Consider the following 80,933-nt stretch of genomic DNA (forward strand, 5'->3'; position numbering starts at 1 on the left):
CGGGCGCCGGCGCAGCAGCCTGCGACGGCCGCTCTCGAGGGGAGCAGCGGATTCGGGGTTCGTGGTGGACACCGGTTCCCTAGCGGATCAGGTAGATCGTGGCGAAGAGCCCGACCCACACGACGTCGACGAAGTGCCAGTAGTAGGAGACCACGATCGCCGAGGTCGCCTGTGCTGGCGTGAACCGGCCCATGGTGGACCGGATGAGCACGAACACGAAGGCCACCAGGCCGCCGATGACGTGCAGCGCGTGGAAGCCGGTCGTGAGGTAGAACACCGAGCCGTAGGCCGACGAGGCGATCGTCGTCCCGTGCTCGGTGACCAGGACCCGGTACTCGTTGAACTGGGCCACGGTGAAGATCAGGCCCATCGCGAACGTGATCGTGAACCAGCGCCGCAGCCCGTACACGTTGCCCGTCTCGGCGGCGAAGACGCCGATCTGGCAGGTGACCGATGACGCGACCAGGATCAGCGTGAAGAAGGTCGCGTACGGCAGGTTCAGCTCGGTTGGCTCCGGCGGCCAGCCATCGGTGGCCCGGGCGCGCGCGGTGAAGTACATGGCGAAGAGTCCGGCGAAGAACATCAGCTCGCTGGCGAGCCAGACGATCGTGCCGACGCTGACCATGTTCGGTCGGGTCAGGGAGTGCACCCGCGAGGTGTCGAAGGTGCTGCTCGCCACGGGGGCCGTTGTCACCTGGTCATCATGGCATCGGGACGGCCCTGCCACGACGTGGGGTGGGTGGGCGTGGCGCGGCCCGGTGTGGGCGGCGCGGCGCGGCGACGTGGGCGTCGCGTCGTGCCACTAGGCTCGCCCGGGTGAGCGACGCCGCCGTACCGGCCACCGTGCTGGTCTTCAGCCATCGGGCCGAGGTCCGCGCCGCCGTCCGCACCGCCCTGGGGCGCTCGCCGGCGGCCGACGTCGGTCCGTTGACCTACGTCGAGTGCGCCACCGGCGACGAGGTCGTGGCTGCGGTCGACGCCGGCGGCATCGACCTGTGCGTCCTGGACGGCGAGGCGCAGCCGACCGGTGGGATGGGGATCAGCCGGCAGCTCACGGACGAGATCGCCGATCGTCCCGCCCTGGTGCTGCTCATCGCGCGCCAGGCCGATCGCTGGCTCGCCCACTGGTCGCTCGCCGACGCCTCGCTCGGTTACCCGATCGATCCGCTGACCGCAGCCGACGTGGTGGCCGGGCTGTTGCGCGACCGCGCCTCCCGCCGCCCCGCCCGGCGCTGACCGGTGGCCACCGCCACCCCGACGTGGTCCGGGCTGATCTCCCGCCTGATCCGTCGCGAGGACCTCAGCGCCGACGACACCCGGTGGGCGATGCGCCAGGTGATGACCGGGGAGGCGTCCCCGGCCCAGGTGGCGGGCTTCCTCGTGGCGTTGCGGGCGAAGGGCGAGTCACCGGAGGAGGTGGCCGGGCTGGCGGCCACCATGGTCGACCTCGCCACGCCGGTGAGCCTGCCGGTCGACTGCGTGGACATCGTCGGCACCGGTGGTGACGGCGCCCAGACGGTCAACATCTCCACGATGGCCGCAATCGTCACGGCCGCTGCCGGCGTGCCCATCGCCAAGCACGGCAACCGGGCGGCGTCGTCGGCGTCCGGCACCGCGGACGTCCTGGAGGCCCTCGGCGTCGTGATCGACCTGCCGGCCCCGGCCGTCGCCCGGTGCGTCCGGGAGGCGGGCATCGGTTTCTTCTTCGCCCCGGTCTTCCACCCCGGGTTCCGGCACGCCGCGGTTCCGCGCCGGGAGCTCGGGATCGGCACGGTCTTCAACTTCCTGGGGCCGCTGACCAACCCGGCCCGCCCGGTCGCCGGAGCCATCGGGTGCGCCGACAGCCGGATGGCACCGGTCATGGCGGCGGTGCTCGCCGCGCGCGGCACGCGGGCGCTGGTCTTCCGGGGCGACGACGGACTGGACGAGCTGACCACCGCCACGACCTCGTCGGTGTGGATCGTGCGTGCCGGCGAGGTCGTCGCAGATCACCTGGACCCCACCGCGCTGGGCATCCCGGTGTCCGCACCGGGTGCGCTGCGCGGGGGCGGTCCGCAGGTCAACGCCGAGGTGGTCCGCCGGCTGCTCGCCGGCGAGCGGGGCCCGGTGCGCGATGCCGTGCTGCTCAACGCCGCCGGGGCGCTGATGGCGTTCGACGAGCACGGTGCCCGGCTGCACGACGGGCTGGCCGCCGGGCTGGAACGAGCGGCCGCGGCCGTCGACGACGGTCGGGCCGCCGCGAAGCTCGAGCAGTGGGTGCGGGTCAGCCAGGCGGCGCGCGACCGGTGAAGGACCCACTGCCCCCCAACGCTCGCAAGCTCGCGTCGGACCCCTGCAGGGGGCCGAAAGGCCGCTAGGCGCCGGACTCGAAGCCGATCGAGAAGGCCGCCTCCAGGTCGTGCCGGGAGTACGCGCGGAAGGCGACGTGGGTGGCCGTGTCGAGTACGCCGGGGACCTTGTTGATGCGCCCGGCGACGACGGCGGCGATGTCGTCGAACTCGTGCACCCGCACGAGCGCGACCAGGTCGACGTCGCCGGCGACGGAATAGACCTCGCTGACCCCGGGGAGGTCGGCCACGGCCTCGGCGACCTCACCGATCGAGTCGGTGGCGGCGTCGATCATCACGATGGCGGTGATCACGCGGGCGATGCTAGTCGGGTCGGCGGCCGGCCGCGCCGGTCCGCCGCGCGCTCCGGCCGGCCCGGCGCCACCCGCTCGGGCTGGCTGCGGGTGCTCAGCGCCCGGTTGTCGGCGAACGGGTCGCGGCCGGCCCGGCCGGCCTCCACCCGGGCGAGGAAGTCGCTGTACCCGCCGGTGCCAGGGGTGCGGCTGGCCAGCGTGCCGGTGAGCTCGACGAGCCGCGTACCCGGCTTCTCCATCCAGCGCAGCACCAGCTCGGTCTCGTCCACCGACGCCGCGAGCTCGCCGTCCGGGCCGCTGGTCGTCTCAGCCGTCGTCCTGAGGTCGGCGAGGTGGGCCCGGACCGAACGGCCGCGCTCGGCGACCCCGGCAGCCACCAGCCGGCCCCGTCGCACCACGGACAGCTGCCAGCCGCCCGCACCGTCGGGCCGGGCGAGCACCAGTTCGGGCACGGCGGCCAGCGATTCCAGCCGCTGTCGTCGCCGGATCGCGCGCACCAGTACCGCGGTGCGGTCGCGCAGGACCGCAGCGTCCTCGTAGCGCCCCTCGGTGGCCAGTCTCTCGACCCGCCCGAGCAGGGGTGCGACCACGGCGCGAGGGTCGCGTTCGACCAGGGCGCGGAACACCGCGGCCACGGCGGCGTACTCCTCTCGGCTCTGCGCGCCGGTGCAGGGTGCTCCGCAGCGGCCCATGTCGGCCAGCGCGCAGGCGCTGCCGGAGGCGCTGAGCGTCAACCGGGTCGTGCACTGGCGCAGCGGCAGCGACTCGTGCACCGCGGCCATCGCGGCATCCGCGGCCCGGCGGTCGGGGAACGGGCCGAGGAACACCCCGGCGCCGGGCCGGACGCGGCGCACCACCGACAGGCGGGGGAAGGGCTCGTCGGTGAGGCGCACCCACAGGGCGCGCTCGGGGAAGCGGGAACGCCGGTTGTAGCGCGGCTTGTGCTCGGCGATCAGCCGCAGCTCGCGCACCGCCGCCTCCAGGTCGTGTGCGCACGGCAGGGCATCGACCCGCTCGGCGAGCCGGACCATCTCGGTCATCCGGCTGCGCTGCTCGCCGGCGGTGAAGTAGCTCCGCACCCGGCTGCGGAGGTCGGTGGAGGTGCCCACGTAGAGAGGCTCGTCCCGAGCGCCGCGGAAGACGTAGACGCCCGGTCCGCGCGGGACGGAGGCCGCCAGGTGCCGTTTGCGCCGACGCTGCGGGTCGACCTGGCTGGTGAGACCGCTGAGCTCCTCCAGCGAGGTCACTCCGAGCGGGCCGAGGCGCTCGAACAGGCCGTGGAGGACGTCGACGGTGGCGCGGGCGTCGTCCAGTGCGCGGTGGCAGGGCTGGGTGGTGGTGGAGAAGAAGGGGGCGAGGGTGCCGAGCTTGCAGTTGGGCACCTCGTCCCGGGTGAGCAGCCGGCGGGCCAGGACGGCGGTGTCGACCGCGGCGAACGCCGGCCAGGCGACCCCCGAGGCCTCGCACGCCGCCCTGAGGAAGCCGAGGTCGAACGGCGCGTTGTGGGCCACCAGCACCGCGCCGCGGGCGAACTCGAGGAAGGCCGGCAGCACCGAGTCGATCCGGGGGGCGGCCGCGACCATCATCGAGGTGATGCCGGTCAGCACGCTGATGTAGGGCGGGATCTCCTGGCCGGGGTCGACGAGGGTCTGGAACTCGCCGAGCACCTCACCGGCCCGGACCTTGACCGCACCGATCTCGGTGATCGCGCTGTCCTTGGGGGAGCCGCCGGTGGTCTCCAGGTCGACCACCACGAACGTGATGTCGGCCAGCGGGGTGCCCAGGTCGTCGATCGTGGCCTGCTCGAACCGCACCAGCGCGCCGGGGGAGGCGGTGCCGGGCGGCAGCGCGGGGAACCCCGCGGAAGGCATCGGCGCGGACGGCGGGAGGGGAGGGGGTGGCACGGGTCGGACGCTAGGTCGGACCTCCGACAGTCCCGGGGAGGCCACGCCGCCCCGGGTCGGGCCCGACCGCCGCCGACCCGGGGGCCCTGCCGGGATCCTCCGCGGCCACGGGGGACGGAACTGTCGGTGGCCCCTCCTACGGTCCGCAGGCGTTGGACCACAGGAGAGAGGAGAGCCGGCGTGCTCATCGATTGCGACACCTGCACCGTCCGCGGGGACGGCTGCGCCGATTGCGTCGTCACGGTCCTGCTCGGCGCCCCACCGGGCTGGCAGGAGACCGGACCGACGGTCGTGCCCCTCACCCGGCGCGTCCGCTCAGCCACCGGCGAGGTGCAGCCGGCAACCGTCCGTGCCGACGCGCCGGACGCGCCCGGGCAGGAGGTTGCGTTCTGTGATGTGCCGCACCTTGACAGTGACGGGGTGGCCGCCCGGCCGGTAGTCGAGCTCGACGATGTCGAGCGGAGGGCCGTCCGGGCCTTGGCAGACTTCGGACTGGTTCCGCCGTTGCGTCATCAGGATGCGTCGCTGCCGGCTCCCCCGCGTCAGGCGGACGGCGACCGCCACGTGAGTTGACGAATTCCAGCACTGTGATTCGTCAGCTGCTGTCGCGCTCTGGGCGTCCGACAGGGCTTTGTCTCGGTCTGATCACGGCCCTACTGTTTCCCTCGTTCGGGAGAGTGGTCGTCACCGCACAGAGGGTGACCTCGTTCCGAACACCGCCGAATCAGCCGGCCACTTCCCTGGCCGGGTGAACCGGGGACCCACCGCAGCACTGGGGTGAGTTCTCACGCGGCCGGGCAACCGGACCGCACGCGCCGGCGACGGCGCGCAGAGATAGGGCGATCTTCTTCCTCGCCCGAACCCGTCAGCTAACTCGGTAGGCGGTCGATGTGGAGGAAATGGAGCCGCGCCGACCGTGGCGAGCCCTCACCTGTCCGTCCGTCCTGCCCGCACCGGGTCCGCGACCCGGCCCGAAACCCCGTCGGCCCCGGCGACGGCTGTCCGCCGACCCCGGCTGGTCGGCCGGCTCGGTACCGCCGTCCTGCTGGCCGCGGCCGCCGGCCTCGCCGTGACCGTGCTGCCCGGTGCCGCGAGCGCCGCACCGGCGCCCCAGGCCGCCTCGCCGCAGGAGGCCACGGAGCTGGTCGCCCAGGCCGATCACGAGCTCGAGGCGGTCACCGAAGAGGTGAACGACGCGCGTGTGCAGTTGACGGAGCAGCAGGCTGCCGCCGCCACCGCCGGTGAAGCCGTCGCCGCGGCCCAGGCCCAGTTGGCCGCGCTGGACGGGCAGATGCGCCAGGTGGCGCGCAGCGCCTTCACCGGGGAGAACCTCTCCCACTTCAACGCCCTGATGACCAGCGGCTCGGCCGACGAGTTCCTCGCCCAGGTGAACATGCTCGACGCCATCGCCGGCCACACCAACGACGTCCTCGCCCAGGTGGCCGCCGCGTCCGCGGCAGCGCAGGAGGCCAAGGCGACCGCGGACGCGGCCGCCGCCACCGCCCAGCAGACCCTCGACGCGGTCACCGCCCGGCAGGCCGTCCTCACGGGGCAGATCTCCGATTACCAGGCCCAGTACGCGGCGCTGACCGCCGCCCAGCAGGAGCAGGTCAACCGGACCCACGCCGGCCCCGCGCTCCCCGCGCCCGGCGCCGGCGCGTCGCGGAACGTCGCCCCGTCGGCCGGCGCGGTGCTGGCGCCCAGCGCGGCCGCGCAGGTGGCCGTCGACACGGCGCTGGCCCAGCTCGGCGATCCCTACGTCTGGGCTGCCGGCGGCCCCGACGCGTTCGACTGCTCGGGTCTGACCCAGTACGCCTACGCCGCCGCCGGGGTGCGCCTGCCGCACTCCAGCAAGGCGCAGTCCACGATGGGCACCGCGGTGTCCCGCGGCGACCTGCAGCCCGGTGACCTGGTCTTCTTCCGCAGCCCGGTGAGCCATGTGGGCATGTACATCGGTGGTGGCCGGATGGTGCACGCCGCCACCTTCGGTGTCCCGGTGCAGATCACCAGCGTGGACATGGCCGGCTACGCCGGTGCCCGCCGCTACGCCGGCTGACCGCACGGGCCCAGGGACCTGCCAGCCGGTCGGCCTAAGCTCCTGCGCGTGAGTGCCCGACGCCTCGCCCTGCTCGTGGCGCTGGTCCTGGGGGTCGCCGTCCTCGCCGTGATCGTCGTGGTCACGCCGGGCGAGCTGATCCCCACCCCGCCGGGCGGCCGCACCCCGGTCGACCCGTCGGCCACCTTCTCCCCGGCCGAGATGGAGCGCGCGAACTCCTTCGCCGCCGCACGGCGACCGGCATCCCTGGCCGCGCTGCTGCTCAGCCTGCTGGTCTCGGCCGTGTTCGGTCTCACCCGGGCCGGCGCAGCCGTCATCCGGGCGGTGGCGCGGCCGCTCGGCGGCGGCTGGGCCTGGCAGGCGCTGCTGGGCACGGTGGCCCTGGTGGTGATCGGCCGGCTGGCCACGCTGCCGCTGTCGGCCTACGGCGAGGTGGTCCGGCACCGCTACGGCCTGTCCACCCGCAGCTGGGGCCTGTGGGTGCGGGACGTCGCCACGTCCACGGCCATCTCCGCCGGTGTCACCGCGCTGGTCGTGCTGGCCGTCGTCGCCCTGGCCCGGTGGGCTCCGCGGACCTGGTGGGCCTGGGCGGCGGCCGGCACCGCCGGCCTCGTGGTGGCCGGGTCGTTCCTCTACCCGCTGGTGATCGAGCCGGCGTTCAACCGCTTCGAGCCGATGCCGCCCAGTGCGCTGCGCAGTGAGCTGTTCGCCCTCGCCGAGCGCAGCGGCACCCCGGTGGACGACGTCCTGGTGGCCGACGCCAGCCGGCGCACCACCGCGCTGAACGCCTACGTCTCCGGCTTCGGCTCCTCGCGGCGCATCGTCGTCTACGACACGCTGCTGGACCGGCTGCCCGACGCGCAGATCGAGTCGATCGTCGCCCACGAGCTCGGTCACGTCGCCAACCGCGACGTGCTCACCGGCACGCTCATCGGCGCGCTCGGGTCGGCGGCCGCGGTCGCGCTGCTGGGCTGGCTGCTCGGCTGGACGCCGCTGCTCCGCCGGGCCGGCGCCGACGGGCCCGGCGACCCCCGGATCATCGGACTGCTGCTGTTCCTGGTCGCCGCGGGGACGTTGCTGTCCACCCCGGTGCAGGACGGCGTCTCCCGGCGGGTCGAGGCCCGGGCCGACCTCCACGCGCTGGACCTGACCGGGGACCCCGCGGGGTTCGCGGGGGTGCAGCGCGAGCTGGGCGTGGCCAACCTCTCCGATCCCGACCCGCCGGCGGCATGGCAGTGGTTCTTCGGGACCCATCCCACGACCGCGCAGCGGGTCGCCTTCGCCACCGACTGGACCCGGGTCCACGGCCGGTGAACCGCACGCTCGTCGTCACCAACGACTTCCCGCCCCGGCAGGGCGGCATCCAGACCTTCGTCGCCGCGCTGCTCGCCCGCCGGCCGCCGGAGTCCCTCGTCGTCCTCGCCTCCGACCACCCCGGCTCGGCCGAGCACGACGCGGGGCTGCCCTACCCGGTGGTCCGGGCGCCCACCGGGATGCTGCTGCCGACGCCGGCCGTGGCGCGCACCGCGGCGCGGCTGGCCGGTGACCACGGCTGCCGGACGGCGTTCTTCGGCGCCGCCGCCCCGCTGGGCCTGCTCGCCCCGGCTCTGCGGCGGGCCGGCGTGGAGCACCTGGTGGGCGCCACCCACGGGCACGAGACCGGCTGGGTGGCGCTGCCGGGAGCTCGGTCGATGATGCGCCGCATCGCCGCTGGCCTGGACGTGCTGACCTACATCAGCGAGTACACGCACGGGCGGCTGGCGCCGGCGCTGGCCGACCGGGTGGCGATGGCCCAGCTGTCCCCGGGCGTCGACGTCGAGGCCTTCACGCCGCGCGCCGACGGCGCCGCCGTCCGGGCCCGCTACGGGCTGGGCGACGCCCCGGTCGTCGTCTGCGTCTCCCGGCTGGTGCCGCGCAAGGGGCAGGACGTCCTGGTCGAGGCGTGGCCGCGGGTGGTGGACCGGCACCCGTCGGCGCGGCTGCTGCTGGTCGGCGGTGGCCCGTCGGAGGCCGCGCTGCGCCGGGCGGTGGCCGCCCGGGGGCTGGGGGAGTCCGTCGTCCTGACCGGCGGGGTGGCCGCGCCGGACCTGCCGGCGCACTACGCGGCCGGCGACGTCTTCGCGATGCCCTGCCGGACCCGCCGGGGCGGCCTGGACGTCGAGGGGCTGGGCATGGTGTTCCTGGAGGCCGCCGCCTGCGGGAAACCGGTGGTGGCCGGCACCTCCGGGGGCGCGCCGGAAACCGTGCAGGAGGGCGTGACCGGGCACGTGGTGGACCCGCGCTCGCCGGCCGCGGTGGCCCGGGTGCTCACCGGCCTGCTCGACGACCCGCAACGGGCCCGCGCCATGGGTGCGGCCGGCCGCCGGTGGGTCGAGGAGCGCTGGTCGTGGGCCACCGTCGCGGCGACCTTCGACCGGCTCCTCGACCCCTAGGGCCCTTCTCCTACGGTTGGTAGAGGGCTTCCACCTCGTCGCCGAACTCCTTCATCACCACGGCCCGCTTGAGCTTCAGGCTCGGGGTGAGGGTGCCGTTCTCCTCGGTGAAGTCGTCGGCCAGCACCCGGAACTTCTTGATCGCCTCGGCGTGCGAGACGGCCTTGTTCGCGTCGGCCACCGCGGCGTCGAGCTCGGCGATCAGGTCGGGGTCGTCGCGGAGCCCGGCGGCGGTGAGCGACTCGCTCTTGCCGGTGGCCTTCAGCCAGGCGGGGAGGGCCTCGGCGTCCAGGGTGACCAGCGCCGCGATGAACGGCCGCTGGTCGCCGACGACGATGCACTGGCTGACCAGCTTGTGCGCGCGCAGCCGATCCTCGAGCACCGCGGGGGCGACGTTCTTGCCGGCGGCGGTCACCAGGATCTCCTTCTTCCGCCCGGTGATCGACAGGAAGCCCTGGGTGTCGAGCTCGCCGAGGTCGCCGGTGTGGAACCAGCCGTGCTCGTCGATCGCCTCGCGGGTGGCCTGCTCGTTGCGCCAGTAGCCGCGCATCACGATCCCGCCGCGCAGCAGGACCTCGCCGTCGTCGGCGATGGCGGCGTCCACCCCGGGCAGTGGACGGCCGACGGTGCCGATGCGCAGCGCGGCGTCGTGGTTGACCGCGGCCGCGGCGGTGGTCTCGGTGAGGCCGTAGCCCTCGAAGATCGTCACGCCCAGGCCGCGGAAGAAGTGGCCCAGCCGCTCGCCCAGCGGGGCGCCACCGGAGATGGCGCCACCGCAGCGCCCGCCGAGGGCGGCCCGTAGCTTGCCGTAGACCAGCTTGTCGAACAGGGCGTGCTGCAGGCGCAGCGCGATCCCCGGGCCGCCGGTGTCCTGCGCGCGGGACCAGTCGATGGCCACCTGGGCGGCCCGGTCGAAGATCTTGCCCTTGCCGTCGGCCTCCGCCTTGGCCTTGGCGCCGTTGTAGACCTTCTCGAACACCCGCGGGACGGCCAGTACGAACGTGGGCTGGAACCGGCCGAGGTCGGCGACCAGGTCCTTCACGTCGGCGGTGTGGCCGATGACGGTGCGGGTGTAGATCGCCCCCACCTGCAGCACCCGGGCCAGCACGTGCGCCAGCGGGATGAACAGCAGCAGCGAGCCGTCGGGGTTCATGAACCGGGTGAGCAGGCTCATCCCGTTGCGGATCTCGAGCAGGAAGTTGGCGTGGGTCAGCTCGCAGCCCTTGGGCCGACCGGTGGTGCCGCTGGTGTAGATCAGCGTGGCCAGGCTGTCGGCGTTCAGGGTGGCGCGGCGGGCGGTCAGCTCGCTGTCGGGGACGTCGGCCCCGGCGGTGGTGAGCTGCTCCAGGGCCCCGTCCTCGATCGTCCAGACCGACGCCAGGTCAGGGGCTTGGTCACGGACGGAGTCGACGGACGCCGCGTGCTCGGGGCGCTCCACCACGATGGCGCGCGCGCCGGAGTCGGCGAGGATCCAGGCGATCTGATCGGCGCTGGACGTCTCGTAGATGGGCACGACGACGGCGCCGGCGGTCCAGATCGCGTAGTCCAGGACGGTCCACTCGTAGCGGGTATTGGCCAGCAGGGCGACGCGGTCGCCGGCCTGGACGCCACCGGCGATCAGGCCCTTGGCCGCCCCGGCGACCTGCGCGGCGAACGCGGCGTGGGTGACGTCGGTCCAGCGGCCGCCGCGCTGCACGCGCAGCCCGACGTCGCCGGGGTGCTCCGTCGCGTTGCGGGTGACCATGTCCGTCAGGGCCTCGTCGGGTCCTACGGTGGCGGTGGGGGGAACGCTCAGCTCGCGCACGCCGGTCCTCTCTGTCCTGCCCGGTCCGGAGCGCCGTCGCCCCGCAGACCCGGGCGCGGGGTCCAGCACCGAATCTAGCCCGGCGGGCCCCCGACAGGAGGCGAACTCCCCCCGCGAGGGGCAGCCGGTTCCGCAGGGCACCGGGCGCGCCGGGCCCAGCGACTACCCTCCCGCCCATGGCCGACCAGTCCACCCAGTCGATCGTGATCGACGCTCCTGCGGCCGACGTGATGGCCGTGATCGCCGACTTCCCGGCCTATCCGCAGTGGGTCGCCGCGGCCCGGACCGTCGAGGTCGTCGAGACCGGGCCCGGCGGGCGCGCCCGCCGCGTGCACTTCGTCATCGAGCAGGCCGCGATCAAGGACGACTACGTCCTCGAGTACACCTGGGACGGCGACTCCCGGGTGAGCTGGACCCTCGTGCAGGGCCAGATGCAGAAGTCGCAGGAGGGCTCCTACGTCCTGCGCGACGTCGGCGGCGCCACCGAGGTCACCTACGCCATCACCATCGACCTGGCCATCCCGATGCTGGGGCTGATCAAGCGCCGGGCGGAGAAGGTCATCCTCGACACCGCGCTCAAGGAGCTCAAGAAGCGCGTCGAGGGCTGATCGTGCAGATCCTCCTCGTCACCGGGCCGGGGGGCGCCGGCTCGTCCACGGTGGCCGCGGCGACCGCGCTGCAGGTGGCCGCCTCCGGGGCGCGCTGCGTCCTGCTCACCGCCCGCGGGCCGGCCGTCGCCGGGCTCGACGCCGCGGTCCGGGTGGAGGTCGTCGAGCCGCAGCGTGCGCTCGAGGACGTGTGGGGACGGCACGCCGACGCGCTCGCCGCGGCACTGCCGGTGCTCACCGTCCCGCCGGCCAGCTCGGTGGTCGCCGTCCCCGGGGTGCCGGAACTCGCGCTGCTGGCCGCTCTCGCCGGACACGCCGCGTCGGGCGAGTCCGACGTCGTCGTGCTCGACGCCGGCCCCCTCCCCGTGGCCGTGGCACTGCTGGCCCTCCCCGGCACGCTGCGCTGGTGGCTGGCGCAGGCGGTGCCGCAGCGGCTGCGGGTGCTCGCCACCTTGCGCGCGGCCGTGGTGCCCGGGCGCCCGGGGGGCGTCGCCACCGCCCTGGCCGGCGTTGCCGGCCTGGAGGCCCTGCTGGACCGGGTGCACCTCGCCGACCCCGATCGGACGGCGGTGCACCTGGTGCTGCGGCCCGAGCCGTCCGCCGTCGAGGACCTGCGCGCGGCCGGCACCGGGCTGGCGGTGCTCGGTCAGCGGGTGGCGTCGGTGACGGTCGGCCGGCTGCTGCCGGCGGGAGCGGGGGAGTGGGCCGCCCGGCGGGCCGCCGTGCAGCGTGCCGCCGTGGCCGGCGTCCGCGGTCTGCTGGACGGGACGGGAACGGTCCGTGAGGTCGTCGAGGCCGCGGTGCCACCGGCCGACGTCGCCGGTCTCCGGGCCCTGGACGCCGCGGTTCCGGCGGCGTCCACGGCGGCGTCCGGGCCGGCGGCCGCCGCGCCGGTGCCGCACCGCGACGGCGGTGGCTGGCTGCTGGCCCTGCCACTGCCGTTCGCCCGCCGCGGCGAGGTCGAGCTGACCCGGTGGGGTGACGACCTGGTGGTCACCGCCGCCGGACGACGCCGGTCCCTGCCGCTGGACCCGCTGCTGCGCCGCTGCACCGTGGCCGGTGGCCGGCTCGTCGGGCCCGGCACCGCCGCCGCCACCCTGGACATCCGCTTCACCCCCGACCCGGCCCAGTGGCCGGCCGGGCTGCTCGACACCGAGGAGAGCACCGCATGACCAGCCCGGAACCCGACTGGGTCGAGCAGGCCCGCCGGTTCGTGGTCAGCTCCGGGCTGGCGGAAGCGCTCGGCTCCGGTCGCCCCGACGGCGCGGGGCCGACCGGCGAGCACCCTGCCGACCATGCTGCGGAGTGCCGGTGGTGCCCGGTCTGCGCCGGGCTCGCGGCGGTGCGCGGCCGCCGTCCCGACCTGGTCGAGGGGCTCGCCGACCTGCTGGGCACGGCGGCCACCGTCCTGCGCACGCACGCGGGCGCCCCGGCCGGCGACGCTCCCGACCGCACCGGCCCGCCGCCGGCCGACCGCGCCGAGCCCGCACCCCCGGCCCCGGCCCCGGTCCAGCGGATCGACGTCGCGTGAGGGACGCGCTGATCCCGCCGGTGCCCGACGCCGGTGCCGCCACGCTGCCGGCGCTGGGCATCGACATCGGCGGCACGAAGGTCGCCGGCGGCATCGTCGCCCCCGACGGGACCATCCTCGACACCGCCCGCCGGGCGACGCCGGGCCGCTCGGTGGAGGCCACCGAGGACGCGATCGTCGCCGTGGTCCAGGAGCTGGCCGGTCGCTCCGGGGAGCAGCTGGTCGGCGTCGGCGTGGGTGCGGCCGGCTGGTTCGACCGCACCGGTGACACGGTGCTGTTCAGCCCGCACCTGGCGTGGCGCAACCACTCGCTGCGCAAGGACCTCGAGGGGCGGCTGCAGCGCCCGCTCTGGGTCGGCAACGACGCCGACGCGGCCGCCTGGGCCGAGTACCGCTACGGGGCCGCGCGGGGCAGCGACCTGGCCCTGGTGATCACCCTGGGCACGGGCATCGGCGGGGGCATCGTCCTCGGCGGCCGGCTGCAGCGCGGCGCGCACGGCGTGGCCGGCGAGTGGGGGCACATGCGGGTGGTGCCCGACGGCCGGCTGTGCGCGTGCGGCAACCGCGGCTGCTGGGAGCAGTACGCCAGCGGGAACGCGCTGGGGCAGACCGCCCGGGAGGTCGCCCGCTCGTCCCCGGCCGCGGCGGCGCTCCTGCTGGACCGGGTGGACGGTGAGGCCGACCGGTTGACCGGTGAGCACGTGGCCACCGCCGCGGCGGCCGGCGACCCGCTGGCGGTGGAGCTGCTGTGCGAGGTGGGTGCGTGGCTGGGGCAGGGCATCGCCGATCTGGCCGCCGTCCTGGACCCGGAGGTCGTCGTCATCGGCGGCGGGGTCAGCGTGCTCGGTGAGATGGTGCTCGCCCCGGCGCGCGAGCGGCTGGAGCGGGCGCTGCCGGGGCGGGGGTTCCGGCCCGGCCCGCGGGTGGTGGTCGCGCAGCTGGGTGCGCAGGCGGGGCTCGTCGGTGCGGCGGACCTGGTGCGGTCGGCCGTCGGCGAGGGCTCGGCGTGAAGAAGGACCCTCCTGTCCCCCGGACCTCGCAAGCTCGCTCCGGGCCCCTGCAGGAGGGCCGTTCGAGTGGATCGCCGGGGACGGCAGCTGGTCGCGGTGTCGGCCGGTAGGCCGACGATCAGCAGAGCTCGCGGGCCAGCTGCTCCAGGAACAGCCCGATGTCGGTGATGATCCCCATCGCCTGGGCGCTGCCGCGGTCGGCGAGCTTGGTCACCGTCGCCGGGTTGATGTCCACCGAGACCAGCGGCACCGACGCCGGCAGGATGTTCCCGGTCGCGATCGAGTGCAGCATGGTGGCCACCATGATCGCGAAGCCCACGTCGGGCAGCTGGGCGCGCATCGCCCGCTGACCCTCGATCACGTCGGTGTACACGTCGGGCAGCGGGCCGTCGTCGCGGACCGAGCCGACCAGCACGAACGGCTTGTCCTCCTGCACCATCGCGTGCATCACCCCGCCGGTCAGCACGCCGGACGCCACGGCCTCGGCGATCGACCCGGACGCCCGGATGGTGTTGATCGCCCGGATGTGGTGCTCGTGCCCGTGCGGGACCCCGGAGCCCTTGGCCAGGTCGACGCCCAGCGAGGTGCCGAACAGCGAGGACTCGATGTCGTGGGTGGCCAGCGCGTTCCCGGCGAACAGCACGTCGACGTAGCCGGCACGGACCAGGCGGACCATCGCCGGGGCCGCCCCGGTGTGCACGACCGCCGGACCGCCGACCCACAGGATCCGCTTCCCGGCGGCCTTGACATCCCGCATGCGCTCGGCGATCTGGCGCACCAGCAGCGCCTGTGGCTTCTCGCTGGACACCGACGAGGACATGAAGCCGAAGTCGTCCTCCTCGCCGCGCGGCGCCTGCAGGGGCAGTTCCACCCGAACCCCCGCGGCGCCGCAGACGACCGCCTCGCCGGCCCGCACGTCGCTGACCGGGACGGTGCGGACGACGACTCGCCCGCCCGCCCCAGCGCCGCCCTCCTCGACCACCACGAGCCCGCAGTCCATCTCCGGTCGTTCGACCCGGAGCCAGTCGCCGGCCAGCCGGACCAGCGTCTCCAGATTGGTGGTCGAGTAGAAGTCGTCGGGGAAGACGCCGTCGGCCGGCGCCGGGCGGGTGGTCGCCGTTCCCGGGTCGACGGCGTTGGCGCCGTGCACCTGGACCCGCATGAGGATGCGCTCCAGCTGCTCGGCCTCGTCGGCGCTGACCTCGATGAGCGCCCGCGACGCGTCCTCGTGCTGGCGGCCGAGGTCGAGGCGGTCGATCCGGTAGTCGCCGCCGTACTCCAGGACGTCGTCGAGCACCCGGGCCAGGATGCCGGTGTCCATCAGGTGCCCGGTCACGGTGACCATGGTGCGGTGCGGAAGGGCGCTCACCCCGCAGACGTTAGTAGCAGGGCTCCCCGCCGCCCCGCCCCTCGCCTGCTCGGTGCGGGTCAGTGCAGCTCTCTAGACGACGGCACCGTCGTCGTCGTCGTCCGAGCGCTCCCGCATCCGCGACACCAGCAGCACGACGCCGCCGATCACGGCGGCCGCGCCCAGGACCAGCCCGACGTCGCCCGGCAGGCCCAGCGTGCCCGGCCGGAAGAACAGCACCAGCCCGGCGATGACGAGCACGAGTGAGTAGAGGGTGCTGGGGGCCAGCACCGGCAGCGGCGGGGGCGGTGGGGGCTCGTAGTGGTCGAGGGCGTCCAGGGTGTCGAGCACGGAGCGCTCCGCCGGCGGGGGCGGCGGGTCGTTGCGCGGTTCCTCGGCCGGGGAGACCGCCGTCGCCCCGTGCTCGGCCTCGAAGGCGGCCACGATCCGGGCGAACTCGGCGTCCTCGTCGGTCAGCGGTGGCGCGGCCGGCGGCGGCGCCACCGGCTCGGCGAGTGTGTCGGCGTGCTGCGCGAGCAGCGTCCGGGCGTCGCCGCGCCGGGTGCGGTCGACGTAGAGCCGGTCCGACGGCGGGCTGGGGAGGAAGACGGTGCGCGTGTACGGGCCCACGTCCGCGGCCGGCTCGAGGTAGGCGGCGATGCCCTGGGTGGCGAGCAGGTCCAGCAGGTGCTCCCCGACCCGCGGGTCGACGTCCCGCAACGGTGACCACAGCGTGGCGTCCAGTCCGTTGTCGCGGCGGCCGCGGCCGCCCGGGCGCGTCATGATCCCTCGACCGACGGGGCGGCGGCCGGCACCCGCTCGCGGATCCAGCGCACCGAGCCGGCGAAGATCTGCGGGGCGTCGTTGTCCAGGGTCGCGACGTGGAAACTGTCGGGCAGCAGCATCTCGGTGACGTCGGTGCTCGAGACGCCGGCCAGCAGCGCCCGGCCCGAGACCGGCTCCACCACGTGGTCGACGGTGCTCCGGAACACCAGCAGCGGCGCCCGCACGCGGTGCAGGTCGGCGCGGACCGCGGCCCACAGCCGGCGCAGCGCCAGCGCCGCCCGGGTCGGCAGCCGGTCGTAGGCCAGCTCCGTGGTGCCCGGCTTCTTGATGTCGCTGGCGATCGGCGCCCAGGACGGGGTCAGCCGGGCGATCAGTGGCAGCAGCCTCGCGTCGCGGCGCTCGGTGAGCAGCGAGGTGTTCACCAGCACCAGGGCGGCCACGTCGGCCGGGCGCTGCTCGGCCAGCCGCAGCGCCAGCGTGCCGCCCATCGACAGCCCGGCCACCACCACAGCGGCACACTGCGCGGTCAGCTCGTCGAGGGCGGCCGACAGCTCCCCGTACCAGTCCTCCTCGGTGCTGGCGTTGCACTCCTGCCAGCGCGTGCCGTGGCCGGGCAGCAGCGGGCAGCGCACGGTGAACCCGGCAGCGGCCAGGTGCTCACCCCAGGGGCGCATGCTCTGCGGCGTGCCGGTGAAGCCGTGGCACAGCAGGACGCCGACCGGACCGTCGCCCAGCGCGAAGGGCTCCGCCCCCGCCATCACCGGCGTGGCCTGCGTCATCGGTCCTCCGGGGGTCGGTGCTCGGGGTGGTGCTCGGGGTGGTGCAGCGGCGCGGTCGGGGACCGCGATTGTCCTGCGGGCGCGCCCTTCCCTAGTCTGACAGTCCCTGAGGGAGGCATGTTGTTCTACTGGTTCCTCAAGTTCGTGGCCGTGGGGCCGATCGCCAGGCTCGTGTTCCGGCCGCAGGCCCACGGCCGGGAGCACGTGCCGGCCGGCGGTGCCGCCATCCTGGCGAGCAACCACCTGTCCGCCGCCGACTGGGTGTTCATGCCGTTGTCGCTGCGCCGGCGGGTCACCTTCCTGGCCAAGTCCGAGTACTTCACCGGTGCGGGCGTCAAGGGTTCCCTGCAGCGGCTGTTCTTCGCCGGCAGCGGCCAGGTGCCCATCGACCGCACCAGCGGCACCGCCGCCGAGGACGCCATCCGCACCGGCATGCGCATCCTGCGCGAGGGCAAGCTGCTGGGCATCTACCCGGAGGGCACCCGCTCCCCGGACGGCCGGCTGTTCCGCGGCAAGACCGGGGTGGCCCGGATGACACTGGAGACCGGCGCCCCCGTCGTCCCGGTCGCGATGGTCTACACGCCGCGGTCGCTCCCGCTGGTGGGTGACCTGGGCGGGCGGCTGCTGCGGGTCACGGTGCGCTTCGGCGAGCCGCTGGACTTCTCCCGCTACGACGGACTGTCCGGTGACCGGTTCGTCGAGCGGTCGATCACCGACGAGATCATGTACGAGATCATGACGCTGTCCGGTCAGGAGTACGTCGACCTGTACGGCGCCATGGTGAAGAAGTCGATGGACGCCACCGGCGCCAGCGCGGTCGAGGTGATCGGTCAGCTGCAGCCCCCGCCGCAGGAGTCCGCCGACCGGTTGCCCAGCTCGCTGGCCGGCTGACCCGCTCGGTCGGTCCGCGGCCGGCCTCACGCCGGCGTCCCGACGTAGTTCTCCCGGTCCAGCCGCCGGGTCAGCGCCCGGAAGCGGAAGGTGAAGTCCGGCCACAGCGTGGTGTTGTGCCCGTGCCGGTCGAGGTACCAGCTCCGGCATCCGCCCGACGTCCAGACCGTGCCGCGGGAGCGGCGGGCGATCAGGTCGCGATAGGCGGCCATGGCCGTCGGCGTGGTCTCCAGCACCGCCAGCCCCTCGTCGCCCATGGTCTGCAGCGCATCCAGGACGTAGGCCAGTTGCGACTCGATCATGTAGACCATCGAGGTGTGCCCGACCCCGACGTTGGGACCGACCAGCAGGAACAGGTTGGGGAAGTCGGCCACGGTGCAGCCGCGGTTGGTGACCATGCCCGCGTCCCACACCTCGGCGAGGGTGCGGCCGTCCCGGCCGGCGATGCGGTGCGCGATGGGCAGGTCGGTGACGGCGAACCCGGTGGCCAGCACGATCGTGTCGGTGGGCCGCTCCACGCCGTCGGCGGTGACGATCGAGTGCGGCCGCACCTCGGCGATCCCGGCGGGAACCAGCTCGGCGTTGGGCGCGCCGAGCGCCAGGTACCAGTCGTTGCTGATCAGGATGCGCTTGCAGCCGATCGTGTAGTCGGGGGTCAGTGCGGCGCGCAGCTGCGGGTCGCGGACCTGCCGCTCGAGGTGGGCGCGGGCGAGCTTCGCGACCGGCCGCAGGAACCGCCGCTGCTTGGCCATGCCGAGGACGAGCACCTCGCGGGCGGCGTACACCGCGCCGCGGACCGCGCGCTGGACGGCGGGTAGCCGGCGGTACAGCCGCCGGGCGACCGGGTTCACCGGCCGGTCCCGGCGCGGGACGACCCAGGCGGGTGTGCGCTGGTACACCGTCACGCTCGCCACCTGCGGCTGGATTGCCGGCACGATCTGGACGGCCGAGGCGCCGGTGCCGACGACGGCCACCCGCTCGCCGGTCAGGTCGTGGCCGCCGTTCCAGCGGGCGGAGTGCATCACCGTGCCGGCGAAGTCGGCCAGCCCCGGGAGGTCGGGGTACGCCGGGTCGGCCAGGGCGCCGGCCGCCGACACCAGGACCCGCGCGCGGAACGCGCCGGCGGTGGTCTGCACGTGCCACCGTGCGGCGGCGTCGTCCCAGCGGGCGCCGGTGACGGCGGCGCCGAACACGCAGTGCTCCCGGACGCCGAACCGGTCGGCGGTGTCGCGCAGGTATGCCTGGATCTCCGGCTGGCCGGAGTAGGTGCGCGGCCAGTCGGGGTTGGGCGCGAAGGAGAAGGAGTAGAGGTTGGACTGCACGTCGCAGGCCGCGCCGGGATAGGTGTTGTCCCGCCAGGTCCCCCCGACGTCCGGGCCCCGCTCCAGGACGACGAAGCTCCGCTCGCCCCGTTGCCGCAGCCGGATCGCCAGCCCCAGCCCGGCGAACCCGGCACCGATCACCGCCACACCCACCTCGACCGCCGGGCGGGCGGTGCGGTCGGCGTCCTCGAGCGGGGTGGTCACGGGCTGCTCCTCCGCAGACGGGCCGGTGCCGGATGGCGCCCCATGCTGGCAGCCGCTCGGCCGCCACCGCGGCGCGGACGGCGTCGTCCGGCTGCCCGGCGTGCGTACGGTGATCCACGTGGCTGTGCGGCGGTTCTTCTACGACACCGAGTTCATCGAGGACGGGACCACGATCGACCTGGTCTCCATCGGGGTGGTGGACGAGACCGGCCGGGAGTTCTACGCCGTCAGCACCGAGTTCGACCCCGACCGGGCCATCCCGTGGGTGCGCCGCAACGTGCTCGACCAGCTGCCGCCGCCGGCGGACGCGGCCTGGCGCAGCCGGCAGCGGATCCGCGAGGAGCTGCTGTCCTTCCTCACCGCGCCCGGCCTGGAGATCGAGCTGTGGGCCTGGTTCGCCGCCTACGACCACGTGGCGCTGGCCCAGCTGTGGGGAGCGATGCCCGCGCTGCCGCGACCCATCCCGCGTTTCACCCGCGAGCTGCGCCAGCGCTGGGACGACGTCGGCCGCCCGGAACTGCCCCCCAAGCCCAGCGGCACCCACGACGCCCTGGTCGACGCCCGCTACAACCTGCTCCGCTGGAACGCGATGGGGCCGGCCCGGGGCTGACCCGGCTCAGGCGCGCAGCGCCTCCCAGAGCTCGGGATGCTCGCGCAGCACGGTCGCCAGCGACCGGGCCGGGTGCCCGGTCAGGGCGGGGACGACGTCGCTCACCGCGGCCAGCTCGCCGGCGGCGATCGCGGTGTAGCTGGTCACCCACCCCTCCACCTCCCAGTCGGGGTGCCCGGAGGGACGGCGGGTGGCCCATGCCTGCGCCACCGTCTGCGGCCGGTACCGGACCGGCCGCCCGCACACCTCGCCCAGCACGGCGGCGGCCTCGGCGAGGGTCAGGGCCTGCGGGCCGGTGACGTCCAGGGCGCGGCCGTCGAGCCCCGGGTCGTCCGAACGCAGCACGGCAGCGGCCACGTCGCCGGCATCGTCCCGGCCGACGAACGCTGCGGCGCCGTCTCCCGCCGGGGCGGCGATCACCGCGGCGCCGTCCTCGACCGTGGCGAAGAACGGCACGAAGTCGGCGTACATCGCGTTGCGCAGCGCCGTCCAGCGGACCCCGGCCGCCGTCAGCCGCTCCTCGGTCGCGGCGTGCTGCCGGGCGAGGGTGAACGTGGCGTCGGGCGACGCGCCGAGGAACGAGGTGTAGACGATCCGCGCCACCCCGGCGGCGGCCGCCGCGTCGACGGCGGTGAAGTGCTGGGCCAGCCGGTCCTCGGCCTCGGCGGCCGACACCAGGAACAGGCCGTCCACCCCCGCCAGGGCGGCGGTCAGGCCGGGCCCGTCGGCGTAGCCGGCCGGCACCTCGACCACTTCGGTGGCGGGCAGGGCCGGCGCCCGGTCGGCGTCGCGCACCACCAGCCGGAGGGTGATGTCGTCGTCGGCGGCGGTGCGGGCCAGCCCGGCGGCGACCCGCCCGCCGAGTGCGCCGGTCACGCCGGTGAGCGCGAGCACGCGGGTCATGACTGGATTCGCGTCCGTTGGGCCATCATGTGCTCCGACAACCACCCGACCACGGGCACTGCTTCCCGGAGGCGTCATGCGCATCGGCATCCTGACCGGCGGGGGAGACTGCCCCGGCCTCAACGCGGTCATCCGGGCGGTGGTGCGCAAGGGGATCGCCGAGCACGGTGACGAGGTGATCGGCTTCCGCGACGGCTGGCGGGGGGTGCTGGACGGCGAGACCGTGCCGCTGGACGTCGCCGCGGTCCGCGGGCTGCTGCCCCGGGGCGGCACGGTGCTCGGCACCTCGCGCACCAACCCCTACGCGCTCGACGGCGGCCCCGAGCGGGTGCTGGACACCCTCGACCGGCTGGGCATCGACGCGCTGGTGCCGGTCGGCGGCGAGGACACCCTGGGGGTGGCGAGCCGGCTGGCGGCGGCCGGGCTGCGCTGCGTCGGTGTGCCCAAGACCATCGACAACGACCTGGACGCCACCGACTACACCTTCGGCTTCGACACCGCCGTGGGCGTGGCCACCGAGGCCATCGACCGGCTGCACACCACCGGCGACAGCCACCACCGCACGCTCGTCGTGGAGGTGATGGGCCGGCACGCCGGCTGGATCGCGCTGCACGCCGGGATGGCCGGCGGGGCGACGGTCGTGCTGGTGCCCGAGCGGCCCTTCGACGTCGACGCGGTGGCCGCGCACTGCCAGCACCGCTTCGACTCCGGGTTCTCGCCGATCGTCGTGGTGTCCGAGGGCGCCACCCCGCTCGGCGCCCCGCTGACCACGGCCACCGGCCAGCGGGACGCCTTCGGGCACGTGCGGCTGGGTGGCATCGGCGAGGCGCTGGCCCGGGTGATCGAGGAGCGCACCGGGCGGGAGTCCCGCGCCGTGGTGCTGGGGCACATCCAGCGCGGCGGCACCCCCACGCCGTTCGACCGGGTGCTGGCCACCCGCTTCGGGCTGGCCGCGGTCGACGCGGTGCACGACGGCGCCACCGGGGTGATGGTGGCGCTGCGCGGCACCGACATCGTGCGGGTGCCGCTCACGGTGGCCATCGCCCAGCTGAAGCTGGTCCCGGTCGAGCGGTACGCCGAGGCCGAGGTGTTCTTCGGCTAGGAACGGCCCCGTCCTCCTCGTGACGGACCCGGTCCCCCCGCATGCCTCGCAGGCTCGGCACGAGCCTCCGGGCGGGGCCACCGAGGCCGGGGCGAGCCGCGGGACGGGGCCTGGCAAGCCGTACTCTGGGCCCGTGAGTCTTCCCGAGCCCGCCGAGCTGGTCCCCGACCTGGACCGGTGGCGGTCGCTGCCCGCCGCCCAGCAGCCGGAGTGGCCGGACCGGGCGGCGCTGGACGCCGTGCTGTCCACCCTGACCACGGTGCCGCCGATCGTCGCGCCGCCCGAGGTGGACACCCTGCGCGAGCAGCTCGCCGACGTCGCGCAGGGCAAGGCGTTCCTGCTGCAGGGCGGTGACTGCGCGGAGACCTTCGACCTGAACACCGAGCCGCACCTGCAGGCCACCACCCGCACGCTGCTGCAGATGGCCGTCGTCCTCACCTACGGCGCCAGCGTGCCGGTGGTGAAGGTCGGCCGGGTGGCCGGCCAGTACGCCAAGCCCCGCTCGTCGAACATCGACGCCCTCGGGCTGCCCTCCTACCGCGGCGACATGGTGAACTCGCTCAACCCGGTGCCCGAGGAGCGGATTCCCGACCCGCACCGGCTGGTGCGGGCCTACGCCAACTCCGCGGCGGCGATGAACATGATCCGGGCCTACGCCCGCGGCGGGCTGGCCGACCTGCACGCCGTGCACGACTGGAACAAGGACTTCGTGTCCACCTCGCCGGCCGGCGTGCGCTACGAGGTGATCGCCCGCGAGATCGACCGTGCGCTGGCGTTCATGAAGGCCTGCGGCATCGACGACGCCGCGCTGCGCGGGGTGGAGCTCTACAGCAGCCACGAGGCGCTGATCCTCGACTACGAGCGGGCCCTGCTCCGCATGTACGAGGGCCGCCCGTACGCGCTGAGCGCGCACTTCGTGTGGGTGGGGGAGCGCACCCGCCAGCTGGACGGCGCGCACATCGAGTTCGTCTCCAGGCTGGCCAATCCGATCGGCGTCAAGATCGGCCCGACCACCACCCCGGAGCAGGCCACCGAGCTGGTCGAGCGGCTCGACCCCGAGGGCGTGCCCGGCCGGCTGACCCTGATCAGCCGGATGGGCAACGGCAGGATCCGCGACGTCCTGCCCGGGATCGTGGAGAAGGTGACCGCCAGCGGCCACCAGGTCGTGTGGCAGTGCGACCCGATGCACGGCAACACCCACGAGTCGCCCAGCGGCTACAAGACCCGGCACTTCGACCGGGTCGTCGACGAGGTGCTCGGCTTCTTCGACGTGCACCGCGGGCTGGGCACCTGGCCCGGCGGCATCCACGTGGAGCTGACCGGTGAGGACGTCACCGAGTGCCTCGGTGGCGCGATGGAGATCAGCGACGACGACCTCAACAGCCGGTACGAGACCGCGTGCGACCCGCGGCTCAACACCGGCCAGTCCCTGGAACTGGCGTTCCTCGTCACGGAGATGCTGCGCAACTGATGTACGGGATCAACACCGACGATCCGGCCACCCACAGCGGTGCCGTCGACCTCCGCTCGGACACCCTGACCCGCCCCACGGCGGCCATGCGCCGCGCGATGGCCGAAGCCGAGGTGGGCGACGACGTCTACCGCGAGGACCCCACGGTCAACGCGCTGGAGGAGCGGGTCGCCGACCTGTTCGGCCACGAGGCGGCCCTCTTCGTCCCCTCCGGGACGATGGGCAACCAGATCGGCCTGCGGCTGGTCTGCGAGCCCGGCCAGGAGGTGCTGGGCGACGCCGACTGCCACGTGCTCACCTACGAGATGGGCGCCGCGGCCGCGCTGTTCGGGTTGTCCAGCCGCACCGTCGTGTCCGATGGCGGGCGGTTGTCGGCCGACCAGCTGATCGCCCAGGTGCGCCCGCACGGCGACTGGCACCTCACCGCCACCGCCGCCATCGCCGTGGAGAACACGCACAACCGGGGCGGTGGCCTGGTCCAGCCGCTGGCCGAGCTGGAGAAGCTGTTCGAGTGGTCGCGCGGGGCCGGGGTCAACGTGCACCTGGACGGCGCGCGCATCTTCAACGCGCACGTGGCCTCCGGCGTGGCCCTGTCCACCTACGGGGGGCTGGCCGATACGGCGTCGGTCTGCCTGTCCAAGGGCCTGGGCGCGCCGATCGGCTCGGTCCTGGTGGCCGGGGCCGAGCGGATCGCCGCCGCCCGGCTGTGGCGCAAGCGGCTCGGCGGCGGCATGCGCCAGGTCGGCGTGCTGGCCGCGGCCGCCCAGTACGCCCTCGACCACCACCTCGAGCGGCTGGCCGAGGACCACGAGCACGCCCGGCTGCTCGCCGAGCGGCTCGGGGTCGACCCGGCGACGGTGGAGACGAACATCGTCGTCGTCGAGGGCGTCCAGGCCCCGCTGGTCGCCGAGGTCGCCAAGGCCCAGGGCGTGCTGGTCGGCCAGGTCAGCCCCACCCGGATCCGGCTGGTCACCCACCTCGGCGTCGACCGGGCCGGCGTCGAGCACGCGGCGAAGGTGGTCGGCGAGCTGCTGTGACATCGCGACCCTTCGGGCCGCACCGCGGCCAGGTGCCGTCCCCCGGTCTGGGCTGAGCCGCTGCGCCGGTCCCGGTCGGGGAGCCTCCGCCCCCCGCGACCGGTCCCGGCAGCGCCTGCCGGCGCGGCCGTGGGCGCTTTTCCGGTGCCCGGCCTCCCATGGCCACGGCGCAGCCGACATGCTGTGCGGTACCTGAGCCCGTCGACGGAAAGAGGCTCGCCGTGGAGGAAGTCGTCCCCGCCCTGGGTACCGCCCCGCTGCTGCTGATCGCGGTGGCGGCGGTCGCCGTCCTGCTCGTCTTGATCATGAAGTTCAAGGTCCACGCCTTTGTGGCCCTGGTCCTGGTCAGCCTGCTCACCGCGCTGGCCACCCGGATCCCGGTCGGTGAGGTCATCGACACCATGCTGGCCGGCTTCGGCTCCACCCTGGCCAGCGTCGCGCTGCTCGTCGGCCTGGGCGCGATGATCGGGAAGCTGCTGGAGGTCACCGGCGGCGCCACCGTCCTGGCCGACTCGCTGATCAACCGGTTCGGCGAACGCCGCGCACCGCTCGCCCTCGGGGTGGCCTCGCTGCTGTTCGGCTTCCCGATCTTCTTCGATGCCGGCCTGGTCGTCTTCCTGCCAATCATCTTCAGCGTCGCCCGGCGCTTCGGCGGGTCGGTGCTGCTCTACGCGCTGCCGGCGGCCGGCGCCTTCGCGGTCATGCACGCCTTCGTGCCGCCGCACCCGGGGCCGGTGGGTGCCGGTGACATCCTCGGCGCCGACATCGGCCTGCTGGTCGTCGTCGGGCTCGTCATCGGGGTGCCCACCTGGTTCATCGCCTCCTACCTGTTCAGCCAGTGGATCGGCCGGCGCGTCGACGTGCCGGTGCCCAGCACCCTGGCCGGCCGTCGCTCGGAGGCGGACGATCCCCGGGTCGAGGCCACCGACGTCGAGGACGGCGCCGGGCCCGCCGCCGGCACCGCGGGCGCCACCGCGACCGGGACGGCCACCCGCACCACCCCGCCCCGGTTCAGCACCGTGCTGGCGCTGCTGCTGCTGCCCCTCGTGCTGATCCTGCTCAACACCGGGTTCAGCACCCTGGCCACCGCTGGTGCGGTCGACGGCGAGGCCACCTGGCTGCAGGCCCTGGTCCTCCTCGGCCAGACCCCGATCGCCCTGCTGATCACCCTGCTGGTGGCGGCGGTCGTGCTGAGCCGGGAGCGCTTCAGCCGGGCAGAGACCGAGGACCTGCTCAACTCCTCGATCGGCCCGGTCGCCGCGATCATCCTGATCACCGGCGCGGGCGGGATGTTCGGCGGCGTGCTGCGGGCGAGCGGGATTGGCACGGCGCTGGCGAACAGCCTGGAGTCCATCGGGCTGCCGGTCATCGTCGCCGCCTTCGTGATCGCGACCTGCCTGCGGGTCGCCCAGGGGTCGGCCACCGTCTCCCTGCTGACCACCGCCGCGCTCATCGCCCCGGCGGTGGCGGAGAACGACCTGTCCCGGCTGGACGCCGCGCTGGTGGTGATCGCGATCGCCTGCGGCGCCACCGTGCTCAGCCACGTCAACGACTCGGGGTTCTGGCTGGTCGGCCGGTTCCTGGAGATGGACGTGAAGACGACGCTGAAGACCTGGACGGTGATGGAGACGCTGATCGGCGTGGTCGGGTTCGCGATCGCCTGGCTGCTCAGCCTGGTGGTCTAGAGAGCCGATCAGCCGATCAGCCGGCCAGCGGGATGGCGTCCACCAGGGCGCCGTCCCGCAGGCTGGTCAGCAGCGCGATGTCCTTCGCGTGCCCGTCGTCCGCGCTGGGCGTCTCCACGACCACCGGGACGCCGGCCAACGCCCGGTGGGCGAGCAGTTCGGCGAACGGCGCGGTGCCGTACGGACCGGAGCCGATCGAGCCGGCGCCGATCGTGGTGTGCCGGTCGCGGGTGGAGCCGCAGGCGTCCAGCGAGTCGTTGGCGTGCACCAGCCCCAACCGGCCCGGGCCGACGGTGGCCACCAGCGCGTCCAGGGTGGCGGTCATCCCTCCGGGGACGGAGAAGTCGTGGCCGGCCGCCCAGGCGTGACAGGTGTCGAAGCAGACCCCGACCGCCGGGTGGTGCTCGAGGGCGGCGAAGTAGGGGCCGAGGTCCTCCACCGTCGCGGCCAGCGACTTCCCGCCACCGGCGGTGGGCTCGATCAGCAGCCGCGGCCCGCCGTCGGGCAGGTCCGCCAGCAGCGGCAGCAGCCGCTCGTGCAGCTGCCCCAGCGCCGCCTCGTACCGGTCCGCTCCGACGGCGGACCCGGCGTGCACCACGACCCCCGCACAACCCAGCTGCGCCCCCCGGGCGAGGTTGTGCGCGATGGTGGCGACCGACTGGGCGACGGTGGCCTCGCTGGGGGAGCCGACGTTGACCAGGAACGGCGTGTGGATGAACGACGGCACGCCGCGCTCGGCGCAGCCGGCGGTGAAGGCCGCGTCCTGCCGGGGGTTGCCGGCGCTGGGCTTCCAGCCGCGCGGGTTGCCGACGAAGACCTGGACGGCGCGGGCGCCGACGGCGTCGGTGTAGGCCAGCCCGCCCGTGGCGAGCCCGCCCTTGATCTGGATGTGGGCGCCGATCGGGGGCACGGTGGAACGAAGGGAGGTCACGAGGAAGAGGTCACCCGAAGCTGATGAGGATGCGGACGGTGCTGCCCTGGTCGACGACCTCGCCGGCCCGGGGGCTCTGCTGGAACACGCGATCGCCGGCGATGAACGTCTCCGGGTCGGCCTCGAGACCGACGGCCGCCAGCGCGGCGACCGCCTCGTCCTCGGACATCGAGCGCACGTCGGGCACCGTCACCTGCGGCACGCCGACGGACACCTGGATGGTGACGGTGCTGCCGTAGGGCTGGGGATCGTCGCCGGGCCCCGGGTCCACCGCCATGACCGCGCCGGCCGGCACGTCGGCGCTGCGGCCCTCGGTGCGCTCGACGGTGAAGCCGTCCGCCTCGAGGTTCGCCGTGGCGGCCTCGGGGCTCTGGCCCACCACGTCGGGTACCTGGACCGGCGCCCGGCCGGAGCTGACGACGACGATCACCGACTGGTCGCGGCGCAGGTCGGTGCCGGCGGGCGGGTCGAAGGAGATGACGCCGCCCTCGGGCACGGTGTCGCTGAACCCGGACGCCGGCACCAGCGGGATGGGCTGCTCGACGAGGGCGGCCTGCACCTCCTCCAGCGGCTGGCCCACCAGGTCGACGGGGATGCTGAACCGCTCGGGGCCCTTGGAGACCACGATGTCCACGTCCGAGCCGCGGATGAGCCGGCCCTCGGTGGGGTCGGCGGAGATCACGTTCCCCTCGGGGACGTCCTCGCTGAACTGCTCGTCGGCGAGGACCGGGTCCAGCCCGGCCTCCTGGACCAGGCCGACCGCGGTCTGCTCCGGCTGGCCGACCAGGGACGGCACGTCGGTCCAGCGTCCCTCGCCCAGCCACCAGCCGACCGCCCCGATGGTGATCGCGAGGAGGAGGACCAGGGCGACGCCCAGCCGGGCGCGGCGCCGCCGGATGTGCGGCGGCACCCCGGGCCGGATCGCGGCCGAGCGGGCGGAGATCCCGGGGCGTGCCCCGGAGACCGAGGTGGTCGGCCCGGGGCCCATCCCCGGCAGCATGGAGGTGCCGCGGGCGCGGTCGGGCCCGCCCAGCACCTGGGTGTGCGGCTCGCCGTCCCGACCGGGGCTGCTGGGGTGCCGCGGGCGCGGCGTGGTCGGCCGGTTCGTCGGGCGCAGCGTCCCGGGGCCGCCGGCCGCCTGGCCGGTGGGCACCGGCACCCGGGCGAGGCCCAGGTCGGCGCGGACGTCGGCGATCTCGGCGAGCAGCGCTCCGGCGTCCAGCGGGCGGGCCGAGGGCTCGCGGCGGGTGGCCCGGGTGACCAGCTCGTCGACCTGCCACGGAACCGTCGCCACCTCGGTCGAGGGGGCCGGGACGTCGTGGTGCACGTGCTGGTAGGCCACCGCCAGGGCGCTGTCGCCGCCGTAGGGCGGGTGGCCGGTCAGCAGCTCGAACAGCATCACCCCGGCGGCGTAGACGTCGCTGCGGGCGTCGCCGCGGCCGCGCTCGAGCTGCTCGGGGGAGAGGTAGGCGACCGTGCCGATGAGCACGCCGCCGGTGGCGGTGTGGCTGGTCTGCCCGGTGCCGGTGACCGCCCGGGCCAGGCCGAAGTCGGCCACCTTGACCTGACCGTCGACGGAGATGAGCACGTTCTCGGGCTTGACGTCGCGGTGCACGATCCCGGCCCGGTGGGCCGCGGTCAGCCCGCCCAGCACCGGCTCCAGGACGGCGAAGGCCTCGCCCACGGTGAGCCGGCCGCGGGCCTGCAGCAGGTCGCGCAGCGTGCGGCCGCGGACGAGGTCCATGACCAGGTACACCAGCCCCTGGTCGCTGCCCTGGTCGCTGACGCCGACGACGTTGGGGTGGTTGAGCATGGCCGCGGCGCGGGCCTCACGGGTGAACCGGTCGACGAACGCCGGGTCGTGGGCGAGATGCTCGGCCATCACCTTGACCGCGACCGTGCGGTTCAGCCGGAGATCGGTGGCGGCGTAGACGGTGGACATGCCGCCACGTGCCAGGTGCTCCTCGAGGCGGTATCGCCCCTCGAGCACGAGGCCGACCACGGGGTCGGTCACGACGGTCTCCACGTGGACGAGTCTAGGAGCGTCGGCGCGGAGACGAACCCAACGACGCGGGGTGCGCGGGGCCCTGGTGACGGAGTCGCCACACTGGCACCAGAGGGGCTCACCGGACCCGCACGACGGCGTCGCAGGGCGTCACCGCAGCGGCCGCCGCGTCCCCGGGCCGGTGGGTCCGTCGGGCTGGCCATAGGCTGACAGCCTATGGACACGCTCACTCCCGCGGAGGTCGCCGCGCAGCTCGGGGTCTCCAGCAACCGGGTTCGTCAGCTGATCCGCGACCGTCGGCTCATGGCGGTGCCCGGCAGCGGCAACGGCAAGATTCCCGCCGACTTCCTGCAGAACGGCGAGGTGCTGCGGCATCTGCCGGGTCTGCTCACCGTGCTGGCCGACGGCGGCTTCTCCGAGGAGGAGGCCTTCGACTGGCTCTTCCAGCCCGACGACTCCCTGCCGGGCACCCCCGTGCAGGCGCTGCGCGACGACCGGCACACCGAGGTCACCCGGCGCGCGCAGGCCCTGGCGCTCTGATCCCATGGGCGCACTGACCCGATGAGCCCATGGGGCACCTGACCTACGCGGCGCTGCTGGTGGGCTGCCTGGTGGTCACCGCGCCGCTGGAGCTGCTGCTGGGCGTGCGGGTGTACGCCCGCTGGCGGCGGCTGGTGCTCGCCGTGCTCCCCGAGTTCGTCGTCTTCGTGGTGTGGGTGCTGTACGCCATTTCCGCAGGCCACTGGGCGTACAGCGACGAGCTCACGATCGGCGTCCGGCTGCCCGGGGGGATGCCGGTGGAGGAGGTGCTGTTCTTCGTCGTCGTCCCGGTGTGCGCGGTGCTGGCGCTGGAGGCGGTGCGAAAGGTGACCGGCTGGGACGCGGGTTATCCGAGCGAAGAGGCTGAACGGTGAGCTACTCGGCGCTGGCGGTCGCCGCGGTGATCGCCGTCCTGGTGGTCGACCTGGCAGTGCTGCGCACCCGGCTGGTCACCCGGGCGGTGTTCTGGGTCGCCTACGCCATCGTCATCACGTTCCAGTTGCTGATGAACGGTGTGCTCGCCGGTCTGGACGTGGTCACCTACGACCCGGCCGCGATCTGGGGCCCGCGGATCGCCTACGCGCCGGTGGAGGACCTGCTGTTCGGCTTCGCCATGGTGACCCTGACCCTGGCCAGCTGGGCGGCGGTCAACCGGCGGGCGAACACCGCCAGGCGGCGCGACCCGGGCACCCGCACCCGGCGGTCGAGCACCCGGTAGCCGGCGCGCTCGATCTCGGTGAGGATCCCGCCGTACAGCGCGGTGGCCGCTCGCACGCAGTCGCGCGACTCCGGGGCCAGCATCGGGGTGCCGGGGGCGGCGTCGTCGTAGCGGCGGCGGGTGATGGCCACCATCTCCCGCATCAGCTCGCGGAACCCGGCGTCGAAGCGCTTGGCCGCGAGCTGCTCGCGGGTCACCCCGTGCGCGGCCATCAGGTCCTCGGGCAGGTAGACCCGGCCACGGTCGACGTCCTCGCCGACGTCGCGGAGGAAGTTGGTCAGCTGGAAGGCCTCGCCCAGCGCGATCGCGTGCGGGGCGGCCTCCTCCCGGGTCACCCCGCGCGCGGTGCCCAGCACGGGCAGTACCTGCAGGCCGATGACCGACGCGGAGCCCCACATGTAGCGGTCCAGGGCGGCGAGGTCGGGGTAGCCCGCGACGTCGAGGTCGCTGCTCATCGCGGCCAGGAAGTCGATCAGGTGCTCGACCGGGATCGCGTAGCGGCGGACGGTGTGCACCAGCGCCAGCCGCACCGGGTCGGCGGACCAGCCGGCGTCGAGTTCGGCCAGCGCCGCCCGGGACCAGGCGGCCAGGTCGCCGCGCGGGTCGGCGCCGGGGACGTCGACCAGGTCGTCGGCGGTACGGGCGGCGGCGTAGAGCGCGTGCACGGCCGGACGCCGGTCGGGGGTGAGCAGCCGGGTGGCCAGGTGGTAGCTCTTGCCGTGCTCGGCGTTGATCGCCGCGCAGTGCCGGTAGGCGGCGTCCAGGGCGGCCTGCTGCGCCGCCCGCGAGGCCGGCGGCACGGGCGGCGTCACGCCGGCACCGGCCCGGTGATCCGCTCGGCGGCCAGCCGGCCGCTGATCACCACCATCGGGACGCCGACGCCCGGCTGCACCGACGAGCCGGCCAGCACCACGTTGTCCGGGCCGCTGCGCGGCAGCGTGCCGGGCCGGAACGGGCCGGTCTGGCCGAAGGTGTGCGCGAGGGCGAAGGGCGTGCCAGCCGCCATCCCCTGGGCCGCCCAGTCCAGCGGGGTGCGCAGCTCCTCGACCTCGACCGCGCCGGTCAGCCCGGTCCAGCCGCGCGTCTCCATCGTGGCCAGCACCTCGTCCCGGTAGCGGGGCCCGAGGGTGGGCCAGTCGAGGTCGGGGTTGCCGCCGCTGCGCCGGTCGAGGTTGGGCGTGGGGGCGACGACGCTGAGCACCTGGCCGCCCTCGGGGGCCAGCGACCGGTCGGTGACCGAGGGCATGCTGACCAGCAGGCTCGGGTCGCTCATCGGCCGCCCGTCGCGGGTCAGCTCGCGGAACACCTGCCGCCACGAGTCGCCGAAGCTGATCGTGTGGTGCGCCTGACCGGGCAGTCGGGCCCGCACGCCCAGGTGCAGGGCCACGCAGGACGGCGAGTACACCGGCCGGCGCCGGCTGCGCAGGCCGGGCACCAGGGCGGACGGTTGGTCGACGGTGACGACGACGGCGTCGGCGGGCAGCCGCTCACCGCCGTCCAGGCGGACCCCGGTGACCCGGGAGCCGGTCAGCTGCAGTTCCGCCACGCCCGTGCCGTAGCGGAAGACGACGCCGGCGTCGGCCGCCGCGGCGGCCATCGCGGCCGGGACCGCGGCGATCCCGCCCGCCGGGTGCCAGACGCCCGCGCCGATGTCCAGCTGGGCGATGACCGCGTAGGCGGCGATGGCGCGGAACGGCGACACACCGGCGTAGAGCGCCTGGAAGCTGAACAGCCGGCGCAGCCGGTCGTCGCTGAAGTACCGGTCGACGTGCCGGGACAGCGTCCGGAACCCGCCCATCCGGGCCAGCGCGAGCAGCTCGGGGCCGGCCAGGTCGAGCGGGGAATCGAAGTTGCGGTCGATGAACACCGGCAGCTGGATGCGGTGCAGCTCGACCAGGTGGTCGAGGTAGCGGCGGAGCTCGGTCGCCGACCCGGGGCCGCACACCTGCGCCACCTCGGCCGCGAAGGCCTCGCGGTCGGCGTGCACGTCGAGCGCGGACCCGTCGGCGAACCGGGCCCGGTAGGTGGTGGCCAGCGGGGTGAGAGCGACCCGGTCGGCGAGCCGCTCGCCGACCGCGGCGAGGGCGTCGTCGACCAGCTCGGGGGCGGTGAACACCGACGGGCCGGTGTCCAGGACGTAGCCGCCGCGCTCCACCCGACCCGCGCGGCCGCCGGGCCCGGCCGCGCGCTCGACGACGGTGACCTCGCGGCCGGCGCCCCGCAACCGCAGTGCCGCGGACAGCCCGGCCAGCCCGGCGCCGACGACGACGATCCGGTCGGTGCGGCCCGGAACGGTCCGCAGTGCCCGCCTCGTGCGGCGCGGTCGGCTCATGCGGTGCGGGTGGTGGCGGCGACCGCCAGCGCGTCGAGCGCCGCGCGGGCGTCGGCGGCGATCGGGGCCTCGGCGATGGCGGCGCGGGCGCGCGCGGTGCGCCCGGTGATCCGCTCCTCGACCCGGGCGCGGGCGCCGGAGTCCTCGATCAGCGTCCGCAGCGCCTGCAGCTCGTCGGGGCCGGCGTCCGGGTCGCCGAGGCAGTCGGTGAGCAGCTGCCGGCCGGCCGCGTCGGTCGCCTCCTCGGTGAGCGCGATGAGCAGCGTCTGCTTGCCCTCGCGGAGGTCGTCGTCGGCGGACTTGCCGGTGACGGCGGGGTCGCCGAACACGCCGAGGACGTCGTCCCGCAGCTGGAAGGCCTCGCCCAGCGGCAGACCGATCGCCGTGTAGGCCTCCGCGGCGCGGGGGCCGGCGCCGGCGATGGCGGCGCCGAGCTGCAGCGGCCGCTGCACCGTGTAGCCGGCGCTCTTGTAGCGGGCGACGGTCAGTGCGCCGTCCGGGCCGGGTAGTCCGCCGACGGCGCGCAGCAGGTCGAGGTACTGGCCGGCGGTGACCTCGGTGCGCATGGTGTCCCAGACGCCGCGGGCCCGCTCCAGCGCGGCGGCGGAGATGCCCGACCGGCGCAGCAGCTCGTCGGACCAGACCAGTGCCAGGTCGCCGACCAGGATCGCCGCGCCGACGCCGAAGGTGTCGCCGTTCCCGGTGAGGGCGCCGTCGCCGTGCCGGGCGGCGAAGCCGATGTGGGTGGCCGGGCGGCCGCGGCGGGTGAGCGCGCCGTCCATGACGTCGTCGTGGACCAGGGCGCTGGCGTGCACGAACTCCAGGGCGGAGACGGCCCGCAGCACGGCCGCGTCGTCCTCGGCCGGCCCGTGGGCATCGGCGGCCACGCCGCGCCAGCCCCAGTAGGCGAACAGCGGGCGCAGCCGCTTGCCCCCGTCGGCCAGCGCGCACACCTCGTCGACGACCGGCGCGAGGGTCGGGTCCATCGCGGCCAGGGTCTGCCGCTGGCGCTCGAGGAAGTCGGTGAGTGCGGCGCCCACCGAGCCGCGCACGCGGTCCAGGTCGGCGGCGTCGGGCGAGGGCGTCGTGGAGGGTCCGGTGGACCAGTCGCGGTGCTGCGTCCCGGCGGTCACCGGGCCAGTATCGCCCAACCGGATCGTCGGCGGTCTGCCCACCACGGATGTCATCGGCCTCCGGGGCATGAGAGCTCCTCTCGCGCCGGGGGAGGACCCGGCGTCGCGCGCGGCATGGTCGTGCGGTCAGGTCTGCTTCGCCGGAACGGGGCCGACCGGATGCACCGAGGGTGCGATTCCCGAGGACGGAATCCGTTCCGTACTCTTCGGTCCCGTGACCGGCACCGTGCGCGAGCTCCTGGACCAGCAGCAGCCGACGTGGTCCTTCGAGTTCTTCCCACCCCGCGACGCGGCGGCCGGTGCGCAGCTGTGGACGGCGCTGCGCGAGCTCGAGCGGCTGCACCCCTCGTTCGTCTCCGTGACCTACGGCGCCGGCGGGTCGACCCGGGAGGGCACGGTGGCGGTGACCGAGCGCATCGCGGCGGAGACCACCATGCTGCCGCTGGCCCACCTGACCGCCGTCGACCACAGCGTGGCCGAGCTGCGGCACGTGGTGAGCAGGCTGGCCGCCGCCGGGGTGCGCAACCTGCTGGCGCTGCGCGGCGACCCGCCGGGCGCCGACCCGCAGGCCGACTGGGTGGCCCACCCCGCCGGGTTGCGCTACGCAGCGGAGCTGGTCGGGCTGATCAAGTCGATCGGCGACTTCTCGGTGGGGGTCGCGGCCTTTCCGGAGCAGCACCCGCGCTCGGTGGACGCCGAGACCGACACCGCGATGTTCATCGCCAAGTGCCGGGCGGGGGCGGACTTCGCGATCACGCAGATGTTCTTCCGGGTCGAGGACTACCTGCGGCTGCGCGACCGGGTGGCGGCCCGCGGCTGCGACGTGCCGATCATCGCCGGGGTGATGCCGGTGACCGGCGTCCGGCAGATCAGCCGGATCGTCCAGCTGTCCGGCCAGGCCTTCCCGGCCGACCTGATGGACCGGTTCACCGCCCTGGACGGCGACCGCCCGGAGGACAGGGCCGCGGTGCGGGCACTCGGCGTCGAGGTGGCCACCGACCTCTGCGCGCGCCTGCTGGCGGAGGGTGTCCCGGGCATCCACTTCATCACCATGAACCGCTCCACGGCGACGCGGGAGGTGCACGCCGCGCTGGCGGGGGTGCCGGCGTCCTGACCGCCCGGCGGTTCAGTCGGGTACGGGAGTGTCGGTGAGCACCGCCTCCGCGCGTGCTGCGGCCCGGCGCAGGCCTTCCCGTTCGGCGGCGTAGCCGCCCAGGACGCCGACCACCGGCAGGTTGCTCAGGGCCCGGTGCCGCAGCTTGCCCTTGGGGCGCTCGTCGAGCGCGTCGTCGATCCGGCCGAGCAGCCGGGCCACCCGCCACAGCGCGCGGGCGTTGCCACGCAGGCCCGTCCGCTCGTCCCGGGCGCCGAAGGCCTCCTCGGCGTAGCTGCCCTTCGCGCGCTGCAGCAGCGGTTCGGCCCGGGCGGCCGGGAGGTCGCGGTCGAGCAGCACGCGGGCCAGCAGCGACACCCGCTCGGCCGGCTCGGTCACGCCGTGCTCGCCGGCCACCCCGAGGACGACGACCGCCTGCACCGCGGAACCGACGGTGTTCTGCAGCGGCAGCAGGTCGGCGAGCTTGCCGGCGAACCGCGGGGCCGCCGATACGCCGGCAACCACCCGGCCGACCTGCTCGGACCACCACCGGGCCCGCTCCGCCGCCGGGAGCTGCGGCGGCCGGCCGAGCTTCTGCAGCAGGGGCGTGCACGCGCGGTCGACCCGGCGGAACACGTCCACCACGACGGCGTCGCTGATCGGAGGGGCCACGAGGGAGGACGCTAGGCCGCGCGCCCGGTGCCCGCACGTTCCCGCGGGAGCGTGGTCAGGGTGCGACCTCGTCGGCGGTTCCGCGGACCGTCCGAGCGACTGCCGCGTCCCTGCTGGTGCAAGCCGGGGATGCATCCACTGCACACTCGTCTCAGCGGGGTGGAATGGTGGCGCGACTATTTACCATGGTGGAGGGCGGCGAACCGTCGATGGAGGAAGCCGCGGCCCTGAACATCAAGAATCCGGAGACCCAGCAGCTCGCCCGGCAACTGGTCGAGCTGACCGGAGAGACGGTCACTGCGGCGGTGACCGTGGCCGTCCGGGAGCGCCTGGACCAGCTCCGCGGTGGCAAGCGCGGAAGCACCCACGAGGAGCGGATCGAGCCGTTGGCGATGCTCGCAGGACATCGCCCACGCTTGACCGGTGAGTTCCCGGAGCGAGACCACGGCGACCTGCGGTACGACGAGGCCGGACTGCCGGTGTGATCGTCGACGCGCGCCACGTAGTGGCTCTACGGCACCAGCGATACTGGAAAAAGTTGCCGCGATCGGCAGCGGCGAATAGGCGCCAAGAATCACCTCAAAGCCCACCGCCCAGCGGGGCGTAGCCGCGATCCGGCCAATCGGCCCTCGCCAGTAGTCCCACTGCGGGTCGGCTAGCCGGGTGAAGTGCGAGGTGCAAAAACTGACATGTCCTGATTCGGCCCACGCACTGCCTCCCCATCCCGTTTAGCTTGGGAGGTCTCGTCCGAGCCTCCTGGTGGGGCTCCCGATCGGCTACGCATTTTGACGTATCGACGGCTCCGAGGCGGTTGCCTACGGTCGTCAAGCACACACATCAACGTTGGTGTGCCGAGCGTCAGGAGGCCAACAATGGCTCGACTTCCGGATCTCGTGCAGCAGCGCGAGAGGGCAGCCGCGGCAGCGTCTGTCGTGGAGAACGTCATCTTCGAACGCCAGATCAAACCGCGCGTTAATGCCGCCATCGTGGACGAGCACGCCGCAAAACCCATCGGTCACCACTCTGACGACCTAGAACGGGTCCTGCTCTACCTGCGCAGCCATCACTTGACGATGAAGGGCAAGTACATCCTCGTGTGCACCAAGCCCCACGAGGAGTGGCGGATCGCCGTGCTAACCGGTCGCAGGAACGAGCCTCCGGTGCTTACGGAGGAGGCCTTCAGCGATCGTGACTCCGCAGAACATGGGGTGTTCCTGCGCAGACTGCAGGACGCCGGGCTTTGGGAGGTGGAGAAATGAAGGTCATCGGTTACGCAGACAACTTTTCGGTCTCCCCAGGGGGTTCGCTGGAAATCAAGGTCAGCTGCGACGCGCCCGAGTACCGGGCCGACCTTGTGCAGCTGATCCACGGTGACACCAATCCCGACGGCCCTGGATTCAAGATCCGGGAAGTAGGTCCTGACGCCACCACTCACACCGGGCGCGTCCAAAGGATCCACACCGGCTCGTACGGTGTGGTCGACCACCAAGGTCAGCTAGACGGGCTCGAGACATTCACCATGATGGTGATGGCCAGTCCCACGAGACTGGCCGCTGGCGCCCAGACGCTCATGGGCACGTGGCACGACGAACGTCGTGCTGGTGCCGTCGTCGGCATCGATGACAACGGCTGCGCATCGGTCACCATCGGTGATGGCCGTGGCGGGGAGGTAAGCGTCGCGACCGGCGCGCCGATGCTCGACGGGGTTTGGTATCTCGTCGCCGCGACGCTGTCCGAGGGCCGACTGGAGATCGTCCAGGAACCGTGGGTGACCCGGACCAACAGCCGGTTCGCCATCGCCAGCTCTTTGGAGAGCACCACCGGACGAGCCGGCGTCGACGTCAATGTGGTCCCAGACTTCCGCAATGGGGCGCCGCTGCAGTTCGCGGCGCACGTCGCCGCGGACACGCACGAACTAATCGGGCAGGTTCCGGCAGGACTGTTCAACGGCAAGCTGGACAGCCCGCGCATCTACTCCCGCAGGCTCGGCGGCGAAGAAATCCGCCGCGCGGTGGAGTCACCCAAGAACTTCGACGGCCTGCTGGGGGGGTGGGAATTCGAGGCGGAGATCACCGCGAACGGGCTCTCCGACCCCAGAGGGGTCACGGACGTGTCACCCAACCGCCTGCACGGGCGAACGGTCAACATGCCGACGCGTGCCGTCACCGGATACAACTGGCGTGCCAAGGAGCAGAACTTCATCCACGCACCCGGTGAGTACGGAGCGATCCACTTCCACGATGACGACTTGGACGATGCGCGGTGGCAGACCGATTTCCTGCTGGAGGTTCCCGAGGACCTGCCCTCTTCGCTTTACGCCGTGCGGCTACAGGCCGAAGATGACACCGACTACGTGCCCGTCTACGTCCGGCCCCGGCCAGGGAACCACAAGAAGATTCTCTTCTTGGCGCCCACCGCCAGCTACATGGCGTACGCCAACGACCACGTGGCGCTGGACGTCCCACTCGCCCAACTGATGGTTGCCCGCGTCCCCGTCATGCAGGAGGCCAACATCACGCTCTCTCGGGAACGGGAGTTCGGTCTTTCGACGTACGACACTCACTCGGACGGATCTGGGGTGGCCTACTCCTCGCGACTGCGCCCGATTCTCAATATGCGACCGGGCTTCCGCCACTGGCTCTCGCCTTCGCTGTGGCAGTTCAACGCGGACCTCCATCTCATCGACTGGATGATCGAGATGGGGTACGAGTTCGACGTTCTGACCGACTTCGACCTCCATCAAGTGGGTCCTAAGGTACTCGAGCCTTACAACGTGGTGCTCACGGGAACTCACCCGGAGTACTACAGCGAGGCCATGCTCGACGGACTCCACGAGTACGCCGAGCAGGGCGGACGGATCATGTACCTCGGTGCCAACGGCTTTTATTGGGTCATCAACTACGACGGGGACGAGGGAGAGGTCATCGAGGTACGCAAGGGGCACGGCAATAACGCCTGGAAGGCGAAGCCCGGCGAGTACCACCTGTCCTTCACCGGCGAGTACGGATCCCTGTGGCGGCACCGGGGTAGGGCTCCCCAGCGACTCCTGGGCGTGGGTTTCGGGTCGGAGGGGTTCGACGTGAGCGAGCCCTATCGCCGCACCCCGGACTCCTACGACTCGCGCACCGCCTGGATGTTCGACGGCATCGAGGACGAGTGGTTGGGCGACTTCGGCCTCGTTGGGGACGGCGCCGCCGGCCTGGAACTCGATGTCTACGACGCGGACCTCGGGTCGCCGCCAGAGGCCATGCTCGTGGCGGCGTCCGCCGGGCACACGGAGGCGTACGCCATCGTCGCCGAGGAGCTGTTCTTCAACGTTCCCGGAACCACCGGCACCCACAGTTCTCTGGTTCGCGGGGACATCGTGTACTTCCCGACGCCCGAGGGAGGTGGCGTCTGGTCGGTCAGCTCGATCGCCTACTGCGGGTCGTTGTCGCACAACGGCTACGACAACAACATCTCGAAGTTGACCAAGAACGTGCTGGATCGGTTTGCCGCGGACGGTCCCGCGCCCTTGGGTGCCACCGCCGAGTGACCTACGCCGTCCGGACCGTCGCAGGCCAGCCTGCGACGGTCCGGACGCGTGGGTTGAGTTGCCCTCGGGACCCGGTCTAGCATTCCCGAAATCCCATCTGAGGATCTCACGGGGATGTGGAGGAGGGGCTGCTTATGACCAGCGCCGCTGGCGTGGCTCCGTGGACGGCGAGCAGTCTGCCGCCTGGTCACATGGTGCCCCTGCTCGAAATCAGTCGCATGGCGATGAGCGACGCCGACCGTAAAGAGAAGGCTTGCGAGGCACTCCGGGCAATTCGCTCGATAATCCCCTACGAGGCAGCGGGCATTTCCGTCTGGGACCCACTCACCGGCGTGCACCAGACCTTGGCCAGCGACGGGTATTCCGAGAGGGTCTCTTCTTATCTCAACGGCGACTTCGTCGAAGAGGACGAGATGTACCGGTCGATGCGTACGAAGAACCCGCTACCACTGCGCTGGCAGGACTTCCCTGACAACTACCGTGACCTCCACTCGGCGCGGTCGGTCTTCATCCCGGCCGGATTCGACGAGGGGATGTCGGCCCTACTGCTGAGCGGAGGCCACCGGTACACGGGTGTGCTGCACATCAGCGTGGGCGGCCGAGAAGACATCACGGACGAGGCGGTGGGTTCGGTGACGTGGCTCCAGAGCCTGCTGTCGCCGATCGTCGACGAGCTCGCGACGTGGTCGCGGCTCGTGGAGCGACTTTCCCCATCCTCAAGTGCGATGGTGCTCGACCAGTCCGGGATCGTGCAAGACCTGCCGGATCGCCGGTGGGCGACCTCGTCGGACAACCGCGACGCCTTGCGATCGTCCCTCATGCTGGAGTGGGCGACGCTGTCGTCGGGCACTCACCGGCGGATGTGGCGCTCGCCCTCCGGTGACTGGCTGCAACTGCGGATCTATGGAGTCGGGACGAGAGTGCTGGTAGCGGTGGAGGAGAACTCCGACGGCCCCCCTTGCTCCCTGACGTACCAGGAGATGGTCATCGTCGCCAGGGTCGCCGAGGGCAAGAGCAACAAGCAGCTGGCATCCGATCTGGGGGTGTCAGTCCGAACCGTGGCCAAGCACATGGAACACATCTTGGACAAAGCGGGTGCAGAGTCCCGCACGGAACTGTGCTCGCGGGCGCACCGGGAGGGCTTCATCAGCCTTCCGCCCGCGAGTGGGTGACTAGACCGGAGGATGTGACGGCTCGGCCTGACTTGGTTGCGGGTCGGGGCCTCGCTCTCCGAGTTCCGTGGGTTACCGAGCAGCTGTAGCCGGCCGCTTGTCGGGTGCGGGGGGTTAGCAGGCATCTGGGCCGCACTTCGCGATGACACCTGCCATCCGCCATCTCCACTACGTCATCTTCGGCCCGGAGCGGGCGTCCGTGCGTACGCGCTGATCGCTCACGCCGCGCTGTCCGCGTGCTTGCGGCGGGCCGCCCGGTACGTCTCGGAAGTCACCATCCGTAGGACGGCGTCGGCGAAGCCCTCGTCCTCCAGGAGTGCCTTGAGCAGCTTGTTGGAGCCCTCCTGGCTCTGGAACAGGGCGCCGGCGATGTCGTCCTTCTTGATGGTGAGGGAGAACTGTTCCTCGGTGTTGTCGGCGGCGCGCTGCTGGACGTCGGCGTCATCGGACAGCGTGCTGGGCACGCCGTAGTAGATCTGCAGGGTCTCGGCCTCGGACAGGTCGATGCCGAAGGTCGAGTTGAAGGTGTTGATCAGCTCGGACAGCTTGATCATCAGCGCTTCCTGGATCCCACCGCGCCCCGCGCCGGTGAAGCTCTCGATCTCACCGTCGCGCTCGCCCGGGGTGTTGCTGCCGCTGCCCTCGGCGCCGGACTTGTGCCCGACAAAGGCCAGGTCGGTGTCGCCGAGGTCGATGACGCCGGGCTCGCTCACCGGGCCCTTGAGCTTGGCGAGCACCAGCTTTCCGTAGATGTAGAGGCTCTCCAGCTCCTCGTCGGTGAACCGCAGAACCTGGCCCAGGAACGCGTAGGCGCGGACGAAGGCCTTGAGGGCATCGCGCAGGTCGGTGAGCTCGTGGTCGGGCAGGTTGGCTGCCCGGGCGACCGCGGGATCGACGTTGGCCGTCACCGTCGCGTGGCTGCTGCTGTTCCCGAGCAGGAACGCGGCCACCGCGCGTCGCTGCTCGTCGGGGTCGAGGACGTGGTGGTCCTCGATCCGGGTGGCCAGGTTGTAGAGCAGGTTCGGGTCGGTCTCCTCCGTCCAGCTCGACTCGTAAAACGGCGCGAACTGCTCGCGCATCTCCTCGGCGGTGTTGACGAAGTCGAGGATGAACGTGTCCTCCTTGCCGGGGTGGATGCGGTTGAGCCGGGACAGCGTCTGCACGGCCTTGACGCCCTCGAGCTTCTTGTCCACGTACATGGTGTGCAGCAGGGGTTGGTCGAACCCGGTCTGGTACTTCTCCGCGACGATCAGCAGGTGCCCCTCGTCGGAGAAGCGGGCCTGGGTCTGGACTTCGGGGAACCCGTTGAGCCCGGTCTCGGTGACCGGGTTCCCGGGGACGTCGGGGTCGGTGACGCCGCCGGAGAAGGCCACCATCGCCCGGACGTCGGTCAGCTGCTTCTTCGCCAGGTACCGCTGGACGGCGGCCAGGTACCGCACCGCGTGCAGCCGGCTCTTGGTCACCACCATCGCCTTGCCGGCGCCGCCGATCTTGCCGGCGGTGACGCTGCGGAAGTGCTCGACGATGATCTCGGCGCGGTGGTCGAGGTTGGAGGGGTGCAGGTCGACGAAGCGGGCCAGCGCGGCTGCCGCCTTGCCCTTCTCCACCTCCGGATCCTCGCTCGTGAGGCCGTTGGCGAGCCGGTAGTAGCGCTTGTAGGTGACGTAGTTGACCAGCACGTCGAGGATGAACCCCTCCTCGATGGCCTGGCGCATCGAGTAGAGGTGGAACGGCTCGTAGACGGTGGTGCCCGCGTCGTCCCGGGCGGTGCCGAACAGCTGCAGCGTCTTGCCCTTGGGGGTGGCGGTGAAGGCGAAGAACGACAGGTTGGGGCTGCGCCCCCGCGACATCGCCGAGGCGGTGACGGCGGCGACCAGCGCGTCCTGCGCATCGGCCTGAGCCGCCTCGGCACCGGCGGCGTCGGCCTCGGCGGCGGCCAGTGGGTCGGTGCCGCCGAGCACCTTCTTCACGCTCTGCGCCGAGTCACCGGATTGGGAGGAGTGCGCCTCGTCGACGATCACCGCGACGCGCTTGCCTTCCACGGCGGCGTCGGCGGCGTCGGCGGCGATGACCGGGAACTTCTGCAGCGTGGTGACGATGATCTTCGTCTTGGTATCGGTCAGCGCGGCCCGCAGCTGCTGGCTGTCCTGGTCGATGCGCTGCAGCAGCCCCTGGACGTGCTCGAAGCCGGACAGCGTGGCCTGCAGCTGGGCGTCGAGCACGCGCCGGTCGGTGATGACGACGACCTTGTCGAACACCAGCTCGTCGGTGCCGATGCCGGCGCCGGCGGCCAGCGCGGCCGGGTCGCTGGGGGAGTGCAGGTCGGCGAGCCGGTGGGCCAGCCAGGCGATGGAGTTGGACTTCCCCGAGCCGGCCGAGTGCTGCAGCAGGTAGCTCTGCCCGGCCCCGTGCGTGGCGGCGTGCGCGGTGAGCCGCTCGACGACGTCCCACTGGTGGTAGCGGGGGAAGAGCACCGTGCGCGGGCCGGACTTCGGCACCTCCTCCTGCACGTAGCGGTGCAGCAGGTCCAGCCAGGTGTCGCGGGACCACACCTGCTCCCACAGGTAGGCGGTGCGGTGCCCGGACGGGTTGGGCGGGTTGCCCTCGCCGCCCTTGCGGCCGGCGCCCGCGGAGCCCTGGTTGAACGGCAGAAAGGCGGTCTTCGGGCCGGCGAGCCTGGTGGTCAGGAAGACCAGGTCGGGGTCGACGGCGAAGTGGGCGAGGCAGCGGCGGGCGAAGATCCGGTCGGCCGGGTTGCGCTGGGCGGGGTCGCGGTACTGCGCCTTGGCGTGCCGGACGGTTTGGCCGGTGAACTGGTTCTTCAGCTCCGCAGTGGCCACCGGGATGCCGTTGACCGCCAGCATCAGGTCCAGCGACTGGTGCGGTGAGGACTCGCTGTGGTGCAGCTGCCGGTAGACGAGCAGCCGGTTCGCCGAATACTTCTCGACCAGTTCCAGGGTGAGCCCGGAGGTGGGCCGGAAGTAGGCCAGCTGGAGCCGCTGGCCGGATTCCTTCACCCCCCGCCGCAGGACGTGGACGACGCCGCGCGCGTCGATCTCGTCCGCGATCCGCTTGACGACCTTGGGGACGACGGCCGCCCCGTGCAGCTGCGCCAGCTTCGCCCACGCCTGCGGCTGGGTGTCCATCACGAACCCGACCAGCTGGACCGGGTCGAGCCCGAGCGGGACGTCGTAGTCGGTGGGGGAGCCGTGCTGCCAGCCGTGTGCGAGGAGATGAGCCTCGATCGCGGCCTCGAAGTCGGATTCGGTGTGCCCCGCCATCAGCTGGTCATTCCCGTCAGCCGCTCCGCGATCGTGGCGACGTCGTTGAGAGATCCGTCTGCGACTGCGACGACAAGCTCCACCACTTCGGCCTGGGTGGCGTGCGGCCGATGCCCGTTGAGGCCGAGGAACACCGCGCAGGCGCGCCAGGCCAGCCGCTTGTTTCCGTCCACCAGTGCATGGTTGCCGGCCAGGGAGTGCAGCAACGCCGCCGCCTTGGTGTACAAATCCGGGTAGGCGTCTTCCCCGAACACCGTTGCCTGCGGCCGGGCGACTGCCGAGGCGAGCAGCCCGACGTCGCGGATGGCTGCCTGCCCGGCCAGGGCCAGCACGTCGTCGATGTCGAGGTAGACGGTCACCGGCGGCCGAGCTCGTCGAGCGCCTCGGCATAGGTCTCGTTCACCCACGCGGTTTCCCGGGTGACCGCTGCCCGGTGGGCTCGACGCTCGACGTACTCGCGCACCGCCTCCCGCGCAACATCCTGCATGGACCGCTGCTCGGCCTCGGCCTGGGCGCGAAGCGCGGCGGTCTCCTCGTCGGTCAGTCGCAACGTCATCGCCATAACCGGATGATACCTATCTGATACCTATCTGGATACCGATCTTGGCGACGTCCTGTGCCGCGCGCCACGGCGTCGCGGTCGGCCATCACGCCACCGCCCGAGCCGTCGTGACGTCGAACTGGCCGGTCACGGCGGCGGTGATCAGCGCCTGCTTCCGTTCCTGCGCGACACTAATCCAGCGGTCCATGTGCCGTCGTGCGAGTCCCACATGGTCGGCACGCTCGTCAAGTTCCTCGATCATTCGTTCCTGGTCTGCACGTGACGGATGCGATATCTCCAGGGCGCGGAGCGTCTCGTTGTTGATGATCGGCAGCGTCGTGAACGGAGCGGTCGCCCTCATGGTTGTTTGACGACACCAGAGCGACCAAGTGAGATAGCGAGGGACTACGGCTTCGGAGGGCTCCAGGCAGGTTAGCTGCTGGTTGCCAGTCGCATCCTCGTCAAGGTGAGCAACACGGCCAGCGGTCGCGCCTATCCCGATCACCACGGTCGAATTCGCGCCGAATCGGGGAAACAATGATGCTGCCTGGCGGTCGATGTACTTGGTGGCTGGACCGAGGCTGAGCGTCGAGCCGGAGAAGCTCGCAGGGGAAAGCCACGCGAGACCCGATGAAGCGTCTTCGCCCTCTACCCAGACCCATTGCTGCTCCGGAGTGGGAGTGGCGCCGGTCTTGATGGATCGGACAAGCCTGCGCAGCGGAACTTGACGTTGATCGGTGGCCCCGCCGCCGACGAGAAGACGTTCGGCGGCAGAGGAAAGTGCGTTCGTAAGCAACTCTGACTGCCGGTGGCGAAGGGCGACGGCGCGGTCGATCCGGTCGACCTGGTCGTCGAGGAAGTCAGCGATTCGTTGCTGCTCTTCGCGCGTGAACGAGGTGATCGGCCAGTTTGCGACGAAGTCCGCGGGTACGCGCTGAAGGCCTGCGACGCCCTGATAGGAGGCCACTCCTTGGGCGACGAAGGTCGCTGATCGAGTGACGTAGGCGAGAAACCGCGCGTCGGAGCCAGACCGCGGACGGAGAAGGTGGAGTTCGCTACTCCCGGCGCCGAGGCCGTTGGTGAGGCCTCTGATGACCGTTGCCCGGGCGTGCTGGAACGTCGGCGCTGTCTTAGGGACAAGCACGTCACCGTCCTGGAAACGGACGTATCCGGAGCTGACATCTGCCTTGATGGCGAATCGACTCGTGTCCAGCCGGGCATCTGCCCAGACCGTCTCCAGCGGCATGAAGGTCAGTTCAGCAGAGGGAGCCAGTGCGTCGAAGGCGAGTGTGCCCGGATTCACATGTGCCAGGTGCCGGATGCGCAGCGTCATCGCTTGAGCCCTGCCAACAGCTGCTGAATGTCCGTCGCCACGGCTTCCAGTTCCGCGTCGATCTCGGCCAGCGGCCGCGGCGGCACGTACTTGTAGAAGAACCGCGTGAACGGAACCTCGTAGCCGATCTTCGTCTTCGTGTAATCGACCCACGCATCCGGCACGTGTGGCAGCACCTCCCGCTCGACGTACTCATCGACGTCGTCGACCAAGGGCACGTTCTCGTTGTCGCGCAGGTCCGGATCGGGCAGCGGCTCCCCCTTCCGGTCGGTCACCACCGGCGCGTCCGGATCAGCCACCGCGGCTGCGGCGAGCACCGCCTTCTTCAGCGGTGCCGACAAACCTATCTGTCGACGGGCGGTGCAGGCGTTGAGCAGCAACTTCGTGAACGCGGCCTCGGTGTCCTCCGTCGTCCCGACCAGGTCGGCCAGCGCGCCGAGCAGTGCGTCGTGGGTGCGGCGGGCGTCGTCGTCCCCGACGGAGAGGGCGACCACCGGCTTGGCCGCGCGAACGGCCTCGATCGTCTCCGCGGTGACCGTCCAGCGGCGGCGCAGCGGCCGCTCCACGGTGATCCGCCGGAAGCCGAAGGTGTCGTTGTCGAACACCTTCACCCGCTCGTCGGTGTCCGCCAGGGACGGGGCGTCGGCATAGAGGCGGGTGATCGCGGCGATGTGGTCGTCGTCCAGGTACTTGCGCTTGTCACCCAGCGACTTGCGCATCTTCGACCACTCGCCGCGGGCGTCGATCAGCGCGACCGTGCCCTGCCGCTCGGGGCGCTTGCGGTTGGTGACGATCCAGACGTAGGTGCTGATCCCGGTGTTGTAGAAGAGCTGGTCGGGCAGCGCGACGATGCCCTCGAGCCAATCGTTCTCGATGATCCAGCGGCGGATGTTGCTCTCGCCCGACTCGGCGGCGCCGGCGAACAGCGGGCTGCCGGAGAAGACGATCGCCACCCGGCTGCCGCCGTCCTCGGCCGGCTTCATCCGGGCGATCATCTGCTGCAGGAACAGCAGGCTGCCGTCGGAAACCCGGGGCAGCCCGGCGCTGAACCGGCCGCCGGGCTGCTTGGCCTCGGCGGCGATGACGTCCTTGGACTTGTTCCAGTCGACGCCGAAGGGCGGGTTGGCCAGCAGGTAGTCGAAACGCTTGTCGGCGTGGCCGTCGGCGGTGAGCGTGTTGCCCAGCACGATCCGCTCCGGGTCCTGCCCCTGGATCAGCAGGTCCGACCGGGCGATGGCCCAGGTCTCGGGGTTGAGCTCCTGGCCGAACATCTCCAGCCGGGCCTTCGGGTTCAGCCGGGTCAGGTGCTGGTCGGAGATGTTCAGCATGCCGCCGGTGCCGCAGGCCGGGTCGTAGATCGACCGCACCGGCGCGGTGCCGGTGAGCACGTCGGAGTCCTCGCCGAACAGCAGGTTGACGATGAGCCGGATGACCTCGCGCGGGGTGAAGTGCTCACCCGCCGTCTCGTTGGAGAGCTCGGAGAACCGGCGCAGCAGCTCCTCGAACAGGTAACCCATCGCGTGGTTGGAGACGGCCTGCGGGCGCAGGTCCAGGTCGGCGAACTTGCCGAGCACCAGGTACAGCAGGCCGGCGTCGTCCAGCCGGCTGATCTGCTCGTCGAACCGGTACTTCTCCAGCACCAGGGCCGCACCAGGGGAGAACTGCCCGATGTAGGCGCGCAGCTGCGCGGCCAGGTTGTTGGGGGAGTCGAGCAGCTTGGGAAAGGTCAGCGGGCTGGTGTTGTAGAACGGCACCCCGGCGGCCTGCTTCAGCAGCAGGTCGGGGGTGTCGGTGACGCCCTTCAACTGCTCGGCGCGGGCCAGCACGGCCGGCTTGGTCTCCTCCAGCACCGCGTCCAGCCGGCGCAGCACCAGCAGCGGCAGGATCACGCCGCGGTACTCGGCCGGCTTGTAGTCACCGCGCAACAGGTCGGCGACCTGCCAGACGAACTGGACCTTGCCCTCGAAACCGTCCACGTGCTGCCCCGTTCGATCGACCGCCGGCGCTGCCCGTTCGGTAGCCGACGCCCAAGGGTCTACCTGACGCCCCGCTCCGGTGCGGGCAGCGACCCAGCGGGAGTGGCCACCCGGGCGCATGAGGCGGGCGAGGCGGCCGACGTTCCCGCGGGGACGCCGGTCGCGTCGAGATCGGGCTTCTGAGGCACTGCCACGCCGCTCGAGTGCCCCAGATCCCCGATCTCGGCGGCGGCGGCGGTTCCGCGGAACCGTCCCGGCTGGCTACGGTGCCCCGGTGATCATGACCGCCGCCGTCCTGGCGTGTGTGCTGCTGGCCGGGCTGGCCGTCTTCCAGGGCGCACTCGTCGCCGGTGCGCCGCTGGGGCGATTCGCCTGGGGTGGGCAGCACCGGGTGCTGCCCACCGGCCTGCGGATCGGCAGTGTCGTCTCGATCGCCCTCTACGCGCTGTTCGCGGTGGTACTCGTGGCGGCGGCGCGGCCGTCGACGGGCGTGCCCGACGTGGCGATCTGGGTGCTCGCCGGCTACTTCCTGCTCGGCGTCGGGCTCAACGCGATCAGCCGGAGCCGCCCGGAGCGGCTGGCGATGACGCCGGTCGCCCTGGTGCTCGCCATCTGCTGTCTGGTCGTCGCCCTCGGCTGACCGTGAGCACGATCGTGTCGGGCGCCTGTGAGGCGAACGTCCCCGTTCCCGCCGGACGGGGCGTTCCCCGGCCCCGGCCGGGTACCGCCGCCGGGGAACGCCGGGCGGGTGACCGCGCGGCGCCCGCGCGCGTTGCGGCCGGATGGATCACCATCACTGGGACAGCACACGAGTGCTGACCGACCGGAAGGACTTCCCTTGGCGGGTGGACTCGTAGCCCTGTTCGACGACGTGGCGGTGCTGGCGCGCACTGCCGCCGCATCCGTCGACGACATCGGGCTCGCTGCTGGCCGGGCCAGCGCCAAGGCCGCCGGCGTCGTCGTCGACGATGCCGCCGTCACGCCGCAGTACGTCCGTGGCCTGGCTGCCGAGCGCGAGCTGCCGATCATCCGGCGCATCGCCAAGGGGTCGTTGCGCAACAAGCTGCTCATCATCCTGCCCGCGGTGCTGCTGCTCAGCCAGTTCCTGCCGTTCCTGCTCACCCCGATCCTCATGCTCGGCGGCGCCTACCTGTGCTACGAGGGCGCGGAGAAGGTCTGGCACAAGCTCCGCCCCCATCACGACGCCCACGCTGCGGGCGAGGAGACGCTCCCGGACGAGGACACCGTCGTGTCCGGCGCCGTGCGCACCGACTTCATCCTGTCGGCGGAGATCATGGTGATCTCGCTGAACGAGGTGGTCGACGAGCCGTTCTTCTCCCGGGCGGTGATCCTCGCGGTCGTCGCGCTCGGCATCACCGTCCTGGTGTACGGCGTCGTCGGCCTGATCGTGAAGATGGACGACCTGGGACTGCGCCTGGCCGAACGCCCCAGGAAGGGTGTGGCCCGAATCGGCCGCGGACTGGTGAAGGCGATGCCACGCCTGCTCGCCGCGCTCACCGTGGTCGGGACGGCCGCGATGCTGTGGGTCGGCGGTCACATCCTGCTGGTCGGCACCGACGAGCTGGGCCTCACCGTCCTGTACGACGTCGTGCACCACCTGGAGGAGGCGGCAGCGGCGGCCACCGGAGCCCTCGGGTCGGTCGTGGGCTGGCTGGTCAACACGCTGGCCAGCGCGATTCTCGGGCTCATCGTCGGCGCACTGGTCGTGGTCGTCATGAGCCTCACGTTCCACCGCCGGAAAGCCGAGCCCGCGAGCGGGGCCACGACGCACTAGCTGGACCGACCCGGCGTCACCCTGGACACCGGATCGGCGATCGCGCCCTCCCGGCCCACCCGCTACCGGCTGCTGACGCCGGCCGGGGCCGGCCCGGCAGGATGAGCGGGTGCAGAGCGGGGGCGGACGGTGAGCACCGGCCCGCAGCTGGCCCGCCGGCTGGGGACCACCGACGCCGTGGTGATCGGCCTGGGGTCGATGATCGGCGCGGGCGTCTTCGCCGCATTCGGCCCCGCCGCCCGCGCGGCCGGCGCCGGCCTGCTGATCGGGCTGGCGGTCGCGGCCGTGGTGGCGTACTGCAACGCCACCTCCTCCGCACAGCTGGCCGCGCAGTACCCCACCTCGGGCGGCACGTACGTGTACGGGCGGGAGCGGCTGGGGCCCTGGTGGGGCTTCCTGGCCGGCTGGGGGTTCGTGGTCGGCAAGACCGCGAGCTGTGCGGCGATGGCGCTGACCTTCGCCGCCTACGCCGTCCCGGCCGCGTGGCAGCGACCGGTGGCGGCCGCGGCGGTGATCGCACTGGCGGCGGTGAACTACCGCGGCGTGACCCGCACCGCGCGGCTGACCCGCGGGATCGTCGCCGTGGTCCTGCTGGCCCTGGCCGTCGCCGTGGTCGCCGGTCTCGCCGGTGGCCAGGCAGATCCGTCCCGGCTGGCCGGCTGGAGCTCTCCGACGGGTGGCTGGTACGGCGCGCTGCAGTCCGCCGGGCTGCTGTTCTTCGCCTTCGCCGGGTACGCCCGCATCGCCACCATGGGCGAGGAGGTCCGCGATCCGGAGCGGACCATCCCGCGCGCCATCCCGTTGGCCCTCGGCATCGTCGTGGTCGTGTACGGCGTCGTCGCCGTCACCGTGCTGACCGTCCTGGACCCGGCGCAGGTCGCCGGGTCCAGTGCGCCGCTGGCCGCCGCGGTCGGCGCGGGGAGCTGGGACTGGGCCGTGCCGGTGGTGCGCTTCGGTGCCGCGGCGGCCGCGCTCGGGGCGTTGCTGGCGCTCATCGCCGGCATCGGGCGGACCAGCCTGGCCATGGCCCGGCAGTCCGACCTGCCGCGGTGGCTCGCCGCGGTCCATCCGCGCCACCGGGTGCCGCACCACGCCGAGGTCGCGCTGGCCGCGGTCGTCTGCGTCCTGGTGTTCGCCATCGACCTGCGCGGTGCGATCGGCTTCTCCTCCTTCGGCGTGCTGCTCTACTACTTCGTCGCCAACGTCGCTGCCGTCACCCAGCCGGCCGGGCGACGCCGCCATCCGCGGTGGCTGCCGGTGCTCGGCGCCGCCGGCTGCCTGCTGCTGGTCGCGACCCTGCCCTGGCCGGCGGTGACCATCGGGTTGGCCGTCCTCGCCGCCGGCGCCGGGTACCGGGCGGCGCGGCTGCGCCTCGCCCGGCGCTGACTGGGCCGGCCCGGCGTCAGCCCCGGCGCAGCCGGGCGCAGTCGGCCGGACCGAGCTCCGCCGGCGGGCCGGTGGCCAGCTGGGCCAGCACGATGCCCTGGACGACGGGGTCGGCGGGGAGCTGCCCGTGGCCCACCTGGGAGTCGGCGCAGACCGACTGCACCGGCAGATCCAGCGCGCCCTCGAGCCGGGCGGACTCCGGCGGGGTCACCGTCCGGTCGGCCGTCGTCCACACCGACACCCAGGTGGGGCCCGCCGGCGTCTCGTCGCCGGCATTGAGCCGGTCGAGCAGCGGGCTGTCGGTGGTCAGCTGCCGGCAGCCGGCCGGGCACTGCCCCGGTGCGATCGCGGTGGCCAGGTCGGCGAGGGTGGTGCCGTGGTGCGGCGCGCCCAGGGTCACCACCCGGCGGACCGCGGCGGCTCCGCCGTCGGCGGCCCACAGCCGGGCGATGACCCCGCCGGCCGAGTAGCCGACCACGTCGACGCTGTCCGCGCCGGTGCGGGCCAGGGCGTCGGCCACCGCCGCGGCGAGGGCGTCCGCCGACGCCGCCAGGTCCCCGGTGCCGTCGCCGGGCACCGGCACGACCGTGGCGTCCCGCCCGGCGGCGGTCAGCCGCGCGGCCAGCGGCTCGAGCGAGCGGGTGGAGCCGCCGTAGCCGGGGACCAGCAGCACCGGGCCGGGCACCTCCCGGGCCACCGGTGCCGGCTCGTCGGCGGTCAGCCGGGGGAGGAGCAGCGCGGCGGTGAGCGCCAGCACCGCGACGACGGCGACCGCGAACAGTACGGCCAGGCGGCGGCGGGCGGGAGAGTAACCGGCGAGCACGCGCCCCACTGTCCCTGCCCTGGCTGAGTGGGGCGCTGCCTGGTGGACTGCACCGGTGCAGCGGAACGTGGGGCCCCGGTGCTGAGCCGGGACGAGTACCTCGCTGCCTGGGCCACCTGGCACGGCGGTACCGACCCGGCGGCCAGCCGGCTGGTCCGCGGCTGGCTCACGCTGGCCTACACGCTGGCCCGGCCGTTCGCCGGCCGGTCACCGCTGCTGGCCACCGCGCTGGGCCTGGGCGTGGCTGCCGGTGCCGTACCGCCGGCGCTGGCCGGCGGGGGCTGGCTGGTGCTGGCCGGGGTGCTCGTCGGGCTGTCCGGGTTGCTCGACTCCCTGGACGGCGCGCTGGCCATCGCCGGGGGAACGGCGTCCCGGCGCGGCTTCGTGCTGGACTCCGTGGTCGACCGGTTGACCGAGGTGGCTTACGCCGGAGCGCTGTGGGCGGCGGGGGCGCCGGGTTGGCTGGCCGCGGCCTTCGGCGCGCTGTGCTGGCTCCCCGACTACGTGCGGGCCCGCGCCGGCCAGGCCGGGGTGGCCGAGACCGGGGTCGTCTCGGTGTGGGAGCGCCCGACCCGGGTGGCGATGGCCGGGATGACCCTGGTCGGTGCCGGCGTCGTCGCGGCGCTCGATCCCGGTGCGTGGGTGGTGACCACCGGTGCGGCGGTCGGCTGCCTGCTGGGGGTGGTCGGCACCGCGCAGCTGGGCCGTCAGGTGCGCCGGGCCCTGGCCGACTGAGCGAGGGACGGCGGCTGCTCCTAGGCTGGTGCAGCCCCGGTGCTCGCCACCGGTCCGGGGTCCAGAGGCCCCCCGGTGGCTCCCACCTGCACGCGAGAGGTGTTCCGATGCCCGTCGTCGTGACCGGTTCGATCGCCACCGACCACCTGATGACCTTCCCCGGGAGGTTCACCGACCAGTTCGTCGAGGGCAAGATGGAGAACGTCTCGCTCTCCTTCCTGGTCGACGACCTGGTCCAGCACCGCGGCGGGGCCGGGGCCAACATGGCCTACGGCCTCGGGCTGCTGGGGCTGGGCCCGGTGCTGGTCGGCTCTGTGGGCAGCGACTTCGACGACTACGACGCCTGGCTGACCCGGCACGGCGTGGACACCGGCAGCGTGCGCTGGTCGGAGCTCAAGCACACCGCCCGCTTCGTCTGCACGACCGACACCGCGAACAACCAGATCGCCTCGTTCTACTCCGGCGCCATGTCCGAGGCCTCGTTGATCGAGCTGGCACCGGTGGCCCGGCGGGTCGGCGGCCCCGACCTGGTGATCGTGGGGCCCAACGATCCGCAGGCGATGGTCCAGCACACCCAGGAATGCCGGGACCGCGGCTACCCGTTCATGGCCGACCCGTCCCAGCAGCTGGCCTGGGCCGACGGGGAGATGATCCGCACCCTGGTCGACGGCGCCGACCTGCTGTTCACCAACGAGTACGAGCACGCGCTGCTGCTGCAGAAGACCGGCTGGAGCGAGGGCGAGGTGCTCTCCCGGGTCGGCACCTGGGTGACCACGCGGTCGGCCAAGGGCGTGATCGTCGAGCAGGCGGGGCAGACGCCGATCGAGGTGATCGCCGTCCCGGAGACCAAGCCGGTCGAGCCCACCGGCGGCGGCGACGCGCTGCGCGCCGGTTTCGTGGCCGCCCGGCAGTGGGGGCTCGGGCTGGAGCGGGCCACCCAGGTGGGCTCCGCGGTGGCGACCGCGGCGATCGAGGTCATCGGCACCCAGGAGTACAGCCTGCCCACGGGGCCGTTCCTGGACCGCTTCGCCGCCGCGTTCGGCACCGCCGCCGCCGACGAGGTGGCCCCGCACCTGCCCGGCTGAGCACATCGTCGTCCTCCGGACGACACCGCGGCCAGGAGCCGTACCCGGTCGGCGGTGAGCCGTTGCCAGCGCCCCGGCCGGGAGCCTCCGGCCCCGCAGCCGGTCCGCTGAGCGCGCTGTCGCACGCAGGTCCGATCAGTCGCCGCGGACGCGTTCGCCGATCGTCGGGTCGGCGGACCACGTGCCGTAGGGGATCCGGCGGATCTCCTTGATCTCGCCGAGGGCCGCCCACTCGTTGCCACCCAGCCGGGCCAGCGGCTGCAGGTGCTCGATCCGCGGGCGGCCCTCGCGCACGGCGTGCTCGTGGACGGCGACGTGCACCACCCGGCCGAGGACGACGGTGCTGTCGCCCAGCCGCAGCGTCGAGTGCAGCGTGCACTCCAGCGCGACGGGTGACTGGGCCACCCGCGGCACGCTGATCCGCTCGCTGGGCTCCAGTCGCACGCCGGCGTGCTCGGCCTCGCTCTGGTCGGGCGGGAAATCCGTGCCGGTGGCGTTGACCTGCTCGAAGAGCGACACCGGGGTGAGGTTGATCGTGAACTCTCCGGTCGCCTCGGCGTTGACCAGCGAGTCCTTGCGGCCCACCGAGGTGAACTGCACGATCGGCGGGTCGACGCAGGCGACCGTGTAGAACGAGTGCGGCGCCAGGTTGTGCACGCCGCCGGGCGACCGGGTGACCACCCAGGCGATGGGCCGGGGCACCACCACCGAGTTCAGCACCCGGTAGAACGCCGGGGCCGCCATCTCTGCCGGGTCGAAGGAGACGCGCGGCGGGCTGCTCTGCTCGGTCACCCGCCCATCGTCGGGGACGCCGCGCCACCCGGCGAGACCGGGGGGACGCGCGTGCCGGGCAGCGCGCGGCCCCGCCACTGCAGACCGCCCCGCCGGTGGCCGGCCAGCGAGCGGGCGACCAGCACGTCGAGCAGGGCGATCGAGATCGGATGGGCCAGCGAGTCGGGCCAGACCCGGCCGCCGGTGCGCGCGGCGACCACGGCCCGACCGGCGACGCCGGCGGCATACCCGGCCAGCCCCGCACGCGAGCCGGCCAGCGCGGCCAGCGGCGGCACCAGCCAGACTGCGCTGAGCCCCGCGGTGGCCGCCACGGCTGCCGCCGGCCGTCCGCCGACGGCCGACCACAGCGACTTCGCGTAGCCCTCGCGCAGCTCGGGCCACCCCGAGTACATCCGGCAGGCGGCCAGCGTGGAGCCGTCCACGACGACGCCCCGCCCACCGGCGGCCTTCACCGCGCGCAGCAGGGCGATGTCCTCGATCACCGCGCCGCGCACCGCCGCGTGCCCGCCGGCCCGGTCGTAGGCCGGTCGCCGGACGACCAGGAACTGGCCGTTGGCGGCGGCCAGCGACGGCCGGGGTGACCGTTCGGCCAGCCGCAGCGGCAGGAAGGTGGCCCACAGCCACTGCTGCAGCGGTTGCACCAGCCGCTCAGCGGCGCTGCCGGCCAGTTGCCGGGGCCAGGGCGAGACCAGGTCGAGGCGGTGCGCGTCGAGCAGCGCGACGGCCGAGGCGATCGCGTCGGGCATCAGCCGGACGTCGGCGTCGACGAACACCAGCACCTCGGCGTTCCCGGCCGCGGCGGCGCCCTGGGCGCACGCGTTGGGCTTGCCCAGCCAGCCGGCACCGGGCGGGGTGGCGGGCAGCAGCCGCACCCGGTCGTCGGGCACCGCCGCGACCCGGCCGGCGGTGCCGTCGGTCGAGCCGTCGTCGACCACGACGATCCGCAGCCGGGGCACGCCCCGTTGGTCGAGCACGGCCGCCAGGCAGTCGGCCACCTGCCCGGCCTCGTCGCGGACCGGCAGCACCACGGTCACCGGAACGGTCACCGCCGGCGCCGGAACCGGCGGGCGGCGCAGCAGTCCGGTGTTGACCGCGGCGTGCAGTGCGGCCAGCACCGAGGCGGCGGCCCCGCCGCGGACCACCGCCCGCGCCAGCCGCCGCCACCGGTTCACCGGGTGCCCGCCCGGCGGGCGCGCAGCACGACGGCGACCGCGGCCAGCACCGGCAACGCGAGGACCGCCCCCCAGACGGCGGACCCGGGCAGGCCCAGCCAGCCGGCGTGCGCGACCGCGCCGCCGAGGGTCATCCAGCCCAGGACCAGCAGCGGCGCAGCATCCGCGAACGGGACCCCGGAAGGCCGGGCGGTGCGGGCGACCAGCCGGTCGAGCAGGGTCATGAGCACCAGCCCGGCGAGCAGCCACCCGCCCAGGTTGGTCAGCGGCACGGTGTCGATGCCGGGCAGGCCGGGGGCGGGGTGCGCCCAGCGCCAGTAGCCGGCCTGCACCAGCTGTGGGTCGAGGACGACGTCCCAGGCGGCGAAGAGGTAGGCAGCGGCGAGCACCCGGGCCGCGGTCCTCCGCCCCGGCCGCACCCGGGCGGTGAGGAAGGCGGCCAGCACCCAGCTGGGCCAGGCCATCATCAGCCAGGCCAGCGGGACCAGGAACGGAACGCCGAGCAGCGTGGCCCCCAGCGTGTCGCTGTAGGCGTACTCGCCGTACGGGAACCCCGTCGACAGCCCGAGCGACTCGATCAGCACGGCGGCGACGAGAACCAGGACGAGCACGCCCAGCCCGGTGCGCCACCCGCGGCTCGCCGTGGACGAGAGCACCGAGACGCCGGCGCCCAGCAGCACGATCGTCCAGCTCACCGCGTCGCGGCCGGCGCCGTCGGTGAGCGGGTAGGCGATCGCGGTCAGCACCAGCGCGCCGGCCAGCGCCAGCGGCGCCCAGCGCACCGTCGGGGACGGCGCGGACGTGTGCGATGCGGCGACCGCCCCGGTCACCGTCGTCCGCCGCGAACCTGCCGCACCGCCCGGATCGCGCCAGCGATGGTACCGCCGGCCCGGGCACGCGCCCGGGCGGCCGGCCGGCGGTCGGCGAGGACCAGCCGGGCGGCGGTGCGCCCGGAGTTGCCCGACACCCCGCCACCGGGGTGCGTGGAGGCGCCGCTGAGGTACAGCCCGCCGAGCCCCGGCACCCGGTGCTGGGACAGGGCCGGCGTGGGCCGGAAGGTGAACATGCTGGCCAGGCTCATCTCCACGTGCATGACGTTGCCACGCGGCAGCGACAGTTCCCGTTCCAGCTCCAGCGGCGTCTGCACGTACATCCGCTGTACCGAGTCGGCGAAACCGGGGGCGTACCGGTCGACCGCCGCGATCAACTGCCGGGCGGCCGGCTCGGCGAGGGCGTCCCAGTCGCCGCCGTCGGCCAGCGTGTACGGGTACCACTGCCCCCAGACGGTGACGACGTGCTGACCGGCCGGCGCCAGCGTCGGGTCGCTCGCGCTGAACGACATCGCCAGCGGCACCGGCTCGCGCGGCAGCTCACCGGCCAGCCAGTCACCGTGCGCCCGGGCCAGCTGCGCCCGGTCGGTGCACAGCAGTTGCAGTCCCTGCAAGGCCTCGTCCGCGCTGGTGCCGGGGTAGCTGGGCAGGGCGTCGGTCAGGGCCCGGACCACCAGACCGAAGCCGTTGCCCACCGCCGGCGCTGCCGCGGCCAGCGCCGGGGGCGCGTCGTCCCCGGCGAGCTCCCTGGTGGCCAGCACGTGGCAGGCGGCCACCACGACCGGCGCGGTGACCCGCCGGCCGGATGCGGTCTGCACACCGGTGACCCGCCGGTCCCCGGGTGGGCCGTCGACCAGCAGCCGGGCCGCGCCGTCGCCCAGGGTGATCCGGCCGCCGTCGGCGGCCAGCCGGGCGGCGAGCGCCGAGGTGAGACCGCCGGAGCCGCCCACCGGGTGTCCCGGCGGCACGTCGTGCAGCAGCGCGACCCAGGCCACCATGGCCGCCGTTCCGGGCTCGGACATCGGCGGGCCCGACTGGGCGCCGAACCAGGCGAGGGCGGCCTTGAGCCGCTCGCTGGTGAACCACCGGTCGAGCAGGGCGTCGCCGGAGCCGAGGAAGTCGGTGGCCAGTTCGCCGCCCGGGGTGCGCGGCCGGCCACCGGTCGGGGCGCCCAGCGGCCACAGGTGCCGGGCCAGCCTGCCGGGGCTGGGCCGGTCGCCGAAGGCCCGGACGACGGCGGCGCTGCGCGGCCCCCACACCTCGACGAAGTGCCGGTAGGCGGCGGCGTCGGCCGCGCCGCAGGCGGCCTCGATGGAGGCGCAGGTGGCGGCCAGGTCGACGGAGAAGACCAGCGGCCGGCCGGCCGGGCCGGGATCGCCGGGCGAGGGCGCCGGGGCGAACCCCCACGGGTCGCAGTCGATGTAGCGCAGGCCGTACCGCGCCAGGTCCAGTTCCTCGGCCACTCCGCTGTGCCGGATGATCACGTGCGCGCTGGACCCGCGGTCGACCCGGACGCCGGGCCAGCGCTCGACGGTGGAGACGGCACCACCGAGCACGTCGTCGGCCTCGACGACCTCCACGCTCAGCCCGGCCCGGGCCAGGTGGCAGGCGGCGACCAGCCCGTTGTGCCCGGCGCCGATGACGACCGCGTCCACGCTGACGTCGGGGGTGCTGATCACGTCCGCCGGGCCGCCGGGGGAATCGGCAGCCGGACGCCGAGGATGGCGAACGGCCGGGCGTCACCGGGGAAGTGGTAGTCGCGGGCCAGGTCGACGAAGCCGTCGGCGCGGTAGAGCCGGAACGCCTTGGTGTCGGAGTCGGGGGTGCTCAGCAGCGCCGCCGACTGCGGGAGGTCGGCGAGCAGCGCGTGCAGGAGCCGGCGGCCGAGGCCCCGGCTCTGCTGGTCGGGCAGCACGTGCAGCTCGCAGACCTCGAAGGCGCCCGGCAGCCACTGCTTGGCGGTGCGCCGGTCCAGCGCCTGGCGGACCTGGTCGTGCCACCATTGGCCGGGCGCGACCTGGTAGCCGTAGCCGAAGCCGACCAGCCGCTCGCCGGCTGTGCCGTCCCCCCGGGGGGCCTCGGCGAACGCCCCGACGGCGCGGAAACCCTCGCGCTCGGTGTGCTGGACGGCGTAGCCGTAACGGCCGGCGACCACCGAGTCGCCGTAGCCCATCGCCGCTCCGTAGATGGCCAGCACCTCGTGCAGGTGCTCCCGCACCCACGCGGTGGGCAGCTCGGTGACCCGGGCGGCCGGTGTGGTGCCGGTCATCGGGCGCCCGTCTCGGCAGCGGCCGGTGCCGCGGCCGGGCCGGGGCCGACCTCGGCCGGGGTGCCGCCGGTGAGCGCGAGCAGCTCGTCGTAGGTGGTGGGGAAGACCGTGTGCGGGTGCCCGGCCGCGGCCCACACCTGGGCGTGCCGGGCGAGCTCGACGTCCACGAGGGTGCCGATCGGCTCGGGGTGGCCGATCGGGGCGACCCCGCCGATGGCCTGGCCGGTGTGCCGGCGGACGAACTCGGGCGTGGCCCGGGCGATGCACGGGACGCCGAGCAGGCCGGCAACTCCGGCCTCGTCGACCCGGTGGGCACCGCTGGTGAGCACGAGCAGCGGGTTGCCGTCGACGTCGAAGACCAGGCTGTTGGCGATCGCGCCCACGTCGACGCCGAGCTGCGCGGCGGCCGCGGCGGCGGTCCGGGCGCTGTCGGGAAGGGTGCGCACCTCGCCGACGGCGCCGGCCGCGCGCAGCAGCCGCGCGACCTCGGCCACCCGGGGGCGTTCCGGCGGGGTCATGCCGGCGATCCTCCCATCGGTCTCCTGGTCGGGGGTCACCCGGGACGGCGGCCAGTGCGCGGATGTGGGAGGTCTGGAATGGCGGCCAGGCCCGGGGTGGGCCGCCGAGGTGGTGCGGAACCACTGGCTGCGGCAGATCGCCCTACGCGTTCGGACGTCGGCCGGGGGGCGCGGTGGCGAGCGGGGAGCCGATCCCCGTGCCGGTTCCGATGCCGGAGCCCTCCGTGGTGGCGTGGTCACCGGCAGCCAGAGCCCGGCCCGCAGCCCCGTCGGGTGGTGCTGTCGTGGTGAGGTCGCCGGGAAGGGCGTCGAGCGGGTGGACGATCTCGTCGGTGCGCAACCGGGCGGCGGCGATCGCGAGGACGGCCAGGGCCGTGGGCACCAGGCCGGCCAGCAGGAAGGTGGCCGGCATGCCGATCAGCGCGCTCACCGGCCCGGCGAGCGCCATGGACACCGGCATGAACGCCAGGGAGACGAAGAAGTCCAGGCTGGAGACGCGGCCCAGCATGGCCGGGGGAACGCGGCGCTGCAGCAGGGTGCCCCAGATGACGGTGGCGCCCTGGAAGGTGGCGCCGACCACGGCCGCCGCAGCCACCATCACCCACAGCTGCGTCGCCACCCCGAACACCGCCAGCGGCAGGCAGCCCGCGCCCCACAGCATGATCATCACGGTGAGGTAGCGACGGGGCAGTCGGCGCGAGGCGACGACGAGGGAGCCCACGGCCCCGGCGATGCCGAACGCGGTCAGCACCAGCGCGTGGTCGGCCGGCCCGCCCCCGGTCTGGTCGCGGATGGCGAACGGGGTGAGCACCTCCAGCGGGCCCATCACCAGCAGCACGAGCACCGAGGCGAACAGCAACGTGGCGAGCAGCCAGGGCGTCCTGACCATGTAGGCGAAGCCCGCCCGGACGTCGACGAGCACCGCGATGGCAGGGTGCCGTGCCGTCCCGCCGGCGGCCTCGGCCGCTGCGGCCTCCGCGGCGAGGTCGCGACGCAGTGGGGTCGCCGGCAGGCGGAGCAGCGCGAGGACGGCGCCCAGAGCGGCCACCGCGGTCGCGAGCAGGGCCACGCCCGGGGAGGTGGCCGCGACGATCGCCCCGGCTGCCGCCGGCCCGGCGGCCTGCAGCAGCAGAGGGCGGAGGAACCCCTCCAGCCCGTTGGCCGCCAGCAGCTGCTCGGCGGGCAGCAGCGCCGGGACCAGCGCCGAGTACGCCGGGAAGTACAGCCCCTGGGCCAGCCCGACGAGCAGGGACGCGGCGGTCAGGTGCCACAGCTGCAGGAGGCCGGTCAGCGACAGGGCGGCCACCGTCGACGTCGCGACGAGCTCGGCGACGGCGACGGCGAGCAGGATGCGCCGCTGCGGGATCCGATCGGCCAGCGCGCCGCCGAGCAGCGCGGTGAGCAGCATGCCGACGGCCAGGCCGGTGCTGACCAGCGACAGCGCCGCCGGACCGCCGCCGAGTTCGATCACCTGCCAGACCACGGCCAGCAGGTAGAGCCCCGCGGAGCTGAGCGACAGGACGAGGGCGACGGCCAGCCGCCGGTACCCGGGGTGCTGCAGCGGGAACAGCGCGCGGGGGAGAGCCGGCACGGGACGCTCCTCCGGACGGGTCGGATCCGTGGTGGTCGGGGTGGCCGCTGCCCGCCCGCGGGGGTGGAGGGCGGCAGCGGGGAAGTCAGTTGATCCTTCCCCCGGACGTCCGGGCAAGCCGTTATCGCGCTGCGGCGCGGTCGGTGCAGTGGCTGTACCGGCATGTCCGGAACACGCCGCGTTGCGCTTGACGCCCTCGACGGGGTCGGGTCTACTCATCGGTGTTCGAACATCTGTTCGAACACCGATGGACCGTCCATCGGCCCGGGCCGCCCGCGTGGCGCTTCCCCCTGCCGGGTCGGACGGGACGCCGGTGGGGGGCGAGAGTTGCGGAGTCTGTCATGAGCCGGGTGCTCGTCGGAGCTGGTGGACACGTCGGTGAAGAGGTCCAGGTGGAGCAGGGGGAACAGGGGCCGGCCCGGTTCTGGCGCGGGCAGGGCCGCTACGTCGTCGGGGAGGTGCTCGACTCCTGGGTGGAGACCGCCCCCTGGTGGCAGCCCGACCCGGCTGTCGGGCGGGGTGGGGCATCGGCGGAGCTGGTGGCCACCCGCCAGGTGTGGCGGGTGGAGGCGGTCCGGGCCGGCCGGTCCCGGACGAGCTTCGCCGGGGTGTTCGACCTCTCGTGGGAGCCCACGGCCAACCAGTGGCTGCTCGTGCGGGTGCACGACTGATGGCCGCCCTGCACGCCACCGCCCACCGTCCCGCGGCGATCCGCGCGGCCGGCCCCGAGCAGCTGCCGCTGCTGCCGCCGTTGTCCACGGCGGCCGCCCAGCTGCTCGGTCAGGCCCACCGCGGCCTGGCCGAGGCCGCCTGCTGCCCCGATCCGGGGTGGCGCTACGCCACCGCCCACCTCGCGGCGCTGCGCGGCGCGGCCGCCGTGCTGGCCACCCGCACCCGCCCCGAGCAGGGCCGCCGCCGGCCGCGCAGCGCCTGGGTGCTCATCGCCCAGGTCGCCCCCGAGCTGGGTGAGTGGGCGACGTTCTTCGCCGCGGGGGCGGCCAAGCGGGCCGCGGCCGAGGCCGGGCTCTCCTCCGCGGTCACCGAGCGGGAGGCCGACGACCTGGTGCGCGACGCCGGCACCTTCCTGGCGGTGGTCGAGGCCACGATCAGCCGGCCGGTGGCCGAGCCGCCGGCCGGGGCGCCGGCCGGGCGGCCGCGCGCCAGCGGCCGGTCGGGCAGCGCCGGCCAGCGCCCGGGGCAGCGCGCCGGTCAGCGCCCGCCCGGGACCAGCCGGGCATGACCGATCCCTTCGTCCACCTCCATGTCGCCTCCGGCTACTCGATGCGCTACGGCGCCAACCACCCCGCCGACCTGGTCGCCCGCGCGGCCGAGCACGGCATGGGGGCCCTGGCCCTCACCGACCGCGACGGCCTCTACGGCACGGTCAAGTTCGCGCTGGCCTGCCGGGCAGCGGGCATCCGGCCGCTGTTCGGCGTCGACCTCGCCGTCGACCCGGCCGCCGGCGGCGAGCCCGGGGACCAGGACCGGTCGGGATCGGGGCGGCCGGGCCGGATCTCCTCGGTCGAACTGCGCCGAGCCACCCATCCCTCCGGGCGCCGGTCCCCGGCCCGCGGCGGGGCCGGCGTCGATCCCCGGTTCCCCCGGGCCACCTTCCTGGCCCGCGACGGCGCCGGCTGGGCGTCGCTGTGCCGGCTGACCAGCGCCACCCACCTGGGCGGTACCCGGGGTGAGCCGGTCAGCTCGCTTCCCCGCACCGCGGAACACGCTCCCGGGCTGCTGGCGGTGCTGGGCCCGGAGTCCTCGGTCGGCCGGGCGCTGACCGCCGGGCGGACGGACCTGGCGCACGCCCGGCTGGCTGCCTGGCGCGAGGTGTTCGGCCCGGGTGGGCTGGTGCTCGAGGTCGTCCACCACCGGGGGCGGGGCGACCGGTCCCGGGCCCAGGCGATGCTGCGGCTCGCCGCCGAGTCCGGCGTCCCGGCGGTGCTGACCAACGCGGTGCGCTACGTCGACGCCCTCGACGCGCCCACCGCCGACGTCCTGGACGCCGCCCGCCGGCTGGTTCCGCTGGGGCAGCAGCACGTCGACCGGCGCACCGCGGAGGGGTACCTGAAGTCGGGCAAGGAGATGGCCGCGCTCGCCGAGGAGCTCACCGGCCCCGACCGCGACGCCGCGCTGGAGCTGCTGGCCACCACCGCCCGGGTCGCCGAGCAGTGCGCCGTCGATATCCGGGCCGACCTGGGCATCGGCACGGTCCGCTATCCAGAGCTGGACGTGGTCACCACCGGGGCGGAGCGGGGGATGGGCCCGGCGCAGGTGCTGCGGGCCCGTTGCGAGGCCGGGTTCGGCCGGCGCGGGATGACGCCCTCGGCCGCGGTCCGCGAACGGCTCGAGGACGAGCTGGCGGTCATCGAGCAGCTGGGCTACCCGTCCTACTTCCTCACCGTCGCGGACGTGGTCGGTCTGATCAAGGAACTGCGGGTGCGCGCGGCGGCCCGTGGTTCGGGGGCCGGCAGCCTGGTCACCTACCTGCTGGGCATCTCCGACGTCGACCCGATCCGCTACGGGCTGTTGATGGAGCGGTTCCTCTCCCCGCTGCGTCACCAGCTGCCCGACATCGACATCGACGTGGAGTCCGCCCGCCGGATGGAGGTCTACGACGCGGTGATCGCCCGGTTCGGTGCACACCGGGTCAGCTGCATCTCGATGATGGACACCTACCGGGTGCGGCACGCCATCCGCGACGTCGGTGCCGCGCTCGGCCTGCCCCCCGGGGAGATCGACACGGTGGCCAAGGCCTTTCCGCACATCCGGGCCGACCAGGTGCACGCCGCGCTGCGCGACCTGCCCGAGCTGCGGGCCAGTCGGCTGGGCTCGAAGCGATCCGGCGGCAGCGGTGATCTGGACCTGCTCTTCGACCTGGTCGCCCGGCTCGACGGGCTGCCCCGGCACATCGCCCTGCACCCGTGCGGGGTGCTGCTCTCCGATGCCACGCTGCTCGACCGCACCCCGGTGGAGAACAGCTACCTCGGCTACCCGATGAGCCAGTTCGACAAGGACGACGTCGAGGAACTCGGGTTGCTCAAGCTCGACCTGCTCGGCATCCGGATGCAGTCGGCGATCGCCCACGCGATGGACGAGGTGGCCCGGGTCGACGGCGAGCAGCTCGACATCGATGCCGTGCCGCGCGACGACCCGGCCACCTTCGAGCTGATCCGCAGCACCCGCACGCTGGGGATGTTCCAGATCGAGTCACCCGGTCAGCGCGAGCTGGTCGGCAAGTTCGGGCCGCAGACGTTCGAGGACCTCATCGTCGACATCTCGCTGTTCCGGCCCGGCCCGGTCAAGAGCGACATGGTCACCCCGTTCCTGATGGCCCGGAACGGCTGGCGGGAGCCGGTCTACCCGCACCCGGCGCTGCGGGAGGCGCTGGAGCAGACCGCCGGGGTGGTGGTCTTTCACGAGCAGGTGCTGATGATCGTGGCGGCGATGACCGGCTGTTCCCTGGCCGAGGCCGACGAGGTGCGCCGCGCGCTGGGGGAGAAGGACGCCCATCCCGAGGTCCGGGCCTGGTTCCTGCCCCGGGCGCTGGAGGAGGGCTTCCCGGTCGTGGTGGCCGAGCAGGTGTGGGAGGTGCTGGTCGCCTTCGGCTCGTTCGGCTTCTGCAAGGCCCACGCGGCGGCCTTCGCGCTGCCCACCTACCAGTCGGCATGGCTGAAGACCCACCACACGGCCGCGTTCCTGGCCGGTGTCCTCACCCATGACCCGGGGATGTACCCCAAGCGGCTGATCCTGGACGACGCCCGCAACTTCGGGGTGCGGGTCCTGGGGCTGGACGTCAACGCCTCGGCCGGCACGTACCGGGTGGAACGGGTGGGGGACGACGGGGACGGCGGCCGGCACCGGGACGGCGGTGGCGGTGCCCGCCGGCCGGCGTGGATGCCCGCGGCGATGCCCGACCCGGGCCGGTACGGCATCCGGCTGTCCCTGGCCGACGTCAAGGGCATCTCCGACGACGAGGTGGCCCGCATCCAGGCGGGCCGGCCCTACCGGTCGCTCGCCGACTTCTGGCAGCGGGCGGGAGTGTCCCGGCCGGTGGTGGAGCGGCTGGTCCTCGCCGGCGGCTTCGACTCCGTGTACGGGTTCGAGGTGCGCGACAGCGAGGGCGGCCGGCCCACCCGGCACCGGCAGCAGCTGACCCGGCGTGACCTGCTGCTGCAGATCGGCGAGCTGGACCGCCTGCGCCGCAGCGGCGCGCGGGCGAGCAGCGGTGGCCAGCTCGGGCTCGACCTGTTCGGGGCCGACCTGTTCGGCGCCGAGGGAGCCGGCGGGGACGGCACCGACGGCACCGACGGCAGCGGGCCGGCCGGGTTCGTCCCCAGCGGCCTGCCGGAGTTCACCGACGCCGAGCGGGTGCGCGCCGAGCTGGAGGTGCTGGGCCTGGACGCCAGCCAGCACGTCGTGGAGTTCTACCGGCCGTTTCTCGCCGCACTCGGGGCGGTGCCGGCGGGGGAGCTGCTCCAGTGCCGTAGCGGCGTGGAGGTGCTGGTGGCCGGGGTCAAGGTGGCCACCCAGACCCCGCCGATCCGGTCCGGCCGCCGGGTCGTCTTCGTGACCCTGGACGACGGTACCGGCTGCGCCGACTCGACCTTCTTCGAGGATGTGCAGGGTCCCTACGCCGCCACCGTCTTCCACTCCTGGCTGCTGGTGGTGCGCGGGGTGCTGCGCCGCACCGGGCCCCGCGGGGTCTCGATGCGGGCGACCGGGGCCTGGGAGCTGCCGGCGCTGCACGAGGCGTGGGAGGCCGGTGGGCCGGCCGCGGTGTCCGACCTGATGGCTGCGCCGGGCGCGTACACCGAGCAGGCGATCGCCGGGGCGGCCGCCTCGCACGGTCCCCGCCCGGTGGTGGTCCGGCCGGTGCTGGTGCACCCGACGGGCTTCCGGATGTCGCCCTACGCCGACATCCGGCCGGCGGGGGACGACGCCAAGGTCGCGCCGCGGAAACTGTGGCACTCCAGCCCGGGCAGTCCGGGGCACTGAAGAAGGACCAACCCGCCCCCCGCCACTCGCACGCTCGCGGCGGGCCCCTGCGGCGGGGCCTGGGAGTCCGTCCTCAGGCGGGTGCCCAGGCGAGCAGGAACGTCCACCGGTCGCCGTCCCGGCGGTGCACCTGGAAGTCCCGCCGGTCCCCGAACCGGGGCTCGGGCCGGGGGAGGTGTCGGGCGCGCACGGTGGCGTGGGCCATGGCCTCGTTGTCACAGGTCGCGGTGAAGGTGTCGGTCGGGGACCCCCGCCCGTCCAGCAGTCGGTAGCTCGGCATGGCGGGACGGTAGGAACTGTGACGGCGCGCACGGAAGGAGGCGCGCATGTCCGCAGCCCCACCCGTCCGTCCGGTCACTCGGTGCCCTCGCGCACCGGTCGCCGGGGCCCGCCCCACCCCGGCCGCCACCGCTGCGCGGAGCGGTGCACCCGGCACCGCGCCACTAGGCTCGGCCGGGTGCCGTCGACTGAGCCCGCCACCGGAGCGCAGCCCCCCGCCCGGACCGTCGCGATCTGGGCGGCGCTCTCCCCGGTGATCGAGGCCGGCGCTCCCCTCCGGGTGCTAGACGTGGGGGGCGGCAGCGGCATGTTCGCCGTGCCGCTGGCCCAGCTCGGGCACGACGTCACCGTCATCGACCCCAGCGCCGACGCGCTGGCCACGCTGCACCGGCGGGCCGACGCCGTCGGCGTGGGCATGCGGGTCCGTGGGCTGCAGGGCGACGGCGACCGGATGCACGCCGTCCTCGAGGGCGCGGCGGCAACCGGTGGCGCCGTTCCCGGTCGCCAGTTCGACCTGGTGCTCTGCCACTCGGTGCTCGAGGTGGTCGACGACCCGGTGAGCACGCTGCGCGAGATCGCCGGCGTGCTCCGCCCCGGCGGGCAGCTGTCCATCGCCACCGCCAACCGCGCCGGTGCGGTGCTGGCCCGCGCCGTCAGCGGCCACCCCAGGGAGGCCCGGGCGCTGCTGGCCGACCAGGACCCCGCCCCCGGCCGCGCCCGCCCGGCCCGCCGCCGGTTCGGCCCTCCCGAGCTGCTCGACCTCGTCACCGGGGCGGGGCTGCTGCCCGGCGAGTGGCGCGGGGTCTCCGTCGTCGCCGACCTGCTCGGAGCCTCCTCCGGCGCCGACCCGACCGCCATCCGCGACCTCGAGCTCGCGCTGGCCGGCAGCTCGCCCTACCGGGACGTCGCCACCGGCCTGCACGTGCTCGCCACCCGACCATGACGTTCCCGCCCGTCCTGCTCGCCGACGACCTGGTTCGACCGGCCTACGGCGCCGCCACCCTCGCCGACGTCCTGCCCGGCGTCACCGCCGCCCTGGGCGCCCCCGTGCACCGTGCCGGCCTCCCCGTCGACCCGCTGGGGCTCACCGACGTCCTGGCCGGCGCGCGCCGGGTGGCCGTGCTGCTGGTCGACGGCCTCGGGGCGGACCTGGTCCGGGCACATCCCGGGATCGCCCCGGCGCTCACCGCGCTCGCCAGCCCGGTCGGCGACCTCAGCGCGCCGTGCCCGAGCACCACCCCGGTCAGCCTGGCCACCTTCGGAACCGGCCTGCCCCCGGGCAGCCACGGCGTCCTCGGCTTCGTCACCGACGTGCCGGGCGAGGACCGGACGCTCAACCACGTCCAGTGGACCGACGACCCCGACCCGCTGCAGTGGCAGGCCCGCCCGACCGTCTTCGAGCAGGCCGCGGCCGCCGGAGTGGCCTGCGCGGTGGTCGGGCCGCACACCTTCGCCCGTTCCGGCCTCACCCGGGCCGCCTACCGGGGTGCCCGCTACGCCGCCGCCGTCAGCGCCGGCGATCTCGTCGCGGGCGTGCACGAGTCGCTCGCCGCGGGGTCGCGGTCGCTGGTCTACGGCTACCACGCCGACCTCGACCTCACCGGCCACGTCCGCGGCGTCGACTCGGCGAGCTGGCGGAACCAGCTGGGCGTGGTCGACCGGCTGGTCGAGCAACTGGTCGCCGGGCTCCCCGATGACGCGGCGCTGCTCGTCACCGCCGACCACGGCATGCTCGACGTTCCCGAGCACGCCCGGTTCGACCTCGACCAGGTGCCCGAGCTGGCCGGCGGCGTCCGGGTGGTCGCCGGTGAGCCCCGTGCCCGGTACGTGCACGCCGTCCCCGGGGCGGAGGCCGACGTGCTGGCCACCTGGCAGGCGGTGCTCGCCCACCGCGCCTGGGTGGTCGGCCGGGACGAGGCGATCGCCAGCGGCGTCTTCGGTCCGGTCGACTCCGCGGTGGCGGCCCGGATCGGGGACGTCGTCGCGCTGGCCCGGGGCAGCTGGGCGCTGACCGCCACCGAACGGGAGCCGTTCCCCTCCACCCTCGTCGCGTACCACGGGTCGCTCACCGCGACCGAGCTGGCGATCCCGCTGCTCGCCGCCCGGGGCACCGCGCTGGGCTGACTGCGCGGGCCCGGGCGTCAGGCCGGCGCGACGACGCGCAGGTCCAGCGGATGCCAGGTGCGCCAGTGGCCCGGCTGCAGCGCCCCGCAGGTGAGCCGGTGCGCCTCGGCGGACACCCGGCTCTCCACGGTCACCACGACGTCGCCCGCCGGCCCGGCCAGCGTGACCGACCACCGCTCGGCCCCGGGCGCGGGGGAGGGCAGCGACCGCACCGCGCGGGGCACCAGGTCGCCCACTCCCAGCAGGCCCAGCTCGGTGCGTGCATGCTGCTGGCCGGCCTGCGCCGGAGCGCCCAGCCCGGCGCGGCCCCGCAGCCACGGCAGGGCCACCCGCCCGGCGGTGTGTGCCCGGACCAGGTCCGCGCCGTCCCCGGGCACCTGCCCGTAGACGAACCCGTGCGGCAGCACGAGGACGTTGGCGGCGAACCGGTCGCCGCCCAGGTGGCTGGTCTCCCAGACGTCGGCCGGGTCGACCGGCAGCCCTTGGGCCAGCGGCCGCCCACGCACCGCGCAGCAGGTGTCGTGCGCGCCGTGCGTGCACACCAGGTAGGTGGGGGTGTCCGCCGGCTCGCCCACCGTGTCGTCCCAGGGGACGTGGAGCAGCTCGGCGTCGGTGGCCCGGGTCGCCCAGCGCACGGTCTCCCGGCCCGGGCGGACGTCGGCCAGGGCCCAGCGCAGGGCGGCGTCGGTAGCCCGGCGACCGGGGCGGCGGACCAGCTGGACGCGCACGCCGGCCTCCCGCGCCCGGGCGGCCAGCCGGGAGGCGACCCGGTGGTCGAACCGGGACTCCAGCAGGGCGTCCCGGCCCCACGGACCGGGCTGCTCGACGAGCAGCCACTGCTGGGCCGGTGGCGCGGTCGCGCTGGGGGAGTCGCCGCGCAGCAGGGCCTGCACCGAGCAGCGGTCGTGGTCCAGCCGGCCGGCCGGCCGGGCTCGGCGGGCCCCGCCCGGCCGGGCGGGGCCGGGGGCGGCGCTCACCGTGGCCCGCGGGTCATGTCCCCGCCCCGGGCACGACCGCCACCGACTCGGTCACCAGCCGGCGGGCCAGCGTGAGCTGCCCGTCGGCGTCGAGGCCGGGCAGGTCGGCGACCTTCAGCTCCCCGGCGCCCAGCAGCGCGGCGAGCGCCGGGCGGGTCTCGGCGGGCAGCTCCAGCGACCGCCGCCCGGCCTCCACGGTGACCCGGCCGCCGACGGGCTCGCGCAGCGCCAGCCGCAGCAGCGGGCGCAGTCGCAACACGGTGTCGCCGGTCAGCGCGCTGGCCGCGGCCGACTGGGCCAGCGGGGCCACCGGGGCCGGGCGCACCTGCCCCCAGCTGCGGGCGCGCAGCCGGTCGGACACCTCGGCCGGGTCGACCCGGTCCAGCCACCGGTGCAGGCCGGCCAGCACCGCGGCGACGTCGTCAGCGGTGGCAGCGGGGTCGGCGAGGTCGACACCCAGCGGCAGCGAACCGCGCAGCTCCGGGTCGTCGGCGGCCAGGGTGCGCACCAGGTCCAGCGCCGACTCGACCGCGCCCCACCGGGTCACCGGGTGCACCCCGACCGTCAGGTGCGCGCTGATCTCGCCCAGCGCGACCGCCGAGTGGATGTAGCCGCGGGGCAGGTAGAGCGCGTCGCCGGGACGCAGCACGGTGTCGATCACCGGATCGTGTTCCGCGGCGGCGGCGACCTGGGCGGCCCGGTCGGTCCACGGGTGGGTGCGCAGCGGGTCGTCGAGCACCGGCTCGTGGATGGTCCAGTGCTTCTCCCCGGCGACCTGCAGCACGAAGACGTCGTGCACGTCGTAGTGCGGCGAGAAGCCCCGCGCGGACGGCGGGGTGACGTAGGCGTTGACCTGGGTGGGGTGCCCGAGGTCGGCGGCCAGCTGGCCGGCGAACCCGATCAGCGGCGGCCACAGCCGGTGCAGCCCCTGCAGGACGACGGTGCTGCCGTCGGCGAACAGCCGCAGCACCGCGTCGGAGGAGACCTGGTCGGCCACCTCGGCGCCGGCGCCCTGGGGGCTGGTGAAGCGCTTGGGGTCGACGACGGCGCCGTCCTTGGCGATCCGCAGGAAGGGCGTGCGCAGCCCACGGACGCTGAGCAGCTCGTCGACGTCGGCGAGGGTCAGCAGGTCGGTGAACGTGCCACCCAGCTCCGCAGCGCTGGAGAGCAGGGGCCGGCGCGACCAGTGCTCCGCGGCGAAGACCTGCGGGTCGACGCGGATACAGCGACGCAGGGCCGGGCGGGCGTCGCCCTCGGAGGAGGACGACGCCCGGTCCTGCGTGGTCGTGCTGGTGGTCAGGCCGAACCGTCCGCGCCACCGTCGGCGCCGCCATCGGCACCACCGTCGGCACCACCGTCGGCACCGCCGTCGGCACCGCCGTCCGCGCCGCCGTCCGCGCCGCCATCGGCACCGCTGTTGGCACCGCTGTCGGCACCACCATCGGCACCGCCGTCCGCGCCGCCGTCGTGCTGACCGGGCGTGCTCTCGGCGGCACCGGAATCGGCCGGGCCTTCCGTGCTGGTCATGTCGTCGTCGTCGAGCGCCATGGCTCCTCCGATCGTCGTCCTCGCGGCCGCCGGCCGGCGACCACCTGGCCCAGTTCTACCGCGATGATCGACTTCCCGCACATAGGGCGGGAGGCCGGCCTTTCCGGAGCCCGGCTGCGGCTCTATGACGATCCGGTCACGGTCCAGGCCGTGTCGTGGAGGGCTGGGCCCGGCCGGGCACCTCATGACCTGTCAGACACGACGACGCACGAGAAGGGACAGGTCATGACCGAGAGTCGTACGCACACTGACGTCAGCTCCCAGGGCAACGTGGTACCGAAGGGGACCGAGGAGTTGGCAGCCGGCGCGACCCGCGACGTGCGGGCCGAGCCGATGGTCCGCGAGGTCGAACGGCACGACGGCCCGACGCAGCTCTCGATCGCCCCGCCCCGGCGGGACCGGGTCCGCTGGGGGCCGGTGTGGGCGGGCCTGATCGTCGCGGTCCCCACCTTCCTGCTCCTGGAACTGGCCACCTTCGCCCTCGGCTGGTGGGACGTCGGCGGGGGAGGCTCGAACGACGCCAACTGGATCAGCGGCCTCATCGGGCTGTTCGCGTTCTTCCTCGGTGGGCTCACCGCGGGCGCCTCGGCGTTGTGGCGTGGCGTCAGTGACGGGCTGCTGCACGGCATCCTGGTCTGGGCGCTGGGCGTGGTGACGATCGTCTTTTTGACCCTGTTCGGTGGTGGCGCGCTCTTCGGCTCGCTGGCCAACGTGATCAGCCAGGCCGGTTCGCTCCAGCAGGCCAACCTCCCGGATGTCCAGGCGGCCAGTGCGCTGGAGACCGTCCGCTCGGGTGCCAGCTGGGCCGTCCTCGGCCTGGGCCTGTCGATCGCGGCCTCGGCGCTCGGCGGCGTGCTCGGCGCCAAGATGTGGCCGAGCAAGAAGGACACCGAGGAGCACCGGGCCGCCGCCGCCCGCTGACCCCTCCGGGACACGCGCCGTTGCGCTCCGGTCCGGCGTCCCGACCGGCTATCGTCCCCATGAATCGAACAGGCGTTCGATCCATGAGGACGTCGGGAGGGGTGTGGTGACCAGGGACCGGGCGGCCGGCTGCACGTTGCTGCACGTCGACATGGACGCCTTCTTCGCCAGCGTCGAAGTGCGCCGGCACCCGGAGCTGGCGGGCACGCCGGTGATCGTCGGCGGGACGGGCAACCGCGGCGTGGTCACCTCGGCCACCTACGAGGCGCGTCGCTACGGGGTGCACAGTGCGATGCCCACGGCCCGTGCGCTGCGGCTCTGCCCGACCGCGACCGTGCTCCCCGGCGACCTGGCCCTCTACTCCGAGGTCTCCCGGTCGGTGATGGCGCTGTTCCGGTCGATCACCCCGCTGGTCGAGCCGCTGTCGCTGGACGAGGCGTTCCTCGACGTGGCCGGCACCGGCCGGCGGTTGGGGGACGCGGTCTCGATCGCCGAGTACATCCGGGGCCGGGTCTTCGACGAGCAGGGCATCACCTGCTCGGTGGGGGTGGCCGGCACCAAGTTCGTCGCCAAGCTCGCCTCCACCCGGTCCAAGCCCGACGGTCTGCTGGTCGTCCGGCCGGCGGAGGTCATGGACTTCCTGCACCCGCTGCCGGTGGGCGCGCTGTGGGGCGTCGGCGCCAAGACCGAGGAGGTGCTGCTCCGGCTGGGCCTGCGCACCGTCGGCGACCTCGCGCACGTGCCGGCGCGCACCCTGCAGCGGGCGGTCGGGCAGGCGGCCGGTGCGCACCTGCACGAGCTGGCCTGGGGTCGTGACCCGCGCCGGGTGGTGCCCGACGAGCCCGACCGGTCGACCGGCGCCGAGGAGACCTTCGGCACCGACGTCGACGACCCTGCGGTCATCCACCGGGAGCTGCTGCACCTGGCCGAGCGGACGGCGGGTCGGCTGCGCTCCACCGGTTCCCTGACCCGGACGGTGAGCATCAAGGTGCGGTTCGCCGACTTCACCACGATCACCCGGTCCCGCACCCTGAAGGTGCCCACCGACGTCGGCCAGGAGCTCTACGACACCGCCCGCGCGCTGTTCGACGCCCTCGGGCTGGACCGCGCCCGCATCCGGCTGGTCGGCGTCCGGGCGGAGGGGCTGGTCGAGGCCGACGGCACGGCGCGGCAGCTCGAGCTCGGGGCGCGCGAGCACGGTCGCCGGGACGCCGAGCTCGCCGCCGACCGGGCGGCCCGGCGGTTCGGGGCCGGCGCGGTCCGCCCGGCCACCCTGCTGAGCCGCACCCGGGCTCCCGGAACGGGTCGCGGAGCCCCCGCCGACCGGCCCGGAAGGCCCCGGCGGCCCCCGGAATGAGGTGACGGAACGCTCACAGGGGCGTGTCGGCGCGCACTCGCCTTTCGCACCCCGCCAACGGCTCGTATCCTCGGAGTCCCCACGGGCGGACAGCCGCCGGTGGCCCCTGCACTGTGCACCTGGAGGTCGACGTGCCGCTCTCAGAGCACGAGCAGCGTCTGCTGGAGCAGATCGAGCGCGCCCTCGTCGACGACGATCCCAAGTTCGCCTCGACCGTACGCACCGGCGACCGCCGGCAGAAGGCCCGCCGGGCGATGCAACTGGGCGCCCTGCTCATCGTCGTGGGCCTGGCCGGACTGATCGGCGGGGTGGCGGTCCCGAACGTCCCGCTGGGCGTCGTCGGGTTCCTGCTGATGTTCGGCGGGCTCACCCTCGGGGTCCTCAACTACAAGAGCGCCACCGGCGCCGTCGAGGTCGTCTCCGGCCCCGGAGCGCCGAACCGCACCGCCGGCCGGCCCAGCCGCCCCGGTGGCGGCAAGGTCCGCCGCCAGCCGCTCAAGGACCGGCTCGAGGAGCGTTTCCGCCGCCGCTACGACCAGTAGCCGCGGGCCCGGCAGCCGCGCAGCGGTCTCCGACGGCAGCCGTCGTCCCCCCGGGGGCGGCGGCTGCCGTCGTTCGCCCCCTCTCCGGGAGAAGGAAGGGCTGGACGGCCCCCTCGCAGGGGCCCATCGCGAGGGGAAGGACCCGCTCCTCCCCAACCCTCGCAAGCTCGGGCCGGGCCCCTGGAGTGGGCCGGGGGCGAGGGGGTCCTTCCTCAGGCCGAGCGTGGCCGGCCCGGCAGGCGGGCGACCACCCACTGCGCCGCCGCACCCACCGTGGACGCCGGCCACAGCGCCGCCGCGATCCGCTGCCGCCGGGACACGGTCCCCAGCAGGCCGCGCCGGACGATGCCGAGCGCCTCCCGCGGCGGTGGCGTCGGCGTGGCGCCGGGCGGGCCGTACACCGAACGCTCCTCGGCCAGGGCCAGCTCCCGGACCGCAGGAACAGCGGCAGGGTCAACGCCGGACACCAGCTCGGCCAGCTGCCGGGCCAGTGCCCTGGGCGTGCGCGTGCTGGGCACCGCGATGCCCAGGTCGGTGGTGGTGGCCAGCAGCTCGTCCCACAGCGCCCCCGGGCTGCCGTCGGCCAGCCGGACGGCACGCTGCCGCCGGCGGACGGCCCAGGGGGCGGCGGCCAGCAGCAGGACCAGCAGCGTCCCGCCGGCCCCCGTCGCCCAGCTGACCAGGTCGCCGGACCGGTTCTCCGGCAGGGCCAGCGGGGTGAACTGGTCGTCGCGGTCGAGCTCGGCCCCGGGCACGGTGGGCGGCGGTGCGGGCGCGCCGGGCGCCACCGGCGCACTGGCGGCGTCGACGGTGGCATCCGCGCGCGGCGCCCACTCCAGCGGCACCGCCCGGGTGACGCCGATCGGGGTCGGGTCGAACGGCACCCAGCCGAACCCGGCGAACCAGGCCTCGACCCAGGCGTGCGCGTCGTCGGAGGTGACGACCCGCGGACCGTCGCCGGTGCGCTCCCCGGGGGTGTAGCCCAGGACGACCCGGGCCGGCACGCCGGCGGCCCGGACCAGCACGCCCATCGCGCCGGCGTACTGCTCGCAGTACCCCCGCTTCAGCTGCAGGAAGTCCACGAGGTCGTCGCCGCTCGTGCCCGGCTCGGTGGAGAGGCTGTAGATGAACCCGTTGCCCCGGTCGGTGAGGTGGTCGTTGATGGCGCGCACCCGCTGGTAGGGCGACTGGCCGGGATCGGTGAGCTCGTCGACCAGCGCGGTCACGCTGGGGTCCAGCGGGGGCAGCTCGGTGTACCGGCGCAGGAACCGGTCGCCGGGGCGCAGCTCGCCGGCGGTGGCGAGGTCGTCGGCACCCGGCCCGGGCTGCACGGCGGTCACCGTCCAGGACCGGCCCTCCGTCGTGACGTCCCGCCCGAAGACCGTGTCGTTCTCCGGGTCGAACCGCCACGCGGCGTCCTCGTCGCCCTGCACGTCGATCGACTGGGGGGCGGAGAAGGTCGGGAGGAACTGGTCGTCGTGGCCGGTGGCGGTGATGGTCGCGGTCACCGGGCGCCCGGCCGCGCGGTCGGGGAGCGGGGCCAGCGGCTCCGCCACGGCGATGGACTGCTCGCCGTCGAGGTTGCTCAGCCGCCAGCCCTCGCCGTCGTACCTGTCCAGGGTCACCGCGCGCAGGTAACCGGGATCGTCCACCGAGGCGTCGACCTCCAGCAGGTCCATCGGTTCGGGGCGCAGCAGCTCGCCGCGCAGCTCGGCGACCGGGTCCAGCGAGCTGCCGGTACTGCTACCGCCACCGGTGCCGGAGCCCAGGCCGCCGGCCAGGGAGCCCTCGCCCAGCGTCGGCACGACGACCGGCAGCAGGACCCCGGCGACGAGCGCCAGCACGCCGGTGCGCAGGGCGGCCAGCGTGCCGGTGCCCAGCGGTGACCCCGAGCCCGCCCGTGCCCCGGTGGCCAGCCGGTCGCGCTGGTCGGCCCAGAGCAGGACGGCGAAGCCGGCAGCCGGGGCCAGGAAGGAGACGAGGGAGAGGTCGCCGGTGATGGTGCTGACCGGCACGCAGTACAGGACCAGCAGGCCCAGGCCGCCCAGCGCCGCCTGCCGGCCGGCCACCACCAGCAGGTCGACTGCCAGGGCGATCAACGCCACGAAGACCGTGGTGAGGGCCACCAGGCCGGTCAGGGGGAGCGCCGGGGTGGCCTGCTCCAGGATCTCCGCCCGCCCGTCGGCCAGCACCGCTCCCAGGTCGTCGAGGCTGCTCCAGGTGGGCAGGAACCCGGCGAAGGACCGTTCCGCGGCGAAGCCCGCGGTGAGCAGGCACAGCACGAGCAGCGCCTGGACGGCGGGGACGGTGATCCCCAGCGCCGCCCGCGCCGGCCGGTCGGCGCCGGCCAGCCGTGCCGCGGCTCCGCGCAGCACCGCGCCGCCGAGGCCGACGACCAGCACCGCCGCGGCCACCGGTGGCAGCCAGCCCCGGGAGGCGAACACCGGGTCCAGCGCCAGCGTGCCGAGCAGGACGGCGACGGTCGCGGCGACGGCGGTGCCGGGCCGGCGGGCGGAGGGGTGCGCCGGCGCCGCTTCCACCGGTGGCCGGCTCAGCGCCGTGGGGGCGCTCATGCGGGCACCCCCGGCGCGCCGGTCCACCCGGCGCCGACCGGCGCGCCGAGCTGGGCCCACACCTGCTCCACCGACTGGTCCGGTCCGACCTGGACGGTCCGCCAGCCGGCCGCCTGCAGCAGTCGGTCGGCGTCGGCGTGCCGCCGGGCGAGCTCCGCGCGGGCGGTCGGGCTGACCGCCGTGCGGTCCCGCCGGGCACCGGCGTCCAGCCAGCCGGCCGGGTCCATCAGTACCGCGACGTCCGTGCCGGGCCCGGACCGGGCCCGGGCCAGTGCGGCGACGTCGTCCGGGCCGACCAGGCCGAGCAGGCAGATCACCGGGCCGTCCGAGGCGGCCCGGCGGAGCGCCTCGACGGCCAGGTCCAGCCCGGGGATCCGGGACGGCGACAGCTCGGCCAGCCGGTCGAGGAGCTCGCCGGTGCCCGCGCCGCCCCGGGCGCCCAGCCCGTCGAGGTCGCCGGTGCCGGTCACCACCCGCAGCCCCGAGCCGCGCTGCAGCAGGTGGCTGCCGATGCTGGCGACCGCCTCCACCACCCACTCGAAGGTGTCCGCCGGGGCGGCCGGATCACCGGCCGGCCCGGGTTCTCCCCGGCGCCCGGTACCGCCGGAGAGATGGGCGGCCGAGCGGGTGTCCAGCAGCAGGGTCGCCGCCGATCGCCACGGCCGCTCCTCCAGGCGCACCATCAGCTCGCCGGTCCGCGCGGTGGCCCGCCAGTGGACCATCCGCAGGTCGTCCCCGTGCCGGTACTCGCGGGTGCTGACGTCGTCCTCGCCGTGGACGGCGATCGACCGCCGGGCGCCGTCGCCGCCGCTGCCGGCCACCCCGCCGGAGCCGGTCAGCGGTCGGACCCGCGGAACGACGAGCAGCGCGGCGGTGTCGGTGCCCGCCGCAGTGCGCCGGACCAGCCCGAACGGATCGACCAGCCGCAGCCGCAGCGGGCCCAGCGGGAACCGGCCCCGCCGGTTCCCGCGCAGCCGGTAGCGCAGCGCGGCCGTGGCGCCGGCGGCCAGCCGCTCGACGACGAAGCGGGGTCGGCTGCCCAGCTCGGCGGGGAGCTGCTCGGTGAGCACCCACAGCCCTCCGCTCCGGCGGTCGGTGTTGGTCACCTCCACCAGGACCTCGGCGTCGGTGCCGCGCGGGACGCGGGCCGGGCTCACCGTGCGGCGCGAGGCCAGCCGGAAACGCTGGCGGGCCACCCCGACGGCCGACAGCACCGGCAGGGCGAGGACGAACAGCGCCACCTGCACCAGGGCGCGCTCGCCGAGCAGCGCCCCCAGCAGGACCAGCGCGAGCCCGGCGGCGACCAGGCAGCGCCCGCGCAGGGTCAGCGACGAGGCGGCGTCGGCCAGCCGGCTCCGGGCCACGGGATCTCTTCCTCCGGTGCGCGGCGGTCAGCGGCCGCGCGGAACCGGGACGGCGGTGAGCACGTCGGCGACCACCCGGTGGGCGTCCCGCCGGGCGAGGGCCGCCTCCGGGCTGAGCAGCAGCCGGTGCGCCAGCACCGGCCCGGCCATCGCCTGGACGTCGTCGGGGAGCACGTGGTCCCGGCCGGCCAGGGCCGCGGCGGCGCGGGCGGCCCTCAGCAGCTGCAACCCGGCCCGGGGGGAGGCGCCCAGCCGCAGGTCGGGGGAGTGCCGGGTGGCCTCGACCAGCGAGACGACGTAGCGGCGCAGCGGCTCGGCCACGTGCAGCCGGGCCACCGCGGCGACCAGGGCCCGCACCATCGCGGCATCGGCGACCGGGGTGAGCCCGGTCAGCGGATCGGTGGTGGCGCGCTCGTCGAGCATCGCCAGCTCGGCGTCCCGGTCGGGGTAGCCCATCGAGACCCGGGCGGTGAACCGGTCGCGCTGGGCCTCGGGGAGGGGATAGGTGCCCTCCATCTCCAGCGGGTTCTGGGTGGCCAGCACCATGAACGGGCGGGCCAGTTCGTAGGTGACGCCGTCCACCGTGACCTGCCGCTCCTCCATGCACTCGAGCAGCGCCGACTGGGTCTTGGGGGAGGCCCGGTTGATCTCGTCGGCCACGACCATGTTGGCGAACACCGCGCCGGGCTTGAACTCGAAGGCCCGGCTCTCCTGGTCGTAGACGGCGACGCCGGTGACGTCGCTGGGGAGCAGGTCCGGGGTGAACTGGATCCGCCGGACCGAGCCGTCGATCGAGCGCGCCAGGGCCTTGGCCAGCGTGGTCTTGCCGACGCCGGGGACATCCTCGATGAGCAGGTGCCCCTCGGCGAGCAGCACGGCCAGGGCCAGCCGGACGACGTCGGGCTTGCCCTGCACCACCCGGCCGACGGCGGCGGCGATCCGGGCGCCCTCGGTGGCGACGTCGACCTGCGCGAGGTCCTCGGATCCGTCCGGCCGGTCGCGGTCCGCTGCTGCCGGCACCGACGCCAGCTCAGCGGTCCGCTCGCTCACGCGTCGCCCTCCGCACCGGCGCTCGGCGGCCGCGTGCCCGACGCTGCTGCGCTCCTCCGTGACCTCGCAAGCTCGCTCACCAGCCCCACGGTACGTGGCGCGGAGCCGCTGGTGGGGGCCTCGGCGACGGCACCGGAGCGCCCCGGGCGCCGCAGCGCGGCCGGCCGCCCCGTCCGTTCCGGGCGGGCCTCCCGCGGGGCCCCGGGGGAGGGGAGTGGGAGCGGGTGGAGCAGCGGGGGCGACACGGGTCGGAGTGGTGCCCAGTGGGGGCTGGTGGGTTAATGTGTCGCGCAATGGGGAGGCGGGGTCCGCACCTGCGGCCCTGCGAGACCACAGGAGGACTGATGCAGGGGGTGATCCGGTGTTCGTCGGCAGCTACGCCCTGCGCCTCGACGAGAAGGGCCGGCTCGCCCTCCCGGTCCGCTACCGCGAGCTCGTGGCCGACGGCATGGTGATCAAGAAAGGCCAGGAACGCTGCATCTACGGCCTCACCATGGCGCGCGTCGCCGAGCAGAGCGCCGCGCTCAAGGCCATGGCCCCGGCCGACACCAACGCCGCCCGGATGCACGCCCGGATGAGCTTCGGCTCGATGGTCGAGATCGAGGCGGACAAGACCGGTCGCATCACCATTCCGGCCGGCCTGCGCGAGTACGCGGGACTCGACCGCGACGTCACCGTCGTCGGCGTCGACACCCGCTTCGAGATCTGGGACGCCCCCAGCTGGGAGGCCTACGTCGCCGAGCAGGAGGCCGTCTTCGCGGCCATGGAGAGCGAGGGGATGCCGACCCTCTCCTGACCGCCCCCAGCACCTCCCGCCCGCACGACCCCTGCGCAGCACCGAGCCCCACCCGACCGAGCCGACTTCCCCGCGGCTCGACCGGATCCCGGGCACCGAGCCGGCTTCCCTCCAGCTCGGCGCCGCCAGCCCTTCCGCACCGAGCCGGCTTCCCTCCGGTTCGGCGCGCCGCACCACCGCAATGGCTCCACCCGCCCCTCCACCGCAATGGCTCCACCCGCCCCTCCACCCCGGCGAGGGCTCCTCCTGGTACCGCTTCCCCGGCGCCAGGCGGGCCCCGCAGGGGGCGGGCGCAGGTCCGGGCCCCACCGCGGCTCCATTCCGGCCCACCGGCTCCACTCCGCCCCACCGGCTCCACTCCGGCCCACCGTCCCCACCGCCCAGCACAGGCGGACCCCCCGAGAGGAGTCGACGATGAGCGCCGAGCCCGCCGGGCCCGCGGTGCACGTCCCCGTCCTCCTCGATCGGGTCACCGAGCTGCTGGCCCCCGCGCTGGACACCCCCGGTGCCGTCCTCGTCGACGCGACGCTGGGCCTGGCCGGTCACTCCCTCGCGCTGCTGGCCGCCCACCCCGGGCTGCGCCTGATCGGCCTGGACCGCGACCCCGACGCCCGCGCCGAGGCAGCCGCCCGGATCCGGGCCGCCGGCTGCACCGACCGGGTCACCCTGGTTCCCGCCGTCTTCGACGAGCTGCCCGACGTGCTCGACTCCCTCGGCATCGCCGAGGTCCGGGGCGTCCTGTTCGACCTCGGCGTCTCCTCCCTGCAGCTGGACCGGCCCTCCCGGGGTTTCAGCTACTCCACCGACGCCCCGCTGGACATGCGGATGGACCCGGGCGCGCCACGCACCGCCGCCGACGTGGTGAACACCTACTCCCGGGGTGAGCTCACCCGGGTGCTCAAGGTCTACGGCGAGGAGCGCTTCGCCGGCCGGATCGCCGCCGCCATCGAACGGGAGCGGGCCCGCGAGCCGTTCAGCGGCACGGCCCGCCTGGCCGAGCTCGTCCGGAACGCCATTCCGGCCGCCACGCGGCGCACCGGCGGCCACCCGGCCAAGCGGACCTTCCAGGCCCTGCGCATCGAGGTCAACGACGAGCTCGGTGTCCTGACCCGCGCCCTCCCTGCCGCGCTCGACGCGCTCGCCGTCGGCGGCCGGATCGTGGTGATCACCTTCCACTCGTTGGAGGACCGCATCGTGAAGCAGACGCTCGTCGCCGAGGCCACCGACCGCACCCCGCCGGAGATGCCCGTGCCGATGCCCCAGCACGCGCCCGTGTTCCGCCTGCTCACCCGCGGCGGCGAGGCGCCCGGCGACACCGAGACGGCCGTCAACCCGCGGGCCGCCTCGGCCCGGGTCCGCGCGGCCGAGCGCATCCGGCGGGCGGCATGACGCGGCCCGCCCGCGCGGCGACGGCCGGCCCGGCCCGCCCGCGCACCGGTAGCAGCGCCGTCCGTACCGGCAGCACCGCCGTCCGTACCGGCAGCACCGCCGTCCGTACCGGCAGCACCGCCGTCCGTACCGGGAGCACCGCCACCGGCCCGGTCCGCAGCGCGCCGTCGGCGCCCCGGCGCACCGGCCCGGTGCCCAGCCGGCCGCAGCTCCGCCTGGTGCCGCCGGCCACCACCCCGGTCCGTGTGCGGCGCACGATGTCCGCAGGACGCCGGGCACCGTTCGTCCTGCTCGTCGTGGCCATGCTGGTCGGCACCACGGTGTCGCTGCTGCTGCTCAACACCGCCATCGCCGTGGACTCTTTGGAGGCCAACCAGCGCCGGGCCGCCATCGCCGACCAGGCCCAGCAGGTCGACCAGCTCGAGCAGCAGGTCATCACCGGCAGCACCGCCGCCCAGCTCGCCCGGGCCGCGACGGACGCCGGGTTGGTGCCCTCCGGTGCCGCCGCCCACCTCGTGCTGGGCCCGGACGGCACCTCCGCGGTCCGCGGCACCGCCGTCCCGGCCGAGCCCCGCCCGGCCGGCGCTCCCGTCCCGCCCGCGCCCGCCGCGCCCGGACCGGCGGCGCCCGGCG

General features: G+C 74.2%; 74 protein-coding genes, 2 pseudogenes and 1 riboswitch (1 of these 77 running past the window's edge). Of the genes and pseudogenes, 40 read left to right on the plus strand and 36 right to left on the minus strand.

Annotated elements, in window-relative coordinates:
• Positions 1-72, minus strand: the 5' portion of a protein-coding gene (gene qcrC, locus ACYVG5_RS08040) for a cytochrome bc1 complex diheme cytochrome c subunit (protein ID WP_222044720.1). It extends 810 nt beyond the left edge of the window; 72 of the gene's 882 nt are visible here — the first part of the coding sequence; its start codon is at positions 70-72; its stop codon lies off the left edge, out of view.
• A 7-nt stretch (positions 73-79) separates the two neighbouring features.
• Positions 80-694: an aa3-type cytochrome oxidase subunit III gene (ctaE, locus tag ACYVG5_RS08045; protein WP_222044724.1), complete on the minus strand. Its 615-nt coding sequence runs from the start codon at positions 692-694 to the stop codon at positions 80-82.
• Between the two features lie 122 nt (positions 695-816).
• Here ctaE and ACYVG5_RS08050 point away from each other — a divergent pair, with 122 nt between their 5' ends.
• Positions 817-1,236 (plus strand): ANTAR domain-containing protein, encoded by a 420-nt coding sequence (locus ACYVG5_RS08050; protein ID WP_222044726.1) that lies wholly within the window; start codon positions 817-819, stop codon positions 1,234-1,236.
• A 3-nt stretch (positions 1,237-1,239) separates the two neighbouring features.
• Positions 1,240-2,289 carry an anthranilate phosphoribosyltransferase gene (gene trpD / locus ACYVG5_RS08055; RefSeq protein WP_222044728.1) on the plus strand — a complete coding sequence of 350 codons (1,050 nt, stop codon included), beginning with the start codon at positions 1,240-1,242 and terminating at the stop codon, positions 2,287-2,289.
• Between the two features lie 64 nt (positions 2,290-2,353).
• On the opposite strand, the gene ACYVG5_RS08060 is transcribed toward trpD, so the two are convergent.
• Complete coding sequence (locus ACYVG5_RS08060; RefSeq protein ID WP_222044730.1) at positions 2,354-2,641, minus strand: Lrp/AsnC family transcriptional regulator; 288 nt, start codon at positions 2,639-2,641, stop codon at positions 2,354-2,356.
• Complete coding sequence (locus tag ACYVG5_RS08065; RefSeq protein ID WP_460683080.1) at positions 2,638-4,545, minus strand: DEDD exonuclease domain-containing protein; 1,908 nt, start codon at positions 4,543-4,545, stop codon at positions 2,638-2,640. Before ACYVG5_RS08065 ends, ACYVG5_RS08060 begins: the two co-directional genes overlap by 4 nt.
• A 180-nt stretch (positions 4,546-4,725) precedes the next feature.
• Between ACYVG5_RS08065 and ACYVG5_RS08070 the strand changes: the two genes are divergently transcribed.
• From ACYVG5_RS08070 to ACYVG5_RS08085, 4 genes are all read left to right on the plus strand, one after another.
• A complete protein-coding gene (locus tag ACYVG5_RS08070) occupies positions 4,726-5,118 on the plus strand; it encodes a hypothetical protein (RefSeq protein WP_222044732.1) in 393 nt (130 codons plus the stop codon).
• Positions 5,119-5,252: 134 nt separating this feature from the next.
• Positions 5,253-5,446, plus strand: a riboswitch (cyclic di-AMP (ydaO/yuaA leader).
• Positions 5,447-5,461: 15 nt separating this feature from the next.
• Positions 5,462-6,601, plus strand: a complete 1,140-nt coding sequence (locus ACYVG5_RS08075; protein ID WP_460683081.1) for a C40 family peptidase — start codon at positions 5,462-5,464, stop codon at positions 6,599-6,601.
• A 48-nt stretch (positions 6,602-6,649) separates the two neighbouring features.
• Positions 6,650-7,915, plus strand: a complete 1,266-nt coding sequence (locus tag ACYVG5_RS08080; protein WP_222044735.1) for a M48 family metallopeptidase — start codon at positions 6,650-6,652, stop codon at positions 7,913-7,915.
• Positions 7,912-9,033: a glycosyltransferase family 4 protein gene (locus ACYVG5_RS08085; RefSeq protein ID WP_222044737.1), complete on the plus strand. Its 1,122-nt coding sequence runs from the start codon at positions 7,912-7,914 to the stop codon at positions 9,031-9,033. Before ACYVG5_RS08080 ends, ACYVG5_RS08085 begins: the two co-directional genes overlap by 4 nt.
• A 10-nt stretch (positions 9,034-9,043) precedes the next feature.
• On the opposite strand, the gene ACYVG5_RS08090 is transcribed toward ACYVG5_RS08085, so the two are convergent.
• Entirely contained in the window at positions 9,044-10,837 is a 1,794-nt protein-coding gene (locus ACYVG5_RS08090; RefSeq protein ID WP_222044739.1) for an AMP-dependent synthetase/ligase, read from the minus strand.
• Between the two features lie 176 nt (positions 10,838-11,013).
• On the opposite strand from ACYVG5_RS08090, the gene ACYVG5_RS08095 reads away from it, so the two are divergent.
• The 4 genes from ACYVG5_RS08095 to ACYVG5_RS08110 are packed head-to-tail and all read left to right on the plus strand — an operon-like array spanning position 11,014 to position 13,986.
• Positions 11,014-11,445 (plus strand): SRPBCC family protein, encoded by a 432-nt coding sequence (locus ACYVG5_RS08095; protein ID WP_222044741.1) that lies wholly within the window; start codon positions 11,014-11,016, stop codon positions 11,443-11,445.
• A 2-nt stretch (positions 11,446-11,447) separates the two neighbouring features.
• Complete coding sequence (locus ACYVG5_RS08100; RefSeq protein WP_222044743.1) at positions 11,448-12,617, plus strand: ArsA family ATPase; 1,170 nt, start codon at positions 11,448-11,450, stop codon at positions 12,615-12,617.
• On the plus strand, positions 12,614-12,976 hold the full coding sequence (locus ACYVG5_RS08105; protein WP_222044745.1) for a hypothetical protein: 363 nt from the start codon (positions 12,614-12,616) through the stop codon (positions 12,974-12,976). The genes ACYVG5_RS08100 and ACYVG5_RS08105 overlap by 4 nt, the downstream gene beginning before the upstream one ends.
• Complete coding sequence (locus tag ACYVG5_RS08110; protein ID WP_460683082.1) at positions 12,973-13,986, plus strand: ROK family glucokinase; 1,014 nt, start codon at positions 12,973-12,975, stop codon at positions 13,984-13,986. The genes ACYVG5_RS08105 and ACYVG5_RS08110 overlap by 4 nt, the downstream gene beginning before the upstream one ends.
• A 118-nt stretch (positions 13,987-14,104) precedes the next feature.
• On the opposite strand, the gene ACYVG5_RS08115 is transcribed toward ACYVG5_RS08110, so the two are convergent.
• From ACYVG5_RS08115 to ACYVG5_RS08125, 3 genes are all read right to left on the minus strand, one after another.
• On the minus strand, positions 14,105-15,355 hold the full coding sequence (locus ACYVG5_RS08115; protein ID WP_222044747.1) for an ornithine cyclodeaminase, nickel-pincer nucleotide-dependent: 1,251 nt from the start codon (positions 15,353-15,355) through the stop codon (positions 14,105-14,107).
• A 72-nt stretch (positions 15,356-15,427) separates the two neighbouring features.
• Positions 15,428-16,117, minus strand: coding sequence for a DUF308 domain-containing protein (locus tag ACYVG5_RS08120; protein ID WP_222044749.1), 690 nt, complete (start codon positions 16,115-16,117; stop codon positions 15,428-15,430).
• Positions 16,114-16,899 (minus strand): alpha/beta hydrolase, encoded by a 786-nt coding sequence (locus ACYVG5_RS08125; RefSeq protein WP_222044751.1) that lies wholly within the window; start codon positions 16,897-16,899, stop codon positions 16,114-16,116. Before ACYVG5_RS08125 ends, ACYVG5_RS08120 begins: the two co-directional genes overlap by 4 nt.
• Before the next feature lie 117 nt (positions 16,900-17,016).
• On the opposite strand from ACYVG5_RS08125, the gene ACYVG5_RS08130 reads away from it, so the two are divergent.
• The gene (locus ACYVG5_RS08130; RefSeq protein WP_222044753.1) at positions 17,017-17,790 is read left to right on the plus strand and encodes a lysophospholipid acyltransferase family protein; all 774 of its coding nucleotides are present in this window, start codon (positions 17,017-17,019) and stop codon (positions 17,788-17,790) included.
• 26 nt (positions 17,791-17,816) lie between these two features.
• Here the strand turns inward: ACYVG5_RS08130 and ACYVG5_RS08135 are convergent, their stop codons facing one another.
• Complete coding sequence (locus ACYVG5_RS08135; RefSeq protein WP_222044755.1) at positions 17,817-19,316, minus strand: flavin-containing monooxygenase; 1,500 nt, start codon at positions 19,314-19,316, stop codon at positions 17,817-17,819.
• 118 nt (positions 19,317-19,434) lie between these two features.
• Between ACYVG5_RS08135 and ACYVG5_RS08140 the strand changes: the two genes are divergently transcribed.
• Positions 19,435-19,926, plus strand: a complete 492-nt coding sequence (locus tag ACYVG5_RS08140) for a polyadenylate-specific 3'-exoribonuclease AS (protein ID WP_460683083.1) — start codon at positions 19,435-19,437, stop codon at positions 19,924-19,926.
• A 6-nt stretch (positions 19,927-19,932) separates the two neighbouring features.
• Here ACYVG5_RS08140 and ACYVG5_RS08145 read toward each other — a convergent pair whose 3' ends face one another.
• Positions 19,933-20,829, minus strand: a complete 897-nt coding sequence (locus ACYVG5_RS08145; protein WP_222044757.1) for an NmrA family NAD(P)-binding protein — start codon at positions 20,827-20,829, stop codon at positions 19,933-19,935.
• A 76-nt stretch (positions 20,830-20,905) separates the two neighbouring features.
• Between ACYVG5_RS08145 and ACYVG5_RS08150 the strand changes: the two genes are divergently transcribed.
• From ACYVG5_RS08150 to ACYVG5_RS08165, 4 genes are all read left to right on the plus strand, one after another.
• Entirely contained in the window at positions 20,906-21,931 is a 1,026-nt protein-coding gene (locus tag ACYVG5_RS08150; RefSeq protein ID WP_222044759.1) for an ATP-dependent 6-phosphofructokinase, read from the plus strand.
• Positions 21,932-22,064: 133 nt separating this feature from the next.
• Positions 22,065-23,402 (plus strand): class II 3-deoxy-7-phosphoheptulonate synthase, encoded by a 1,338-nt coding sequence (locus ACYVG5_RS08155; protein ID WP_222044761.1) that lies wholly within the window; start codon positions 22,065-22,067, stop codon positions 23,400-23,402.
• A complete protein-coding gene (locus ACYVG5_RS08160; RefSeq protein ID WP_222044763.1) occupies positions 23,402-24,439 on the plus strand; it encodes a threonine aldolase family protein in 1,038 nt (345 codons plus the stop codon). The genes ACYVG5_RS08155 and ACYVG5_RS08160 overlap by 1 nt, the downstream gene beginning before the upstream one ends.
• A gap of 221 nt (positions 24,440-24,660) precedes the next feature.
• A complete protein-coding gene (locus tag ACYVG5_RS08165; RefSeq protein WP_222044765.1) occupies positions 24,661-26,124 on the plus strand; it encodes a GntP family permease in 1,464 nt (487 codons plus the stop codon).
• A 16-nt stretch (positions 26,125-26,140) separates the two neighbouring features.
• Here the strand turns inward: ACYVG5_RS08165 and ACYVG5_RS08170 are convergent, their stop codons facing one another.
• Both ACYVG5_RS08170 and ACYVG5_RS08175 read right to left on the minus strand, forming a co-directional pair.
• A complete protein-coding gene (locus ACYVG5_RS08170) occupies positions 26,141-27,055 on the minus strand; it encodes a deoxyribonuclease IV (RefSeq protein WP_460683084.1) in 915 nt (304 codons plus the stop codon).
• A gap of 10 nt (positions 27,056-27,065) precedes the next feature.
• Positions 27,066-29,081 carry a PASTA domain-containing protein gene (locus ACYVG5_RS08175; protein WP_222044767.1) on the minus strand — a complete coding sequence of 672 codons (2,016 nt, stop codon included), beginning with the start codon at positions 29,079-29,081 and terminating at the stop codon, positions 27,066-27,068.
• 195 nt (positions 29,082-29,276) lie between these two features.
• Here ACYVG5_RS08175 and ACYVG5_RS08180 point away from each other — a divergent pair, with 195 nt between their 5' ends.
• The 3 genes and pseudogenes from ACYVG5_RS08180 to ACYVG5_RS08190 all read left to right on the plus strand — a co-directional run.
• Positions 29,277-29,600, plus strand: a complete 324-nt coding sequence (locus ACYVG5_RS08180) for an Rv2175c family DNA-binding protein (protein ID WP_222044769.1) — start codon at positions 29,277-29,279, stop codon at positions 29,598-29,600.
• A gap of 29 nt (positions 29,601-29,629) precedes the next feature.
• Positions 29,630-29,974, plus strand: a complete 345-nt coding sequence (locus ACYVG5_RS08185) for a lycopene cyclase domain-containing protein (RefSeq protein ID WP_222044771.1) — start codon at positions 29,630-29,632, stop codon at positions 29,972-29,974.
• A 56-nt stretch (positions 29,975-30,030) separates the two neighbouring features.
• Positions 30,031-30,180: pseudogene (locus ACYVG5_RS08190) on the plus strand (lycopene cyclase domain-containing protein); the annotation flags it as partial.
• On the opposite strand, the gene ACYVG5_RS08195 reads toward ACYVG5_RS08190, so the two are convergent.
• The 3 genes from ACYVG5_RS08195 to ACYVG5_RS08205 are packed head-to-tail and all read right to left on the minus strand — an operon-like array spanning position 30,177 to position 33,783.
• Complete coding sequence (locus ACYVG5_RS08195; RefSeq protein ID WP_460683085.1) at positions 30,177-31,130, minus strand: phytoene/squalene synthase family protein; 954 nt, start codon at positions 31,128-31,130, stop codon at positions 30,177-30,179. The pseudogene ACYVG5_RS08190 and the gene ACYVG5_RS08195 overlap by 4 nt on opposite strands.
• On the minus strand, positions 31,127-32,650 hold the full coding sequence (gene crtI, locus ACYVG5_RS08200; protein ID WP_222044775.1) for a phytoene desaturase family protein: 1,524 nt from the start codon (positions 32,648-32,650) through the stop codon (positions 31,127-31,129). The genes ACYVG5_RS08195 and crtI overlap by 4 nt, the downstream gene beginning before the upstream one ends.
• The gene (locus ACYVG5_RS08205) at positions 32,647-33,783 is read right to left on the minus strand and encodes a polyprenyl synthetase family protein (protein WP_460683086.1); all 1,137 of its coding nucleotides are present in this window, start codon (positions 33,781-33,783) and stop codon (positions 32,647-32,649) included. Before ACYVG5_RS08205 ends, crtI begins: the two co-directional genes overlap by 4 nt.
• A 214-nt stretch (positions 33,784-33,997) precedes the next feature.
• Here ACYVG5_RS08205 and metF point away from each other — a divergent pair, with 214 nt between their 5' ends.
• On the plus strand, positions 33,998-34,897 hold the full coding sequence (gene metF / locus ACYVG5_RS08210) for a methylenetetrahydrofolate reductase [NAD(P)H] (protein WP_222044777.1): 900 nt from the start codon (positions 33,998-34,000) through the stop codon (positions 34,895-34,897).
• Positions 34,898-34,909: 12 nt separating this feature from the next.
• Here the strand turns inward: metF and ACYVG5_RS08215 are convergent, their stop codons facing one another.
• The gene (locus ACYVG5_RS08215) at positions 34,910-35,548 is read right to left on the minus strand and encodes a hypothetical protein (RefSeq protein ID WP_222044779.1); all 639 of its coding nucleotides are present in this window, start codon (positions 35,546-35,548) and stop codon (positions 34,910-34,912) included.
• A gap of 167 nt (positions 35,549-35,715) precedes the next feature.
• On the opposite strand from ACYVG5_RS08215, the gene ACYVG5_RS08220 reads away from it, so the two are divergent.
• From ACYVG5_RS08220 to ACYVG5_RS08235, 4 genes are all read left to right on the plus strand, one after another.
• Complete coding sequence (locus ACYVG5_RS08220; RefSeq protein ID WP_460683087.1) at positions 35,716-36,033, plus strand: type II toxin-antitoxin system VapB family antitoxin; 318 nt, start codon at positions 35,716-35,718, stop codon at positions 36,031-36,033.
• Positions 36,034-36,480: 447 nt separating this feature from the next.
• Positions 36,481-36,807 carry a hypothetical protein gene (locus ACYVG5_RS08225; RefSeq protein ID WP_222044783.1) on the plus strand — a complete coding sequence of 109 codons (327 nt, stop codon included), beginning with the start codon at positions 36,481-36,483 and terminating at the stop codon, positions 36,805-36,807.
• Positions 36,804-39,083 carry a LamG domain-containing protein gene (locus ACYVG5_RS08230; protein ID WP_222044785.1) on the plus strand — a complete coding sequence of 760 codons (2,280 nt, stop codon included), beginning with the start codon at positions 36,804-36,806 and terminating at the stop codon, positions 39,081-39,083. Before ACYVG5_RS08225 ends, ACYVG5_RS08230 begins: the two co-directional genes overlap by 4 nt.
• 224 nt (positions 39,084-39,307) lie before the next feature.
• Entirely contained in the window at positions 39,308-40,255 is a 948-nt protein-coding gene (locus tag ACYVG5_RS08235; RefSeq protein WP_222044787.1) for a LuxR C-terminal-related transcriptional regulator, read from the plus strand.
• A gap of 218 nt (positions 40,256-40,473) precedes the next feature.
• On the opposite strand, the gene ACYVG5_RS08240 is transcribed toward ACYVG5_RS08235, so the two are convergent.
• The 5 genes from ACYVG5_RS08240 to ACYVG5_RS08260 form a co-directional block, all read right to left on the minus strand.
• Entirely contained in the window at positions 40,474-43,536 is a 3,063-nt protein-coding gene (locus ACYVG5_RS08240; protein WP_222044789.1) for a type I restriction endonuclease subunit R, read from the minus strand.
• The gene (locus ACYVG5_RS08245; protein WP_222044791.1) at positions 43,536-43,895 is read right to left on the minus strand and encodes a type II toxin-antitoxin system death-on-curing family toxin; all 360 of its coding nucleotides are present in this window, start codon (positions 43,893-43,895) and stop codon (positions 43,536-43,538) included. Before ACYVG5_RS08245 ends, ACYVG5_RS08240 begins: the two co-directional genes overlap by 1 nt.
• The gene (locus ACYVG5_RS08250) at positions 43,892-44,092 is read right to left on the minus strand and encodes a ribbon-helix-helix protein, CopG family (RefSeq protein WP_246629415.1); all 201 of its coding nucleotides are present in this window, start codon (positions 44,090-44,092) and stop codon (positions 43,892-43,894) included. Before ACYVG5_RS08250 ends, ACYVG5_RS08245 begins: the two co-directional genes overlap by 4 nt.
• Before the next feature lie 91 nt (positions 44,093-44,183).
• The gene (locus ACYVG5_RS08255) at positions 44,184-45,410 is read right to left on the minus strand and encodes a restriction endonuclease subunit S (RefSeq protein ID WP_222044795.1); all 1,227 of its coding nucleotides are present in this window, start codon (positions 45,408-45,410) and stop codon (positions 44,184-44,186) included.
• A complete protein-coding gene (locus tag ACYVG5_RS08260) occupies positions 45,407-47,386 on the minus strand; it encodes a type I restriction-modification system subunit M (RefSeq protein ID WP_222044797.1) in 1,980 nt (659 codons plus the stop codon). Before ACYVG5_RS08260 ends, ACYVG5_RS08255 begins: the two co-directional genes overlap by 4 nt.
• A gap of 280 nt (positions 47,387-47,666) precedes the next feature.
• On the opposite strand from ACYVG5_RS08260, the gene ACYVG5_RS08265 reads away from it, so the two are divergent.
• From ACYVG5_RS08265 to ACYVG5_RS08275, 3 genes are all read left to right on the plus strand, one after another.
• On the plus strand, positions 47,667-48,026 hold the full coding sequence (locus ACYVG5_RS08265; RefSeq protein WP_246629513.1) for a hypothetical protein: 360 nt from the start codon (positions 47,667-47,669) through the stop codon (positions 48,024-48,026).
• A gap of 198 nt (positions 48,027-48,224) precedes the next feature.
• Positions 48,225-49,181, plus strand: coding sequence for a DUF808 domain-containing protein (locus ACYVG5_RS08270; protein ID WP_222044803.1), 957 nt, complete (start codon positions 48,225-48,227; stop codon positions 49,179-49,181).
• Between the two features lie 129 nt (positions 49,182-49,310).
• A complete protein-coding gene (locus ACYVG5_RS08275) occupies positions 49,311-50,567 on the plus strand; it encodes an APC family permease (protein WP_222044805.1) in 1,257 nt (418 codons plus the stop codon).
• A 16-nt stretch (positions 50,568-50,583) separates the two neighbouring features.
• On the opposite strand, the gene ACYVG5_RS08280 is transcribed toward ACYVG5_RS08275, so the two are convergent.
• On the minus strand, positions 50,584-51,390 hold the full coding sequence (locus ACYVG5_RS08280; RefSeq protein WP_222044807.1) for an alpha/beta fold hydrolase: 807 nt from the start codon (positions 51,388-51,390) through the stop codon (positions 50,584-50,586).
• Positions 51,391-51,468: 78 nt separating this feature from the next.
• On the opposite strand from ACYVG5_RS08280, the gene ACYVG5_RS08285 reads away from it, so the two are divergent.
• Both ACYVG5_RS08285 and ACYVG5_RS08290 read left to right on the plus strand, forming a co-directional pair.
• On the plus strand, positions 51,469-52,125 hold the full coding sequence (locus ACYVG5_RS08285) for a CDP-alcohol phosphatidyltransferase family protein (RefSeq protein WP_222045370.1): 657 nt from the start codon (positions 51,469-51,471) through the stop codon (positions 52,123-52,125).
• A 107-nt stretch (positions 52,126-52,232) separates the two neighbouring features.
• Positions 52,233-53,210 carry a carbohydrate kinase family protein gene (locus tag ACYVG5_RS08290; RefSeq protein ID WP_222044809.1) on the plus strand — a complete coding sequence of 326 codons (978 nt, stop codon included), beginning with the start codon at positions 52,233-52,235 and terminating at the stop codon, positions 53,208-53,210.
• Between the two features lie 135 nt (positions 53,211-53,345).
• Here ACYVG5_RS08290 and ACYVG5_RS08295 read toward each other — a convergent pair whose 3' ends face one another.
• The 7 genes from ACYVG5_RS08295 to ACYVG5_RS08325 all read right to left on the minus strand — a co-directional run bounded on the left by ACYVG5_RS08295 (position 53,346) and on the right by ACYVG5_RS08325 (position 60,382).
• On the minus strand, positions 53,346-54,002 hold the full coding sequence (locus ACYVG5_RS08295) for a flavin reductase family protein (protein WP_460683088.1): 657 nt from the start codon (positions 54,000-54,002) through the stop codon (positions 53,346-53,348).
• A complete protein-coding gene (locus ACYVG5_RS08300) occupies positions 53,999-55,174 on the minus strand; it encodes a glycosyltransferase family 2 protein (protein WP_460683089.1) in 1,176 nt (391 codons plus the stop codon). The genes ACYVG5_RS08295 and ACYVG5_RS08300 overlap by 4 nt, the downstream gene beginning before the upstream one ends.
• Complete coding sequence (locus tag ACYVG5_RS08305) at positions 55,171-56,004, minus strand: carotenoid biosynthesis protein (RefSeq protein ID WP_460683090.1); 834 nt, start codon at positions 56,002-56,004, stop codon at positions 55,171-55,173. Before ACYVG5_RS08305 ends, ACYVG5_RS08300 begins: the two co-directional genes overlap by 4 nt.
• Complete coding sequence (locus ACYVG5_RS08310) at positions 56,001-57,683, minus strand: phytoene desaturase family protein (RefSeq protein WP_460683091.1); 1,683 nt, start codon at positions 57,681-57,683, stop codon at positions 56,001-56,003. Before ACYVG5_RS08310 ends, ACYVG5_RS08305 begins: the two co-directional genes overlap by 4 nt.
• Positions 57,680-58,273, minus strand: a complete 594-nt coding sequence (locus ACYVG5_RS08315; RefSeq protein WP_222044811.1) for a GNAT family N-acetyltransferase — start codon at positions 58,271-58,273, stop codon at positions 57,680-57,682. Before ACYVG5_RS08315 ends, ACYVG5_RS08310 begins: the two co-directional genes overlap by 4 nt.
• Positions 58,270-58,791 (minus strand): YbaK/EbsC family protein, encoded by a 522-nt coding sequence (locus ACYVG5_RS08320; protein ID WP_222045380.1) that lies wholly within the window; start codon positions 58,789-58,791, stop codon positions 58,270-58,272. The genes ACYVG5_RS08315 and ACYVG5_RS08320 overlap by 4 nt, the downstream gene beginning before the upstream one ends.
• A 142-nt stretch (positions 58,792-58,933) precedes the next feature.
• Positions 58,934-60,382: an MFS transporter gene (locus ACYVG5_RS08325; protein WP_222044813.1), complete on the minus strand. Its 1,449-nt coding sequence runs from the start codon at positions 60,380-60,382 to the stop codon at positions 58,934-58,936.
• Between the two features lie 341 nt (positions 60,383-60,723).
• Between ACYVG5_RS08325 and ACYVG5_RS08330 the strand changes: the two genes are divergently transcribed.
• The 3 genes from ACYVG5_RS08330 to ACYVG5_RS08340 are packed head-to-tail and all read left to right on the plus strand — an operon-like array spanning position 60,724 to position 65,380.
• Positions 60,724-61,053 (plus strand): DUF6504 family protein, encoded by a 330-nt coding sequence (locus tag ACYVG5_RS08330; RefSeq protein ID WP_222044815.1) that lies wholly within the window; start codon positions 60,724-60,726, stop codon positions 61,051-61,053.
• Positions 61,053-61,622, plus strand: coding sequence for an SAV_6107 family HEPN domain-containing protein (locus ACYVG5_RS08335; RefSeq protein WP_222044817.1), 570 nt, complete (start codon positions 61,053-61,055; stop codon positions 61,620-61,622). Before ACYVG5_RS08330 ends, ACYVG5_RS08335 begins: the two co-directional genes overlap by 1 nt.
• Positions 61,619-65,380, plus strand: a complete 3,762-nt coding sequence (locus ACYVG5_RS08340; protein ID WP_222044819.1) for a DNA polymerase III subunit alpha — start codon at positions 61,619-61,621, stop codon at positions 65,378-65,380. Before ACYVG5_RS08335 ends, ACYVG5_RS08340 begins: the two co-directional genes overlap by 4 nt.
• Positions 65,381-65,453: 73 nt before the next feature.
• Here ACYVG5_RS08340 and ACYVG5_RS08345 read toward each other — a convergent pair whose 3' ends face one another.
• The gene (locus ACYVG5_RS08345) at positions 65,454-65,660 is read right to left on the minus strand and encodes a hypothetical protein (RefSeq protein WP_222044821.1); all 207 of its coding nucleotides are present in this window, start codon (positions 65,658-65,660) and stop codon (positions 65,454-65,456) included.
• 177 nt (positions 65,661-65,837) lie between these two features.
• Between ACYVG5_RS08345 and ACYVG5_RS08350 the strand changes: the two genes are divergently transcribed.
• Positions 65,838-66,602 carry a methyltransferase domain-containing protein gene (locus ACYVG5_RS08350; RefSeq protein WP_222044822.1) on the plus strand — a complete coding sequence of 255 codons (765 nt, stop codon included), beginning with the start codon at positions 65,838-65,840 and terminating at the stop codon, positions 66,600-66,602.
• Entirely contained in the window at positions 66,599-67,783 is a 1,185-nt protein-coding gene (locus ACYVG5_RS08355) for an alkaline phosphatase family protein (RefSeq protein ID WP_222044824.1), read from the plus strand. Before ACYVG5_RS08350 ends, ACYVG5_RS08355 begins: the two co-directional genes overlap by 4 nt.
• A 17-nt stretch (positions 67,784-67,800) precedes the next feature.
• Here the strand turns inward: ACYVG5_RS08355 and ACYVG5_RS08360 are convergent, their stop codons facing one another.
• From ACYVG5_RS08360 to ACYVG5_RS08370, 3 genes are all read right to left on the minus strand, one after another.
• Positions 67,801-68,760 carry a sucrase ferredoxin gene (locus tag ACYVG5_RS08360; protein ID WP_222044826.1) on the minus strand — a complete coding sequence of 320 codons (960 nt, stop codon included), beginning with the start codon at positions 68,758-68,760 and terminating at the stop codon, positions 67,801-67,803.
• Between the two features lie 13 nt (positions 68,761-68,773).
• Positions 68,774-69,757: a cupin domain-containing protein gene (locus tag ACYVG5_RS08365; protein WP_460683092.1), complete on the minus strand. Its 984-nt coding sequence runs from the start codon at positions 69,755-69,757 to the stop codon at positions 68,774-68,776.
• A 299-nt stretch (positions 69,758-70,056) separates the two neighbouring features.
• Positions 70,057-70,308, minus strand: coding sequence for a BatC protein (locus ACYVG5_RS08370; protein ID WP_222044828.1), 252 nt, complete (start codon positions 70,306-70,308; stop codon positions 70,057-70,059).
• 225 nt (positions 70,309-70,533) lie between these two features.
• Between ACYVG5_RS08370 and ACYVG5_RS08375 the strand changes: the two genes are divergently transcribed.
• From ACYVG5_RS08375 to ACYVG5_RS08385, 3 genes are all read left to right on the plus strand, one after another.
• Complete coding sequence (locus ACYVG5_RS08375) at positions 70,534-71,229, plus strand: permease (RefSeq protein ID WP_222044830.1); 696 nt, start codon at positions 70,534-70,536, stop codon at positions 71,227-71,229.
• Positions 71,230-71,335: 106 nt separating this feature from the next.
• Positions 71,336-72,586 (plus strand): DNA polymerase IV, encoded by a 1,251-nt coding sequence (gene dinB, locus ACYVG5_RS08380; RefSeq protein WP_460683093.1) that lies wholly within the window; start codon positions 71,336-71,338, stop codon positions 72,584-72,586.
• Positions 72,587-72,717: 131 nt separating this feature from the next.
• Positions 72,718-73,128: a DUF3040 domain-containing protein gene (locus ACYVG5_RS08385; protein WP_222044832.1), complete on the plus strand. Its 411-nt coding sequence runs from the start codon at positions 72,718-72,720 to the stop codon at positions 73,126-73,128.
• A gap of 212 nt (positions 73,129-73,340) precedes the next feature.
• On the opposite strand, the gene ACYVG5_RS08390 is transcribed toward ACYVG5_RS08385, so the two are convergent.
• From ACYVG5_RS08390 to ACYVG5_RS08400, 3 genes are read right to left on the minus strand one after another with little or no spacing between them, the layout of a single operon-like run.
• Complete coding sequence (locus ACYVG5_RS08390; protein WP_222044834.1) at positions 73,341-75,701, minus strand: transglutaminase TgpA family protein; 2,361 nt, start codon at positions 75,699-75,701, stop codon at positions 73,341-73,343.
• Entirely contained in the window at positions 75,698-77,065 is a 1,368-nt protein-coding gene (locus ACYVG5_RS08395; protein ID WP_222044836.1) for a DUF58 domain-containing protein, read from the minus strand. Before ACYVG5_RS08395 ends, ACYVG5_RS08390 begins: the two co-directional genes overlap by 4 nt.
• 27 nt (positions 77,066-77,092) lie before the next feature.
• Positions 77,093-78,115 carry an AAA family ATPase gene (locus ACYVG5_RS08400; protein ID WP_460683094.1) on the minus strand — a complete coding sequence of 341 codons (1,023 nt, stop codon included), beginning with the start codon at positions 78,113-78,115 and terminating at the stop codon, positions 77,093-77,095.
• Positions 78,116-78,476: 361 nt separating this feature from the next.
• Between ACYVG5_RS08400 and mraZ the strand changes: the two genes are divergently transcribed.
• From mraZ to ACYVG5_RS08415, 3 genes and pseudogenes are all read left to right on the plus strand, one after another.
• Positions 78,477-78,911: a division/cell wall cluster transcriptional repressor MraZ gene (gene mraZ, locus ACYVG5_RS08405; RefSeq protein WP_222044840.1), complete on the plus strand. Its 435-nt coding sequence runs from the start codon at positions 78,477-78,479 to the stop codon at positions 78,909-78,911.
• A 414-nt stretch (positions 78,912-79,325) separates the two neighbouring features.
• Entirely contained in the window at positions 79,326-80,300 is a 975-nt protein-coding gene (rsmH, locus tag ACYVG5_RS08410) for a 16S rRNA (cytosine(1402)-N(4))-methyltransferase RsmH (protein WP_222044842.1), read from the plus strand.
• A pseudogene (locus ACYVG5_RS08415) lies at positions 80,297-80,933 on the plus strand (hypothetical protein); the annotation flags it as partial. The gene rsmH and the pseudogene ACYVG5_RS08415, both read left to right, overlap by 4 nt.

The organism is Modestobacter lapidis, from assembly GCF_054780755.1.

Bases quoted from the DNA above. Each gene is read 5' to 3' on its own strand.
- ACYVG5_RS08095 (WP_222044741.1), top strand. From the start codon at position 11,014: ATGGCCGACCAGTCCACCCAGTCGATCGTGATCGACGCTCCTGCGGCC.
- ACYVG5_RS08105 (WP_222044745.1), top strand. From the start codon at position 12,614: ATGACCAGCCCGGAACCCGACTGGGTCGAGCAGGCCCGCCGGTTCGTG.
- ACYVG5_RS08120 (WP_222044749.1), bottom strand. From the start codon at position 16,117: ATGACGCGCCCGGGCGGCCGCGGCCGCCGCGACAACGGACTGGACGCC.
- ACYVG5_RS08125 (WP_222044751.1), bottom strand. From the start codon at position 16,899: ATGACGCAGGCCACGCCGGTGATGGCGGGGGCGGAGCCCTTCGCGCTG.
- ACYVG5_RS08130 (WP_222044753.1), top strand. From the start codon at position 17,017: ATGTTGTTCTACTGGTTCCTCAAGTTCGTGGCCGTGGGGCCGATCGCC.
- ACYVG5_RS08145 (WP_222044757.1), bottom strand. From the start codon at position 20,829: ATGACCCGCGTGCTCGCGCTCACCGGCGTGACCGGCGCACTCGGCGGG.
- ACYVG5_RS08150 (WP_222044759.1), top strand. From the start codon at position 20,906: ATGCGCATCGGCATCCTGACCGGCGGGGGAGACTGCCCCGGCCTCAAC.
- ACYVG5_RS08160 (WP_222044763.1), top strand. From the start codon at position 23,402: ATGTACGGGATCAACACCGACGATCCGGCCACCCACAGCGGTGCCGTC.
- ACYVG5_RS08180 (WP_222044769.1), top strand. From the start codon at position 29,277: ATGGACACGCTCACTCCCGCGGAGGTCGCCGCGCAGCTCGGGGTCTCC.
- ACYVG5_RS08185 (WP_222044771.1), top strand. From the start codon at position 29,630: ATGGGGCACCTGACCTACGCGGCGCTGCTGGTGGGCTGCCTGGTGGTC.
- crtI (WP_222044775.1), bottom strand. From the start codon at position 32,650: ATGAGCCGACCGCGCCGCACGAGGCGGGCACTGCGGACCGTTCCGGGC.
- ACYVG5_RS08230 (WP_222044785.1), top strand. From the start codon at position 36,804: ATGAAGGTCATCGGTTACGCAGACAACTTTTCGGTCTCCCCAGGGGGT.
- ACYVG5_RS08235 (WP_222044787.1), top strand. From the start codon at position 39,308: ATGAGCGACGCCGACCGTAAAGAGAAGGCTTGCGAGGCACTCCGGGCA.
- ACYVG5_RS08240 (WP_222044789.1), bottom strand. From the start codon at position 43,536: ATGGCGGGGCACACCGAATCCGACTTCGAGGCCGCGATCGAGGCTCAT.
- ACYVG5_RS08250 (WP_246629415.1), bottom strand. From the start codon at position 44,092: ATGACGTTGCGACTGACCGACGAGGAGACCGCCGCGCTTCGCGCCCAG.
- ACYVG5_RS08255 (WP_222044795.1), bottom strand. From the start codon at position 45,410: ATGACGCTGCGCATCCGGCACCTGGCACATGTGAATCCGGGCACACTC.
- ACYVG5_RS08265 (WP_246629513.1), top strand. From the start codon at position 47,667: ATGACCGCCGCCGTCCTGGCGTGTGTGCTGCTGGCCGGGCTGGCCGTC.
- ACYVG5_RS08290 (WP_222044809.1), top strand. From the start codon at position 52,233: ATGCCCGTCGTCGTGACCGGTTCGATCGCCACCGACCACCTGATGACC.
- ACYVG5_RS08315 (WP_222044811.1), bottom strand. From the start codon at position 58,273: ATGACCGGCACCACACCGGCCGCCCGGGTCACCGAGCTGCCCACCGCG.
- ACYVG5_RS08320 (WP_222045380.1), bottom strand. From the start codon at position 58,791: ATGACCCCGCCGGAACGCCCCCGGGTGGCCGAGGTCGCGCGGCTGCTG.
- ACYVG5_RS08330 (WP_222044815.1), top strand. From the start codon at position 60,724: ATGAGCCGGGTGCTCGTCGGAGCTGGTGGACACGTCGGTGAAGAGGTC.
- ACYVG5_RS08335 (WP_222044817.1), top strand. From the start codon at position 61,053: ATGGCCGCCCTGCACGCCACCGCCCACCGTCCCGCGGCGATCCGCGCG.
- ACYVG5_RS08340 (WP_222044819.1), top strand. From the start codon at position 61,619: ATGACCGATCCCTTCGTCCACCTCCATGTCGCCTCCGGCTACTCGATG.
- ACYVG5_RS08345 (WP_222044821.1), bottom strand. From the start codon at position 65,660: ATGCCGAGCTACCGACTGCTGGACGGGCGGGGGTCCCCGACCGACACC.
- ACYVG5_RS08355 (WP_222044824.1), top strand. From the start codon at position 66,599: ATGACGTTCCCGCCCGTCCTGCTCGCCGACGACCTGGTTCGACCGGCC.
- ACYVG5_RS08370 (WP_222044828.1), bottom strand. From the start codon at position 70,308: ATGGCGCTCGACGACGACGACATGACCAGCACGGAAGGCCCGGCCGAT.
- ACYVG5_RS08375 (WP_222044830.1), top strand. From the start codon at position 70,534: ATGACCGAGAGTCGTACGCACACTGACGTCAGCTCCCAGGGCAACGTG.
- ACYVG5_RS08390 (WP_222044834.1), bottom strand. From the start codon at position 75,701: ATGAGCGCCCCCACGGCGCTGAGCCGGCCACCGGTGGAAGCGGCGCCG.
- rsmH (WP_222044842.1), top strand. From the start codon at position 79,326: ATGAGCGCCGAGCCCGCCGGGCCCGCGGTGCACGTCCCCGTCCTCCTC.